This is a genomic window from Rhizobium sp. BK049 (genome assembly GCF_014193135.1).
Taxonomy (GTDB): Bacteria; Pseudomonadota; Alphaproteobacteria; order Rhizobiales; family Rhizobiaceae; genus Rhizobium.
The window spans coordinates 1-113094 of sequence record NZ_JACHYV010000017.1 but is presented as its reverse complement, the minus strand read 5'-3'; the positions used below and the strand labels follow the sequence as shown (position 1 = coordinate 113094).

Annotated in this window: 105 protein-coding genes and 4 pseudogenes (1 of these 109 only partly in view); 43 read left to right on the top strand and 66 right to left on the bottom strand. The window is 62.1% G+C overall.

Annotated features, from left to right (window positions below; genetic code table 11):
- Window positions 1-1305: the 3' portion of a glycosyltransferase family 39 protein gene (locus FHT70_RS18670; RefSeq protein ID WP_183703844.1), read on the top strand. The gene continues 183 nt to the left of window position 1, outside the view; 1305 of the gene's 1488 nt are visible here — the last part of the coding sequence; its start codon lies off the left edge, out of view; the stop codon is at window positions 1303-1305.
- Window positions 1306-1311: 6 nt separating this feature from the next.
- On the opposite strand, the gene FHT70_RS18665 is transcribed toward FHT70_RS18670, so the two are convergent.
- Entirely contained in the window at window positions 1312-2679 is a 1368-nt protein-coding gene (locus FHT70_RS18665; protein ID WP_183703841.1) for an aspartate aminotransferase family protein, read from the bottom strand.
- Window positions 2680-2762: 83 nt separating this feature from the next.
- Here FHT70_RS18665 and FHT70_RS18660 point away from each other — a divergent pair, with 83 nt between their 5' ends.
- The gene (locus FHT70_RS18660) at window positions 2763-4112 is read left to right on the top strand and encodes a glutamine synthetase family protein (protein WP_183703901.1); all 1350 of its coding nucleotides are present in this window, start codon (window positions 2763-2765) and stop codon (window positions 4110-4112) included.
- Between the two features lie 9 nt (window positions 4113-4121).
- Here FHT70_RS18660 and FHT70_RS18655 read toward each other — a convergent pair whose 3' ends face one another.
- Complete coding sequence (locus FHT70_RS18655) at window positions 4122-5066, bottom strand: diacylglycerol kinase family protein (protein ID WP_097599796.1); 945 nt, start codon at window positions 5064-5066, stop codon at window positions 4122-4124.
- Window positions 5067-5356: 290 nt separating this feature from the next.
- Between FHT70_RS18655 and FHT70_RS18650 the strand changes: the two genes are divergently transcribed.
- Window positions 5357-6586, top strand: a complete 1230-nt coding sequence (locus FHT70_RS18650) for an MFS transporter (RefSeq protein WP_183703838.1) — start codon at window positions 5357-5359, stop codon at window positions 6584-6586.
- Here FHT70_RS18650 and FHT70_RS18645 read toward each other — a convergent pair.
- The gene (locus tag FHT70_RS18645) at window positions 6542-6949 is read right to left on the bottom strand and encodes a helix-turn-helix domain-containing protein (RefSeq protein WP_097599798.1); all 408 of its coding nucleotides are present in this window, start codon (window positions 6947-6949) and stop codon (window positions 6542-6544) included. The two genes, FHT70_RS18650 and FHT70_RS18645, sit on opposite strands and share 45 nt — an antisense overlap.
- Before the next feature lie 102 nt (window positions 6950-7051).
- On the opposite strand from FHT70_RS18645, the gene FHT70_RS18640 reads away from it, so the two are divergent.
- Window positions 7052-8065, top strand: coding sequence for a zinc-binding alcohol dehydrogenase family protein (locus tag FHT70_RS18640; RefSeq protein ID WP_183703835.1), 1014 nt, complete (start codon window positions 7052-7054; stop codon window positions 8063-8065).
- A 314-nt stretch (window positions 8066-8379) separates the two neighbouring features.
- Window positions 8380-9753: a magnesium transporter gene (gene mgtE / locus FHT70_RS18635; protein ID WP_183703832.1), complete on the top strand. Its 1374-nt coding sequence runs from the start codon at window positions 8380-8382 to the stop codon at window positions 9751-9753.
- Window positions 9754-9951: 198 nt separating this feature from the next.
- Here mgtE and FHT70_RS18630 read toward each other — a convergent pair whose 3' ends face one another.
- Window positions 9952-10425 (bottom strand): Lrp/AsnC family transcriptional regulator, encoded by a 474-nt coding sequence (locus tag FHT70_RS18630; protein ID WP_041678850.1) that lies wholly within the window; start codon window positions 10423-10425, stop codon window positions 9952-9954.
- A 145-nt stretch (window positions 10426-10570) separates the two neighbouring features.
- On the opposite strand from FHT70_RS18630, the gene FHT70_RS18625 reads away from it, so the two are divergent.
- The gene (locus FHT70_RS18625) at window positions 10571-11473 is read left to right on the top strand and encodes a DMT family transporter (protein ID WP_183703829.1); all 903 of its coding nucleotides are present in this window, start codon (window positions 10571-10573) and stop codon (window positions 11471-11473) included.
- Between the two features lie 75 nt (window positions 11474-11548).
- On the opposite strand, the gene FHT70_RS18620 is transcribed toward FHT70_RS18625, so the two are convergent.
- The gene (locus FHT70_RS18620) at window positions 11549-12163 is read right to left on the bottom strand and encodes a L,D-transpeptidase (protein ID WP_183703826.1); all 615 of its coding nucleotides are present in this window, start codon (window positions 12161-12163) and stop codon (window positions 11549-11551) included.
- Window positions 12164-12298: 135 nt separating this feature from the next.
- A complete protein-coding gene (locus tag FHT70_RS18615; protein WP_183703823.1) occupies window positions 12299-13963 on the bottom strand; it encodes an electron transfer flavoprotein-ubiquinone oxidoreductase in 1665 nt (554 codons plus the stop codon).
- A gap of 243 nt (window positions 13964-14206) precedes the next feature.
- Here FHT70_RS18615 and FHT70_RS18610 point away from each other — a divergent pair, with 243 nt between their 5' ends.
- Window positions 14207-14995: an SDR family oxidoreductase gene (locus FHT70_RS18610; RefSeq protein WP_183703820.1), complete on the top strand. Its 789-nt coding sequence runs from the start codon at window positions 14207-14209 to the stop codon at window positions 14993-14995.
- A 6-nt stretch (window positions 14996-15001) separates the two neighbouring features.
- Here the strand turns inward: FHT70_RS18610 and FHT70_RS18605 are convergent, their stop codons facing one another.
- Entirely contained in the window at window positions 15002-15883 is an 882-nt protein-coding gene (locus FHT70_RS18605) for an aminoglycoside phosphotransferase family protein (RefSeq protein ID WP_183703817.1), read from the bottom strand.
- A gap of 273 nt (window positions 15884-16156) precedes the next feature.
- Between FHT70_RS18605 and FHT70_RS18600 the strand changes: the two genes are divergently transcribed.
- The 6 genes from FHT70_RS18600 (at window position 16157) to FHT70_RS18575 (ending at window position 23638) form a co-directional block, all read left to right on the top strand.
- Window positions 16157-17476, top strand: coding sequence for an efflux RND transporter periplasmic adaptor subunit (locus FHT70_RS18600; protein WP_183703813.1), 1320 nt, complete (start codon window positions 16157-16159; stop codon window positions 17474-17476).
- Window positions 17473-20592 carry an efflux RND transporter permease subunit gene (locus tag FHT70_RS18595; RefSeq protein WP_183703810.1) on the top strand — a complete coding sequence of 1040 codons (3120 nt, stop codon included), beginning with the start codon at window positions 17473-17475 and terminating at the stop codon, window positions 20590-20592. Before FHT70_RS18600 ends, FHT70_RS18595 begins: the two co-directional genes overlap by 4 nt.
- A gap of 208 nt (window positions 20593-20800) precedes the next feature.
- On the top strand, window positions 20801-22093 hold the full coding sequence (locus FHT70_RS18590; protein WP_183703807.1) for an Hsp70 family protein: 1293 nt from the start codon (window positions 20801-20803) through the stop codon (window positions 22091-22093).
- Between the two features lie 68 nt (window positions 22094-22161).
- A complete protein-coding gene (locus tag FHT70_RS18585; RefSeq protein ID WP_183703804.1) occupies window positions 22162-23055 on the top strand; it encodes a uracil-DNA glycosylase in 894 nt (297 codons plus the stop codon).
- Between the two features lie 131 nt (window positions 23056-23186).
- On the top strand, window positions 23187-23378 hold the full coding sequence (locus FHT70_RS18580; protein WP_097599809.1) for a hypothetical protein: 192 nt from the start codon (window positions 23187-23189) through the stop codon (window positions 23376-23378).
- A gap of 101 nt (window positions 23379-23479) precedes the next feature.
- On the top strand, window positions 23480-23638 hold the full coding sequence (locus FHT70_RS18575; protein ID WP_183703801.1) for a hypothetical protein: 159 nt from the start codon (window positions 23480-23482) through the stop codon (window positions 23636-23638).
- Here FHT70_RS18575 and FHT70_RS18570 read toward each other — a convergent pair whose 3' ends face one another.
- A complete protein-coding gene (locus tag FHT70_RS18570; RefSeq protein WP_183703798.1) occupies window positions 23639-24511 on the bottom strand; it encodes a hypothetical protein in 873 nt (290 codons plus the stop codon).
- Window positions 24512-24740: 229 nt separating this feature from the next.
- Complete coding sequence (locus FHT70_RS18565) at window positions 24741-25679, bottom strand: DMT family transporter (RefSeq protein ID WP_183703796.1); 939 nt, start codon at window positions 25677-25679, stop codon at window positions 24741-24743.
- Between the two features lie 363 nt (window positions 25680-26042).
- Here FHT70_RS18565 and pepN point away from each other — a divergent pair, with 363 nt between their 5' ends.
- Window positions 26043-28691 carry an aminopeptidase N gene (pepN, locus tag FHT70_RS18560; protein WP_183703793.1) on the top strand — a complete coding sequence of 883 codons (2649 nt, stop codon included), beginning with the start codon at window positions 26043-26045 and terminating at the stop codon, window positions 28689-28691.
- Between the two features lie 191 nt (window positions 28692-28882).
- Window positions 28883-31186 (top strand): ATP-binding protein, encoded by a 2304-nt coding sequence (locus FHT70_RS18555; RefSeq protein WP_097599813.1) that lies wholly within the window; start codon window positions 28883-28885, stop codon window positions 31184-31186.
- Here FHT70_RS18555 and FHT70_RS18550 read toward each other — a convergent pair.
- From FHT70_RS18550 to FHT70_RS18495, 12 genes are all read right to left on the bottom strand, one after another.
- The gene (locus FHT70_RS18550; RefSeq protein WP_183703790.1) at window positions 31183-34140 is read right to left on the bottom strand and encodes a bifunctional [glutamine synthetase] adenylyltransferase/[glutamine synthetase]-adenylyl-L-tyrosine phosphorylase; all 2958 of its coding nucleotides are present in this window, start codon (window positions 34138-34140) and stop codon (window positions 31183-31185) included. The genes FHT70_RS18555 and FHT70_RS18550 overlap by 4 nt on opposite strands.
- Before the next feature lie 134 nt (window positions 34141-34274).
- Window positions 34275-35687 carry a HAMP domain-containing sensor histidine kinase gene (locus FHT70_RS18545; RefSeq protein ID WP_183703787.1) on the bottom strand — a complete coding sequence of 471 codons (1413 nt, stop codon included), beginning with the start codon at window positions 35685-35687 and terminating at the stop codon, window positions 34275-34277.
- Window positions 35684-36430 carry a response regulator transcription factor gene (locus tag FHT70_RS18540; RefSeq protein ID WP_064706671.1) on the bottom strand — a complete coding sequence of 249 codons (747 nt, stop codon included), beginning with the start codon at window positions 36428-36430 and terminating at the stop codon, window positions 35684-35686. The genes FHT70_RS18545 and FHT70_RS18540 overlap by 4 nt, the downstream gene beginning before the upstream one ends.
- A gap of 76 nt (window positions 36431-36506) precedes the next feature.
- On the bottom strand, window positions 36507-38093 hold the full coding sequence (locus FHT70_RS18535; protein WP_085777505.1) for a Do family serine endopeptidase: 1587 nt from the start codon (window positions 38091-38093) through the stop codon (window positions 36507-36509).
- Between the two features lie 176 nt (window positions 38094-38269).
- Window positions 38270-38731, bottom strand: coding sequence for a cytochrome c-type biogenesis protein (locus FHT70_RS18530; RefSeq protein ID WP_097599817.1), 462 nt, complete (start codon window positions 38729-38731; stop codon window positions 38270-38272).
- Window positions 38728-40716: a heme lyase CcmF/NrfE family subunit gene (locus FHT70_RS18525; protein WP_183703784.1), complete on the bottom strand. Its 1989-nt coding sequence runs from the start codon at window positions 40714-40716 to the stop codon at window positions 38728-38730. The genes FHT70_RS18530 and FHT70_RS18525 overlap by 4 nt, the downstream gene beginning before the upstream one ends.
- Window positions 40713-41195, bottom strand: coding sequence for a cytochrome c maturation protein CcmE (ccmE, locus tag FHT70_RS18520; RefSeq protein WP_183703781.1), 483 nt, complete (start codon window positions 41193-41195; stop codon window positions 40713-40715). Before ccmE ends, FHT70_RS18525 begins: the two co-directional genes overlap by 4 nt.
- Window positions 41192-42319: a c-type cytochrome biogenesis protein CcmI gene (gene ccmI / locus FHT70_RS18515; RefSeq protein ID WP_183703778.1), complete on the bottom strand. Its 1128-nt coding sequence runs from the start codon at window positions 42317-42319 to the stop codon at window positions 41192-41194. The genes ccmE and ccmI overlap by 4 nt, the downstream gene beginning before the upstream one ends.
- Window positions 42320-42415: 96 nt before the next feature.
- Window positions 42416-42841, bottom strand: coding sequence for a hypothetical protein (locus FHT70_RS18510; protein WP_085777500.1), 426 nt, complete (start codon window positions 42839-42841; stop codon window positions 42416-42418).
- A 118-nt stretch (window positions 42842-42959) separates the two neighbouring features.
- Complete coding sequence (locus FHT70_RS18505) at window positions 42960-44363, bottom strand: HAMP domain-containing sensor histidine kinase (RefSeq protein ID WP_064706664.1); 1404 nt, start codon at window positions 44361-44363, stop codon at window positions 42960-42962.
- Entirely contained in the window at window positions 44353-45024 is a 672-nt protein-coding gene (locus tag FHT70_RS18500) for a response regulator transcription factor (protein ID WP_085777499.1), read from the bottom strand. The genes FHT70_RS18505 and FHT70_RS18500 overlap by 11 nt, the downstream gene beginning before the upstream one ends.
- Window positions 45025-45077: 53 nt before the next feature.
- Entirely contained in the window at window positions 45078-45326 is a 249-nt protein-coding gene (locus tag FHT70_RS18495; RefSeq protein ID WP_085777498.1) for a hypothetical protein, read from the bottom strand.
- A 465-nt stretch (window positions 45327-45791) separates the two neighbouring features.
- Between FHT70_RS18495 and FHT70_RS18490 the strand changes: the two genes are divergently transcribed.
- A complete protein-coding gene (locus FHT70_RS18490; RefSeq protein WP_183703898.1) occupies window positions 45792-47015 on the top strand; it encodes an MFS transporter in 1224 nt (407 codons plus the stop codon).
- Window positions 47016-47175: 160 nt separating this feature from the next.
- Here the strand turns inward: FHT70_RS18490 and FHT70_RS18485 are convergent, their stop codons facing one another.
- Both FHT70_RS18485 and FHT70_RS18480 read right to left on the bottom strand, forming a co-directional pair.
- The gene (locus FHT70_RS18485; protein WP_183703774.1) at window positions 47176-47481 is read right to left on the bottom strand and encodes a Dabb family protein; all 306 of its coding nucleotides are present in this window, start codon (window positions 47479-47481) and stop codon (window positions 47176-47178) included.
- A 33-nt stretch (window positions 47482-47514) separates the two neighbouring features.
- Window positions 47515-48188: pseudogene (locus FHT70_RS18480) on the bottom strand (hypothetical protein); the annotation flags it as partial.
- Window positions 48189-48344: 156 nt separating this feature from the next.
- Here FHT70_RS18480 and FHT70_RS30605 point away from each other — a divergent pair.
- Window positions 48345-48476 carry a hypothetical protein gene (locus FHT70_RS30605; protein WP_259668252.1) on the top strand — a complete coding sequence of 44 codons (132 nt, stop codon included), beginning with the start codon at window positions 48345-48347 and terminating at the stop codon, window positions 48474-48476.
- Window positions 48477-48572: 96 nt separating this feature from the next.
- On the opposite strand, the pseudogene FHT70_RS18475 reads toward FHT70_RS30605, so the two are convergent.
- The 4 genes and pseudogenes from FHT70_RS18475 to FHT70_RS18460 all read right to left on the bottom strand — a co-directional run.
- Window positions 48573-48856 (bottom strand): annotated as a pseudogene (locus FHT70_RS18475) (TetR/AcrR family transcriptional regulator); the annotation flags it as partial.
- Window positions 48857-48872: 16 nt separating this feature from the next.
- On the bottom strand, window positions 48873-49334 hold the full coding sequence (locus tag FHT70_RS18470) for a nuclear transport factor 2 family protein (protein WP_183703768.1): 462 nt from the start codon (window positions 49332-49334) through the stop codon (window positions 48873-48875).
- Window positions 49335-49395: 61 nt separating this feature from the next.
- Window positions 49396-50340: a pyridoxamine 5'-phosphate oxidase family protein gene (locus FHT70_RS18465; RefSeq protein ID WP_183703765.1), complete on the bottom strand. Its 945-nt coding sequence runs from the start codon at window positions 50338-50340 to the stop codon at window positions 49396-49398.
- Between the two features lie 58 nt (window positions 50341-50398).
- Entirely contained in the window at window positions 50399-51010 is a 612-nt protein-coding gene (locus tag FHT70_RS18460) for a glutathione S-transferase (protein ID WP_183703762.1), read from the bottom strand.
- Between the two features lie 132 nt (window positions 51011-51142).
- Between FHT70_RS18460 and FHT70_RS18455 the strand changes: the two genes are divergently transcribed.
- A complete protein-coding gene (locus tag FHT70_RS18455) occupies window positions 51143-52036 on the top strand; it encodes a LysR family transcriptional regulator (protein WP_183703761.1) in 894 nt (297 codons plus the stop codon).
- Window positions 52037-52045: 9 nt separating this feature from the next.
- Here FHT70_RS18455 and FHT70_RS18450 read toward each other — a convergent pair whose 3' ends face one another.
- The gene (locus tag FHT70_RS18450; protein ID WP_085777495.1) at window positions 52046-52414 is read right to left on the bottom strand and encodes a DUF983 domain-containing protein; all 369 of its coding nucleotides are present in this window, start codon (window positions 52412-52414) and stop codon (window positions 52046-52048) included.
- A 187-nt stretch (window positions 52415-52601) separates the two neighbouring features.
- Entirely contained in the window at window positions 52602-54005 is a 1404-nt protein-coding gene (locus FHT70_RS18445; RefSeq protein WP_183703758.1) for a PLP-dependent aminotransferase family protein, read from the bottom strand.
- 215 nt (window positions 54006-54220) lie between these two features.
- Between FHT70_RS18445 and FHT70_RS18440 the strand changes: the two genes are divergently transcribed.
- The 4 genes from FHT70_RS18440 to FHT70_RS18425 all read left to right on the top strand — a co-directional run bounded on the left by FHT70_RS18440 (window position 54221) and on the right by FHT70_RS18425 (window position 56424).
- Complete coding sequence (locus tag FHT70_RS18440) at window positions 54221-55126, top strand: S1C family serine protease (RefSeq protein ID WP_183703755.1); 906 nt, start codon at window positions 54221-54223, stop codon at window positions 55124-55126.
- A 133-nt stretch (window positions 55127-55259) separates the two neighbouring features.
- Window positions 55260-55640 (top strand): VOC family protein, encoded by a 381-nt coding sequence (locus FHT70_RS18435; protein WP_183703752.1) that lies wholly within the window; start codon window positions 55260-55262, stop codon window positions 55638-55640.
- Window positions 55641-55894: 254 nt separating this feature from the next.
- Entirely contained in the window at window positions 55895-56278 is a 384-nt protein-coding gene (locus FHT70_RS18430) for a hypothetical protein (protein ID WP_246721880.1), read from the top strand.
- A complete protein-coding gene (locus FHT70_RS18425) occupies window positions 56260-56424 on the top strand; it encodes a hypothetical protein (protein ID WP_171049179.1) in 165 nt (54 codons plus the stop codon). Before FHT70_RS18430 ends, FHT70_RS18425 begins: the two co-directional genes overlap by 19 nt.
- Here FHT70_RS18425 and FHT70_RS18420 read toward each other — a convergent pair.
- A complete protein-coding gene (locus FHT70_RS18420; protein WP_183703749.1) occupies window positions 56415-57329 on the bottom strand; it encodes an SDR family oxidoreductase in 915 nt (304 codons plus the stop codon). The two genes, FHT70_RS18425 and FHT70_RS18420, sit on opposite strands and share 10 nt — an antisense overlap.
- 105 nt (window positions 57330-57434) lie before the next feature.
- Here FHT70_RS18420 and FHT70_RS18415 point away from each other — a divergent pair, with 105 nt between their 5' ends.
- Window positions 57435-57995, top strand: a complete 561-nt coding sequence (locus tag FHT70_RS18415) for a TetR family transcriptional regulator (protein ID WP_097599934.1) — start codon at window positions 57435-57437, stop codon at window positions 57993-57995.
- A 7-nt stretch (window positions 57996-58002) separates the two neighbouring features.
- Here FHT70_RS18415 and FHT70_RS18410 read toward each other — a convergent pair whose 3' ends face one another.
- The gene (locus FHT70_RS18410; RefSeq protein ID WP_097599828.1) at window positions 58003-58479 is read right to left on the bottom strand and encodes a YcgN family cysteine cluster protein; all 477 of its coding nucleotides are present in this window, start codon (window positions 58477-58479) and stop codon (window positions 58003-58005) included.
- A 193-nt stretch (window positions 58480-58672) separates the two neighbouring features.
- Between FHT70_RS18410 and FHT70_RS18405 the strand changes: the two genes are divergently transcribed.
- The 3 genes from FHT70_RS18405 to FHT70_RS18395 all read left to right on the top strand — a co-directional run bounded on the left by FHT70_RS18405 (window position 58673) and on the right by FHT70_RS18395 (window position 62141).
- Entirely contained in the window at window positions 58673-60859 is a 2187-nt protein-coding gene (locus FHT70_RS18405) for a PBP1A family penicillin-binding protein (RefSeq protein ID WP_183703746.1), read from the top strand.
- A gap of 150 nt (window positions 60860-61009) precedes the next feature.
- The gene (locus FHT70_RS18400) at window positions 61010-61597 is read left to right on the top strand and encodes a DUF1214 domain-containing protein (protein ID WP_183703743.1); all 588 of its coding nucleotides are present in this window, start codon (window positions 61010-61012) and stop codon (window positions 61595-61597) included.
- Entirely contained in the window at window positions 61590-62141 is a 552-nt protein-coding gene (locus tag FHT70_RS18395) for a DUF1254 domain-containing protein (protein WP_097599831.1), read from the top strand. The genes FHT70_RS18400 and FHT70_RS18395 overlap by 8 nt, the downstream gene beginning before the upstream one ends.
- 52 nt (window positions 62142-62193) lie before the next feature.
- Here the strand turns inward: FHT70_RS18395 and FHT70_RS18390 are convergent, their stop codons facing one another.
- Together FHT70_RS18390 and FHT70_RS18385 are read right to left on the bottom strand one after the other, a co-directional pair.
- On the bottom strand, window positions 62194-62361 hold the full coding sequence (locus tag FHT70_RS18390; protein WP_176536309.1) for a hypothetical protein: 168 nt from the start codon (window positions 62359-62361) through the stop codon (window positions 62194-62196).
- 349 nt (window positions 62362-62710) lie between these two features.
- The gene (locus FHT70_RS18385) at window positions 62711-63091 is read right to left on the bottom strand and encodes a hypothetical protein (protein ID WP_183703741.1); all 381 of its coding nucleotides are present in this window, start codon (window positions 63089-63091) and stop codon (window positions 62711-62713) included.
- A gap of 108 nt (window positions 63092-63199) precedes the next feature.
- Here FHT70_RS18385 and FHT70_RS18380 point away from each other — a divergent pair, with 108 nt between their 5' ends.
- A complete protein-coding gene (locus tag FHT70_RS18380) occupies window positions 63200-64249 on the top strand; it encodes a DUF2336 domain-containing protein (RefSeq protein WP_183703739.1) in 1050 nt (349 codons plus the stop codon).
- A gap of 19 nt (window positions 64250-64268) precedes the next feature.
- Here the strand turns inward: FHT70_RS18380 and FHT70_RS18375 are convergent, their stop codons facing one another.
- The 4 genes from FHT70_RS18375 to FHT70_RS18360 all read right to left on the bottom strand — a co-directional run bounded on the left by FHT70_RS18375 (window position 64269) and on the right by FHT70_RS18360 (window position 69050).
- Window positions 64269-64613 carry a DUF1491 family protein gene (locus FHT70_RS18375; protein WP_183703895.1) on the bottom strand — a complete coding sequence of 115 codons (345 nt, stop codon included), beginning with the start codon at window positions 64611-64613 and terminating at the stop codon, window positions 64269-64271.
- 413 nt (window positions 64614-65026) lie between these two features.
- A complete protein-coding gene (locus tag FHT70_RS18370; RefSeq protein ID WP_183703892.1) occupies window positions 65027-66475 on the bottom strand; it encodes a methyl-accepting chemotaxis protein in 1449 nt (482 codons plus the stop codon).
- Window positions 66476-66583: 108 nt separating this feature from the next.
- Window positions 66584-67537: a peptidoglycan-binding domain-containing protein gene (locus FHT70_RS18365; RefSeq protein ID WP_183703737.1), complete on the bottom strand. Its 954-nt coding sequence runs from the start codon at window positions 67535-67537 to the stop codon at window positions 66584-66586.
- Entirely contained in the window at window positions 67509-69050 is a 1542-nt protein-coding gene (locus FHT70_RS18360; RefSeq protein WP_311043957.1) for a HAMP domain-containing sensor histidine kinase, read from the bottom strand. The genes FHT70_RS18365 and FHT70_RS18360 overlap by 29 nt, the downstream gene beginning before the upstream one ends.
- Before the next feature lie 451 nt (window positions 69051-69501).
- Between FHT70_RS18360 and FHT70_RS18355 the strand changes: the two genes are divergently transcribed.
- Entirely contained in the window at window positions 69502-69990 is a 489-nt protein-coding gene (locus tag FHT70_RS18355; RefSeq protein WP_097599836.1) for a DUF5330 domain-containing protein, read from the top strand.
- A gap of 496 nt (window positions 69991-70486) precedes the next feature.
- Window positions 70487-70909 carry a SufE family protein gene (locus tag FHT70_RS18350; protein WP_183703734.1) on the top strand — a complete coding sequence of 141 codons (423 nt, stop codon included), beginning with the start codon at window positions 70487-70489 and terminating at the stop codon, window positions 70907-70909.
- A gap of 375 nt (window positions 70910-71284) precedes the next feature.
- On the opposite strand, the gene FHT70_RS18345 is transcribed toward FHT70_RS18350, so the two are convergent.
- The gene (locus tag FHT70_RS18345) at window positions 71285-71716 is read right to left on the bottom strand and encodes a MucR family transcriptional regulator (protein ID WP_010060045.1); all 432 of its coding nucleotides are present in this window, start codon (window positions 71714-71716) and stop codon (window positions 71285-71287) included.
- A gap of 457 nt (window positions 71717-72173) precedes the next feature.
- Window positions 72174-72389: a hypothetical protein gene (locus FHT70_RS18340; RefSeq protein ID WP_085780013.1), complete on the bottom strand. Its 216-nt coding sequence runs from the start codon at window positions 72387-72389 to the stop codon at window positions 72174-72176.
- 187 nt (window positions 72390-72576) lie between these two features.
- On the opposite strand from FHT70_RS18340, the gene msrB reads away from it, so the two are divergent.
- Window positions 72577-72990, top strand: coding sequence for a peptide-methionine (R)-S-oxide reductase MsrB (gene msrB / locus FHT70_RS18335; protein ID WP_183703732.1), 414 nt, complete (start codon window positions 72577-72579; stop codon window positions 72988-72990).
- Window positions 72991-73152: 162 nt separating this feature from the next.
- On the opposite strand, the gene ftsH is transcribed toward msrB, so the two are convergent.
- The 7 genes from ftsH to FHT70_RS18300 all read right to left on the bottom strand — a co-directional run bounded on the left by ftsH (window position 73153) and on the right by FHT70_RS18300 (window position 79089).
- Entirely contained in the window at window positions 73153-74988 is a 1836-nt protein-coding gene (gene ftsH, locus FHT70_RS18330; protein ID WP_183703730.1) for an ATP-dependent zinc metalloprotease FtsH, read from the bottom strand.
- A 14-nt stretch (window positions 74989-75002) separates the two neighbouring features.
- Window positions 75003-76388: a DegQ family serine endoprotease gene (locus FHT70_RS18325; RefSeq protein ID WP_085777479.1), complete on the bottom strand. Its 1386-nt coding sequence runs from the start codon at window positions 76386-76388 to the stop codon at window positions 75003-75005.
- A 79-nt stretch (window positions 76389-76467) separates the two neighbouring features.
- On the bottom strand, window positions 76468-76833 hold the full coding sequence (locus tag FHT70_RS18320) for an SPW repeat protein (RefSeq protein WP_097599839.1): 366 nt from the start codon (window positions 76831-76833) through the stop codon (window positions 76468-76470).
- Window positions 76834-76863: 30 nt separating this feature from the next.
- On the bottom strand, window positions 76864-77193 hold the full coding sequence (locus tag FHT70_RS18315; protein ID WP_183703728.1) for a DNA-directed RNA polymerase subunit omega: 330 nt from the start codon (window positions 77191-77193) through the stop codon (window positions 76864-76866).
- A gap of 8 nt (window positions 77194-77201) precedes the next feature.
- Window positions 77202-77945 carry an NADH dehydrogenase ubiquinone Fe-S protein 4 gene (locus FHT70_RS18310; protein ID WP_183703725.1) on the bottom strand — a complete coding sequence of 248 codons (744 nt, stop codon included), beginning with the start codon at window positions 77943-77945 and terminating at the stop codon, window positions 77202-77204.
- 66 nt (window positions 77946-78011) lie between these two features.
- Window positions 78012-78521, bottom strand: a complete 510-nt coding sequence (locus FHT70_RS18305; RefSeq protein ID WP_183703722.1) for an Hsp20/alpha crystallin family protein — start codon at window positions 78519-78521, stop codon at window positions 78012-78014.
- Window positions 78522-78609: 88 nt separating this feature from the next.
- Window positions 78610-79089: an Hsp20 family protein gene (locus FHT70_RS18300; protein WP_183703719.1), complete on the bottom strand. Its 480-nt coding sequence runs from the start codon at window positions 79087-79089 to the stop codon at window positions 78610-78612.
- 214 nt (window positions 79090-79303) lie between these two features.
- Between FHT70_RS18300 and FHT70_RS18295 the strand changes: the two genes are divergently transcribed.
- Window positions 79304-79525 carry a hypothetical protein gene (locus FHT70_RS18295; protein WP_183703716.1) on the top strand — a complete coding sequence of 74 codons (222 nt, stop codon included), beginning with the start codon at window positions 79304-79306 and terminating at the stop codon, window positions 79523-79525.
- A 38-nt stretch (window positions 79526-79563) separates the two neighbouring features.
- Here the strand turns inward: FHT70_RS18295 and FHT70_RS18290 are convergent, their stop codons facing one another.
- From FHT70_RS18290 to FHT70_RS18270, 5 genes are all read right to left on the bottom strand, one after another.
- Entirely contained in the window at window positions 79564-81774 is a 2211-nt protein-coding gene (locus FHT70_RS18290; RefSeq protein WP_183703713.1) for an amylo-alpha-1,6-glucosidase, read from the bottom strand.
- 14 nt (window positions 81775-81788) lie between these two features.
- Complete coding sequence (locus FHT70_RS18285) at window positions 81789-82883, bottom strand: glycosyltransferase family 4 protein (RefSeq protein WP_183703710.1); 1095 nt, start codon at window positions 82881-82883, stop codon at window positions 81789-81791.
- Window positions 82884-82969: 86 nt separating this feature from the next.
- Window positions 82970-83392, bottom strand: coding sequence for a hypothetical protein (locus FHT70_RS18280; RefSeq protein ID WP_183703708.1), 423 nt, complete (start codon window positions 83390-83392; stop codon window positions 82970-82972).
- 90 nt (window positions 83393-83482) lie between these two features.
- A complete protein-coding gene (gene groL, locus FHT70_RS18275) occupies window positions 83483-85111 on the bottom strand; it encodes a chaperonin GroEL (RefSeq protein ID WP_183703706.1) in 1629 nt (542 codons plus the stop codon).
- 51 nt (window positions 85112-85162) lie between these two features.
- Window positions 85163-85477: a co-chaperone GroES gene (locus tag FHT70_RS18270; RefSeq protein ID WP_183703704.1), complete on the bottom strand. Its 315-nt coding sequence runs from the start codon at window positions 85475-85477 to the stop codon at window positions 85163-85165.
- A gap of 279 nt (window positions 85478-85756) precedes the next feature.
- On the opposite strand from FHT70_RS18270, the gene FHT70_RS18265 reads away from it, so the two are divergent.
- The gene (locus FHT70_RS18265; protein WP_085777468.1) at window positions 85757-86029 is read left to right on the top strand and encodes an aspartate-semialdehyde dehydrogenase; all 273 of its coding nucleotides are present in this window, start codon (window positions 85757-85759) and stop codon (window positions 86027-86029) included.
- An 86-nt stretch (window positions 86030-86115) separates the two neighbouring features.
- Here the strand turns inward: FHT70_RS18265 and FHT70_RS18260 are convergent, their stop codons facing one another.
- From FHT70_RS18260 to FHT70_RS18245, 4 genes are all read right to left on the bottom strand, one after another.
- Entirely contained in the window at window positions 86116-86820 is a 705-nt protein-coding gene (locus tag FHT70_RS18260) for a pentapeptide repeat-containing protein (protein WP_183703702.1), read from the bottom strand.
- 171 nt (window positions 86821-86991) lie between these two features.
- On the bottom strand, window positions 86992-87507 hold the full coding sequence (locus FHT70_RS18255) for a GNAT family N-acetyltransferase (RefSeq protein WP_183703700.1): 516 nt from the start codon (window positions 87505-87507) through the stop codon (window positions 86992-86994).
- 110 nt (window positions 87508-87617) lie between these two features.
- Entirely contained in the window at window positions 87618-88286 is a 669-nt protein-coding gene (locus FHT70_RS18250) for a hemolysin III family protein (RefSeq protein ID WP_183703698.1), read from the bottom strand.
- A gap of 129 nt (window positions 88287-88415) precedes the next feature.
- Window positions 88416-88835, bottom strand: a complete 420-nt coding sequence (locus FHT70_RS18245; RefSeq protein ID WP_085777466.1) for a universal stress protein — start codon at window positions 88833-88835, stop codon at window positions 88416-88418.
- Between the two features lie 187 nt (window positions 88836-89022).
- Here FHT70_RS18245 and FHT70_RS18240 point away from each other — a divergent pair, with 187 nt between their 5' ends.
- Window positions 89023-89976: a VOC family protein gene (locus FHT70_RS18240; protein WP_183703696.1), complete on the top strand. Its 954-nt coding sequence runs from the start codon at window positions 89023-89025 to the stop codon at window positions 89974-89976.
- 11 nt (window positions 89977-89987) lie between these two features.
- Here the strand turns inward: FHT70_RS18240 and FHT70_RS18235 are convergent, their stop codons facing one another.
- On the bottom strand, window positions 89988-90371 hold the full coding sequence (locus FHT70_RS18235; protein ID WP_183703693.1) for a hypothetical protein: 384 nt from the start codon (window positions 90369-90371) through the stop codon (window positions 89988-89990).
- A 215-nt stretch (window positions 90372-90586) separates the two neighbouring features.
- Here FHT70_RS18235 and FHT70_RS18230 point away from each other — a divergent pair, with 215 nt between their 5' ends.
- Window positions 90587-91753 carry an AI-2E family transporter gene (locus FHT70_RS18230; protein WP_097599853.1) on the top strand — a complete coding sequence of 389 codons (1167 nt, stop codon included), beginning with the start codon at window positions 90587-90589 and terminating at the stop codon, window positions 91751-91753.
- 18 nt (window positions 91754-91771) lie between these two features.
- On the top strand, window positions 91772-93064 hold the full coding sequence (locus FHT70_RS18225) for an FAD-dependent oxidoreductase (protein ID WP_183703690.1): 1293 nt from the start codon (window positions 91772-91774) through the stop codon (window positions 93062-93064).
- 54 nt (window positions 93065-93118) lie between these two features.
- Here FHT70_RS18225 and FHT70_RS18220 read toward each other — a convergent pair whose 3' ends face one another.
- A complete protein-coding gene (locus tag FHT70_RS18220) occupies window positions 93119-93916 on the bottom strand; it encodes a polysaccharide deacetylase family protein (protein WP_183703687.1) in 798 nt (265 codons plus the stop codon).
- A 98-nt stretch (window positions 93917-94014) separates the two neighbouring features.
- Entirely contained in the window at window positions 94015-94404 is a 390-nt protein-coding gene (locus tag FHT70_RS18215) for a DUF930 domain-containing protein (RefSeq protein WP_085777460.1), read from the bottom strand.
- Window positions 94405-94647: 243 nt separating this feature from the next.
- On the opposite strand from FHT70_RS18215, the gene FHT70_RS18210 reads away from it, so the two are divergent.
- Both FHT70_RS18210 and FHT70_RS18205 read left to right on the top strand, forming a co-directional pair.
- Window positions 94648-96756, top strand: coding sequence for a S9 family peptidase (locus FHT70_RS18210; RefSeq protein ID WP_183703685.1), 2109 nt, complete (start codon window positions 94648-94650; stop codon window positions 96754-96756).
- Window positions 96757-97004: 248 nt separating this feature from the next.
- Complete coding sequence (locus tag FHT70_RS18205; protein WP_183703682.1) at window positions 97005-97547, top strand: DUF1697 domain-containing protein; 543 nt, start codon at window positions 97005-97007, stop codon at window positions 97545-97547.
- 15 nt (window positions 97548-97562) lie between these two features.
- Here FHT70_RS18205 and FHT70_RS18200 read toward each other — a convergent pair whose 3' ends face one another.
- Window positions 97563-99020, bottom strand: coding sequence for an MFS transporter (locus tag FHT70_RS18200; RefSeq protein WP_183703680.1), 1458 nt, complete (start codon window positions 99018-99020; stop codon window positions 97563-97565).
- Between the two features lie 260 nt (window positions 99021-99280).
- Between FHT70_RS18200 and FHT70_RS18195 the strand changes: the two genes are divergently transcribed.
- Together FHT70_RS18195 and FHT70_RS18190 are read left to right on the top strand one after the other, a co-directional pair.
- Entirely contained in the window at window positions 99281-100783 is a 1503-nt protein-coding gene (locus FHT70_RS18195; RefSeq protein ID WP_183703677.1) for a protein adenylyltransferase SelO, read from the top strand.
- Between the two features lie 140 nt (window positions 100784-100923).
- A complete protein-coding gene (locus FHT70_RS18190; protein WP_183703674.1) occupies window positions 100924-103263 on the top strand; it encodes a glucose/quinate/shikimate family membrane-bound PQQ-dependent dehydrogenase in 2340 nt (779 codons plus the stop codon).
- Between the two features lie 309 nt (window positions 103264-103572).
- Here the strand turns inward: FHT70_RS18190 and FHT70_RS18185 are convergent.
- A pseudogene (locus FHT70_RS18185) lies at window positions 103573-105578 on the bottom strand (BTAD domain-containing putative transcriptional regulator).
- Between the two features lie 174 nt (window positions 105579-105752).
- Here FHT70_RS18185 and FHT70_RS18180 point away from each other — a divergent pair.
- Entirely contained in the window at window positions 105753-105992 is a 240-nt protein-coding gene (locus FHT70_RS18180) for a DUF1127 domain-containing protein (RefSeq protein WP_097599862.1), read from the top strand.
- A 28-nt stretch (window positions 105993-106020) separates the two neighbouring features.
- On the opposite strand, the gene bla is transcribed toward FHT70_RS18180, so the two are convergent.
- From bla to dmeR, 3 genes are all read right to left on the bottom strand, one after another.
- Window positions 106021-106926 (bottom strand): class A beta-lactamase, encoded by a 906-nt coding sequence (bla, locus tag FHT70_RS18175; protein WP_183703671.1) that lies wholly within the window; start codon window positions 106924-106926, stop codon window positions 106021-106023.
- A 150-nt stretch (window positions 106927-107076) separates the two neighbouring features.
- Complete coding sequence (dmeF, locus tag FHT70_RS18170) at window positions 107077-108084, bottom strand: CDF family Co(II)/Ni(II) efflux transporter DmeF (RefSeq protein WP_183703668.1); 1008 nt, start codon at window positions 108082-108084, stop codon at window positions 107077-107079.
- A gap of 19 nt (window positions 108085-108103) precedes the next feature.
- Complete coding sequence (gene dmeR / locus FHT70_RS18165; RefSeq protein WP_097599864.1) at window positions 108104-108376, bottom strand: Ni(II)/Co(II)-sensing transcriptional repressor DmeR; 273 nt, start codon at window positions 108374-108376, stop codon at window positions 108104-108106.
- 277 nt (window positions 108377-108653) lie between these two features.
- On the opposite strand from dmeR, the gene FHT70_RS18160 reads away from it, so the two are divergent.
- Together FHT70_RS18160 and FHT70_RS18155 are read left to right on the top strand one after the other, a co-directional pair.
- On the top strand, window positions 108654-109148 hold the full coding sequence (locus FHT70_RS18160) for a GNAT family N-acetyltransferase (RefSeq protein WP_097599865.1): 495 nt from the start codon (window positions 108654-108656) through the stop codon (window positions 109146-109148).
- Window positions 109149-109191: 43 nt separating this feature from the next.
- Window positions 109192-109819 (top strand): annotated as a pseudogene (locus FHT70_RS18155) (glutathione S-transferase).
- A 48-nt stretch (window positions 109820-109867) separates the two neighbouring features.
- Here FHT70_RS18155 and FHT70_RS18150 read toward each other — a convergent pair.
- The 3 genes from FHT70_RS18150 to FHT70_RS18140 all read right to left on the bottom strand — a co-directional run bounded on the left by FHT70_RS18150 (window position 109868) and on the right by FHT70_RS18140 (window position 112074).
- Window positions 109868-110782, bottom strand: coding sequence for a cytochrome c (locus FHT70_RS18150; RefSeq protein ID WP_183703665.1), 915 nt, complete (start codon window positions 110780-110782; stop codon window positions 109868-109870).
- A gap of 86 nt (window positions 110783-110868) precedes the next feature.
- Window positions 110869-111309, bottom strand: a complete 441-nt coding sequence (locus FHT70_RS18145; RefSeq protein ID WP_183703662.1) for a cytochrome c — start codon at window positions 111307-111309, stop codon at window positions 110869-110871.
- Between the two features lie 129 nt (window positions 111310-111438).
- Complete coding sequence (locus FHT70_RS18140) at window positions 111439-112074, bottom strand: LysE family translocator (protein ID WP_183703659.1); 636 nt, start codon at window positions 112072-112074, stop codon at window positions 111439-111441.
- Between the two features lie 129 nt (window positions 112075-112203).
- Between FHT70_RS18140 and FHT70_RS18135 the strand changes: the two genes are divergently transcribed.
- Entirely contained in the window at window positions 112204-112896 is a 693-nt protein-coding gene (locus tag FHT70_RS18135; RefSeq protein WP_097599868.1) for a YafY family protein, read from the top strand.
- The last annotated feature ends 198 nt before the right edge of the window (window positions 112897-113094 follow it).

Below are 113094 nucleotides of genomic sequence, written 5' to 3'. Positions count from 1 at the left end.
CTGCAGTATGCCGTCTTCCAGTTTGCCGGCGTCTCGCTTGCCGCCCTGTCCGTCGTCAAGAACCTTCTGCTCTTTATCTCCTATCTGCTGTATGGCCTGACGGCGCGGCTCGTCCTGCGTGACAAGGCGCTCGTGGCAATCGCAACACTCGGGCTGCTCACCATTCCGCAGATGGTTTTCGAGATGCAGCGTGACCTGACGCACACGGTCGCGGTCTTCTTCTCGGCCAGCATCTTCTTCTACGGTTTCATCCGCAGCCTGAAGCAGCCGAGCCTTGCCTCCTATCTGATCGGGGGCATCGGCATCGGTTTCGGTCTGCTTGCCAAGTATAATTTCGCCATCCTACCGGCCGCTGCCCTGATTGCCGCGCTGGCGGATACACGCCTGCGGCCGCGAATCTTCGACCGGCGGCTGGCGCTGACCGTGATCGTGGCCCTCGTCATCATCCTGCCGCATCTCTTCTGGCTGAAGGACAATCTCGATTTCGCAACCGCGCGCACGCTGGAGAAGATGACGGCGAGCGGCCATGCGAGCTATCCGATGCAGGTCGCCATGGGCATCGGCTCGCTCGCTCTCGCCGTCATCAGCTTCGCCGGATTGACCATCGCAGTGTTCGCGATGGTCTTCGGCAAGAAGCTTCGCTCAGCGCTGACTGTCCAATCGGAATGGACACGGCTCCTCGAGCGGATGCTGCTCGTCTTCGTCATCGGCATCCTACTGTTGATCGTCTTCGGCGGCGCCGCAGGCATCAAGGATCGCTGGCTGGTGCCGATGCTGTTCATCGCGCCGCTCTATCTCTGCCTGAAGATCGACGCGGCAGGCATCGAGACCGGCAAGGCTTTCGGGCGCTTCATGCTCATCGTCGCCGTCATCATGATCGGCGTGCCGGCGGCCCTTTACGGCAGTGTGGCGAGCGCGCGCTTCACGGGTCACTACGAGCGCCTGAACAGGCCATATGCTGATATGCTGGAAACCTTGCGCAGGCAGGCCGAACCGGCGGCGATCCTTGCCGGCGACAGCCTGCTCGCCGGCAATCTCAGACAGGACATTCCCGGTATTCCCGTGCTTTCGGTCGATTATCCCGGCTTCAAGCCGGATGTCTCGGGAAGCCGCCCGCTTCTCCTCGTGTGGCTCATGCTGCAGAGGGAGAAAAACGAAGGGCTGCCGCCGGCCATGGCGCAATGGCTCCAGGTCAATCTCGGCGTATCCGCGCCCGACGCCGCGGTGATCGATGTGCCATATCTCTACGGGCGCGGCGACGACCGCTATCGCTTCGGTTATGCCTGGATCAACCAGGCCAACTGAACGACTTCATGATTTCAGCTCCTTCCAGGCCGCATCCAATGCCAGCCTGGTGATTCTCGCCATCTCGTCCACCTCAGCGTGGCTGATGACGAGTGGTGGCGAGGCGAGCATGCGGTCGCCGGTGGCGCGCAGCACCAGGCCGTTCGCCAATGCGTGATTGCGGACGAGCGCGCCGACCTGATCGGGCTTTTCGTAACGGGTGCGCGCGCTCTTGTCGGCAGTAAGCTGCAGGCCGCCCATGAGGCCAATGCTGACCGCCTCGCCGACAAGATCGTGTTCGGCCAGTGCTGCCCAGGCCTTGCCGAAGTAGGGACCGATATCGTCGCGCACGCGCTCGACCAGTTTTTCCTCCTCGATGATGCGCAGGTTTTCGAGTGCGGCGGCGGCGCAGACCGGATGGCCGGAATAGGTGAAGCCGTGATTGAAATCGCCGACCTCGTTGATCAGCACATCGGCGATGCGGCCGCTGACGAGCACGCCGCCGATCGGCAGATAGCCGGAGGAAAGCCCCTTGGCGATCGGCGCGAGATCGGGTTCGACGCTGAAATGCTGATGGCCGAACCAGGCGCCCAGGCGGCCGAACCCGCAGATCACCTCGTCGGTTACCAGCAGGATATTGCGCGTCTTGCAGATGCGGTCGATCTCAGGCCAGTAAGTCTCGGGCGGAATGATGACGCCGGCAGCCCCCTGCACCGGTTCGGCGACGAAGGCCGCGACATTTTCCTCGCCGAGTTCGTCGATCTTGGCTTCGAGCTCGCGGGCGACTTTCAGGCCGAATTCGGCGGGTGAGAGATCGCCGCCCTCGCCGTACCAATAGGGCTGCCCGATATGGACAATGCCTGATATCGGCAGATCGCCTTGCTCATGCATGTACTTCATGCCGCCGAGGCTGGCGCCAGCGACGGTCGAGCCGTGATAGCCGTTCCTCCTCGCGATCACGATCTTCTTGGACGGCTTGCCGACGGCGCTCCAATAGACGCGAGCCATGCGGAACCAGGTGTCGTTCGCTTCCGAACCGGAGCCGGTGAAGAAAATATGGTTGAACCGTTCGCCCGCATGCGACGTCACCTTCTGCGCCAGCAGCGCCGTCGGCGTGGAGGTCGTGCCGAAGAAAGTGTTGTAATAGGGCAGCTCGTTCATCTGCCTTGCAACCGCTTCGGCGATCTCTCGGCGGCCGTAGCCGATGTTGACGCACCAAAGGCCGGCGAAGCCGTCAAGATATTTTATGCCGTGACTATCGAAGATGTAGACGCCCTCTCCGCGCTGAATGATCCGCGTTCCCTCGGCGTTCAGCTTCTTCATGTCGGCGAAGGGGTGCAGATGGTGCGCGGCGTCTACCGCAGCAAGGTTGGAGGGCGGGTAAGTATCGGGCATCACTGGTAAAAGATCCTCGCGGATTGAAAGGCTGCTGTCGATGGGATAGGAGCTTGGCCTTGTCCCGGAGGATTTTCAAGGTCATGGTGAGCGACAGGATGGACGGCAAGGCCGATGGAGACCCACGTTTCGATATCCTGATCGTCGGCATGAATGGCGAGCTGCGCGGCAAACAGCTTCCGCCCGGCAGCGAAGGCAAAGTCTGGGCCGGCGAGATCCGCCTGCCGACATCGACACAGTCGCTCGACATCTGGGGCGACGACAATGACGACATCACCGGCCTGTCGCTGACCATCGGCGATCCCGACGGGATGGTCGTTCCAGACCGACGCAGCCTCGCGCCAATGCCCTGGGCGCCGGAGGGCTCGATGCAGGTCCTCGCCACCATGTGCGAATTCGACGGCACCCCGAGCTTCATGGATCCGCGCGCGATCCTCGCCTCGGTGGTCGAACGCTACAGGCTGCGCGGGCTGACGCCCGTCATCGCCACCGAGCTGGAATTCTATGTGATGTCCGCAGACTGGCGCGAGACCGGACGGCCTTCCCCGCCCGAAAGCCTCACCTATCGCGGCGAGCCGAATGGTTTCCAGCTCTACGACATGAGCGCCGTCGACGCGCTCGACAGCTATCTGCGGACGCTGAGGGCCTATGCCAAGGCGCAGGGGCTGCCGGCGGACGCGACGACCGCGGAATTCGGACCCGGCCAGTTCGAGGTCAATCTCATGCACCGACCCAGTGCGCTGGCGGCAGCCGACGACTGCCTTTATTTGAAGCGCATCGCCGAACAGGCGGCGCGCCGCCACGGGCTGAAATCGACCTGCATGGCCAAGCCCTATTCCGACCATGCCGGTGCCGGCCTGCATGTGCATGTAAGCGTCACCGACGAACAGGGCCGCAACATTCTCGACGCCAAAGGCGGCGAGCCGAAGCTGCTGAAATCGGTCACGGCAGGTATGCTCGACAGCATGCGCGAGGCGCAGCTGATCTTCGCCCCCTTCGCCAATTCCTACCGGCGCTTTCAGCCGGGCTCCTTCGCGCCCGTCGATCTGAGCTGGGGCAACGGCCATCGCGGCACGGCAGTCCGCATACCCGAAAAGGACGGGCCGGCCGCACGCATCGAGCATCGCGTCGCCGGCGCCGATGCCAATCCTTATCTGCTGCTGGCGGCGATCCTCGGCGGCATGCTCACCGGTCTCGACCGCGAGCTCGATCCCGGCGAGGAGACGACGCCCGCGCACACGCCCGCAGATACGAGGCGACTGACGCATGATTTCCTGAGCGCGGTCGAGACCTTCCGCACCTCGCCCTTCATCGCCGATATCTTCGGCAGCCGCTATCAGGCGCTCTATGGGGACACCAAGCGCAAGGAAGCGCTGGCGCATCTTCGCACGGTCTCCGATTTCGACTATCGCACCTACCTACCGCGTCTCTGAATCCTTCCGTTACGCCGCGGGTTCGCGGCGTTCGTCCGCATCGATCTGAGCCGCCAGACCCTGCTTGACGAGAACCTTCAGTTCGCCCGGATGCAGACGGATCAAGACGTCGCGTTCGAGCGGCAGCAGTTCCCCGTCCATCACGCAATTGGCCTTGGAGCGCAGCTTCGGGAAATGCAGGCGCACCTCGGCCGGGTGCATCACCATGACGTCCGCGTTCTCGCGGACCTTACCGCGCATCATATCGAAGGCAAGGCGGACGACACCGAGCGGTTTCAGCGGATTTGCCGTATAGAAGCCGAGTTCGCCGCTTCTCAGATTATCGGCATACAGCAGTGCATTTTCGCCAAACGGGTTGTTGGAGACCGAGACTGCCGAAACCCGGCGACGCTCGCGCATGCCGGCCGCTTCGAACTCGACCTCGAATTCGGGCGGATTGAAGATAACGCCGAGGGCCGCCTTCGTGCTTGCCCTGATCTTGCCCAGCCGCGAGCGATAGCTGTAGGAATTGCGATAGCGCACCATGCGGGCATGCAAGCCGGCGGAAAACTGATGAATGAAGGGGCGGCCGTTGGCGCTGGCAATATCGACATTGTCGATCTCGCCTGATGCAAGCACGTCGAGAGCCTGCCAGATATCGAGCGGCACGCGCAGCGAACGGGCAAAGAGGTTCATGGTGCCGGCCGGTACGACGCCTAGTGCGATACCGTTCTTCCAGGCGATCGATGCCGCCGCCGAAATCGTCCCGTCGCCGCCACCGGCGACGATGCCGTCGATATCGTTGCGCTTGGCCGCACGTTCCATGGCCGGAATGATTTCATTTCCAGAGAAAACGATCGCGTCGAAATCGTGCCCCGCATCGCGGAACGCTGCTTCCGCCCTCTTTTCGTAGGCCAGCATATCGGTGGTCTTGAAGGTACCGCCGTCGCGATTGAAAAAGCCTACAAGCTTCATGAGGGCTCCCGTCCCTGGCGCGGAAATCGTCCTGCCTTGCTCCTCAAATGGTTGCGGCACTGACGATTTCAAGCGCCGCCCTGGCGCGGCAGAAATGACAGAAATGCAAATGTTGCAACGGACATATGCACATAGCAGGACGCTGCACTGCGAAAAATGCACTCGACGCCTGTCGGCATATCACGGATAGATCAGACATCGCCATCTTCCTTCCCGCCATTTGTCCCGATCGCCTCGAGGCCGCACTTGGCCAGTGGCCTGCCGAGCAGAACCGTCCAGAGAGAGCTCCCATGAGTGAGATCGCCATCAACGATTCCATCGGTACCCAGCCTGCTGACGAGTTGCCGTCGGCAACGACCGTGGCTTTGGTTCAACTGGCGCTCGCTTGCGGCGGCTTCGGCATCGGCACCGGCGAATTCGCAATCATGGGGCTGCTGCCCAATGTGGCCGATACCTTCTCGGTGACGACGCCGCAGGCGGGATACGTCATCAGCGCCTATGCGCTCGGCGTCGTCGTCGGCGCGCCCGTCATCGCCGTGCTCGCCGCGAAGATGGCGCGCCGCACATTACTTTTGTTGCTGATGCTGGTCTTTGCCCTCGGCAATATCTCGAGCGCCGTGGCGCCGACCTTTGAGACCTTCACCGTCCTGCGCTTCATCACCGGCCTGCCGCATGGCGCCTATTTCGGCGTCGCCGCACTTGTGGCCGCCTCGATGGTGCCGATTCATCGGCGGGCACGCGCTGTCGGACGCGTCATGCTCGGACTGACTATCGCGACTCTGCTCGGCACGCCGCTGACGACGCTTTTCGGCCAATCGCTGGACTGGCGGGTTGCGTTCCTGTCGGTCGGGGTCGTCGGGCTGCTGACAGTGGCCTTGATTTGGGTCTATGTTCCGAAGGACAGGGTCTCCGAAGAAGCGAGTTTCTCACGCGAACTCGGCGCCTTCCGCCGACCACAGGTCTGGCTGACGCTCGGCATCGCCGCGGTCGGCTATGGCGGCATGTTCGCCATGTTCAGCTATATCGCCTCGACGACGACCGAGGTGGCGATGCTGCCGGCAAGCGCCGTTCCGGTCATGCTGGTGCTCTTCGGCATCGGCATGAATGCCGGCAATTTCATCGGCTCATGGCTCGCCGACAAGTCGCTGCTGGGCACGATCGGCGGATCGCTCGTTTACAATATCGTCGTGCTCACGACCTTCTCGCTGACCGCCGCCAACCCCTATATGCTTGGCCTCTCGGTCTTCTTCGTCGGTTGCGGTTTTGCCGCCGGCCCGGCGCTGCAGACGCGGCTGATGGATGTCGCCGCTGATGCGCAGACGCTGGCGGCCGCTTCCAACCATTCCGCCTTCAATATCGCCAATGCGATCGGCGCCTGGCTCGGCGGCCTCGTCATCGCCTGGGGTTACGGCTTTGCGGCCACGGGCTACGTCGGCGCAGCACTCTCCTTCCTTGGCCTCTTCGTCTTCGCAACCTCAGCCCGCCTGGAGAGGCGCAGCCGGCGCGTGCAGCCCGCCTGAGGACATGCGCAACTCACGTCCTTCCGGGCTGCAGAAGACATAATCGTCGCCCCAGGCGGCAAGCGCATCGACGACCGGCTTCAGCGTCATGCCTAGCGGCGTCATCGCATACTCAACACGCGGCGGCACCACCGGGAAGACGGTACGCGACACCAGACCGGATCCTTCGAGTTCGCGCAACTGCTTCGTCAGCATCCGCTGGGTCACGGCCGGTAGCTTGCGGCGCAGTTCATTGAAGCGCAGCGTGCCCTTCATGAGGTGAAAGAGGATCACACCCTTCCATTTGCCGTCGAGGTAGCTCAGCGTCGCCTCTACAGGGCAACCGGGAAAATTCCTGACGAGTTTGGCGCGCGGCAACGACATTTACAGTATCCTTTTTGGTACTACGTACAGAATTTGTGCATTCTTGCGTTGCTCGAACATAGTGCGCATCTAGCTTCCGTGCAAAGAACACAGGAGTTTCCCATGCGCGCCGTCGCTTATAAAACCCCACAGCCCATTACCGCCGAGACCTCGCTGATCGATGTCGACTTGCCGATGCCGGAAGCTCGTGGCCACGATCTGCTCGTCGAGATCAAGGCGGTCTCCGTCAATCCCGTCGATGTGAAGGTGCGCGCCCATTCCGCGCCACCTACCGACGAACTGAAGGTGCTCGGTTGGGATGCCGCCGGTGTCGTCAAGGCCATCGGTGCTGACGTCACGCTGTTCAGGCCGGGCGACGAGGTGTTCTACTCCGGCGTCATCAGCCGTCCGGGCAGCAATGCCGAATTCCACCTCGTCGACGAGCGCATTGTCGGCAAAAAACCGAGGAGCCTCGATTTCGCGGCCGCAGCCGCCCTGCCGCTGACCTCGATCACCGCTTATGAGACGCTGTTCGACCGGCTGAAGGTGCAGGACCATATTGCGGGCCCGGCACGCTCCATCCTGATCATCGGCGGCGCAGGCGGGGTCGGCTCGATCGCCATCCAGATCGCCCGTTCTCTCACCGACCTCACCGTGATCGCAACGGCATCGCGGCCGGAAACGCAGGACTGGGTGAAGGCGCTCGGCGCACATCACGTCGTCGATCACTCCAAGCCGATCGCGCCTCAGGTGGCAGCGCTTGGTATCGGCGCGCCGGGATTCATTTTCTCGACAACCAATACCGACAGTCACATCGGCGACATCGTGGAAGCCATCGCGCCGCAGGGCCGCTTCGCACTGATCGACGATCCCAAGACACTCGACATCGTGCCCTTCAAGCGCAAGGCCATCTCCATTCATTGGGAGCTGATGTTCACCCGCCCGCTTTATGGCACGCCTGACATGATCGAGCAGCACAAGCTGCTGAACAAGATTTCCGAACTGGTCGACGCCGGACAGATCCGCACGACGCTCACCGAGACCGTCGGTCCGATCAATGCGGCAAATCTGAAGAAGGCACATGCGATGGTGGAAAGCGGCCGTATGAAGGGCAAGGCAGTGCTTGCAGGCTTCTGATTCGCACTTGCACGAAGGATTTTTAAGCCGTCAGCCGCAAGTCATTGTCACACGCCGGAATGCCGCACCGCACAGGTGCGACATTCTGGCGTTAAGCATTTATCCTGCTTGACTTTTTCGGCGTTCGGAGCCACCTAGCATGACACGTGGATGACATTCATCTTCCGCGCATTTCAACGGAGCCATCACTCAGATGCCAAGCGACAGTAACAGTCGATTGCCTTTGCCGTACGCGGCCGCCCTCGTGCGCTGACCGACTCCTGTCGGCTCGCCCGATCGGACGCTACGGCGGATCGACGGAAAGGCGAGCCTCAATGAATATCAACCGCTTCCCTCTTCGGGCAGGCCATGCCGCCCGCGCCTTCATCAACAACAGCCGCGGCGCAACGATCGCCGAACGCGTCGAAGCTATGAATGCGCTCAGCGTCCAGGATGCCGGGCGGGTGCTGTCGGGCATGCCGCTCGACTATGCTGTCAATATGCTCGACCGGCCGGAGCTTCGCAACGCCGCCCAGATCCTCGCGCTGATCAGCGCCGAGGACGCCGCACGGCTGATGCACGGCATGTCCAACGACCGCGTCGCCGACGTGCTGCTCGAACTCGACGGCGAGACCCGGGCCCGGCTGTTCTCCAGCCTCGACGAGCCGGTGCGCGTCGCCATCCAGCACCTGATGGGCTATCCGCCGCGCACGGCGGGCGGCATCATGACGACGGAATTCGTCAGTGTCCCCAACAGCTGGACCGTTGCCCAGACGCTCGACCATGTACGCCAGGTCGAACGCTCACGCGAGACGGTTTACGCTATCTACGTGCTCGATGAGTTGAGCCATGCGCTCCAGCATGTGGTGACGCTGCGCCGCCTCATCACCGGCGAGCCGGATGCATCCATCCTCTCCGTGGCTCAGAAGGGCGCGCCGGTTTCGGCCGATCCGCTGATGAAGCAGGAGGACGTCGCCCGGCTGATCCGCAAGCACGATCTGCTCGCCCTGCCTGTCATCGACGAACACGGGCAGGTGCTCGGCATCGTCACCGTTGACGATGTGATCGACACGATGATCGCAGACACGACGGAAGCCGCCCAGAAGTTCGGCGGCATGGAGGCGCTCGGCCAGCCCTATATGAAGATCGGCTTCGCCGGCATGATCCGCAAGCGCGCCGGCTGGCTCGCCGCCCTCTTCCTCGGCGAGATGCTGACAGCAAGCGCCATGCAGCATTTCGAAGGCGAGCTCGAAAAGGCCGTGGTGCTGACGCTGTTCATCCCGCTGATCATGAGCTCGGGCGGCAATTCGGGTTCCCAGGCCACTTCGCTGATCATAAGGGCGCTGGCGCTCGGCGAATTGAAGCTTTCGGACTGGTGGAAGGTGCTGTTGCGCGAACTGCCGACCGGCATCGTGCTCGGCGCGATCCTCGGCCTCGTCGGCTTCGTCCGCATCGTCTTCTGGCAATCGGCGGGGCTCTACAATTACGGTCCGCACTGGCCGATGGTCGCCGTCACGGTGTTTGCCGCGCTGATCGGAATCGTCACCTTCGGCTCGATCTGCGGTTCGATGCTGCCATTCATGCTGCAGAAACTCCGACTCGATCCGGCCAGCGCCTCTGCGCCCTTTGTCGCCACGCTGGTCGACGTCACCGGCCTCGTCATCTACTTCTCGGTGGCGCTGCTCATCCTCAGCGGGACGCTGCTGTAGCGCATGCGCAACCGGCTAGATGTGCCCCTCACCCTGGCCCTCTCCCCGCACGCGGGGAGAGGGGACCTGCCTTGCGAGAGATTGGTGAGAAAGGAGAGGTTGCGGCGATACTCTCTTCGCCCCGTTTACGAGGAGAAGGTGCCGGCAGGCGGATGAGGCGTGGGCTCCACGCCCTATCCAAGAAAAACCTTTGGGAAATCACCTTCCCTCAGGCAGCTTCAGCGGCCCATGCGTCTTTATGCTGCGGATGGCGAAGTTCGAGCGGATGTCGCTGACGTTCGGCAAGGTCAGCAGCGTCTCCGTCAGCAGCCGTTCATAGGCGGCGAGATCCTCCACCACCACTTCCGCTAGGAAGTCGGCCGTACCTGAGATCAGAAAGCAGGAGACGATCTCGGGAATGGCGAGCAGCGCCTTCTGCTGCGCCTCGGAATTTTCGCGACTGTGATGCACCACCTTAAATTCGACGAAGACCGTCAGGCCGAGACCGACCTCCTTGCGGTCGATATCGGCGGTGTAACCGCGGATGATACCGGAGCGTTCGAGATTGCGGATGCGGCGCAGGCAGGGCGACGGTGAGAGGTTCACCTTCTCGGCGATCTCGACATTGGTGGCGCGCGCATCCTCCTGCAGGCATTTCAGGATGGCAATATCGAATTTATCGAGATTTGGCATTTTCCAGAGATCCATCGGCATCATTTGGCAGAAGATTGCGTATACCACGATTTTCAAGCCACAGATAGCAAGGACATGCCCCGGCCCTCGGCGCTAATCTTCTTTTCAACCGGACAGGAGCCGGATCGAGGAAAGGATTGGGACTATGAGCACGATCGCATTTTCAAACGACAAATCACCTTCGCAGACGCTCGGTTACGCCGCCGGCAGCGTCACCGTGTTGATCTGGGCGAACTGGTTTCTGGCAACCCGCCACAGTGCCGCGACGTCGCTCGGTTCGATCGATATCGGCCTTATCCGCTTCGGCATCCCGGCGCTTGCGCTTTCGCCGGTCTGGTTCCGCACTGGCCTGTTGCCGAAGGGTCTGCCGCTCCATCTGCTGGCGATCATGGTCGCCGGCTGCGGCGCGATCTTCTTCCTGGTGACAACGCTCGCCATCCACTCCACACCGGCCGCCTCCTCCGGCATCCTGCTCGGCGGCTCCATGCCGCTTGCCACCGCATTGATCGGCATTTTGTTATTCCGGGAGCGGCCGGATGCCACACGCATTGCCGGGCTGGCGGCAATCGTCGGAGGCGTGATGATCCTGCTCGCCCGCAGCCTTGCCGATGCCTCCCTGCCCTGGACGAGCTTCGTCCTGCTGCCGGCCGGCGCCGTGCTGTGGGCAAGCTACACGCATGCCTTCCGCCGCTCGGGGCTGACGGCCATTCAGGCGAGTGCGCTGATCGCCGCCTGGTCTTTCCTGATCATGGCGATGCTCGGCCTCGTCTTCGGCGTCTCGCTGCCGCAGGCCCCGCTTGCCGAGATCGGACTGCAGGTGTTGAGCCAGGGTATTCTGTCGGGCCTCGTCGCCATGGTCGCCTATGGCACGGCGGTCCGCATCCTCGGCGGAACGCAGGCCGCCGCCTTTACGGCATTGACCCCCGTTCTTGCGACTGTCGGGGGCGGTTTCCTCCTTGGTGAAACGATCGGTCTTGCCGAAATCAGTGCAGCAGTGATCACCGGCATCGGCGTCGCACTTTCAACCGGTATCGCCGCACGACGCTGACCATCAGCCGCGACCGACAATACGAAGCCGCCGGCAGCCGTCGCTGCCGCGGCTTGTCAGTGTGTTCTCGGTCGTTCAGGCCTGGATGACGACGACCCTGGCGCCGACCTCGACGCGGCTATAGAGATCGATGACATCGTGGTTCATCATGCGGATACAGCCGCTCGACATAGCGAGGCCGATCGATTCCGGCTGATTGGTGCCGTGAATGCGGAAATGCGTGTCATTGCCGCCGCGATAGAGATACATCGCCCGTGCGCCGAGTGGGTTGTTCGGGCCGCCGGGCATACCGCCGGCCAGCCTGCGATAGCGTTCCTCGCGGCGCTGCATGTTTTGCGTCGGCGTCCAACTCGGCCACTCGGCCTTGCGGCCGATATAGGCGTTGCCGGCAAAGGCCAGCCCCTCGCGGCCGACACCGACGCCATATCGCATCGCCCTGTCGTCACCGAGGACGTAGTAGGCGCGACGCGCCGGCGTGTCGACGACGATCGTGCCCGGCGCATGTGTGGTTTCATAGGCGACTTCCTGGCGGCGAAGTTCCGGCTTGATCTTATCGATCGGCACCTGCCTCAGCGGAAACTTTTCATCCGGAAGTGCTGCATAATTCGTCTGGCTATTGAGGCCGGTCGAGGAGCAGCCGGCGACAAAAAGCGGCAGAGCGATCAGAAAACCCCGGCGGGAGATCGTCATGAATGTGTCCTTAGTGCGTCAACAACATGTCGCAAGCTAAGGAATTTATGGTTAACGAACAGCTAACGGCAGCTGCCGAAAGGCGATCACGAAGACGTCAGCGGTCGAAATCACCGCCGATGTCGGCGATGCACCTCACATATTCGGATAGACCGGCCCCTCGCCGCCCTGGGGCGGCACCCAGTTGATGTTTTGGTTCGGGTCCTTGATGTCGCAGGTCTTGCAATGCACGCAGTTCTGGGCGTTGATGACGAAGGTCTTGTCGCCATCCTTCTCCACCCATTCGTAGACGCCGGCCGGACAATAGCGTGTCGACGGCCCGGCATAGATGCCGAGCTCGGAGCTCTTCTGCAACGCCATATCCTTGACCTGCAGATGCACGGGCTGGTCTTCCTCGTGATTGGTGTTCGACAGGAACACCGAGGACAGACGGTCGAAGGTCAGAACGCCATCCGGTTTCGGATAGGCGATCGGCTTGTGGTTTGCGGCCGGCTCCAGAGACTGTGCATCCGTCTTGCCGTGCTTCAGCGTGCCGAAGAAGGAGAAGCCGAACAGCGTGTTCACCCACATGTCGAGGCCGCCGAGCGCGACCCCGAGCGCCGTGCCGAACTTCGACCACAGCGGCTTGACGTTGCGCACCCGCTTCAGGTCCTGGCCGATGTCGCCGCGACGCCATTCATTCTCGATCTCGACCACTTCGTCATGGCTGCGGCCTGATACAATCGCCGCGGCGATCTTCTCGGCCGCCAGCATGCCCGACAGCACCGCATTGTGGCTGCCCTTGATGCGCGGCACGTTGACGAGGCCGGCCGAACAGCCGATCAGCGCCCCGCCGGGGAAGGAAAGCTTCGGAACCGACTGATAGCCGCCCTCGGTGATCGCACGCGCGCCATAGGACAGCCGCTTGCCACCCTCGAAAGTTCCCCGGATCGCCGGATGGGTCTTGAAGCGCTGGAACTCCTCGAAGGGGTAGAGATAAGGGTTCTTGTAGTTCAGGTGGACAACGAAGCCGACGGCCACCAGATTGTCTTCGAGGTGATAAAGGAAGGAACCGCCGCCGGTTTTCATGCCGAGCGGCCAGCCGAAGGAGTGCTGCACCAGACCAGGCTTGTGATTCTCCGGCTTGACCTGCCAGAGCTCCTTGATGCCGATGCCGAATTTCTGCGGCTCGCGGTCCTTCTGCAGGTCGAACTTGGCGATCAGCTGCTTGGCGAGCGAGCCACGCACGCCTTCGCCGATCAGCGTATATTTGCCGCGCAGCTCCATGCCGCGGGTGTAGTTGGGACCAGGCTCGCCATTCTTCTCGATGCCCATATCACCGGTGGCAACGCCGATCACCGCGCCTTTGTCATCGTACAGCACTTCGACGGCGGCAAAGCCCGGATAGATCTCGACGCCGAGTTCTTCTGCTTTGCCAGCCAGCCAGCGACAGACATTGCCGAGTGAGACGATGTAGTTGCCGTGATTGTTCATCAAGGGTGGCATCAGGATGTTCGGCAGACGGATCGAGCCGGCGGGGCCGAGGACCAGGAAGTGGTCGGCGGTCACCTCGGTCTTGAAGGGATGGCCTTCCTGCTTGCGCCAGCCGGGCAGCAGCCGGTCGATGCCAATGGGATCGACGACGGCGCCGGAGAGGATATGGGCGCCGACCTCGGCCCCCTTCTCCAGCACCACGACGGACAGTTCCGGATTGACCTGCTTCAGCCGGATCGCCGCCGCCAGACCGGCTGGACCGGCGCCGACGATCACAACGTCGAATTCCATGCTCTCGCGTTCGGGCAGCTCAGTCGTCTCGGTCATTCATTCGTCTCCGCTTGGCCAGTGGCCATCATCCCATGGCCACTGTCTTGTCAAAACCGCGAAGCATTGTCGAGCCGGGATGCGACAGCCAATCCTCAATTCGCACAAAGACATTCCAGCCGATGCGAGACTTACGGTACCGCTTACGTTAACGTCAATTGTGAAACCCGCGAGACCACAGTCGTCCCTTTCCTTTTTTGTCGTCCGCGCCTTATACACCCCTCGAAGACATCGGAGGAAATCATGGATCTCGGTATCAAGGGCAAACGGGCGCTCGTTCTTGCCTCCTCGCGCGGGCTTGGCCTCGGCATCGCCACAGCACTCGCGCGCGAAGGCGCAAACGTGCTGCTGTGCGGACGCAGCGGCGAACAGCTGGAGGCCAATTGCGCGGCGATCAACAGCGAAGGCAATGGCCGGGCCGACTGGATCTGGGCCGATCTTGGCGATGAGCGCTTCGTAGAGACGGCAACGACGGCAGTGAAGGAGAAGTTCGGCGGCATCGACATCCTCGTCAACAATACCGGCGGGCCAACGCCCGGCACGACGGAGGAGATGACGGCCGAAAAGCTCGAAACCTATTTCCTCTCCATGGTCGCCCGGGTGATCACGCTCACCAATGCGCTGCTGCCTGACATGAAGGCGCAAGGCTGGGGCCGCATCCTGACGGTCGCCTCATCAGGCGTGATCGAACCGATCGCCAACCTGGCGCTGTCGAACACGCTGCGCCCGGCGCTTGCCGGCTGGAGCAAGACGCTTGCCTCCGAAGTGGCGAGCTTCGGCATCACCACCAACTTGCTTCTGCCGGGCAGCATCCTGACCAGGCGGCTCGACGACCTCGACGGCGCCGCGGCAAAGCGGACGGGCAAAAGCCTCGAGGAAATCCGGGCCGACAAGGAGGCGCGCATTCCTGTCGGCCGCTACGGCAGGGTCGAGGAATTTGCCGCAACGGCCGCCTTCCTGTGCAGCCAGCCGGCAAGCTACATTACCGGCTCGCTCATCCGCTGCGACGGCGGCGCCGCACGGTCCGTCTAGAGCCGCTCAGGCCGCACGGGCCGCCACGGCGGCCCAGGTCGCCGCGTTCCGGATCATCTGTTCGACATTGGCTGGATCGTCGGCAAGTTCCGCGAGTTCGGAAAGCCGATGGAAACCCGTCAGGACCGCAATGCGCCGCCGGTCGAGCCTGCGTCCGGTCAGCATTTCATAGCCAGAGACGATGCGCGCGGTCAGATCGGGCGAGATGAAGTTCGAATAGATGAACTCCTGGTGCAACGGACCGAAACCTGAATCGGCGAAATCGTAAATGCCGTTGAGCTTACCGTGCCCGTGATCGAATGCCATATTCCAGCCGTGACCATCGAAGAAACCAAAGACGCTGCCGAAGGGATCCGGCGGCAAGGCTTCGAAATCCGAAACAACTCTCTCCGCAAAGCCCTTGATATCGGGCGGCAGCAGCGGCAAAGCCTTCGTCCGAACCGCCTCCGGCGATTGCCATGGCTGGATCGCTCCGGCGCCGGCCGCCCGTAGAAGATCGGCATCGAGCGCGTGCAGCTCGGCGTAAAATCGCGCGAGGTCATCCGCGAGCCGCTGACGGTCGCCCTCCCGAAGCGCATCGTAGTCTTCGGCAATAAGGTGTTCACCCTCGAGCTTGGCGTGGCTGGAGAAGATCGGCGGCCCGTCGTGAATGCGCATGTCGGGAACCGCCATCGACAGCGACGGTCGGACGACATCGAGCAAAGCGGCTTCTTTCACAAGCGCTCTTTCGGCGCCTATATGGCGGGGAAACTTGAAGATCAGCGTGTCGTCGACGTCGATCGCGATCGAATCCCAGTCCTTTGCCGCCAGCTTGAAGACGGAGCCGGTCAGTTCGGGAAATACGCTTGTGACGACAGAGCGAAATTCGCTGGCATCCAATTCAGTCATGACGAGCTGCCTTCTCTGTTTCCCCATCTTTCGCGCGTGGGGAGTGGCACCGAGCTGTTGCGAACCGCCGGATTGCAGCCTTCGAGCCCGCGCCAATTTGCACTTCACATATATTAGTATAACCTGAATATTACGGAATATTCATTACAAAAATTTAAGCCATTATAACCACTTAGTGATCGCGACACGGGAATTATGTCTTTTTTGCGCCGCAATATAAGCGGCTCAATCAAAGCATAAAATTGCACCCGTGCTCAAACCCCGGTCTCACCCATGAAGAAATTTTGGATCACCGTCAGCTTTGTCGCGATCGCCGCGGTCGGCGTTTGGGGGAATCTCGTCCCTTATGCCGCGCACATTCCCTACCTTTCGCAGCTCATCAAGCAGCCGGTCGGCGGCAATGGCGGCGGCAGGCAGGCACAGGGCGATCAGACGCAGGCCAATCAGGCGCCGACCGACCAGGCCGGGAATGGCGGGCAACACCAGGGTGGCGGACGCAGACGTGGAGGTGGTGGTCCGACCGTCGTCAAAACAGTCGCTGCGGTGAAAACGACGCTGCCGACGGATGTCACCGCGTCCGGCTGGGCCGATGCCGACGACAATACGACCATGGCCGCACAGGAACAGGGCCTGGTCGTCAGCATCAATGCGCAGGATGGAGCCACCGTCAAAGCCGGCGACCTTATCGCCAAGCTCGACGACCGGACGGCCAAGGCGGCGGTCGACAAGGACAATGCGATGATCGTCCGGGATACGGCAACGCTTTCGGAAGCCGAGACCGCCCTGGTCCGCGCACAGGACCTGTTCGACCAGAAGGCGGGCACCCAGCAGAGCCTCGACCAGGCAAGAGCTGCCCGCGACACCGCCGCGGCCACAGTCGAGGCTGACAAGGCCACCCTGGCCTCGGATCAAATCACCCTCGAGAATACGGATATCCGGGCGCCCTTCGACGGCCGGCTCGGCGATATTGCCGTCAGCAAGGGCGCCTTCCTCAATGCCGGGTCGGCAATCGTCACCATCGCGAAATTTGATCCGATCTATGTGAAATTTCACCTGCAGGAGCGCTATCTGCGCGTCCTGAAGAAAGCGCTGGCAGCCGGCCCGGTAGAGGTCAGCACGGTTCCCGCTTCCTCCAAGGGGCAGGTGCGCAAGGGCGAGGTCAGCTTCTACGACAACACGGTCGACACGGCCTCGGGCACGATCTTGGCCAAGGCGAAATTCGAGAATGCCTCCGGTGCGCTGTGGCCCGGCCAATCGGTCAATATCGTCGTGCATTTCAACAACGACGAACAGCAGGTGGTGGTGCCGACGGTTGCCGTCAGCCCCGGCCCAGACGGGTTCTTCGCCTTCGTCGCCAAGGACGGCAAATCGCATCTGACGCCGGTCACCGTCGCCCGCGCCAATGGCGGCTTCACCGCTATCGAATCGGGTCTTCAGCCGGGCGACCATGTCGTCATCGAAGGCCAGGGCCAGCTCAGCGACCAGCAGGCAATCAACGAGCAGTTCGACGACAAGACGCTTGACGTCGCGTCTGCCGAAGAGCCTCGGCAACTGCGGCAGTCCGAGACGATCGCGGTGGGAGCTCAGCAATGATCCCGAATTTCTGTATCCAGCGCCCCGTCGCAACGACGCTGCTTGCCATCGGCGTCATTCTGGCCGGTCTTGCCGGCTACCGGCTCGTGCCGGTTGCAGCCCTGCCGCAGGTTGATTTTCCGACGATCAACGTTTCGGCGCAGCTGAGCGGTGCTTCGCCGCAGACCATGGCGACCTCGGTTGCCACGCCGCTGATCAAGCAGTTCGAGACAATTCCCGGGATCAGCGAAATCAGCGCCTCGAGCTCGCTCGGCAGCACCAGCATCGTGCTGCAGTTTGATCTCAATCGCGATATCGATGCGGCTGCTGCCGATGTGCAGGCGGCGATCTCACACGCGACGCGGCAGCTGCCCGACAACCTGACGACACCACCGAGCTATCGCAAGACCAACCCGGCCGATGCGCCTGTGATGCTGCTCTCCGTGCAGAGCAACACCATGCCGCGCAGCAAGCTCGACGAGATCGCCGAGGACATCATCTCGCCATCGCTTTCGACGCTGCCCGGCGTTGCCCAGGTCAGCGTCTATGGTGCGCAGACCTATGCTGTACGAGTCGAGGTCGATCCCAACAAGCTGCTCACACGCGGCATCGGCATCGATACCGTCAACAAAGCGCTTTCTGCCGCCAACAGCCAGCAACCCGTGGGGACGCTGCAGAACAATTCACAGAGCATGACCATCACCGCGAATACGCAGCGCACCAATGCCGACCAATTCCGCTCGCTCGTCATCGCCAATCCGAACGGCGCGCCGATCCATCTCGGCGATGTCGCTGATGTACAGGACGGCGTCGAGAACCAGTATACCGGCAGCTGGTATGACGGCCAGCGCGGCATCATCCTCGCCATCCAGCGCCAACCGGACGCCAATACGGTCGATGTCGTCGATGCGATCAACGCCAAGCTGCCACAACTACACGCCGAAATTCCGTCTTCGGTGACGACCGTGGTCATGAACGACGCCGCAAAACCCATTCGCGCCGCCATCGCCGACGTCAAGTTCACACTCTTCCTGACGATCGGCCTCGTCGTTCTGGTCATCTACCTCTTCACCGGCCATGCGACGGCAACGATCATCCCGGGGCTTGCCGTTCCGCTGTCGCTGATTGCGACCTTCGGCATGATGTATGTGCTCGGCTACAGCATCGACAATATTTCGCTGCTCGGGCTGACACTGGCGGTGGGGCTCGTGGTGGACGACGCGATCGTCATGCTCGAGAATATCCTGCGCCATGTCGAGGAAGGCATGCCGGTGCGGGAGGCGGCGATCAAGGGTGCCGGCGAAGTCAGCTACACGATCATTTCCATGTCGGTTTCACTGATCGCGGTCTTCATCCCGATCCTCCTGATGGGCGGTGTCGTCGGCCGTGTGTTCAACGAGTTCGGCATGGTGGTCGCTATCGCCATCATCTCGTCGGCCATCGTTTCTCTGACCGTGACGCCGATGCTCGGCTCGCGCCTCTCCAACAATCACAGCCGGCCGCCGCTTTTGATCCGCATTTTCGATGCCGGTTTCGAGCGGACACTCCGCGGCTACGACAGGTCGGTGGCCTGGTGTCTTCGCCATCGTGTCACGATTCTCGGCGTGTTCCTGGGCTCGGTGGCTCTGACGGTCTATTTCTTCATGACGCTGCCAACGAGCTTCTTCCCGCAGGAGGATATCGGCCGGCTGACGATCAGCACGCAGGCTCGGCAGGACATTTCCTATTCCGCCATGGAGGCGCTGCAGCAGCAGGCGGCTGCCGCCGTCAAGGCGAACCCGGCCGTCAACCATGTCATGTCGACGATCGGCGGCAATCCGAACAAACCGCAGAACAATGGCTCGATGTTCGTCGAACTTAAGGACAAGAAGGAGCGCCCGCCGCTTGATCAGACGTTGCGTGAGCTGCGCACCGCGATCAACAAGATCCCCGGATTGCAGGCCTTCGTGACGCCGAACCAGAGCCTGCGCTTCGGCGGCCGCCAGACCGCAAGCCAATATCAGCTGGTCATCCAGGCGCTGAGCGCCGACCAGACCAACCTCTGGGCCGGCAAGATCCAGGCGGCGATGCGTGGTGACCGCGGGCTGTTCACCGATGTGACGTCGGATGCCCAGAACAACGCCCTGCAAGCCAATATCGTCATCGATAGTGAGCGGGCGGCCGCCTATGGGATCGACAACGATACGCTGCGCACGACACTGCAGGAATCCTTCAGCGGATATACGGCGGCGGAGATCCAGTCGACCGGCGACAGCTACGACGTCATCGTCGAATACGACACCAGCAAACCCTGGGACGACCAGAAGCTGTCGGAGATTCGCGTCGCCTCGTCCAATGGCAGTCTGGTGCCGCTTTCGAACTTCGCGCACGTGCAGCGCACCACCGGCCCCGTGACGATCAACCAGACGGGCCAGCTTGTCTCGACCACCGTTTCCTTCAACCTGCCGGAAGGCGTTTCGCTCAGCGACGCGACGGCAGCGATCGACCAGATCAAGAAGGAGATCAGCCTGCCGGCCGATGTCTTCACCTCCTATGGCGGCACGGCCGAGATCTTCGAACAGTCGCAGGGCAATACGCCCTATCTGATCCTGGCGGCGGTGCTGACCATCTATGTCGTGCTCGGCGTGCTCTATGAAAGCTTCATCCATCCGCTCACCATTCTGTCCGGCTTGCCCGCGGCTGCCTTCGGTGCGCTGCTCGCCTTGAAGATCGTGGGCTTCGACCTGTCGATCATTGCCCTCATCGGGCTGCTGATGCTGATCGGCATCGTTAAGAAGAACGCGATCATGATGATCGATGTGGCGGTGGAGACCATGCGCACGACCGGCGAAAAGGCGACGTCGGCGATCCACGAGGCCTGTGTGCGACGCTTCCGACCGATCATGATGACGACCTTCTGCGCCCTGCTCGGCGCGCTGCCGATCGCACTCGGCACCGGCGCCAGCTCGGAGCTGCGCCAGCCGCTCGGCATAGCCGTCGTCGGCGGCCTCGTCGTGTCTCAGTTCCTGACGCTGTTCATCACCCCAGTCATCTTCGTCGAGATGGACCGATTCGGCCATTTCCTCGGCCGGCTGATGGACCAGAAGAAGGTCGAGGAGCCGGTGCTGCAGGAGACAAGGGCGCTGGCCGCCGAGTAAGGCGTTCTGACGATACCGGGCCTTGCCTGTCCGCTTCTTGCCCTCCGAGCGGCGAAGAAGCGGGCGCGGCAACGGGTCTCGATCTTCAAATCCACTTGAATGTGTCACGCCCCTGTGGCATCAACCGCCCTCCTTGATCCGGGCGTCCTTACGCCTTTGCGGAGTGCTGCTCCGTCTCCAGCAACAATCGGCATGAAGAGGTGCGGGCATGGCTCAGGCGCTGGGTTTCGACTTCGGCACGACGAATACGGTTCTCGCCATGGCGGATGGCGGGACAACGGGTTCGATGACGTTCACAAGCGCGGCCGGGACGGCCGACAGCATGCGGACGGCACTCTCCTTCATGAAGGACGCCCAGCTCGGCGCCTCGGCGCTGAAAGTGGAGGCGGGCCATGCGGCGATCCGGCAATTCATCGACAATCCCGGCGAATGCCGGTTCCTGCAGTCGATCAAAACCTTTGCGGCAAGCGCACTGTTCCAGGGCACGCTGATCTTCGCCAAGCGGCACAATTTCGAGGACCTGATGGAGATCTTCGTGCGGCGCCTGCGCAACTATGCCGGCGACAGCTGGCCCTCGGATGTCAGCCGCATCGTCACCGGCCGGCCGGTTCATTTCGCCGGCGCCAGCCCCGATCCGGCGCTCGCGACCGAACGCTATAACGAGGCGCTGTCGCGCTTCGGCTTTCCCGAAATCCACTATGTCTACGAGCCGGTCGCCGCCGCCTTCTATTTCGCTCAGAACCTGAAGCAGGATGCGACGGTGCTGGTTGCCGATTTCGGCGGCGGCACGACCGACTATTCGCTGATCCGCTTCGAAAGCGTCGCCGGCAGGCTGACGGCAACGCCGATCGGCCATTCCGGCGTCGGCGTCGCCGGCGATCATTTCGACTATCGGATGATCGACAATATCGTCGCGCCGCTGATCGGGAAGGGAAGCCATTTCAAGAGCTTCGACAAGATTCTCGAAGTGCCGTCCAACTACTATTCCAGCTTCGGCCGCTGGAATCAGCTGTCGATCTTCAAGACCACGCGGGAATTCGAGGATCTGAAGAAACTGGTGCGCACCAGCCTTGAGCCGGAAAAGCTCGAAATCTTCATCGACCTCATCGATCATGACGAAGGCTATCCGCTCTACCAGGCGGTGTCGGCGACGAAGATGGCGCTCTCGGCTGCCGACGAGGCGCCTTTCGAATTCGCGCCGCTTGGCCGCGGCGGACAGCGCAGCATCAAGCGCCGCGACTTCGAAAGCTGGATCGCCGAGGATCTCGCCCGCATCGAAGGCGCCCTCGACGAGGTGCTTGTCAAGACCGAGACGAAGCCTGCTGACATCGACAAGGTGTTCCTGACCGGCGGCACCTCCTTCGTGCCGGCCGTGCGCCGCATCTTCACCGAGCGCTTCGAGCGCGACCGGATCGAAAGCGGTGGCGAACTGCTGTCGATCGCCCATGGTCTGGCGCTGATCGGCGAACGCGACGACATCGCGCAATGGACTGTGCAATAAAGCGGGCAAGCGCGGCCAATGTGCCGCCCGCCCTTTCAATGCCACGATCTCTTCGCTAGATTTGCCGTATGATCTCCGCCAACGACCTTTCCCCCGCCGAGCTTGCAGCACTTCTGCATTTCCATGCGGATGCCGGTGTGGAATGGCTGCTGGAAGAAGAGGCGGTCGACCGCTTCGCCGAATTCGAGGCGATGAAGGCTGCGCGCCGTCCGGCCGCGCAGACGCAGCAGGAATCATCTCCCGCTGAGCAACGTCCGTCGCCTGGGCAGCGCCAGATATCGCCTCGTCCGAGTGCAGCAGCACGTCCGACCCCGGCCGCCGGGCCGCAGCCGGCAATCCCGGACGGCGAGGCCGTGCAGCAGGCGCGTTTCGTCGCCGAAGCCGCGCGGTCGCTCAGCGAGCTGAAGACCGCAATCGAATCCTTCAACGGCTGCAATCTCAAGCACAGCGCCCGCTCGACCATCTTTGCCAGCGGCGACCCCGGCAGCGGCATCATGGTGATCGGCTCGGCGCCGAGCGCCGAAGACGATCGTGAAGGTACGCCCTTCTCGGGAAAATCCGGCCAGTTGTTCGACAAAATGCTGGCGGCGATCGGACTTAGCCGTGCCAGCGTCCTGCTGACGCAGGTCATTCCCTGGCGGCCGCCCGGCAACCGCGCGGCGTCGCCGGCCGAAATGGATATCTGCCGACCCTTCATCGAGCGGCAGATTGCGCTCGCCGAGCCGCAGGCGATCCTGCTGCTCGGCAATTTCGCGGCGCGGTTCTTCTTCGGAGAAAACGATACGATTCACGGCTTGCGTGGCCGCTGGAGGGAAATTGCCGTCGCCGAGCGCGTCATTCCCGCCATCGCCAGCCTGCATCCTCAGGATCTGTTAACCGCACCTGTCAACAAACGGTTGGCCTGGAACGACCTGCTGATCTTTCAAGCGAAACTTAACTCGCTCTCTTTGCTTAGAAATTAGTCGAAGTGAACCATTGATAAAATGATCCATGCGTATTTCGCATGGCTGCATCGCGTCACGATGCATTGCAGAATCGATGTTGCACTGCAATATAAAGCCGTGTCTTGGGAGGAATTACAGGAACCAAGGCCATGAACAAACGATTTCGTCCTATCCATTGCGGGTTTGAAACCCTTCGTCTCGCCGGCGACCAGATTCGTTCCACTCACGGCTATAGCCGCTTCGGTTTTGCCGCGAACGAGCAGATGGTTGCCCGCGGCACCGGCATCAACAGCCGCACGGCACGTCCGAACGCCATTTTTTCCGACTTCCAGCAATATTAACCGGCGGGCGCTGTCGCGCCGCGCATCTTTTCGGAGGCATAAAAGGCCTCCATTTAAGGAATCGCGCAGCCGCCTGCCCGTTCATGTCAGAGTAAGCCACCATGTCGACGATCCTGCTGTCGCTTCTGCGTAATATCGAAACCTTCGAACATATCCGCGTCGCGGTCTGCGCCGCACGGGAATATGAGCGCGAGCTGTCGGTCAGGCCTGCCGATGTCGCCTCGGATCTTGGCGCGAGTGCAGCGGCGATCGTTCTCTGATCAGACTGCTATTTCTTCGATCCGGGCTTTCGCCCATTCGAAGGCTTCGTCGACATAGGCGAACTTGACGGCCTGCCAGGCGCAATATTCTTCGACAAAATCCCGCGATATCCAGAGCCGCGTCTTGCGCGGCTCGTCATGCCAGCCGACGCAGCCGCGCTGCGCCGCCTTCGCCAAGAGCCGCTGCAGGTGCGTGCGCGACATCATGAAATCGGCGGCGAGCGCGCGGGTTTCGACGCGGCCGACGACAAACCTGTCAGACGCGGTGTTCTCGATATCCATCCGGCTGATCAAGTTGTCGACGACGAGGCCGCCGGCTTCCGTCCAGAGAAATTGCGCCACCTGCTCCGGCGGCTCCCGCCAGGCGGCGTCTTCCAGGCAATGGCGGGCGATGCGCGGCTGAACAAGCTTCATCAATGCTGGATTTGCCTGGAAAAAGGCCGCCCTTTCGCCGCCGTCCAGCAGGTCGAGCGCCGCCAGATTGGCGTGAATCCAGCCAAACATTGCCTGGTGGCTGACAATGGCCGGTTCAAAATGCCGTGGGCGGCGCCGCTCGTCGCCAGGCGTGTGAGCGATGAAGCGGTAGGTATAAAGTTCTTCAATGAAAGCGAGCACGGTGTTACGGCTCGCCACCTTGTGTGCGGTGATGCGGCCGGTCAGCCGAACGGCGGTGAAACCCGACGTCGGGTCGCGCGGATCATATTCCAGGTGGAGAGCATAAGCGGTCTGTGTCAGGAGCCAGCGCTGATGGGAGGCGAGCAGTCGCGCCAAACGTGGACCGGCGTCGAACATGCTGCGCGTCTGCCCAGCCAGAAAGCGGATGCTCATCAAAAAGGAGCAGTTCCCCGCCAATTGCTCCGCCGTGAACGCCATTATGCTTTTCTCCATCTCCGCTCGCCGGCCAGCGTTCAGAGCAGTAATATCGAAAGCCGCAAACCGGCTCATTCAGACATGCATAGCATTGAATAAATGATAGTTTTTCATGTTCAACAATCATATTCCGCAGGTCGACGCCATCCCAAGAATTCGCCATTCTTTTCGCTCACCGGAAGCAAGCCTCGCATGACGGCAATCCCGGCGTTAAATAGTGCCGGTCAGCACCTCAGGCTTGCGGCGTCGTCGCCTTGCGCGCCTCTCGCTGTTCGATGCCCAGCTGATGCTCGCGATGAATGATGAAGATACCGGCAGCAACGACGATGACGGTACCGATCAGCATTGTGACGGTCGGCACGTCGCCGAAGACGAAGTAGCCGACGATACCGCCGAGCAGGATCGACGTATATTCGAACGGCGCGATGGTGGAGACATCTGCATGGCGGTAGCTTTCCGTCAGCAGAATCTGGGCGACGCCGCCGCAAAAACCGGCAGCGACCAGATAAAGCGCCGACGGCCATGGCAGGACGAGCCAACCGAAAGGAAGGGAAGCCAGCGAGAAGACCGACGCGGTCAGCGAAAAATACAGCACGATCGTCGCAGTCTTCTCCTCTTCGACGAGCCGACGCACCTGGATCATCGCCATGCCGCCGAGAACGGCCGAGAGCAGCACGCAAAGCGCGCCGACTGCCTGTTCGGCTTCCATACCGCCGTCACGAAACAGCGTCAGCTTCGGCCAGGAGACGATGGCGACGCCGACGATGCCGACGAGAACGGCGCTCCAACGATAGATGCGTACGGTCTCGCCGAGAAAAACCGCGGCGAAGATAACGGCGACGAGCGGCAAGGCGTAGCCAAGCGCGATCGCCTCCGGCAGCGGCAGATGCAGCAGGCCATAAAAACCGAAAGCCATCGACAGGATGCCGATCGTGCCGCGCTTCAGGTGGCCGAGCGGGTTGGCGGTGTGGAAGGCTGCGCGCAGCTGGCCGATATAAGCGAGATAAGCCATGATCGGGAAGAGCGCGAAGAAGGACCGGCAGAAGGTGACCTGGCCCGGCGGGATATCCGGGCCGGCCAGCTTGATGAAGGTCTGCATGGCCAGGAAGACCACGACCGACGAGACTTTCAGCGCAATGCCTCTCATCGGGTTTCTGAGAACCGAGTGCATGATCCTGGCTCTGATGCTGACTTAAAAGGAATGGGGAGACGCATCCGACTCGGGGACGCGGCGAGTGACGTCTGTCATCCTAGCTAAAGAAAATCGATATGGGCGAAAATTTATCGCTTTTCGCATCCAATCCGACTGATCAGGCGGGAGAGCGGCGCTGCGGCGCTCGATCCGATATAACGCCTTTCGGCCGACAGCCACGTTCATCCGGCTCCCATAGATATTTTGCCTGCGAACTTCGCGTTTGCGGGCAATTTGCTTTAACTTTAGTTCAGACTTTAATGTAATCATGCCCGTCAATTTAGGCAGAGTGCGCCCGCCTCTGTATCCGCGGTTGTCAAATAACGGTCTTCAGGAAACACCATGCGAACAGATACCGGCCAGGTCATTCATCTGGCAGATTACCGTCCCACCGACTTCGTGCTGGAACGCGTGGACCTGACATTCGAACTTGATCCGACCGAGACAAAGGTCGAAGCGCGTCTCATCTTTCATCGTCGTCCGGGCGCCGACATTGCGGCGCCGATCGTGCTCGACGGCGACGAGCTGACGCTGGCGGGACTGCTGTTCGACCAGGTGGAGCTTGACCCTTCGCGTTATGATGCGACGCCGGAAAGCCTGACGGTGCGCGACTTGCCGGAAAGCGCGCCCTTCGAGCTGACGATCACCACGATCATCAATCCCGAAGCCAATACCCAGCTGATGGGTCTCTATCGCACCGGCGGCATCTACTGCACGCAGTGCGAGGCGGAGGGCTTCCGCCGCATCACCTACTTCCCCGACCGACCGGACGTGCTTGCGCCCTATACGGTCAACATCATCGCCGACAAGGACGCCAACCCGCTGCTGCTGTCGAACGGCAACTTCCTGGGCGGCGCCGGCTACGGCCCCGGCAAGCATTTCGCTGCCTGGTTCGACCCGCATCCGAAGCCTAGCTACCTTTTCGCCCTCGTGGCCGGCGATCTCGGCGCCGTCGAAGACACCTTCACCACCATGTCCGGCCGTGAAGTGGTGCTGAAGATCTATGTCGAACACGGAAAGGAGCCTCGCGCAGCCTACGCGATGGATGCGCTGAAACGCTCGATGAAGTGGGACGAAGAGCGGTTCGGGCGCGAATATGATCTCGACATCTTCATGATCGTCGCCGTCTCCGACTTCAACATGGGGGCGATGGAGAACAAGGGTCTTAACGTCTTCAATGACAGATACGTCCTTGCCGATCCCGAGACGGCGACCGATGCCGACTACGCCAATATCGAAGCGGTCATCGCGCATGAATATTTTCACAATTGGACCGGCAACCGCATCACCTGCCGTGACTGGTTCCAGCTGTGCCTCAAGGAAGGCCTGACGGTCTATCGCGACCAGGAATTCTCCTCCGACCAGCGCTCGCGCCCGGTCAAACGCATCGCCGATGTGCGCCATCTGAAATCCGAACAGTTTCCGGAGGATGGCGGCCCTCTGGCCCATCCGGTGCGGCCGACGACATATCGCGAGATCAACAACTTCTACACGCGGACTGTCTACGAGAAGGGCAGCGAAGTCACGCGGATGATCGCCACACTGCTCGGCAAAGACGCTTTCAAGAAGGGCATGGACCTCTATTTCGACCGCCATGACGGTCAGGCCGTGACCATCGAGGACTTCGTCAAATGCTTCGAGGATGCGAGCGGGCGCGACCTGACGCAATTTTCGCTCTGGTACCATCAGGCCGGCACGCCGCTCGTCACCGCATCGGGCAGCTACGATCCGGCGGCCAGCACCTTCACCCTGTCGCTCGAACAGATGGTTCCGGCAACACCCGGCCAGTCGAGCAAGGAACCGATGCATATTCCGCTCAGCCTCGCGCTGTTCGGCGAAAACGGCGGCATGATCGAAGCGAGCTCGGTCAGCGGCGCCGAATATGCCGGCGAGGTGCTGCACCTGACCAACCGCGCCCAGACGGTGGTATTCCACGGCATCGGCTCGCGTCCGGTCGTCTCGATCAACCGCAGCTTCTCGGCGCCGATCAATCTGCATTTCGATCAGAGCCCGGCCGACCTTGCCCGCCTCGCCCGGTACGAGACGGATCATTTCGCCCGCTGGCAGGCGCTGACCGACCTGGCGCTGCCGAACCTTCTCAAAGCCGCCCGCGACGCGCTTGAGAGCAAGCCCGTCGCCTGCGAGTCGACCTTCGTCGAGACGCTGATTGCGGCTGCCGCCGACGAGAGCCTCGAGCCCGCCTTCCGCGCTCAGGCGCTGGCTCTGCCGAGCGAATCCGATATTGCCCGCGAACTCGGCAGCAACAACGATCCCGACGCGATCCATACCGGCAGGCAGGCGATCCTGAAACAGATCGCCGATGCCGGGAAGGATGTTTTCGCCAGCCTTTACGCGGCAATGACGACCTCAGGCACCTTCAGCCCGGATGCCAGAAGCGCCGGCCTGCGCGCCCTGCGCAATAGCGCGCTGACCTATCTCTCATACGCGGAACGGACGCCCGTCCGCGCCAAGGCAGCCTTCGACGCAGCCAACAATATGACCGATCTCAGCCATGCGCTGACGATCCTCGCCCATCATTTCCCCGAGAGTGCGCAAACGAGCGAAGCACTGGCCGCCTTCCGTGAGCGCTTCTCAGAAAACGCGCTCGTGATCGACAAATGGTTCTCGATCCAGGCCGGCGTTCCAGGCGCCAAGACCTTGGATCGGGTCCGCGCCCTGATGGAGAATTCGCTGTTCAAGCGGACCAATCCGAACAGGATGCGGGCACTGGTCGGCACCTTTGCCTTCGCCAATCCGACCGGCTTCGGTCGTGCCGACGGAGAAGGCTACCATTTCCTGGCCGGCGAGATTCTCCAAATCGACGAGCGCAACCCGCAGCTCGCCGCCCGGATTCTTACCTCGATGCGCTCCTGGCGTTCGTTGGAGCCGACGCGTGCCGCTCATGCACGCGCCGCATTGAGCAAGATCGAACAGGCGCCCAACCTTTCCCCTGACGTTCGCGACATCGTGGAGCGCACACTTAAAGGGTGATTTGCCGAACCGGCCGCCGCACATGATGTGACGGCCTGGTCGCCCGGTGCTTCGAATCGCCCAAAAATCCCAGATATATAAATAGTTAACGGATTTTTACCTTTGCCTCTGGACAAGGCGAATCACCCGTGATTCTCTAGGTCAGGTTCGAGCGAGCGGCGCGCGAATCACACGAGGGACAAGGCGAAGAGATGATGGACGTGCGGCGGGCAACCGTGGCCGGAGGACGGCTGCGTGTCGATTTTGACGGGTTGAAGGCCTGGCGAAACAGCCTTTCCGGTCACGCGACATCGGAACCGCTCCTTCGTCATCTGCCGAAGGCGGAACTCATCTTGAAGCGCACCATTCCGGCGCTGATCATTGCCTTCCTCTCCGTCGTCGCCGCCTCGCATTTCTTCGGCATGATGAATGAATATGCCCGCCTGGAGGCTTCCGCACGCCATGCTACCGCGCTCTCGGCGGCGACTGCCTCGGCGGTGTTTGCCGATGTCCCCCAGATCTTCGACAGCGGCGATATCGGCCAAGCGCAGACCCGCCTCACCAAATACCTGCCGCAAGACCGGCTGGACAGCGGCGCTTTCGTGCTGCTGGTGCAGGCTAGCGGCAAGGTTTTCGCCGCCACGACCGCCGGGCTTTCGCATGTCGGCAGCAATGTCGGCGATTTCTTCCCGGAGGTCTCGGCGATCCGGCGTTTCGGCGATCGTGCCGGCGTCATCGAAACCACGATCGGCGGCGTGCCGCACTATGCCGAGATCACTTTGATGGGCAATGCCGGCGGCTACATCGTCGCCGCCACTTCGCTCGAGGACATTAGCCAGGTCTGGCGCGAGGAACTGGCGCTCAACGTCACGCTGTTTGCCGGCATATCCTCGATCCTGCTCGTCATCCTCTACGCCTATTACACCCAGGTGAAGCGCGCCCGCGACGCCGACGATATCTTCCTGGAATCGAACCTGCGCGTCGAGACGGCGCTGTCGCGCGGCCGCTGCGGCCTCTGGGATTTCGATTTCGAGAACCGCGAATTCTTCTGGTCGCGTTCGATGTACGACATGCTCGGCCTGCCGGGTTCGGACAAGACGCTGGGCTTCGGCGAGGCCGCGCGGCTGATGCATCCGGATGATGGCGGCCTCTATGAGATCGCCCGCGCCATCGCTAACGGCCATTCCGGTCAGGTCGACCAGATCTTCCGCATGCGCCATGCCGGCGGCCACTATGTCTGGATGCGCGCCCGCGCCCAGGTGATCCGCAGCAATTCCGGCCGCATGCACCTGATCGGCATCGCCATGGACGTGACCGAACAGCATCGGCTCGCCCAGCGCTATGCCGAAGCCGATCAGCGGCTCGCCGACGCTATCGAATGCACCTCCGAAGCCTTCGTGCTCTGGGACAAGAACGATCGGCTGGTCATGTGCAACACGCATTTCCAGGAAGCCTACGGCCTGCCGGACAGCGTGCTGGTGCCCGGCACCGAGCGCTCGATCGTCAATGCCGCCGCCGCCCGCCCCGTCATCGAGCGGCGGGTCGCCGATGCCGATGGCTCGGGGCGGACGACCGAGGTGCAGCTTGCCGACGAGCGCTGGCTGCAGATCAATGAACGCCGCACGCGCGACGGTGGCAGGGTCTCAGTCGGCACCGATATCACGCTGATGAAACGTCATCAGGAGCGGCTGCGCGAATCCGAACGCCGGCTGATGGCAACGATCGGCGATCTCTCCGCCTCGCGTCAGACGCTGGAGCTCCAGAAAGCCGAGCTTTCGACGGCCAACGCCAATTACCAAGCGGAGAAGGAACGCGCCGAGGCCGCCAACAAGGCGAAGTCGGAATTCCTCGCCAACATGTCGCATGAGCTGCGCACCCCGCTCAACGCCATCCTCGGCTTCTCGGAGATCCTGCAGAACCAGATGTTCGGTCCGCTCGGCTCGCTGAAATACGACGAATATGCCCGCGATATCCATGACAGCGGCAAACATCTGCTCAACGTCATCAATGACATTCTCGACATGTCGAAGATCGAGGCCGGCCATCTGAAGCTGCACCGCGAGCGCATAGACCTCGTGCCGCTGATCGAAGAAAGCCTGCGTTTCACCGCCATTCCGGCCGCCGAAAAGAACATCGTGATCGAGCAGCGCATCTCGTCGGGCCTGACGCTGACGGCCGACCGCCGGGCGATGAAACAGGTGCTGCTCAACCTGCTCTCCAATGCGGTGAAGTTCACCGACAATGGCGGCCGCATCGCCTTGCGCACGCGCCGCGTCGACGGCGCCGTCTTCGTCACCATTGCCGACACCGGCATCGGCATACCACGCTCAGCGCTCTCCAAGATCGGCCAGCCGTTCGAGCAGGTGCAGAGCCAATACGCCAAGAGCAAAGGGGGTTCCGGCCTCGGGCTCGCCATATCCCGCTCGTTGACCTCGCTGCATGGTGGCCGCATGAAGATCCGCTCGCGCGAAGCCGTGGGCACGGTGATCTCGCTGCGCATTCCGGATGAGGCTTAGGCTCCTACTGTATTGACGAAAATCTTCCGCACCGCTTTCGAAAGCCGCTTCACCTCTCCGTCGAGCGTTCTGATGTCAGGGCAGTCGCCGGCACGGCAGACGAGCTCGATCAGGCCGGCCGGCGCGTCGTTCGGGTCGAACTCGCTCTCGATGCAGAGCCGGATCAGCTGTGAAAGACTGGTGTAGAGCGTGAAGGCTTCGAGGCACGTGTCGAGGTCGGCAGTCGCCATCAGTCGGTCACCAAGCAACTTAAGGGCCTCGCCGGTGCTCTTGCCATTCACGACAATGTCGATGCCCTTGGTTGGTGCGATCAACGCCAGATACTGGGCGATGAATTCGAGATCGATGACGCCGCCGGGAATGTGCTTCAAGTCCCAGGGGCCGGATGGCGGCTTTTCCTTGTCGATCAGTTCGCGCATCTCGGCAACGTCATGCGCCACCTTGGCGACGTCGCGGCCGGCCGTCAGCACCTCGCGAATAATACGTTCCGCCTCGGCGATCAGGCTTTCATCGCCCGAAATCAGCCGCGCGCGGCTGAGCGCCATATGCTCCCAGGTCCAGGCCTCCTCGCGCTGATACTTGCCGAAGGCATTGATGCGGGTGGCGACCGGGCCCTTGTTGCCGGAGGGACGCAGCCGCATATCGACCTCGTAAAGTACGCCCTCGGCGGTCGGCGCCGACAGGGCGGCGATCAGTCGCTGGGTGATGCGGGTGAAATAGCGCGTAGAGTCGAGCGGCTTCGGCCCGTCGGATTCTGAAGCCGCTTCGTCATAATCATAGAGCAGGATAAGATCGATGTCGGAACCTGCGGTCAGCTCAAAGCTGCCGAGCTTGCCCATGCCTGATATGGCGATGCGGCCACCCGGATAATCGCCATGCGCCGCCCGCATCTCGCTCACCACGGCATCGAGTGCGGCCGCAATGATGAGATCGGCGAGATGGGTGAAGGCGCGGGCGGCCATTGCGCCATTGATTGCGCCGGTGAGCAGGCGGATGCCGATCAGGAAGCGCTGTTCGGCGGCGAAGATGCGCAGCCGGTCGAGCACTTCCTCATAATGGCGCGCCTGGGCAAGAGAGCCCTTCAGGCGTTCGCCGAGATGCTCGCGGGTCGGCAGCTCGGCCATCAGGCCGGGATCGAGCATGCCGTCGAAGACATGCGGCTTGGCGGCAATCACTTCGGCCAGGCGGGGCGCCGAGGACATGATGTTGACGATCAGCGACAGGAGCGCCGGATTGCTGCCGAGCAGCGAGAAGAGCTGGATGCCGGCGGGAAGGCCCGAGATGAAGCTGTCGAAGCGCAGCAGCGCCTCGTCGGCACGCTTGCTTTCGCCGAAGACGCGCAGCAGCTCCGGTGCCAGCTCCGTCAGTCTTTCACGCGCCTCCACCGATTGCGTCGCGCGATAGCGGCCGTAGTGCCAGGTGCGGATGATGCGCGAAATGTCGGATGGTCTGGTGAAACCAAGCTTCTTCAGCGTCTCCAGCGTGTCCGGGTCGTCGCCCTGGCCGGTGAAGACGAGGTTTCCGGTTTCGCTGGAAAGCTTGCTCTCCTGCTCAAATAGGCGGGCGTAACGACGCTCGACCGTTTTCAGGACACTGACCAGCCTTTCGGAAAAGCTCGGCGTGTCGGGAAAGCCCATCATGAAGGCGATGCGCTTCAGGTCGGCGTCGGTCTCCGGCAGAAGGTGAGTCTGCTCGTCGCGCACCATCTGAATGCGATGCTCGACGTCACGCAGGAACCAGTAGGCCTCCGTCAGTTCGTCGCGCGTCTCCGCATCGATCCATTTCGCCTTGGTGAGTTCACGGAGTGTCTCCTCCGTCGCCCGGGCGCGCAGCGCCGGCATGCGGCCGCCGGCAATCAGCTGCTGCGTCTGGACGAAGAATTCGATTTCGCGGATGCCGCCGCGGCCGAGCTTGACATTATGACCCTTGACGGCGATCGCGCCGTGGCCCTTATGCGCGTGGATCTGCCGCTTGATCGAGTGGATATCGGCGATCGCCGCGTAATCGAGGTATTTGCGGAAGACGAAAGGGCCGAGTCCGCGCAGGAACTCGCCGCCGGCCGCAAGGTCTCCGGCGACGGCGCGCGCCTTGATGAAGGCCGCCCGCTCCCAGTTCTGGCCCCTGCCCTCATAATAGATCATCGCCGCGTCAACCGGGATCGCCAGCGGCGTCGAGCCGGGATCGGGACGCAATCTGAGATCGGTGCGGAAGACGTAGCCGTCCGCCGTGCGCTCCTGCAGGATGCGCACCAGCCGGCGCATCATCCTCGGAAAGATGTCGATCGCATCATCCGGATCAGCCACGATGCCGGCCTGTTCGTCGAAGAAGACCACGAGATCGATATCGGAGGAATAGTTGAGTTCGCATGCGCCGAGCTTGCCCATGCCGAGCACGATCAGGCCCGAGCCCTCGCTTGGTTTGGCCGGATCGTGCAGCCTTAGCTTTCCCCCCTCATGCGCCGAAAGCAGCAGATGGTCGATCGCAGCCGCGACCGAAGCCTCGGCAAGCGCGCTCAGCCAAGCCGTTGTCGTCCGGCTGTCGAAAATGCGCGAGAGATCGGCGAGCGCAACGAGAAAAGCGGCCTTGCGCTTGATGATGCGCAGCCTGCTCATCACCACGGATTCCCCCGGCGCCGCCCCTTCACCGTCCCGCCGCCAGCAGCTTCGCGCCTCGGCGATCAGCGCTTCGATCTGCGGCTCCAGCGGTTCGCTGATCGCGGCGGCAAGGACGGCGGGGTCGAGATTGACGATTTCACGCAAGTAGGGCGACAGCGACAGCACGGCGGCGATGAAGTCGCGCACCCGCCCGTCCGTCTTGAGCATTGCCGCAATTAAAGGCTCGCTTTTGCCCGCCTGCTGCAGATCGGTCAGCGCCAGCTTCAGCTCCGTCTGGCTCAGCGGACGCAGTAGCCCTTCAGCGACATCCTTCAGGCCATGCGTCGATTTCATCAGCATGCGCTCTCCCTGGCTCTGCAGAAGGCGTGGCGATTATCTGGAATTGGGTCGCCGCCTTCGGTTCGGAGGTAACTTAGTGTCCTGGCGGAAAACCGCCAATACGCGATTCAGCCTATCGCAATCGGACAAGACCCTCAGGCGACCTTGGCCGGGAAGATCATGCTGACCGTCAGCCCGCGCTGTTCAGGCTTGTCGGGATTGGTGTCGGAGAGTTCCAGTCGGCCGTTATGCAGCTCCATCACTGCTTCCACCAGCGAAAGCCCGAGCCCTGTGCCGGGCTTCGAACGGCTCTCATCGAGGCGAACGAAGCGCTTCACCACATCGTCGCGCCGATCGGCCGGAACGCCAGGCCCATGGTCGGCCACCGACAGGCAGATGCCGTCCGGATGGCGCGCGAGCTTGAGCGATACTTCGCCCGCCCCTTCGATATCGGAGGAATATTTGATCGCATTGTCGAGCAGGTTGAAGATCGCCTGGCCGATCAGCTCGCGATTGCCCTGCACCTCGATGCCCGGCTCGACACTGGCGCTGAGGCCGAGACCGGCCTCCTCAGCTGCGGGTTCATAAAGTTCGGCACTGTCGGAAACGATTGCCGAAAGCTCCACCGGCGACATCTCCGCCGCGACCGACCCGGCCTCGACGCGGGAGATCATCAGCAGGGCGTTGAAGGTGCGGATCAGCTGATCCGATTCGCTAATAATGCCTTCGAGGGCGACGCGACGCGTATCGCCATCCGTCATATCGAGCGCATCGGCGGCCTTGTTGCGCAGCCGTGTCAGCGGTGTCTTGAGATCATGGGCAATGTTGTCTGAGACCTGCCGCAAGCCTTCATTCAACTTCTCGATACGTTCCAGCATGGTGTTCAGCGACATCGACAGCCGGTCGAACTCGTCGCCGGAGCCGCCGACCGGCAGGCGTTGCGAGAGATCGCCTGCCATGATCTTCTTGCTCGCATCCGACATGCGGTCGATGCGTTTCAGTGCGTTGCGGCCAATGCCGAACCAGATGATGATCGCGCCGAGCCCCATGATCGCCAAAGCCACCATCAGCGCCTGGCGCACCAGCAGGCGGAAACGCTCGGGATCGCCGAGGTCGCGGCCGACCAGGATTCTCAAGCCGTTGTCGAGCACAAAAATGTTGGCGATCGCCTTATGGCGGCGCTCGATACCACCACCGTCTGTATAACGCTGATAGGCGAAAGGAGCCGAGGTCCAGCCGACCTCCTCGAAGACACCGGGCTGCACCGAGGCGACGTTGCCGGCGAGAATATCCCCCGAAGGACCGGCGATGATGTAGAGATTGGCGCCGGGCTGACGGGCACGCCGTTCCATCGTGCGCAGCAGAAGGTTCATGCCGCCGGTGTCATAGGCGCGCTGCACCTGCCCCACCTCCTGCCGGACGGCATCGCGAATCTGGCCTGTCAGCAGCCGTTCCGACATCGCCGTCACATAGAAGACGAGGGTCGCGGCGCAGATGGCGAATAGCAGAATGTAGAGTGCCGAGAGGCGGACTGCAGTGGACTTGAAGAGAACCCTGAAGCGGCTCATCCCTCATCCTTGATCATGTACCCCGCACCCCGAATGGTCTTGAGAAGCGGCTGGCTGAAGTCCTTCTCGATCTTCGAGCGCAGGCGCGAGACATGGACGTCGATGACGTTGGTCTGCGGGTCGAAGTGATAGTCCCAGACATTTTCGAGCAGCATCGTTCGGGTGACCACCTGGCCGGCATTCTTCATCAGATATTCGAGCAGGCGGAACTCGCGCGGCTGCAGCGGGATTTCCTTGCCGCCGCGGCGCACCTCGTGGGAGAGCCGGTCGAGTTCAAGATCGCCGACGCGATAGACGACGTCCTGTTCCGGCGTGCCCTTGCGGCGGCCGAGCACTTCGACGCGCGCCAGCAGCTCACTGAAGGCATAGGGCTTTGGCAGGTAATCGTCGCCTCCGGCACGAAGGCCGGTGACGCGGTCGTCGACCTGGCCAAGGGCGGAGAGGATGAGGACCGGCGTGTGGATGCCCTTGCGGCGCAATTCGCTGATGACCGAAAGTCCGTCGCGGCGCGGCAGCATGCGATCGATGACGATAACGTCGTAGGTGTTCTCCGACCCCATGAACAAGCCGGCCTCGCCGTCGCTGGCGTGATCGGCGACGATGCCCGCCTCACGAAAGGCTTTCGTGAGGTAGGCCGCGGCTTCGAGATCATCTTCGATGATGAGAATCTTCATGCGGCCGACATTACCCACCGGCTGCGTTTCGGCAAGGCTCAAAGCATCTTGCTGCGGGGCGGCGCTCATCGCGATCATCCTTGAAAGGTCAGAAGAAACGAGCCGCGCGGATCTTGGTCCGCACGGCTCCGATTTTCTTTGCGGATCAGCCCTGGCCGTTGATCGGAAGCGCGACGAAACGGCTTCCTTCGCTGGACTGGATCTGGAACAGCGCGCGGGTGCGGCCGTCCTTCTTGGCCTGATTCAGCACCTTGACGACATCGGCGGCAGTGGAAACCTCCTGATTGTTGACCGATGTGATCTTTTCGCCTTCCTTGATGCCCTTGTCGGCGGCGTCAGAGTCGGGATCGATGCCGGTGATCGTCAGGCCCTTGCCGTCATCGGAGGGGCCGACGGTCAGGCCAAGATCGGCAAGCGCCTTCTCGGAAGCCGGTGCCTCAGGCTGCTGCGGCTGATTGTTGTTGTCGTCGGCGTTGGCATCCTTCTGATCGGCCGGCAGCGTGCCGAGTTCGACGGTGAGCGACTGGGCTTTGCCGGCGCGCCAGACCGAAAGCTCGGCCTTGCTGCCCGGCTGCATCGCGCCGATGCGGCGGCTGAGATCACGGGCATCCTTGATCGTTTCGCCATTGAGTGCGGTGACGACATCACCGGCCTTCATGCCGGCCTTGTCACCCGGCGATCCGGGCTGCGGGGCGACAACGAGGGCGCCGCTCGGCTCGGAAAGGCCGATGGACTCGGCGATATCCTTGGTCACCGGCTGGATCTGGACGCCCAACCAGCCGCGGGAAACCTGGCCATCCTTCATCAGATCGGCGACGACATCCCTTGCGGTCGAGGCGGGAATCGCGAAGGCAATACCGACGCTGCCGCCCGAAGGCGAGAAGATCGCCGTGTTGATGCCGACGACTTCGCCGTTGAGGTTGAAGGTCGGACCGCCGGAGTTGCCGCGGTTCACGGCCGCATCCACCTGCAGGTAATCGTCATAGGGACCGGAGCCGATGTCGCGGCCGCGGGCCGAAACGATGCCGGCCGTCACCGTGCCACCGAGACCGAAGGGATTGCCAACGGCGACAACCCAGTCGCCGACGCGGACATTGTTGTCGTCGGCCCAGTTGACATAGGTGAACTTCTTACCCTTGCCGTCGACCTTGAGGACGGCGAGATCAGTGCGCGGATCCTTGCCGATCAGCTTGGCATCGAGTTCGGTGCCGTCATTCATGACCGCAACGAAGGCCTGGCCGTCGGAAACCACGTGGTTGTTGGTAACGATATAGCCGTCTTCGGAGATGAAGAAGCCGGAGCCTTGAGCGACCGGGCGCAGACGGCCCTTACCGGGACCATTCGGGCCACCCGGACCATTCTGGCCGAAGCGCCGCTGGTGGCCCTGCTGGTCGTTCGGATCCTGGCCGAACTGCTTGAAGAACCGCTTCAGCGGGTGATCGTCAGGCAGATCGTCGAAGCCGCGGCCGTTGAAATCGAAGGAGAAGCCGTCATTGTCGGCGACGGGGTTGACGCGGTTTTCGACGCGAACGGAAACGACGGCGGGTGAAACGGCATCGACGACATTGGCGAAGCTCGGCACGGCAGGCGCCTGAACCTTGACAGCTTCAGCGTAAGACCGGGTGATTTCGAGCGGAACGCCGGTTGCGAGCACAGCGGCTGCGATACCGGCGACGGTAGAAGCCTTGAGCACCGTGGCGAGGGACGGACGTCCGTTGAAATTCTTGAGCATTGGAGCACCTTCTCTTGTTCTTAGATCTTCAGACCGGCGGCGCCGGATCAGTCGATGACTTAAGATATAGGATGGCGCACCTTACTGCGAACTGTCCAGCCAATGAAAAGTTGGTAATGTTTGTGATCTCTGCTTGCCGAATTCGGGCCATCGCGACGAAGGATCGCCATCCAGCGTTACTTATCTAAAAGCTCACTCAGCTTCGCCTGCTCTTCCGGCGTCAGCTTGCTTCCGGTCGGCCTGCCTGTCCTCTTGCGCGCAAAGACGAGCAGCGACGCGCCGCCGGCAAGGACCAGCAGCACCGGGGCGCCCCAGAGCAACAGCGTCCTCACGCTGAACCTCGGCTTCAGAAGCACGAACTCGCCGTAGCGCGAGACGATATAGTTGAGCACCGCCTCATCGCTGTCGCCGTTGCTGATGCGCTCACGCACAAGCAAGCGGAGATCCTTGGCGAGCTCGGCATTGGAATCGTCGATCGACTGATTCTGGCAGACCATGCAGCGCAGTTCGGCCGATAGCGCCCGGGCGCGGGCCTCCAGCGCCGGATCCGCCAGCACCTCGTCGGGATTGACGGCGAAGGCGGAAACGGGTGCGAAGAACACGAACACGGCGACGAGGAGACGGGAGAGACGCATCATTGCGCCGGCTCCATCGCAGGAGCTGCGGCCTTCGCCTTTCGGCGCGGGGCGCCGACGCGCAGGCGCCGGTCGGAGAGCGACACGCAGCCGCCGGCGGCCATGATCAAGGCGCCGCCCCAGATGCACAGGATGAACGGCTTCCACCAGATGCGCACGACGATGCCGCCGTCCTTGGTGGCGTCGCCGAGCGAGACATAGAGCTGGCTGAGGCCGAAGGTCAGGATGCCCGCCTCCGTCGTCGGCATCTGCCGGGCGGTGTAGAGCCGCTTGGCCGACCAGGTATCGGCAATGGTGACACCGGCGCGGCGGATGGTGAAGTGGCCGCGCTCCTCGGTGTAGTTCGGTCCCCTGCCCGCTCGCATGCCGTCGAACTCAAGGCTGTAGCCACCGGCTTCGACCGTGGCGCCCGGCTTCATCTCGACGACATGTTCGCTCTGGAAGGTGGTGACGGCGACGATGCCGAGCACGCTGACGCCGAGCCCGGCATGGGCGAGCGCCGTGCCTAAGGCTGAGCGCGGCAGGCCCAACAGGCGGCGCCAGGCGATGGAGCCCGCCACCTTGCCGATGCCGGCCCGATACCAGAGATCGGCAATGGCGCCGAGGATCAGGAACAGCCCGGCCGCCAGCCCGAGCACCGATAACACCGGCCCGCCATGTTGGAGATAGAAGAAGGCCACCGCGGCAAGAAATGCCAGGCTTGCAACGGCATAGAGCCGCTGCAGGGCGCCGAGCAGATCGCCGCGCTTCCAGGCCAGCAGCGGCCCGAACGGCACGATGACGAGCAGCGGCGCCATCAGCAGGCCGAAGGTCAGGTTGAAGAAAGGCGGCCCGACGGAGATCTTGTCGCCGGTCAGCGTCTCCAACAGCAGCGGATAGAGGGTGCCGGTCAGCACCGTGCCGCAGGCGACCGTCAGGATCAGATTGTTGAGGACGAGCGCCCCTTCACGCGAGATCGGCGCAAACAGCCCGCCGGCCGAAAGCTTCGGCGCCCGCAGGGCAAACAGCGACAGCGCCCCGCCGATGAAGATCAAGAGGATCGAGAGGATGAAGACGCCGCGGGTGGGATCGCTGGCGAAGGCATGCACCGAAGTCAGCACGCCGGAGCGCACCAGGAAGGTGCCCATCAGCGACAGCGAGAAGGTCAGGATCGCAAGCAGCACCGTCCAGATCTTCAGCGCCTCGCGCTTTTCCATGACGAGGGCCGAATGCAGCAGCGCGGTTCCGGCAAGCCAAGGCATGAAGGAGGCGTTCTCCACAGGATCCCAGAACCACCAGCCGCCCCAGCCGAGCTCGTAATAGGCCCAGTAGGAGCCCATGGCGATGCCGAGCGTCAGACAGGTCCAGGCCGCCAGGGTCCACGGCCTGACCCAGCGCGCCCAAGCGGCGTCGATGCGGCCTTCGATCAGGGCTGCCACGGCAAAGGAGAAGCAGACGGAAAAGCCGACATAGCCGAGATAGAGCAGCGGCGGATGGATGGCGAGCCCGATATCCTGCAGCACCGGATTGAGATCGCGGCCCTCGGCCGGGGCCGGATCGAGCCGCAGGAAGGGATTGGAGGTCAAGAGAATGAACAGGGTGAAGGCGAGCGAGATCCAGGCTTGCACGGCAAGTACATTGGCCTTCAGCGTCTCCGGCAGATTGGCGCCGAAGATCGCGACCAGGGCGCTGAACAGCGCCAGGATCAGCAGCCAGAGCATCATCGATCCCTCGTGATTGCCCCAGACGCCCGAATATTTGTAGATCAGCGGCACCAGCGAATGCGAATTCTCCCAGACGTTCTCGACTGAGAAGTCGGAGACGACATGGGCATAGGTCAAGACGGCAAAGGCAAAGGCGACGAGCGCAAACATCACAAGTGAGCCGACGCTTGCCACATCCATCATCGCCGGATCATGGCGGCGGGCGCCGATCACCGGCACGATCGAGACGATCAGCGCCGTCGCCAGCGCCAGCACCAAAGCGTAATGGCCGATCTCGATGATCATGGCGTTGCTTTCGCCTCCTGCCCCTGGCCTGCTCCCCCTTGGCCTTCCTGCCACAGCCCCTGCTGCTTCAGCTTGTCGGCCACCTCCTTCGGCATATAGGTCTCGTCATGCTTGGCAAGCACAGTGTCGGCGACAAAGACGTTGCTGCCTGCGGCAAACATGCCCTCGGTGACAACGCCCTGGCCCTCGCGGAACAGATCGGGCAGGATGCCGGTATATCTGACCTTCACCGCATTGGCGCTGCCGTCGGTGACGGAAAACTCCACCGTCGAACCGGCGCCGCGCACGACGCTGCCGGCCCCGACCAGGCCGCCGAGCCGGATGCGGGTCTCCGGCGCCACCGGCGTCTTGGCAAGATCGGCCGGCATGTAGAAATAAGCCACCGATTGGCTGAAGGCGAACATCACCAACAACACCGCCGCCAGGATGAAACTCATCCCGCCAGCAATCACGGCAAGGCGCTTCTGCTTGCGCGTCATTGCGTCATTCCCTCCGTGGCAATGCCAAGTTCCCTGGCAAGCGCCAGCAATTGCCGGCCCTGCTCGCCGGACGGCGGAAAGGCGGCCAGCCCGCGCTTCAGGGCGTCGGCCGCGCGATTCTTATCGTTCAATACGGCGTAAGAGCGGACGAGCCGGATCCATCCCTCGAAATTGTTGGGATCCTCGCTGAGTTTGGCATCAAGGCTTTCGACCATGCCGCGGATCATCTGCTGGCGATCGCCGGCGCTCATGTTTCCAGCCGCCGCCACATCTTCCGACGTCGGTCCGCCAGGCGCAACCGGCTGAGCCGCACCGCCGTTCTTGGCGATATGTTCATTGACCAGCGGCAGCCAGGGTGCATCGGCCGGCGATTGCTGCGCCAGCGCCTCGAAAGCCCGGCGGGCCTCGTCGGCCCGTCCCGCCTGTTCCATGCTGAGCGCGATGTAGAAGCGGGCACGCGGATTATCGGGCTCCAGCGTCAGCGACTGTTCCAGCGCCTGACGCGCTTCCTCCGTCACGACGCCGTCCGAAACCGCCATCAGCGTCTCGGCAAGGCCGTCGAGCCGGATCGGGCTCGGGCCTAGAAGCCGGATCGCATTGTGGTAGGCGACCTCGGCATCGGCAATCCGCATCGTGCGGAAATAGATCGGCGCCAGTACGTCCCAGCCCTTGCCGTCGTCGGGATTCTGAGCCAGATGCCGCTCCGCCTTGGCGATCAGCACCGCCACGTCGTCGCCGGGATTTTCCAGCCGCGCTTCCAGCGGCTGCGACGGCAGATCCGGCCTGCCCGTCGTCAAATAAAGACAGAGCCCGAGCGCCGGCAGGATCAAGAGGACGAAGACTTCGGTGAGACGATGATGCCGTGCGGGTTTATCTATCGTCTCCGGCTCGCCGGCAGAGACGGCGATCAGCCGCCGGCCGATTTCGGCCCTGGCGTAATCAGCCTCCTCAGGCGTGATAAGCCCGCCAGCAAGATCGCGGTCGAGTTCGCGCAACTGGTCGCGATAAACTGCCGCCTCGCCGGCGCGGCTGTTCTGCGCCGCCTTCGCACCACGCAGAAGGGGATAGAGCAGGATGACGGCGACGGCTGCCGTCAGAACGGCAACGAGAATCCAGAACAGCATATCGGCCCAAATACGTGAAGCACACGCCTATTCCAACTGCCAAAGCCGGAATGACGAAGATTTGAGGCTATTCGCCGCAATTTAGGCTGAACGACTTCAGCCGAGCGGCGACCAGCTGCCGTCGTCGTTGCGGCAGGCCGCACCCCGTGCCACGGTTTCCTTGCCGTCGACGGTCAGCGTATGGGTATATTGCCGGCAGTTCTGCGAGCCGACCTGATAGGGTGCGGCCGCCACGACCTTGCCTGTGACCTCCTTGCCGCTCCAGACCACCGGTTGGCCGACCGCCGCCCCTTCGAGCGCCCGATACTCCGCCTCGAGGGCCCGCTGTTTGTCGCTATCGCTCAAGCTCACGCCGCTGCGGCCGACGATGCCGCCCTGGAGCGCGGTGATGAAGGCGGCCGAGGCGGAGGGTTTGCTCGAAAAAATGCCACGCGAAGCGGCACCCTTCGTCGTCGTGCAGCCGGTGAGCGCGACGGCGAGAAGAAGGATGGAAACCATCATGCCTTGCGAGCGTAGAATCATTGCGTCGAACCACGATCAGAGGTCAAATTCAGCCGATCGAAGTGCAGCGTCCCCGTGTCAGCAATGTGGCAAAGCATGCTATACATTTGCCACTATCCTTGTGACATCAAGCAGTTGGTCATGCAACATCCTTTGTGACGCCGGGCAGGATAAGCTTCGCCTTCAGCCCGCCCCATTCACCGCGGGACAGTTCGAGCCTTCCCTGGTATTCGTTGGAAATTTCGGTGACGATCGAAAGGCCCAGGCCGGTTCCAGGCTTGCTTTCGTCGAGCCTGCGGCCACGCTTCAGCGCCTCGCGGATCTGGTCGGGCTCAAGGCCGGGGCCGTCATCCTCGACGGCAAGCTCCACCCAGCGTCGACGGGCGCTCGCCTCCGCCCCTTTCACGTCCTCGCCAGCCTCGACGGCCGAAAGCCGCACCCTGCTCTTGGCGAAACGCGCCGCATTTTCCAGGAGATTGCCGACGGTTTCCTCGAGATCCTGCTGTTCCATGGCAACGGCAAGATGCGGCGGCGACACGACAAGATCGAATTCGGTATCGACGTTCAGCCGGCGCATGACGCGCACCAGCCGCTCCAGCGCCGGTTCGGCATCGGTGCGGGCGAGCACGGATTCGCGCTGGGCGGCGATGCGGGCCCGGTTGAGATAGGATTGCACCTGCCCCTGCATCGATTCCGCCTGGCTGCGCACCAGTTCGCCATGAGACTTTTCAAGGACGCGTGCCTCGTTGAGGAGAACCGCAATCGGCGTCTTCAGCGAATGGGCGAGATTGCCGACCTGCATGCGCGCCCGCTCGACGATGCGGCGGTTGCTGTCGATCAGCGCGTTGACCTCGTTGGCGAGCGGCAGGATTTCGCGCGGGAAGTCGCCCTTCAGCTGCTCGCTCTCGCCGGCGCGGATGCGCTCCAACGCGGCGCGCGCCTTGTCGAGCGGCTTCAGGCCATAGAGGATCGCCAGCGCATTGACGATCAGGCTGCCGACGCCGAAACCGGCAAGCGCCAGATAGAGGCTGTGGGAAAAGGTGCGGACATCGTCCTCGACGACGTCGACATTGCCGGTGACGCGGAAGCGCGCCGCTCGCCCGTCGGTGTCGAGCACCACTTCGGTTTCGGCCACCTGCACGCGGTTGCCGGAGGCATCAGTCACCTGGTAGTAGCGCTCATAATTCTTGTCGAAAGGCGCCTCGACGACGGAGGGTACCGGAATGAGCGCCGAGCCGAGAGAGGGCGAGACCAGCGGCGCGGTGGTATAAGTGCCGAGCGGCTCCACTACCCAATACCAGCCGGTCTTCGGCTGGGCGAAACGCAGGTCGCCGAGCTGCGGGCTGCCGCTCAACGCCCCCTGATCGCCGATCGTCACCGAATTGATGACGTTATAGAGCTGCGCCCGCAGCAGATCCTGAAAACCGCGTTCGGCGCTCTTACGGTAGAGCGTCGAGATCAGCAGGCCGATCACCACCAGGGCCACCGTCGACCAGACCGTGGTCAGCAGCAACACGCGTGCGGTGAGCGACTTAATTCGCATGTTTCGGCGCTTGGATGCGGTAGCCGAGACCGCGCACCGTTTCGATCAGATCGACGCCCATCTTCTTGCGCAGACGGCCGACAAAGACCTCGATCGTGTTGGAATCGCGGTCGAAATCCTGATCGTACATGTGCTCGACGAGCTCGGTGCGCGAGACGACCTCGCCCATGTGATGCATGAGATAGGCGAGCAGGCGATATTCGTGCGAGGTCAGCTTCAGCGTCGTGCCGTTGACTGTCGCCTTCGACGATTTGGTGTCGAGCCGCACCGGCCCGCAGACGATCTCGGAGGATGCGTGGCCGGCGGCGCGCCGGATCAAGGCCCGAATGCGCGCCAGAACTTCCTCGACATGGAAAGGCTTGGTGACATAGTCGTCGGCGCCGGCGTCAATGCCAGCGACCTTGTCGCTCCAACGGTCGCGCGCCGTCAGGATCAAGACCGGCATGCCGCGGCCGGCGCCGCGCCATTTTTCGAGCACCGTCACACCGTCCATCTCCGGCAAGCCGATATCGAGAATGATGGCGTCATAGGGTTCGGTGTCGCCGAGGAAATGGCCCTCTTCGCCGTCGAACGCCTGGTCGACGACATAGCCCGCCTCCTTCAATGTGTCGGTCAGCTGCCGGTTCAGGTTGACGTCGTCTTCGATTACCAGGATGCGCATCGGTCCGCCTTCGTCCGCTTCAAATCGATCATGTTTGAATAGACCGATTCCGCTTACATCGGAACCTTTACCGTTACCTTGCGTGGACGCTGGCCATTGCCCGACACGAGAACGGTAATGATGCAGCTATCGCCCACCGGTTGCACGGATAGGAGCTGCCCGCCCGTCTGTTCGACGACCTGGGCTGCGGCGGCGCTGCAATCGCCAGCAACGCGCAGGACGAGGGTGCCCGCGCCGTCCGGTGAGGGCGCCGATGCCACCAGTCCGGCGGCCACTACTGCGACGCTCAGAGGAAAGGCCATGTCTTACGCTTTCAAGGTAATTCCAACTTGCTGCGAATATGTACCCACGCGACCTGAATGGCAAATGAATGCGCTGTAATACAGGGCGTTTAGAACCATTCTCGCCTGTTCGACAAAAACGATTCCTGCGATCGGAAACCACGTTCGCAGCAGGCAGAGGCGGCGCTTTCTCCGCTCCCCAAATGAACCTCGCCAGACGGGATCAATGCCTTTGCCATCGCGCCGCGGGCAAGTCGACCGGTGGTCGGCGATTGGGCCACAGCGTTACCGGGAAAGCGGCGGCAAGCCGGTCGATATCGCCGATTTCCGTGCGCAGCAGGTCGTCCTGAAATTGTATCGGCCGATCTCTATTTCCGGCTGGAGAAAAAGCGCCGGGCTGCAATCCGAATCGACGGCGGCTGCTTTCACCGGGGGATCGAAACTGTTATGGCTTGGTTGCTCCCGTTTCAGGCCGTTTCAGCACCGATGCTCATTTCCTTTCGCTTCCGCTCGGCGCAGACGGTCATCGTCCTCGCCGTCACCCAGCTGATCGGCTGGGGCACGACCTTCGACATGCTCGGAGTCATGGGCCGCATCGTGGCGGCCGATCTTGGCATGGCGAACGAGGTGGCGTTCGCCGGCCTGACGATCATGATGATGGTCAGTGCGATCCTCGGTCCGGTGACCGGTCGCTGCCTTGCCCACTATGGCGCCGCCCGGGTGCTTTCGGCGGCTTCTGTGACCTTTGCGCTCGGCCTCTCTCTGCTTGCCGGCGCAAACGGCGTCATTCTCTATTCCGCCGCCTGGATGGTGATCGGCGTCGGCGGCGCGCTTGGCCTGTCGGCGCCCGCCTACACTGCAGTCGTGGAGCGCGAAGGGATGAACGGCAAGCGCGTCATCGCCGTCCTGATGCTGTTCACCGGGCTCTCGAGCGCTGTCTTCTGGCCGATCCTCAGCCTGCTCAACGACACCTTCGGGTGGCGCCTGACCTTCCTCATCTGCGCGGCGCTACAATTGTTCCTATGCCTGCCGTTGCATCTTTCCGCCCTGCCCAGCCCGATCGCCGCCCAGGTCGGCGGCGGCGCGGCCGACATCGCCCCGGTGACGCTGTCGAAGGCGGCGCGGCGCAGAGCCTTTCTGCTGATCGCCGCCTCGACGACCATCACCACCTTCATCACCTTCGGCATCTCGCCATCGCTGCTGGAGATCTTCCGCCAGTCCGGCGCCTCGCCGGCTTTCGCGCTGCAACTCGGCTCGGCCCGCGGCATTCTCGGCATCTCGGCACGGTTCCTCGACATGCTGCTCGGCCGGCGCGGTAATCCGATCCTCAGCGCCGCTACTGGCATCGGGCTGATGCTGACGGGCTTCCTAGTGATGCTGGTCGCCAGTCCTTCGACGCCGCTGCTCGTCACCTTCATCCTGTTCTACGGCTTCGGCGCCGGCGTGATGACCGTCGCCCGCGCGCTTCTGCCGCTGGCCCTGTTTTCGCCGCGCGAATTCGGCCTGCAGTCGGCCCGATTGTCGCTGCCGCAAAACCTTGCCAATGCCGTCGCTCCCGTCGTCTTCACCGCCATCCTCGATCGCGCCGGCACCAGCCCGGCGCTATTCGCCGCAGCCGTGCTTGCGGCATTGTCGCTGGCTTTCGTGATGATGCTGATGACGCTGGTGCGTGGCGCGCAGTCATTGCAGCCGAGCCCCGCCACCTCGTAGGCAGGCGGATTTGCGAATCTTCTGAATCGCTTGCCGCGGCTTTTGTAAAAGGCGCCTTCAGTGGCTCAGAAGTTTATTCAACTGTGCGATTCTACTCCAGAAGATCGCTCATCCAATCGAAGCTTAAGCACTGCCCGGCTCGAGCCAATCGATTGCAAGTTCAGAGCGGCCGCGTCACCGCCGTGCGGCTGTCGTAATCGGCAGCGATGCGCTTTTCCCGGAGGGGACGCACGCGCTCGATCGAACGCTGGTAATCGGGGTGCGCCTTGTAAGCGGCGAGAGCCGCCGCATCATCGAATTCGCCATAGACCACAAGATCGATCTCGGTGCCCAGCTGATCGGTCTTCACGTTCGTACCGATTTCCAGCAGTCGCGCGTGCGGAATGCCGGTCAGGATCGAAAGTCCCGCCCTCACCTCCTCCAGATGTTCCTCCTGCACGGTGAAGAAGACGATATGGCGGATCACGCGGAAGCTCCTGTCAGATTCCAGAGGGTTGGCCCGCGCGATAACACGCGCGCCGCAGGCCTTCAACCGCGCGGCCGGTCCTGCGCGGCATCCGGACGCAGTGCCGCATGGAAGGCCATGGCGTAACCCGCAAGCTTCTCGGCCCGGTCGGTGCCGTTGACGATGCGGCGCGCATTGACCCAATCCTCGGTCGTCGCATTCAGGTGATCGGCGAGTTTGTGACCGGTAAAGCTGCCCTGCAGCATGCCTTCGATCAGGATCGTCACCGCCGCATCCATCTCCATTGCCCGATCGGGATCGGCGACGAGATCGATGCCGGTCAGCGCACTCATAGTCTCGTAATTCCGTTTATGGGTGAGCTGCACCAGTCCGCGCCCGAGCCAGCAGCGACCATGCTCGTCCGGCCGCCAGTAGGGCGTCTTCACCCAGGAGAGCCGGCCCGCGGCAAAGGCGATTTCTAGGATCTCGACTGCGCGCAGATCGCTTTCGGCCAGCGTCTCGCGCACCGGCTGCATCGTATAGGCGGTTTCATGATAGGCTGTGGCAAGGATATAGGCGAGCCATCGGCGATCGGCCTGGGTGAACCGCTTTTCCCAGGCGTCGAGAATCGCCGTCATGCCCACCACCTGAGGCTGAGTCAGCCCGCCTTTGAAAAGCTCTTGGCGCACCGCATCAAAAAAGAATACACGGTCCATGTGGACAACCATTCCGCGCTTCCCGTAAACGTTACGGTTAAAATCGTCTTAATCGATTAAAATAAACTTAATCGTTTTAAGTGCCTAAGCCCCTGATTTACATTCCTTTTGGCTTATGCGATGCATTTTCTTGCCCTGAAGCCTTACCACCACAAGAGGAGACTTCCGATGCAGGCGCCCGCCAACACACAGCCCACTATTCCCCAGCATGTCCTCGACCAGATGGAAAATGAGTGGCGCCAGATTCGCCCTGAGCGCGAGAATACCCGTCCGAGCCAGCAGCCTCAACAGCAGCGCTGAGAAATACAGCAAAGCGGTGCGGATGTAAGGCCCGGGCTCATTGCGCTGCGGCCTCAAGCCGGTTTCCAGCGACCGGGTGAAGAGGCTCTGTTCCTAAGTGCGCGCCATTAGAACCAGAGCACCCTGAATGCCGCAGACGCCTTCCTCAGCCAGCGTCTGCGCCTCCGCCTCAGCACAGCCGGCCCGCATGAGGCCGAACGCGACGCATCGATCCAGCGGATGAAATAACCAGCGGTCGCCGAGAAAAACCGCTCACGGGTGTCGTGGAGCGCGAAGGCGCCGACGAGGCAGATGCGGCCGCCGGCGCGGAAGTAGTCATTGACATTGACCCACATTGCCGCGATCGCCTGACGGGCGTCGTCATGCGACAGCGGCCGATGTCGCCTGCGACGCGATTTAAAGACCGAGCTCGGTTAGGCCGGGGTGGTCATCCGGCCGCCGGCCGAGCGGCCAGTGGTATTTGCGCTGTGTTTCCCGAATCGGCAGATCGTTGATGCAGGCAAAACGGCGCTGCATCAAGCCCGTCGCGTCGAATTCCCAATTCTCATTGCCGTAGGAGCGGAACCAGTTGCCGCTGTCATCGTGCCATTCATAGGCAAAGCGGACGGCAATGCGATTATCGGTAAAGGCCCAGATTTCCTTGATCAGCCGGTAATCCAGCTCCTTGGCCCATTTGCGGGTGAGGAAAGCGACGATCTCGGCGCGGCCGTTGATGAATTCGGCGCGGTTGCGCCAGCGACTATCCGGCGTATAGACGAGCGAGACGCGCTCGGGATCTCGACTGTTCCAGCCGTCCTCAGCGAGACGAACCTTCCGGGTGGCGGTCTCGAGGGTGAAGGGCGGGACGAGGCTGGACATGATCTTTCTCCTGTATTGAGTTGACTGTAGCGATTGGTAAGAACATCAGCGAGCATCATGCTCACCTACCTTCTCCGCGGTCGAGATTGCGGCTCCAGCGCAACGGCAGGGCATCCGGGCGAAGCACGATGCTCTCGGGCTTAAAACGCCACAGCCTTTCGGCCCTTTCAAAGCTGGCGAGTTCAGGCGAAGACAGCAATATTTCGGCCCTTCCGGTGATCTGCAGCATATCGCCGGTTTCGAAATCGACGAAGACCAGCCCGGCCGTCGGATTAACGAGAAGATTGCCGAGCGTGTTGAAGAACCGGTTGCCGGGAAAATCGGGGATGGTCAGCACGCCGTCGGTACCGAGCCGCGCGAAGCCGGCATTGCCGCCGCGATGGGAGACATCCACCTGCCGCTCACCATTCTCACGATCGACATAGGAGGCGACGAAAAACGTATCGGCGCTCCCGATCATCCGCCGCGCCCGGTCGTCGAGGCTGACGGAGCGAAGCGGCCGCATCGAGGTGGGCTTATCGGGATCGCGGACAAAGACGGCTGAGCGCGGCTGGATATATTGCGGGCAGTTGCCGAAGCTCTGGCCGACCCGCAGGCGGAAAGCCTCGGCATCCGTCCTGCGGATCACGCCGTTCAGCCGATTGCGCCTGCGGGTCTCGAGCTGGATGCCGAGCAGCGCGATCGCGTCTCCATCTTCCATGCCTGCGTCGGCAGGATCGTCCGGGTCGCGGCGCAGATCCACGTCGAGAGCCTCCGGCACCGGCGAGGACATGAATCCCGGGCGCCCCGCCCGCACCGTCGCCCAGACATTGCCCTTGGCGTCGACCGCGCCGAGCACGACGAAAGGCAGCATCGGAAAGAAGGCGCGGTGCTGTTCGGGCATGGCCTTGCGAATGAAATTGCGCCCTGGCCCGTCCATGCGGTCGACCACGCCGATACTGCGCTGCATGGCAAGTTCGCCCTCATGCCAGGGCGATGCGGCACCCTGTCCTGTCTCATTCAGCATCATGGCCTCCTTGTGGGATTATCGGGAAGCCGGGACGGCAATCCGCCCCGGCGACTGTTCATGCGGCAAGGCCGATCTTCGTCTTCCGAAAGCCGACGAAACTTGGCAGCGCCTCGATGCGCGCAAGCCATGCGCGGACGCTCGGATAGGCCGAGATATCGACATTGCCCTCCGGCGCATTGGCGATGTAGCTGTAAAGCGCGATGTCGGCAATCGTCGGCCTGTCGCCGAGCAGGAAGCTGTCGCCGCCGAGCTCCGCCTCGACCAGTGCGAGGATGCGGTGCGCCCGGGCAATCACCTCCTCCGTACGGAAATCAGCGCCGAAGACAGTGACCAGACGGGCCGCACACGGCCCGTAGGCAATCTCGCCCGCGGCGACCGACAGCCATTTCTGTATCCGCGCCGCAGCAACCGCTTCCTCCGGCAGCCAATCGGTGCGGCCGTATTTGCGCGAGAGATAGACGAGGATGGCGGAGGAATCGGCAATGATCGTGCCGTCGTCATCGAGAACCGGCACCTGGCCAAAGGGATTGAGCTTGAGGAACTCCGGCGTTTTGTGGGCGCCTGCCGCCAGGTCGACCTCGAACAGTTCATAGGGCACATCAAGCAGCGACAGGAAAAGATGGGCACGATGCGAATGGCCGGATAGCGGGTGATGGTAGAGTTTCATGATGGCTCCTCTGGCAACGAAGGCGATTAGCGATGGCTGCTCGGAACCATCGGCAGCGAATCTACGGCCTTCCGCTGAGTTGGAGTAGAATGCTAATCTGAAAGACAGATTTCCAATTTATGGAAGGATAGGATGGACCGCCTCGAAGCCATGACCGTGCTTCTCACCGTCGTCGAACAAGGCAGCCTGTCGGCCGCCTCGCGGCATCTGCACTCGCCGCTTGCCACCGTCAGCCGCAAGGTTTCAGAACTCGAAGCACATCTGGGCGCCCGGCTCTTGCAACGGACCAACCGGAAGATCGGGTTGACGGAGGCCGGCCGCGCCTATGTCGAGGCGGCGCGGGAGATTCTCGACCGCTTGGAAGAGGCGGAGCGGACGGCGGCCGGCGAATACCGCGCACCGAAGGGTGAGCTGACGATGACGGCGCCGATCGTCTTCGGTCGGCTGCATGTCCTGCCCATCGTCGTGGATTTTCTGAAGGCCTATCCCGATATCAATCTCAGGCTGATGCTGGGCGACCGGCTGGCGAACCTCGTCGAGGATCATATCGATCTGGCGCTCAGGATCGGCAATCTGGCCGATAGCAGCCTGATCGCCACAAGGCTCGGCGCGATCCGCCGCACGGTCTATGCAAACCCGGATTATGTTGCCCGGCACGGCGCAATCCGCCACCCCAGCGATCTTTCGGTGCATGACTGCATCACGTTCGAAGGCATGGCCTCGACGCGAAGCTGGACATTCGTCGAGGGCAAACGCGACCTCGTTGTGCCGATCCGATCACGACTTGCCGTCAACACCGCCGAGGCGGCCGTGGATGCAGCCGTCGCCGGTCTTGGCATCACCCGCGTGCTCTCCTACCAGGCCGCCCGCGCCGAGAAGGCAGGCCTGCTGGCGCCACTGCTTGCCGATTTCGAACCGCAGCCGGCGCCGGTGCATCTCGTCTATCCCTCGCAGGGGCTGGTGCCACTGAAACTGCGGGCCCTCATCGATTTCGCGACGCCGCGCCTGCGCGTCGCGCTGAAGTAGCCCGCAGCTTCAGGCCAGCTTGCCCTCTTCCGCCTTATAGAAATACTGGCTGGCGACCAGCCAGCCTTTCAGTGGCCTGAGCGGCGGAATGCAGGTGGCGAGCATGAAGGGACCGGTGACGAGAAGATGCGCCCAGATCGGCGCCGAGAAAGCCACCTCCAGCCAGACGCCGAGCAACACGCTCGGGATGCAGGCGAAGCAGATGACGAAGAAGGCCGGGCCGTCAGCCGGATCGGCGAAAGAATAATCGAGGCCGCAGGCTTCGCACTGCGGCTGCAGCGTCAGGAAGCCCTTGAACATATGACCCTGCCCACATCGCGGGCAGCGCCCCCTGATGCCGGTCTGCATCGGAGGAAGCGGGGGATATTCCGTGTCCATGATGATTGATCCTATCTCACGGCTCATTCAATGCCGCGCAATGTATGCATTCAATACAAATACATTGTACGGAAGACACCGATCAATCTGCCAGATTGCCGCAGAAGCCCCCGAACGATCAAGGGGCCGGTCGCAGATGGGCGCAAACCATTCGAAGAGCGGCCTGGCAGGCCGCGACGCAGCCGGATCAAAAGAACGAAGCCGCCATCTCCGGCGGTCCTTCCAGCGCGTGGGCCATGAACTCCAATGCGCCTTGCAATTTCTGGCGTGCAATCGGGCCGCCGAGGCAGACCCGGACGGCCTCGGGCGCGGCACCCTCGACCGTGAAGGCATCGCTTGCCACCACGCCGATGCCAGCGGAATGCATATGGCTGCCGAAGGTGGAACGGGTCCAGCCGTTGGCCAGAGGCAGCCAGATATTGAAGCTGATCGGATCGGCGCGGTAGCTGCCGGCGGGCAGAACGGCGGCGACCATCTGCTGGCGGGCGCCCGCCTCTGCGCGAATGAAGCGGAGGATCGCATCAGCCGTGCCATCCTCGATCCAGCGGGTGGCGAGTGCCATATTCAACGGCGAGGCCATGACATTGTTTGCGCGCATGGAGCTGACGAAGGGCCACACCGCCCTGGTGTCGGGCGCCACAACATAGGCAAGGCGCAGGCCCGCGCCGAGGCATTTCGCCAGGCCGCCAATATGCCAGGTCAGATCGGGCGCCGTCGCCGCAATCGGCGCAGGCCCTTCTTGCGGAATGAAGCCGTAGGCATCATCCTCGACGATCGGCAGGTGATATTTGCGGGCGACGGCTGCGATTTCCTCACGGCGTCCGGCGGGAATCGTCAGCGTCGTCGGGTTCTGCAGCGTCGGATTGAGGTAGAGCGCCTTCGGCTTCAACCGCTCGCAGGCCGCGGCCAAAGCATCCGGCCGGATTCCATCCCCGTCCATCGGGAGGCCGGCAAGATTGAGCCGCAACTGGGCTGCGATCGAGCGCATCCCGGGATAGGTGATGATTTCCGAAAGTACGGTCTCGCCGGGCTTGGCCAGCAGGCCGAAGATTGCCAGGAGAGCCGGATGGGCGCCCGGCGTGACGAAGAACCGCTCCTGCGAGGGCGTCAGACCGCGGCGGCCGAGCCAGGCGGCGGCGGCCTCCTTGTCCACGACTGAGCCGCCGAAGCCTTGATAACGCAAAAGCGGGATCAGACTCGCGGCTACCGCCGACATGCCTTCACGCATGCGGGCGATCAACTCCAGATCGTCCGGTTCCGGCGGTAGGTTCATCGAGAAGTCGACAACCGACGCACGGCGGGGATCGGGCGCGTAATCGGCGCCTAAGTCCTGGTGCTGCCTGACGGCAGCGCCGGTGACGAAAGTGCCTCGACCGACATGGGAATCAACGAGGCCGCGCTTCTGCGCCTCGACATATCCTCTCGCCACCGTGGTGAAATCGACGTTCAGCCGTTTGGCAAGTTCGCGCTGCGGCGGCAGCCGGTCACCTGCTACCAAGTGACCGCCGCGCAGATCCATTTCGATCAGATCGGCGATCGCCATGTAGCGCGGGCTGCTGCTGCGGCTGAGATCGGGATGCCAGTCCTTCATGTCGTGATCCGTGCACGTCTGATTCCTGGATTGACTGTATATTGTTGCGCAGCGCCCTACCACCCCCGCATAGTCCGGTATTCCTCGATGCCAGGAGAGGCGGTGGCGGAAATTCCCGCCGCTCCAACCTTGCCGCCGCCCCTTCATCTCCTTACCTATGGAAGGAGAAGTGCCGGCTTTCGGCGTTGCGCGGCGGCGCCCATCGGGATGAAAGCATGAATATCGATCCTATCTTGCGGTCAGTCGTGGCCGTCCGTTCCACCATTCCGGAAGATGCTTTCACGGCGGAGACGCTGGGCACCGTCCGCGAGGGCAGCGGCGTGGTCATTCGCGACAATGGGCTGGTGCTGACTATCGGTTATCTCATTACCGAGGCCGAGGAAGTCTGGCTGACGACCCTGGACGGCCGGGTGGTTCCCGCCCATCCGCTTGCCTATGACCAGGAGAGCGGTTTCGGACTGGTGCAGGCGCTCGGCGCTCTGAACGCGCCGGCGGTGGATTTCGGCGATGCGGCCGCGGCCAAGCCCGGAGATCCCGTCGTGCTTGCCGACGGCATTGGCGAATATGTCCAGGCAAACATCGTGGCCCGGCAGGAATTCGCCGGTTATTGGGAATATCTGCTGGATGAGGCGATTTTTACCGCGCCGGCTCATCCCGCATGGGGCGGCGCGGCGCTGATCGGCGCGGACGGCAAGCTTCTCGGCATAGGTTCGCTTCGTCTGCAGATGAGCCAGGACGGCGAGGTGGCCGATATCAACATGATCGTTCCGATCGATCTTTTGCCGCCTATCCTGGACGATCTCTTGAACCGCGGCCAGGTCAACAAACCGCCGCGGCCCTGGCTCGGCGCATTCTCCGCCGAAAGCAGTGGCGGCGTGGTGGTGATGAGCGTCGCCGAAGGCGGCCCGGCCGCCGAGGCCGGCCTGCGTCAGGGCGATATCATTTCGGAAATCCGCGACGAAGAGGTCGATGGCCTAGCCGATTTCTACCGCAAGCTCTGGAGCAGCGGCCCAGCCGGCGCCGAGATTCCGATGCGGATTCTGCGCAACGGCCGGGAGGCCTGGCTGCGGATCAAATCCGCCGACCGCAACAGCTTCCTGAAAAAGCCGCAGCTGCAGTAGGTCGCGCCCCGGCTGGCCTCGCAAGAGGGACCGGTCATCCGGCGCGCCTGTTCGACGCATGTTCTCTCGTTGACTTGGAGCTGCCGTTGAAAGATGCTGCCGGCCAGCCTAGGATGAACGGAGTTTGAGGTCCATGTTCGATCATATCTCCATCGGCGTCAAAGATCTCGAAAGAGCCCGCCGCTTCTACGACGCGGCGCTGGCGCCGCTCGGATATGAACGCCTGTCGAATTCCGACGGCATGATCGGCTACGGTTTCGAACAGGTCGGCCTCTGGGTGATGCAGGTTGCGCGCCCCGTTGTCGCCGACATGCAGTCCGGGCTGCATTTCTGCTTCGTCGCGCCGGACGAGGCTGCGGTCGACGCGTTCTATGCGGCTGCGATCGCCTCCGGCGGCACGGACAACGGCGAACCAGGCATCCGGCCGGATTACGGCCGCTTCTATTATGCCGCCTTCGTCATCGATCCGGACGGCTACCGCCTCGAGGCCTATTTCCACAAAGGCGAAATATAACGGCCGTCGGGCCGCAGCTCTTGAGGGGCCGTGGACAGCCCTCGCCCGTCAGCCAGCCTGTCGGGCGGCGCAATGATCATCATGCCCAGCATCTCGGAGGTGCGAGCTGTGCCTGCGCCAGAGCCTCTGTCAGCCGCGAAAATCCCGTTGCGTTGCTCCGGCGAAAGGCGCATTGTTTCAGCTTCGGCAGCCATCGCACGGGCGCTGCCGACTGAGGGTTTCATAACCCCCGCCCCGACGAAAGGAGGACGTCGATGTCTTCCACTTCCGATAAGCCCTATCTGACGTCATCCGATCTCGACATGCTTCAGGGTGTGCTCGACGCCGCCGGCTATACAACAAAAATCCCGGTCGAGGACGAACAGGCCTGCAACGCCGCAGCCATGCTGCTGATCAAGCTGTTCCAGGAGGGCGTCACCTCGCCGGCCATGCTCTTACAGGCGCTCGAATACCATTTCGGCAAACCGAAGAAGCAACCGAAACCGGTCACCCCCGTCTGCAACCGCTATGCGATCCAGGGATTGCCGCGCGAACGCCGAACCAAGCCGCCGGTCAAATTCTGCAGGCGGGTAACGCGCGGCCAACAGCTTTCAATACCAGTCCAACGGGAGATCCATCCATGGCAAAAGGACAGCTGAGAAGCAATCGCGAGGCCCGCAAGCCGAAGAAGGACAAGCTGGCGACGAAGCCGGAAACCAGCTTCGCCGGACAGATGAAGACGGCGGCCCAAACCGCGCCTCAGGGCAGCGGCGCGCCCAAGGGCGGCGGTCAGCCTCACCGGTAGCTGGTTACATCAGCCGGTTTGCCCGGCTCCTGCACTTCCACCAGATAGCGCCAGCAATCCGGCCGCGAACCGTCGACGTCGTCGAAACCATACGACTTCGCCATCCCGCCGCTCGACAGCGACTGGCCGTTCCAGCGGGCGCGGTCGGGATCGGCTGACAGGGCCGCTACGGCACGGCCGATGAAGCGCGGAGTTTCGGAAATGGCGAAATGCGGCTGCACCTTGGTCGCGTCGCGCCAATTCTCCTCGCTCACGCCATAGGCCTCTAGCATCATTTCCGAGCGCAGCCAGCCGGGGGTGATCGAAACGGCGGTGGCGCCGTATTTGGCTAAGTCCTGCGCATGAGCCCAGGCCATGCGGGTGACGCCCGTCTTGACGAGGTCGTAGAAGGGCGAGAGCCGGTAATGCGTGGCATTGTATTCTGCCGTGCCGTCGGTTACCTCCACCAGCAGCCCGCCCGGCCGCTCGATCATCAGCGCCAGCGCGTAATGGGCGGTGATCAAATGCGTCTCAATGCCGAGCCGCAGCATGCGCAGGCCCTTGTCCAGCGAATGCTCCCAGACCGCCTTGTCCCATTCAAACAGCTTTTCGCAGCCCCAGATGTCATTGACGAGGATGTCGAGCCGGCCGACTTCCGTCCGGATGCGCGCGACGAGCGCCTCGACCTCATGCGGAACGAGATGATCCACCTGCACGGCAATGCCCTTGCCGCCAGCCGACGTCACCAGCTCGGCCGTCTCCTCGATCGTTTCCGGCCGCATATATTCGGATTGCCCGGCGCGTGTTGTGCGACCCGTCACATAGACGGTGGCGCCGGCAGCGCCGAGTTCCACCGCAATGCCTCGGCCGGCGCCACGCGTCGCGCCCGCCACCAAGGCCACTTTCCCCTGCAAATCCGCTGTCACGTTTCCATCCTCCACGCTAGAACCGAGAGCCGGTCGATTGCCACCGGCCTTATTGAATATAAACGAATGTTTGTTCATATTAAAAATGAACGCAAGAGGAAATTCATGCCGCGCCGCCGCACCCTTTCCGACGAACAACTTCTCGCCATGGTGCTGGCCCTGATCCATGCCGAAGGGCCGGATGCAGCAACGTTTGCTGCGGTGGCGAAGGCGAGCGGCCTTTCCGGTTCAACACTGGTTCAGCGTTTCGCGACAAAGGCGGCGATGTTGCGCGCCGCGCTACTGTACGCCTGGGACCGGCTGGATGCGGAAACAGAGCGGCTTGCCGGCAGCGTGGCGAAAACGCCGGAGGGCGCCGTCGCGCTGCTCGTCGGCCTGTCGCAGGATTACGGCGACGATGCCGCCGCCTATGGTGAGGGATTGCTGGTCCTGCGCGAGGATTTTCGCGATCCGGCGCTGCGCGCCCGAGGTGCGGCCTGGGGAACGACGCTGACGGCGGCGATCGCACAATGTTTCGGCTCGGCGAAGGCGCCGGAAACGATCGCCCGACTGATGCTGTCACAATGGCAGGGATCGCTCACCTGGTGGGGCTTTGGCGCAGGCGGTCCGGTGGACGCCTATGTGGAGACGGAATTGCGGCGCTTCCTGTCAGCAGTGGAATTATGACCGCCGCTCACGCTTCTTCTTCATCCTTTTCCGCGCCCACGGTCAGCGGCCAGTCAACGACGTAATCCTCGAGATCGTCGACATCGATCTCGTTTTCATTGATCGTGCGGCCGCGGGCGGAAATGCCGGCGGCGTGGACGGTCTCGGGATCGCCGGAGACAAGGGGATGCCACCAGTAGAGATCGCGGCCCTCATTAATCAGCCGGTAGCCGCAGGTCGGCGGCAGCCAGGCGATCTCGGGCACGTTCTCCCTGGTCAGCTGCACGCAGTCCGGCACGAAATCCCAGCGGTTCTCATAGCTGGAGCAGCGGCAGCTGTGGCCGTCCAGCAGTTTGCAGCTGACCGAGGTGAAATAGATATCGCCGCTATCCCATTCCTCGAGCTTGTTGAGACAGCAGAGGCCGCAGCCGTCGCAGAGGCTTTCCCATTCGGCGGAGGTCATTTCGGCAAGCGTCTTCTTCTTCCAGAAGGGCAGATCGTTCATCGTCCGTTTCTTGCAACAGCGGCCCGCAAAATCACGTGACCGCCACTCTATCTCTCTTGTTATCCGCGGCAAAATCAATCAATTCTTCAGCATGCTCCTGGTATCGGAGAGCTTTCGGGCGATCGGGCCTCGCGCTTTCGTCGCTTCCGGCGACCGGACATGAGGCAAGCGCGATCAGGCGGGAATACAGGACGTGCAGGATCCGGACAACCCTGAAAAAGGGCCTGAAAAGGAAGCAGACAAGCGAACCGGTGACACGGTGGGTAGGCGGCCGACCAGGAGCCGCCACATTCTGCTGCGCATCGATTCGTGGATCGATTCGACCGTCTGGAACGCCGGCTTCCGCGCCGCAGAGATCTGGGAAGACACCACCATCTTCTTCCGCCGCTTCCGCGTGCGCGGCTGGAAACGCATTGTCTTCGAGCTCGCCGGCGAAGGGCTGACCCTCGGGGCGGCCGGCGCGGTGCTGATGCTGGTGCTTGCCCAGCCGGCCTTCGAGGCGACCAAGGAGGACTGGCGCAATCGCGGCGATTTCGCCGTCACTTTCACCGACCGCTACGGCAACGTCATCGGCCATCGCGGCGTCATCCACCAGAATTCCGTACCGATCGACGAGCTGCCGGATTCCCTGATCAAATCCGTCCTTGCCACCGAAGACCGGCGCTTCTTCGACCATTTCGGCATCGACGTGGTCGGCCTCTTCCGCGCGATGGTGACCAACGCCCAGGCCGGCGAAGTCGTGCAGGGCGGCTCGACGCTGACGCAGCAGCTGGCCAAGAACCTCTTCCTTTCCAACGAGCGCTCGCTCGACCGCAAGATCACCGAAGCGTTCCTGGCCCTGTGGCTCGAGGCAAACCTTTCCAAGAAGGAAATCCTCTCCACCTATCTCGATCGCGCCTATATGGGCGGCGGCACCTTTGGCGCTGCTGCGGCGGCGCAGTTCTATTTCGGCAAGAATATCACCGATGTGAACCTTGCCGAGTCGGCGATGCTGGCCGGCCTGTTCAAGGCGCCGGCCAAATATGCGCCGCACGTAAACCTGCCGGCGGCGCGTGCGCGCGCCAACGAAGTGCTGACCAATCTCGTGCAGAGCGGTCTGATGACCGAAGGTCAGGTGATCGCCGCCAGACGCAATCCGGCGACCGTCGTCGATCGCAACGAGGTGGAATCGCCGGATTTCTTCCTCGACTGGGCTTTCGACGAAGTGCAGCGGCTTTCGCCGCGCTTCCACCAGCACTCGCTGATCGTGCGCACGACGATCGACATGGGCATCCAGAAGGCGGCCGAAGATGCGGTCGAGACGTCGCTGCGCGAATATGGCGAGGCTTATCACGCCAAGCAAGGCGCCATGGTGATGATCGAGAACGGCGGCGCCGTACGCGCCATGGTCGGCGGGCGGGATTACGGTGAGAGCCAGTTCAACCGCGCCACCAAGGCGCTGCGTCAGCCCGGCTCCTCCTTCAAGGTCTATACCTACGCGCTGGCGATGGAGAGCGGAATGACGCCGCAGACGACGATCGTCGACGCGCCGATTTCCTGGGGCAATTGGAGCCCGCATAATTACGCCAACCGCTATGTCGGCCGCATCACGCTCGAGACGGCGATCGCCCAGTCGATCAATACCGTGCCGGTGCGGCTTGCCAAGGAAAAGCTCGGCATCCAGCCGATCCGGGCGATGGCGAAAAACCTCGGCGTCGAAACGCCGATCCGCGACGACGTCACAATCCCGATCGGGACATCGGAGGTGACGGTGCTGGATCAGGCGACAGCCTATGCCACCTTCCCGGCCGGCGGTTATCAATCACGCCGCCACGGCATTACCCAGATCCTCGATTACGAAGGCGATGTGCTCTACGACTTTGATCGTGACGAGCCGGCGCCGAAACGCGTGCTGTCCGAGCAGGCCGATGCCTACATGAACCAGATGCTGTCGCGGGTCCCCTATGTCGGCACGGCACGAAAGGCGGCACTCGACAACGGCATCCTGACAGCCGGCAAAACCGGCACGACCCAAGCCTATCGCGATGCCTGGTTCGTCGGCTTCACCGGCAATTACACCTGCGCCGTCTGGTTCGGCAATGACGACTATACCTCGACCAACAACATGACGGGCGGCTCACTGCCTGCGATGACCTTCAAGCGCGCCATGGACTACGCCCATCAGGGTGTGACGTTGCGCCCCATCCCCGGCGTCGAACCCCCCCCGCCCTCGGAAAAGGATCTCGCCAAGACCGCCGCCGCCAAGCCGCAGGACGGATTGCCGCAGCTCATCCGGCCGCGCATGCTCTCGGTGCAATCGACAAACATTCTCAAGAAGCTCGGAGAGAAGTTGAAGGCCGCCGCGCCGCCGACGCCGCAGAAGGTGGCGAGTGCGGATTAGGAGCTGCGTGGAAGTGTCGCTTTTCTCTGTCTCCGCGAGCATGCAGACGAGACCAGCCGCCTCTGGACAGATCGGCGTTCATTCCCACCCGGCATTCCACCCTGCCAGAATCAGTGTTAACCCTGTCATCCCGGTTTCCAAGGTCATGACGTGTTTCGATTCCCCCTTTTCATCCTGATCACGCTGATCGTCGCCTTTGGCGGCGGGATCATGATTTCGCTTTATGCGCTGGATGCGACACAGGGTTTCGGCGCGATCAAGCTCGGCGCCTGGGAGGCTTTTCCGGCGTTGCAAACAGTCGATGCCGACCCTTACGCCAAGTCGCATCGGGCACGCGCCGGCAAGCTGCTCTACGGCAGCGCCGAGGGCCTGACCTTCACGGCGAGCGTTGACGACGAAGGCGCACGGCTGAATGCCGGCTGCCGCTACCGCCTCAGCGGACAGACGCCACCCGCCCGGCTCTGGACGCTCTTTACCGCCGACAATGGCGGCAATCCGGCGGCGGTGAAGACCGGGCTTCCGGCGGCGCTTAATTCCTGGACGGTGCTGCGCCAGCCCGACAGCAGCTTTTCGATCGAGATCTCCGCCGTCGCTCGGCCGGGCAACTGGCTGGCCTTGCCGCAGGCCGGCACCTTCCGGCTGGTGCTGACGCTGTTCGATACGCCGACCGCCGGCAGCTCCGGTGTAATCGATCTCGCCATGCCGAAACTCACCAAGACCGGGTGCGGCGATGGTTAGGATCTTCTTCGCCGTCCTGACCGGGCTTTTCGGTGCGGCGCTGCTGCATCTCGTCATCATCCTGTCCCTGCCGCATTTCACCGGCAGGGATGCGGCGACTCGTGTGGCGGCAGAGGGCGATCTCAACAATTTCTATCTGCTCGGGGAGCAGTACGACGAGGCTGGGCTTGCCAATGGCGACCCCTTCCTGCGGACCGCCGTCTGCTCCTTCGATGTCGAGGATGCGCCGGTGCATTTCACCGCCAAGGGCAATGTGCCCTTCTGGTCGATCGCCATCTACGACAGCGCCTCCAACGAGGTGTTCAGCATGAACGACCGGACATCGGTCGGCGGGGCGCTCGACGTCCTGGCGGGCGGGCCGATCCAGTTGACGGACTTGCGCAAGAACCTGCCGAGGGAACTGGACCAAGCGATCCTGGTGGAAATGGCGCGGCCGGACGGTTATGCCGTGCTACGGACGCTGGCACCGCAGGCAAGCTTCGACGAAGCAGCGCGCAACTTCCTGACGGAAGCGGGCTGCGAGCAATTCACCCCCGGCAATTAAGCGGGATGTCTGTTCTCAATTTCGGCATCACGCTCCGGGGTTGAGGAAGCGCTTACTTCTTCCGGGCGCGCGGCGCGGGCGCCGGACCATGTCTAGGCTTCTCGGCGAGCCGCTCGTAGCGGACCCCGGTGAACCAGAGGATCTTGGCTTCGAGCGGTTCCTTGTCCGGGCGACGCGGCGCCCGCGGCCGCCGATCCGCCAATGCGACTACTATTGCCATTCTCGTCTCCATGCACTGCCCGAGACGGATGAACTTGCGACGGATTTCACCCTGCCCGCCAATCTGCGGGCCGGCGCGTCCTGCGGTGCCGGCATGGAACCGAGGGCATTCGCGCCTTTCCCACGGCACCTGACTGAAATACCGTGATGCGGAGTTTCGACGATCCAAACACTCAAATCGCGTCGTTCCTGTCCGAATTGAGACACATGACAGTTAACAGTTTACTAATATTCGGTGGATGCCAAATACAGTTTCCGTAACTTCCTCTTCAACGCTTGAAGAGTCGATTTAGTTTCATGCCCCCGGTGAAAGATCGGAAGGCGGCCGGTAATATAAAATTAGAAACAATTCATATGGTTGACGGTATCTGCCAGCCGCAGGCGGTGCCGGTGTTGCAAATATGCGGCACAAAAATATTCGTTGCGGCACATCCGGATCGGCTTTGGTTTGTCCCGCATTGGCCACGCGTTTCGGGAGAGGGACCGATCGCAGTTCCCGCCACGCTCGAAATGGCTGTAGCGGCCCGATTTTCATCTTTCTCGTTGCGGCATGTTCGAATCGCGAGAACCGATCCGAAGGGAGGAACGAGCTGTTTCAGCCGCCGCACCGGCCGCGGGAACTGACGCAGCGCCCTTTCAAAACCGATCGCCTTTCCCTCGCCGGCTAACAATTCGCCGCACGTTCCGCAGGCATATTTCTGTATCATTTTAATAAAATCTTCAGCATCCATTAACCGTACCGCTGTAGGATTTGTTCATATCCGTGTGGTCCGAGAGGCGTCTCCGCCAGCGCTATCGGCCCGTGGTTTCCCTTGGTTCTGCGTTTTCAGGGTGTGCTTGTGCGTGACCGGTTTCGAGACCTGGAGGGCCCATTGGCCGTCAGGAAAAAGGACGTGGTGTTAATGGCGACGGTGAGCAGTTTCGAGAGCCTGTCTCGTCCGACACGATCCGAACTGCGCCAATTCGCCGAACTTTTCACACCGCTGTTCCAAGCTTCCTCCGAGGAGGCCAAGCGCCAGGCGGTCGCGGCCCTTTCCCAATGCGAGACCATGCCGGCAGCCGTGGCGCTGTTCATTGGCAATCAGCCGATCGAGATCGCCGCACCTTTCCTTATCGCCTCGAAGGCCATTGCCGACGACACGCTGATCACCATCGCGCGCATGCAGGGTGCGGCGCATGTCAAGGCGATCGTCAGCCGCGATTCGCTCTCACCAAAGGTCATCGACGCGCTGGTGGCGTTGCGCCAGACCCAGCCGCGCGCCGCGGCCCCCTCGGCGCCGATCGCGGAACCGGTGACCGTCCCGCTTTCGCCGGTTCAGGTGGAGAGCAACGAGGCCGAAGCGCTGGAGGAGCAGCGCGTCGCCAATGAAGAAGCCTTGCGCGGACGCATCCTCGATCTCGCCGGCCATCTCGGCCGCGATGATCAAGACAGGCTCGGCCTGCGCACCCTCACCGACGTTCAGGAGGCGCTGCTGGTGCGCTTCGCCCGGTCGCACGAGGCGACGCATTTCGCCACCGCACTTGCCGATGCGCTTTCCGCCAGCCGCTGGCTTGCCGAACGCATCATGCTCGACCTCTCCGGCCAGCAGCTCGCCACGACGCTGACGAGCCTCGGCATGGGCTTTCTCGACGCCGTCTTCGTGCTGGAACGCTTCTATCCGCATCTTGCCGAACAACAGCACAATGTGACACGCGGCTGGATGGTGCTCGATGCGCTCGATCCGGAAGAATGCCACGAAAGGGTGGAGGCCTGGCGGCGCGCCGATCGTTACACCTACAAGGCCGAGGCACCCGATTCGGACACATCTCGGAGAACAGAAACCCACCGCTTCATCCGTCAGGCGCCGGTGCAGCGCGATATGCGCGCGCTGGGGCGGCGGTCGCGTTGAGTTGAAGAAGACCTGACCCTCAGCGATCCCCCGCCAAGGGGATCATGTCCCCCAATTCCTCCGCCTCCAGCTCGACGATCCAGAGATCTGGGTCGAAGCGGCGTTCGCGATCCAGTATCGCCCGCACCGCTTCCGGCTCGCTTCGCGCGAGACGGACTTCGAACAACCGGTCTCGGATCTCGTCTTCGCCGAAGGCGGTCTGCGGCGCCGGCGCATAGAGGGTCTCCAGGCCGTCGCGGAAGTGCTGGCGAATGAAGATCGCGCCCGCCTCCTCCGCGCCCTTCTTCTCCACAGCCGCGAAATCACCACTCGCGAAGACGCGGCGCAGAAGGGAAGATATGAAGATGTCGGCGCGTAATCTCATCGGCGCGGTATAGAGCCTTTCCGAGTTAGATTGAAGCATTCTGTTGGCTCAAACGGAGTCGTATGGTCGACCGGCGGGCGCGTGTCGTAGCCCAGTTCTACGGCCAAGCCGGCCGGTCGATCAGCCGGCCCGTTTCAGCCAGCCCTCCCGCAGATTTGCCTGGCAAATCTGCAAGACTTCAGAATCGCCGGATGCACTTATCGCTTCGCCACGGCGAAGCGGTGCGGCCGGTGGGCCGGGCATCTCTAGCCAGGATCAAAGGCGATCGGCTCGGACGTACCTGGGGTATGCCCGCCGCCAATCGCCTTTGCCCTGACGAAAACCTGCTCCGGCAGAATGCTTCAATCTAGCTCGGAAAGGCTCCAAGACCGGCGCCAGCGCCGGCAATCCGCAGTCAAGCCTTGACGAATGCGTCAGACCTTGATCGCCAGCCGCAAGCCACCCCAATGGCGGCCCCTGACGGTGATCGGCGCGGAGATATCCTTCATCATCACGAAATTGCCGCCGCCCATGTCGCGGCGATAGGTCTGGACGAGGAAAGGTGCGGTGCTGCGGCCGGCGGCAAGGCCGACGCGATCGGCGAAGACGCGGCGATTGCGGCAATTGGCGGTGTTCCAGACGACGTCGCCTGGCCGCTGTGGCTGCGAAAACTTCCGGTTATGGGTCGGGAGATAACCGTTTTCGTCGACCGCCGCGCAGAAGGCGACGCGCTCGTCCAGGGCGACGACGGCCTCCTGGATCGGCGGCAGCAGACGGTCGGTGAGTTCGGTGAAGGCGGCCATCACCTGAACCGGATCGGTGCCAGGCAGCGGCCGGTAGCGCCGGTCGAAGAGGGCATCGAAACCGATCTGACCCTCGGCGACGGCGCGTTCGAATGCGCCTGATATCTGCCTTGCCACCGATTGTGCCTCTTCGATCCAGCGGCTGTCGGCGGTCTTGACGCCGGCGCTCGCCGTCAGCTGGATCAGCGTTTCCGAGAGGCCAACGACGCTGTCGACGCCTTTTGCCGCCTGCTGCAGCCTGACATTCGAATCGGCGACCTCGGCGGACATCTCGCCGAGCTTCTGGACGAAGCCGGCGCATTGCTGGTCGACCGCCTCGGTGGTGTTGGCCATGACGCTCGAACTGTCGAGAATGCGGGTGATGACATGTTCCATACTTTCGAAGGCGCCGCGCATCGCCTCCGACTTGTCGCGCACGCCGGCGGCGCTGTCGCGGGCATCACCGCCGACCGCCGACAGCCGGTCGATCTTCACCCGCAGCTCATCCAGCGTGTCCTGAATGGAGCCGGTCGCCTTCGACGTCTGCAGCGAAAGTGCGCGCACTTCGGCGGCAACCACGGCGAAACCCTTTCCTGCATCGCCGGCGCGCGCCGCCTCGATCGCGGCGTTCAGCGCCAGAAGGTTGGTCTGGCGGGCTATGGTGCCGATCTCCTCGGCAATCTTGTCGACATCCGCAAGCGATTTCGAGAAGCCGGCGATTTCGGCGCCGATGACGTTAGAAGCCTGAACCATATGGCCGATCTCGGCAACGGAGCCGGACAAGCGGTCGGCCGATTCCTTGAGCATCTGGCGGGCTTCGGCCGCCGTGCGGTCGGTCTCGCGCAGCGACAGGGCGACCGAGCGATTGGTCTCGGCAATCGAAAGTGCGGTGCTAGTGACATGATCGAAGGCGGAGGCGTGGCGCGCCGACATCGCCGCCATGTCCTGGATGGCGCCGGCAATATCGACGAGATCGATGCCAAGTGTGGAGGCTTCTTCAGCAAGGCGCTGCAGGATGTGGCGCAATGCCTCGCGATCCGGGCTTTCCGCTTTGGCCGCCGGTTCTCCGGCCAGATCGTCTATCGCCTTCAGCGCATGCATGACCGACATTCCCCCGCCGCAATGGGCAAAGCTTCGGACAACATGGTTAACAAGTTGCAAACGGTGCAAGGGTCTTAGACTTAGGTTGTAATCTATGGCGCGAACGCCTTAGATCGCACCGATTTCCTTCAACTTCTTCAGCACCGCTTCGTTCGGTTCGCCGTTTTCGGGGAGGTTATAGTGCTTTTGGAAATGGCGGATGGCGGCGCGGGTCTGCTCGCCCGCCACACCGTCGACGCCGACATTGGCATAGGCCATGTTGGAAAGACCCTTCTGGATTTTCAGCACCAGGTCGACGGTGGCGAGCTCGCTCGATGGAAGCTGCTTTGCGGCTGACGGAGCCGTCTTGACGGTCTTTTCGGCGCTGCGGATCGCGGCAGCCACCGGGTCTTCCGCCGCCGCCTTCGAGGTGACATCCTCAGGCGGTTTTTCCACAGGCACAGTCGAGGGGCCGGCAGCGTCGGTTCTCAGCGCGGCCAGCACCTCCGGCGTCGCTTCCCCAGTCTGGGCCATGCCGACGGTCTCCTGGAAAAACAGGATGGCGGCGCTGGTGCGGGGACCGATGATGCCGTCGGCGGTGCCGTTATAGAGGCCGCGACGCACCAGCTGCTGCTGGATGTCCATGACGAGCTGGCTCGGCTGCTGAGCGGCTGCGGCCGGCGCCGGCGTCCCGCTGGTGGTGGCGGCATCCTCCGGCCGTTCGATCCGGAAGGTGGTGACGTCAGCCGGCTGTTCGTCGGTTGGACGGCGCGCACCGAGCACATTGGGAGACTGCGGGTCGCGGGTGCGGAAAATCGGGTGCGGATGCAGGCCAGGCTGATACCAGAGCGCGTTGGCCGCAACGAAGGAGAAGATGACGAAGAAGGCGATCGTGCCGCCGGCGACCGACGGATTACGGCCGATGACGCCGCCGAGCGCGGACGCCCCCTGCAGCCCTAGACCACCCAGCGCGGAGGCTCCCTGCAGGCCGAGCCCCCCGAGAGCGGCCGCACCGGACACGACAAGGCCCGGCTGCTGCCGTCGCTTCTTTCCCTTAGGCGATTTTCGCTTGCGCGCGGCCATCGAAAAGCCCCTCTTCCAATTCTGCTCCGGTGCCGACCGCGTCCTTCAGCCGCGGCGGAAATTCGACGGTCGCGCCATGGCCGGCATTTTCGGCGCGCCGGGCGCCCGAGCCATCCACCGCGATCTCAACGGTGATGATCGTACCTTCGCCCGGCTGGCTGGCAATGGCAAAATTGCCGCCATGCAGCGCCACTAACCCCTTGACCAACGAGAGGCCGAGACCGCTGCCCTCGAAGCGGCGGGTGTAATCGTTCTGAATCTGGACGAAAGGTTGGCCGAGCATCGCCAGCTTATCGGCGGCAATGCCGATGCCGGTATCGCTGACCGTCAGCTTCAGAATGCCGTCACGCGCCGCCGCATCGACCGAGACGACGCCGCCGGCTTCGGTGAATTTCACGGCATTGCCGACGAGATTGATGAGGATCTGCTGGATGGCGCGCTGATCGGCGACGATCTCGCCAAGCCCGCGCTGAATCCGGCTCGTCAGCGTGACGCCCTTGGTCTTGGCTTGCAAAGCCAGCATCGATTCGCAGGATCTGACGGAGCTTGAGATATCGAAGGCATCGAGAATCAGCTCGTAGCGCCCCGCTTCGATCTTGCTCATGTCGAGCATGGTATTGACGACGGAGAGCAGATGCGCGCCGGATTCGCGGACGAGCCCGACATATTCACGCTGGCGGTCGTTTTCGAACTTCCCGAAATATTCGCCGATCAGAATATCGGAGAAGCCGAGGATGGCATTCAGCGGCGTGCGCAGTTCGTGGCTGACCGCGGCGAGGAAGCGCGACTTGGCATCATTTGCCGACTCGGCGTCGGCCGCACGGTTCTGGGCTTCGGCCCGCAGCTGCTGCTCGACGGAGACATCGCGTAGCTGGGCGATGACGGCGGCAAGCTCGCCATCGGCATCACGGCGCGCCGTCATGTCCATTCTCAAATAGGCGAACTGGCGCTGATCGCGCGAGACCGAAGGCCGGTCGAGGCGCAGATCGACGCTTGCGGCATCTTCGCCGCGCCTGAGCTCATCGAGGGCCTGCAAGAACAGGATACGGTCTGAGACATGCACCTGCTCCAGGAAGCCCCTGCCCTTCGGATCGCGCATCCAGGCAAGGAAATCGCGCCGGTCGCGGCCGCCGATGGTGGCGACGCCGCCGTGCGGATCCAGGAAGAAGACGAGGCCGGGGGTGACCGCGAGGAAGAAATCCTCGGCCGACTGTGCGGCAATGCCGGCGGACGAGCCCTGGCGGGCCAGCGCGATGCTGCCGACGGCGGAAAAGAGAAAGGCGGCGCAGACCATGGCGACGCCGGCCGGCAGCGCGACGGCCGGACTGGTGACCGCCGAAAGACCGACAGGCGCGGCGACGAGAGCGGCCGAGGAGAGCAGCACGAGGCGGCGCAGAATCGCAAGCTCGCGCTGGCGCACGGCTTCGCCGCCGCCCGTCCGGGAAAGCCAGCTTGTCGCCGCCCGGTCTACGAGGGTCGTCACCCAGCCGCCAATGTCACTCAATACTCGCACGCAATACCCGCCCAAAGAGGCTGTCTGTCGATCCGGACAATAGGCCGCCGCGACTTAAGGAAAGGATAAGGCAAAGGCGCTGTTCACAGCCAGAAAGAGCAGAAATTCCCATTTTGGAGCATCCGAGAGCTCCTTTGCTTTTTGTGGTTAATGGCCGGTAAGCGGCGGATTTCCTTCATATTTCAGCATCGCGTTAACTCCTGTGGCAAGGCGAACCGGCAAAAGCCCTGCAATTGCAAGCAGGTGCCGCCCTGATACTTAACGACAATCGCTCGCATTCGACTTAAATGCGGCTCAAATGCACTTCGCTAAAATTTGAATTAAATTTGCCGCAAATGCGCACGAGTTTCGAAAAGTGGCATTCGCAACTTGCCGATATGGTGAAAGCACACCGGACAACCGGCCTGATTCGGCGATAGAACCGGACGGGAAAACAGGATGGGCAACGACAATGTGGTTTCTGATCAAAGGATCCTTCTGGTTTGGCCTTGTGCTCGTGCTTCTTTCCGTCTTCAGCACGGAGGGATCCGACAAGCTCGCCGGCGGCCCGCAATTGCAGCTCTCCGATGCATTCACGGCTGCGAGCGGCGCCTATGACTATCTCACTGGCATGTGCTCGGAAAAGCCGGAGGTCTGCGCCAAAGGCGCCGAGACCCTGACGGCGCTCGGCTACCGGGCCCGTGAGGGCGCCCGCGTCGCTTACGAACTTCTCGACAGCCAATTCACGGACGAACCGACGACGACCGCAAGCCCCGCCGAACCGGCAAACCGGGTGGCAGCCGCCGCACCCTCGCTCGCCTCTCCTTCCGTTCAGGAGAAGGCACGCGAGGCAAAGGCTGCGCTCAACCAGCCGATGCCTTACCGTCCGCCGGTCGACGATGAAGCCGCGACCGTAGTAACCGGCGCGATCCCGCTGCCGACGCCGAAGCCGGCGATCTGACGAAATTGCGCGAGCAATCGGCCCGGCGCGCATGAGCAACATTCGGAGGCGAGACCGCTTCTCAATTGAATTCTAAAGCGCGGTGCGATCTTTGAGATTTGCCTGCCGCGCTTTAGGTCCTTGGTTTACCGCATGTCTTTCACGCAAAACCGCTGCACACTTTTGCGCGACATGCTTTAGAGCTTGCATCAGTGGTCCGCATGACGCGGAAATGCCCCATGCCTGACGTGCCTGCCCTGTTTAATTCAGCAGATTGCTGCGCCGTGAGGATGCCCATCCCTCACGGCGTTTCTTTTGAGAGCATGTCGCACAATAATGTGCGGTGGTTTTCGATAACGACGTGCGTAAAATAAAAGCCGGAGCGCGGCATCGGCAAGACGACGCGCTTTAGCGGTTCAAATCTGTCGGTCTATCACCTATATGCAGTCCTAGAGCATGTCCGGACGCAAAATTGCCGTGTCGTTTTGCCAGCATGCCAAAAGGTGAAAGGCTTTTTATGGCATCCCTCGACCAGATCATCGATGACTTCGCCTTCCTGGACGATTGGGAAGACCGCTACCGCTATGTCATCGAACTGGGCAAGGCGCTGCCCGAGCTCGCCGAGGAAAAACGCACCTCGGAGAACAAGGTGATGGGTTGCGCCAGCCAGGTGTGGCTGGTGACGCATACGTCGGGCGATCCGGAAAACCCAATCATGAGTTTCGAAGGCGATTCCGACGCGCATATCGTGCGCGGCCTCGTCGCCATCGTACTTGCCACCTATTCCGGCAAGCCGGCTTCCGAGATCGCTGCTCTCGATGCCTTCGAGATCTTCTCGAAGATCGGCTTGGTGGAGAACCTGTCGTCGCAACGCTCGAACGGGCTGCGCTCGATGGTGAAGCGAATCCGGGATGAGGCGAAAGTCCGCGCCGCGGCCTGAACGCGATCGATTCGGTCGGTCAGCGCGGCCGATTGCGCATTTGCGGAGACGGCCAATCGACTATATTAACACTTCCTTATAGTATAGGAATACATTCTACGCCACCCTCCCAAGCGTAAGAGAGGCTTCCTGATAATATCCCGTCTCCCCCGCGCATGATTTGCGACAGCGGCGGAATAGTCAGGGAGATTATTATCCTCATTCAGAACAGGATGAACTCTGGGCCGTTTGCACTAAAGTCCGAATCCTGCTTTCATTTAACAGGCCCGGACAGACCGCGCCCGGAAACGCATCCGGTTTTCAGCATCATGTTTGCGGTACAGACAGAAAAGCCGGGCACAAGACCCGGCTTTTGTCGTTGACTGCTTCGAAAGCTCAGCCGCGGCCGCGCTTGCGGCGCTGACCCAGGCCCATCTCCTTCGCCAGGCGCGAACGCGCTTCGGCATAGGCGGGCGCTACCATCGGGTAGTCGGTCGGCAGGTCCCATTTCTCACGGTATTCTTCCGGCGAGAGACTGTGATGCGTCATGAGGTGACGCTTGAGGGACTTGAAGTTGCCGCCGCATTCCAGGCACGTAATCTGCTCGTCCTGTACGGACTTGCGGACAGAGACTGCAGGCTTCTGCTTTTCGACGACAGCCGCAGCGGGCTGCGGTACGGACGTGTTGCTCAGTGCCGAATGCACGTCGGAAATCAGATTTGCCAGGTCGCTGACCGGGACAACATGGTTGCTGACATAAGCCGCGACGATGTCGGCCGTCAGTTCCACAAGCAGCTCCGGCCCATTGCCGGTCGCCATATCCGTCATATTTTTTCTCCTGTTAGCATGCTCAAACGATCTTTGACTGTCACGCCAAAGACCCGCCTCGTAGAAGCGAACAGCAAAAGCACAGGAAGCAATCTTCTGTTTCGAAAAACGTGAAATCCACCCCTAGATTCCGAAGTCCGAGACCTGTTCTTATACTGCCTGACCGAAAACCACTACCGTCTTGCTCCAGGCGATGGCCCCAGTTAGACATTGAAAAATCAAAACTGAGGGACTTGGAAGCAGTACGATTGTAATTCACAATCAGAATTCTACTTGCATTTTCAAATACCATCGTTTGGCCGAAAGGCCAATTATTATTTGTCGTTTTTCTTGAGAAAAAATGGCTGAGGAAGAATTATAGGACTTTAGGCCAAGCTTTACTCACAGCTTCCTGTGCATAAGTTCGGCGTAAAACAGGTTAAGACGCCAATAGCACGGGTTCAGAGAGTTGCCGTGATCAGGCCAGAGAGCGGGAGAGACGCGTCAGCAGCCGGACGACCGAACCGTGCAGGATAAAGAGCAGAAGCGTCAGCGGCCAGAGCAGGCAGGCGACAAGTCCGGCGAGACGATGAAACGTCAAACCGGCATGATTCGCCCAGCCCTCCAGCAGCGTGACCGTCATGGCGGTCACGGTCACGAGGCCGTAGAGCAGGACGATTGCAGCTTCAAACACCAATGGCTCCTCAATGTACGTAACATTAACCCTAACAGAAAACCCTTAATAGATGTAAAAGCAGACGTCTTCCCTGATAGCTGGATGCCGCGATTCCCGCGGCCCGGCGCCGGAGGCTTGATGAAACAAGGACGGCGCACCACATTTCTGGCGAAACGGAACCGCCCTTCGGCGAAAGGAGCACGTCATGTCCGAAACTGCAACCACCGCCAAGACCTATAAGTCAGACGCCGAATGGAAAGAGCAGCTCACGCCCGAGCAATACCGCATTACCCGCCAGCACGGCACCGAACGCGCCTTCACCGGCCCCTACTGGGATTCCTTCGAGACGGGGCTCTACCGCTGCGTCGGCTGCAACGCGCCGCTTTTCCGCTCTGACACGAAATTCGACGCCGGCTGCGGCTGGCCGAGTTATTTCGAAGCGGTTTCTCCCGATGCTGTGACCGAGCATCGCGACACGAGCTACGGTATGGTGCGGACCGAAATCCGCTGCGGCACCTGCGACGCCCACCTCGGCCACGTCTTTCCCGACGGCCCGCCGCCGACCGGCCTGCGCTACTGCATCAACGGCCACGCCATGGTATTCGAGCCAGGGGAATAACGCCGAGCCATGATCGGCTCGATCAAAGCACTCCAGGCGGCATAGGTCGCCGCGGCGAATTAAGTTCCGGAGGCCACCTGAGTCCGGCAAAGGCCGCGCCGGCCTACGACGTCTCGGCCGCAATTGTCACCTTCTCCGCGGCCGATTGATCGTGTCGCCCACTCAAGTGGGCTGATCCGCCGCTTCGACCCTGACCAGAAGGGACCGCAAGTCGGTCTCATTTAGAGTCTCTTTTTCGAGGAGAAGCCGCGCCGCCCGTTCCAGCATGCTTTTGCGTTTCCGAAGCAATTCCACCGCCCTGCCGAACGTCTCGTCGACAATCCGTCGGACCTCTTCGTCGACCGCTGCGGCGGTTTCGTCGGAATATTCATGCTCCTGTGGTCCGTAGAAGGGCTGGTCTGTCGCAAGGAATGAGCGCCGGTCCTTCTCAAGCGCGACGTGCCCCAGCTTTTCCGTCATGCCGTAGCGGGTAACCATGGCGCGGGCGATATCCGTGACCTTGACGAGGTCGTCGGCCGCACCCGTGGACAAACGGCCATAGATGATCCATTCAGCCGCGCGTCCGCCGAGCAAGACCGCCATCTTGTTCTCGAGCTCCTCGCGGGTCATCAGAAATCTATCCTCCGTTGGCCGCTGAATCGTATAGCCGAGCGCGCCAATGCCGCGCGGGATGATCGAGACCTTGTGGACAGGATCGACACCAGGCAATGCCATCGCAACCAGTGCATGGCCCATCTCGTGATGGGCGACAATCTCCCGCTCCTTGGGATTGAGCAGCCGGTTGCGCTTTTCGAGACCTGCGACAATGCGTTCTACCGCGTTGTTAAAATCCTCCATACTGACAGCATCGGCTTTCCGGCGCGTGGCGAGCAGCGTTGCCTCGTTCGCGAGATTAGCAAGGTCGGCACCCGTAAACCCTGGTGTCAGCGCGGCAATCTGCTCGATGTCGACTTCCGGCGCCAGCTTCGACTTCTTCAGATGCACGTTGAGGATCTCGATGCGTCCGGCCTTGTCAGGGCGGTCGACCAGCACCTGGCGATCGAAGCGGCCGGCCCTGAGGAGGGCGGGATCGAGGATTTCCGGCCGGTTTGTGGCGGCAAGCAATACCAGCCCCGTAGACGAGTCGAAGCCGTCGAGCTCCACGAGCAGCTGGTTGAGAGTCTGCTCCTTTTCGTCATGACCGCCCGCCATCGGACCGATGCCGCGGGCGCGGCCGAGTGCATCGAGCTCATCGATGAAGATGATGGCCGGCGCCTTGGCGCGCGCCTGTTCAAAGAGATCGCGGACGCGCGCAGCACCGACGCCGACGAACATCTCGACAAATTCGGAGCCGGAAATCGAGAAAAATGGTACACCGGCCTCCCCTGCGACTGCGCGCGCCAGCAGGGTCTTGCCGGTACCAGGTGGGCCGACGAGCAGCACCCCTTTCGGCATCCGGCCACCCAGCCGGCCGTAACCTGCCGGATCCTTGAGGAAGTCGACGATTTCCTTGAGCTCCTCCTTGGCTTCGTCGACCCCGGCCACATCCTTGAACGTCACGCCGGTGTCAGACTGGACATAAATTCGTGCCTTGCTCTTGCCGATCTGCATGAGGCCGCCGCCAATCCCGCCACCCATGCGCCTCAGCACGAACATCCAGATGCCGACGAAGAGCGCCACGGGAATAAGCCACGAAAGAAGATCACGCAGGAAGGTGCTTTCGATCTGACCGGTTACGATCACCCCATGGCTCTGAAGCTGCTGGGCGAGGCTGGGCTCCACACGCGTCGTCAGAAAAAAGGCCCGGCCGTTCTGCGGCTCCTTGTAGCGCCCCTGGATAAAGTTGTCGGAGACGGCGACTTCGGCGACCTTGCCGTCCCGGAGGTCCGTTTCGAACTGGCTGTAAGAGATCCCTGCAACTTGCGTCGTCGTCGCAAAAAGATACTGGATTGCCACGAGGACGAAGAAGGCGGCGATCCAATATCCGATGTTGAACTTTGTCTTGCTGTTCATAGCCATGAGGCCGCTCCCGGCTAGCGGATGACCAGCAGCAGCCGGCCGCCATCGCGGATCAGTTCGAGGGCGACTATAGCTGGTTTTTCGGCAATCGTCCGTCGCAAGTCGGCGATGGAAGCAACGGGAACGCGGTTTATCGCAACGATTAAGTCGCCGGCCCGAATACCGGCGCGAGCCGCGGTGCTGCCGGGAGCCACATTCTCTATCAGCACGCCGGAGACGCCCCCATCCCGCAATCCCCCTTTAGGGGCGTCCCGCATGCTGGCACCCTCCAGCGCCGTGCCGGACAGATCTGCAGGAGAGTGGTCTTCGGCAGCGATGGTGGCAGCAATCACCCTCTCGTCATCGCCACGCTTCACAGTCAAGCGGACGTTGCTGCCCGCCGGCGTAAGGCCGATCCGATTCCTGAGGTCAGTCGCGCCATGAACGGGACGCCCGTCGATCGCCGTCACCACATCGCCGGTCTTTAGTCCGGCCTGCTCGGCCGACGAGCCAGGCTCGACATTGGCAATCAGGGCGCCCCGCAAATCGCCAAGTCTTAGTGCCTCAGCCAGGTCGGGCGTTATATTCTGGATACCGATGCCGAGCCTGCCACGTCGCACTTCCCTATGGGCAATCAATTGATTCATCACCGTCACCGCCATATTGCTTGGAACGGCAAATCCGATGCCGACATTGGCGCCGGCGGGGCTGAGGATCGCTGTATTGACCCCGATCAGCTTGCCATCGAGCGTTACCAGGGCGCCCCCGGAATTTCCCGGATTGATCGAGGCATCCGTCTGAATGAAGTCCTCATAGCCTTCGATGTTCAAGCCGCTGCGTCCGAGGGCGCTGACGATGCCCGACGTAACCGTTTGACCGAGCCCGAAAGGATTCCCGATCGCAACGACATAGTCGCCCACCTTGAGGGCGTCGGAATCGCCGACCTGGATCGCCACAAGATTTTTTGCGTCGATCTGGAGCAGCGCGATATCGGTTTCCTTGTCACTGCCGATGAGTTTTGCCGGGAACTGACGCCCATCCTTCAGCGTGACGGAAATCTCCGTCCCGCCATCCACGACATGATGATTGGTGAGCACATAGCCTTTCGCAGCGTCGATGATGACCCCAGAACCGGCACTCATCCTACCCCGCCGTTGCTGCTCCGGCACATCAAAGAAGTGGCGGAAGTTCGGATCGCTGTAGAGAGGATTGTTTTCGGCTGGTGACCGCGAGACGACAGCGATATTAACGACGGCTGGGGTGATATGATCGAGCATCGGCGCTAAGCTTGGCAAGCTGGCAGCCGAAGGTACAGGCGCCGCTGTCTGTGCAATGACGGGGGTGACGGTGATCAGGACGGCTCCGGCGGCGATAGCTGCGGAAACGGCGATCGTGCGGAGCCTCGGGGCTAAATCGAACATCGGTTTGATCCTCGACTCTCCTCGTTTGAAACTTGAATTCGGAAGAACGGGCCCGGCGGCCGGACCCGTTCTGAGTCGCTTATACGGTCGACAGCGGATGGTTATGGCTGAACCAGATGCTGCCGGCGGCCACTACGGCGACCACAACACCCACAATCAGATGCACCCACATCGCCGCTGTCACGGCCGCAAAGCCCAGCACCCACGGTGCGACGACCGCCCATACGCCCAGGACAAGATTGACCCATTCCTCCACCTCATAGAAGGCGTAGAGAGCCGCTGCGGCGATCAGGGCGATGGCAGCGCCGACGATCCAGGCATTCCATGCGGCGCCGCTCTCGGCTGCGAAGCCGAGCAGCCATGGTGAGATCAGAAGAGCAAGACCGGCAACGATATTGACGATATCGAGAGCCGTCCGGTTGTTCGAATTCAGGGACTTCAGCATCGTTCATTTCTCCTCATCTGTTGTTTGACATCATCGATCGACCGCCTCATGCGATGAGGCGACGGGTGCGGCGGCAGTGCTTGATAGGCCGTCGCCGCGAAGCTCGATTTTCGTGGGTGCAGGTGGTGGCAAAAAGCATGCGCCTGCTTGCGATGCGAACAGAAATGGCGCCATCTCGTCGTCGGCGAACGCACCGCAAGCAATCTCCTGCAATGCCATCTCGCTCGCGCTTGCGCACCGCGGATCAAGCCTTGGTTTGGCACCCCGCCTTAGTGCGCGGGTGCGGGCTGCTGCCGCGAGCGACAAAGCGAACCTGTTCGGAAGAATGTTCTGGCAATCGAAAACGATATGCGGATCCATGACCCACCTCATGCAGCTTCCCGATTGGCCACAGGATGTGTTTGCGCGCTCTCGACATCCCGCTCGAGGGCAAGCAGGGCCTGCTCGACCTCATGGAGACGCGACGACCGGTCGTTCTCCGGCATGCCTTCGTTTGTTGCCTGGTCGAGAAGATATTCCGTCCAAGCCCAATCCATAAGGATCGAGCGCTTCGCTTGCAGCGAAAGGGAGGGATCAACAACGATGTCCATCGGCGACGACCACGTCGCCGGACCGGAAGAATCTCCTCGACTTGTCGCACCGTCCATGGCCTGCCCGTAGCTCTCGCTCAGCGGGGCAAGGCCAAGCCGGTCCAGTGTCGCGTCAGCGAAAGCATGCGACATTTTTTCGGTTCGGCGGCCGGTCATACGCTTTGCCGTAGCAGCAGCAGGCCGTTGCACGACATAAGTCAGACCGTGACGCTCGGCGTACCGGATGGCGGATTGCAGCGTGGGAAATTCGAGTTCCACCTGCGTCAGCATATCGCGATCACCCGTGTAACCCATCAAAGGTTCGATGAATGGGGCGCTGCTGCGCTCGAAGACGAGCCGCCAGCCCTTCGTTCGCGCTTTGCCCGACGTCGCAACGGAGCGGCACGGTTTGAAGATACGGGCAACGGCATTTTCGGGAAACAGTGATTGTCCGAACGAAAGTTTGCTCCGTTCGTTATCGTTCGACGCGCAGATAGTGTCAGATATTGGGGTTTTCCGATGTGTGTCTCTTGCGGTCTCCATGGTTCTATCCCTCCCTATCGGCGAAGGATGAGCGGCGGCCGGCCAGGTGGCCGGCCGCCGCGCTCGTCAGCTTCTGATGGCGATGCGCTTGACCTGTGACTGCGCCTTTTCAGTCTTTGGCAGAGTGACAGTCAGAACGCCGTTCTTGAAGGTGGCGTCGACCTGGTCTTCCTTGACCTCGGTGCCGAGCGGGATGCGTCGTTCGAAGCGGCCGTAGTAGCGCTCCGAAAACTGCTTCTCCTTGTCTTCCGTTTCCGAACGCTTCTCACCCTTCAGCGTGAGCACGCCGTCATTGAGAAAGACCTCGATGTCCTTTTCTTCAAGACCGGGTACTTCGGCCGTAACCTTGATTTGCTTCTCAGTGTCCGAAATCTCGACACTCGGCCAGCCTGCACCGAAGCCGCCGGCGCCGCGATGTGACGGCAGGCCGGGGCCAAAGCCGCGAAAAACGTCGTCGAACAGCCGGTTGACCTCGCGGTGAAGCGACAGGAAAGGATCGCGGTCGTCGTCGCGAAGGAGACTCGGCATCTGATTGCCGTTGTTGCGGCCCCAGGGAATCAAATCACGAACACTCATGGCTTTACTCCTTTCTGGTGGTTCTTCGGCATTCCGGTGGGCGCCAGACGACGTCTGGCGCCACGTCTGCTCCCTGCTATTGGAACGCTTAGGCCGCCACCTGTTTCTCACCTTCGATCTGCTTTGTCTCAGCCTTGGGCAGCACCCCGTCGGCCTTGATCTCGATCTGGCGCGGCTTCATCTCTTCGGGAATTTCGTGCTTGAGATCGATGGTCAGCAGACCGTTGACCAGACCGGCGTCGACAACCTTGACATGATCGGCCAGTTCGAACCGACGCTGGAACGAGCGTCCGGCAATGCCACGATGCAGATATTGAGCATCTTCGCTGTCTGCCTTCTGCCCTGATACCATCAGCATGTTCTGCTCTTGGGTGATTGCCAGCTCGTCCTGCGAGAAGCCCGCCACTGCCATGGCAATGCGGTAGTCGTTCTCGCCGGTCTTGACGATATCGTAGGGCGGCCAGTTGTCGATTGTCTCGGCGCGGCCTGCAGCCTCAAGCGCGTTCAACATTCGCTCAAAGCCGATGCTCGACCGGAACAGGGGAGAGAAATCGAGGTTTGTCCTCATAGCCATATCCTCCTTGCAAGCAACATGGACACAAGGAGACGCCAAGAGCGACCGGCGTCTCCTGGGCTTTCTGTCGATCCCTATTGGGCGATCAACAATACTAATATAATTCAGTGCCTTACGGTTTCAAGGGGATCAAATTTCTCGACGAGAAAAATTGATCTTTTCGAAGACGCCACCATATGTTCTGGAGCTTGAGCGAGGAGCAATTGTTATGACAATGACTTCACACGACGTCATCGCCGTCCTTGGGCCCGCCGACAAAACGCTTGTGGCCGAGATCATCGCAACAGGTGCAACCCAAGCCGAGCTTGCCGAGGCGTTTGCATGGGCCAACAACGACGAGGCCCTGGTGGGGGAAGGGCGGCATCTACCGACCGGCAGGGTTGCTGCGCTTGTTGACCTGCTGAGGTCGGATGAAGAGGAACCCGATTAGAAAAGGCGGTTGACCCGCCTTCCCTGCACTGTCCTTCATCAGGCCGTGGTGAGCACGCTGACATCGCCCTGTCGATTGATGACATCGACCACGACCTGGTGTCGAGACCGACGGATGGCCACGTCAGCCGAGCAATTGCCGATCAGCAGACGCCGCAAGATTACCTCGTCGAGAAACGAAGGAAGCCGCGGCACGCTGAAGCTGATCTGCAAATTATTCGGATCGAAGTCGAGGCCAAGGCAGGATTGCAGCAGCGACAAAGGGGCTGCTGCCGCCCATGCTTGCGGCGAGCAGGCAACCGGATAAGAGGTAGGACCGCGTGCGCGTTGACGTGGCAGGCCGCAGAGGAGTTCGGGAAGCCGCCGCAGGTCGATATAGGTCGCAGCGGCAAACAGCCCCTCGAAGATTCGCGCGGCTTCGGCGCGATAGCCATAGCGGGCAAGACCGCTGGCGATCATGGCATTGTCATGTGGCCAGATCGAGCCATTGTGGTAGCTCATAGGATTGTAACGTGCTTCGGTCGAGGGAATGGTCCGGATGCCCCAGCCACAGAAGGAGGAAGCATTCATAAGGGTGCGGGTCACCTGTGCGACCCGTTCAGGATAAGCAATACCGGTGAACAGAGCATGGCCGGCATTGGAGGATCGGACCCGGCAAGGCCGTTTATCCCCGTCGAGAGCCAACACATAGGTGCCGAGTTCCTCATCGAAGAAGCTCATGTCGAAGGCGTGGCGCAGTCCCTCCGCGCGCGCGAGAAAGCTCGCCGCGCGCTCCGGCTTGCCCCTCCACCGGAAGATTTCGGCAGCACTTTGCCAAGCGCCGTAGACATAGGCTTGGACTTCGGCGATCGCGATTGGGCCCCGGGCCAATGTGCCATCGGCATGGAAGACCGAGTCGTGGCTATCCTTCCACGCCTGATTGATCAGACCTTCTTCCGTCAGCCGCCCGTATTCGACGAAGCCGTCGCCATCGCGATCCCCATGTTCGTCAATCCATGTCAGCGCCGCTTCGAGATTCGGCAGGAGACGGTCGATGGTCGCAAGGTCACCGGTTCGTTTAAGATAGTCGCCGGCCAGCATCACGAAGAGCGGCGTCGAGTCGATGCTGCCATAGTAACGCCGGAAAGGAACCTCGCCGAGTTCGGCCATTTCGCCGCAACGCACTTCGTGCAGGATCTTGCCCGGCTCGGCGTCTGAAGCAGGATCGACGTTCGTCGCCTGATTGGCAGCAAGATGGCCCAGAACCCCGCGGGCGATCTCCGGATCGAGCCAAAGTGTCTCAAGCGCCGTGATCAGGGCATCGCGGCCGAAAACGGTGCTGAACCAGGGAATGCCGGCATAAGGATAGGGGCCTTCCGGCTTGTCGGTGATCAGCATGTAGAGGTCAGAGGCGCTGCGCCGCGCGACTTCGTTGAAGATCTCGTTGGAAGTTGTGACCGACGCTGCGCGCGAGGAGGAGGCGCGCAACGCACGGCGGGCATCCCGCAAGGTAAGAAAGAAGGAAAGGCGGCTCAGTCGATCGGCGGAGGTATGGTCGCAGCCGATCTGAATAAAGAGCGATTTGGTCTCGTGCGGCTCCAGATGGAGGTCGTAAGTGACGAGATCGCTACGAATCTCGGCCGGTTCAGGCATGAAGGAAAGGCGCGTCGACCGCTTGCGATCGTCGAGGCCAATATAGGAAAGCAGGATCCAATCCTGTTCCACGACGGCGGGAAGATGGTGCCCTCGCCTTGCCCTTGCGGTGCCGCGGACTTCAAAAAGATCGGCGAAATCGGCCCCGAAAGAGATCTGAATGCGAACATGTTGCCGCCGCTCGTCATAATTCCTCACGGCCAGCCGTTCATAACAACAGGCATTCCAGAGAAAGCGTGATCTGCGCAGATGAATCACGTCATGGCCTAGAACCAGCCTTCCCTTGTCATCGAACTGATCAGGATTAGTAAGATCACAGGTCAGGGTGGCATTGTCATCCCGCAGCGTCGAGGACAGAAGCATGGGCCGCTGTTCATTGATCGTCAGGTAAAGATGCGAGAGATGACGGGTGTCCCGGTGAAAAAGGCCTTCCGGACTGCCGGGACCGGAAAGAGCATCGCCATTATGATCGAAGACGGCAAAAGTATCGCCGTGCTTCAAGGTACGCGGCCGCCGCTCCTGCAGCGATGCGGCGGCCGGAATGAAGAACTGAGCGACCGGCGCCGTCAGGCCTGACGATGCCTTGGCGGGGTTGCTGTCCGCAGACACGTTCGACATGCCTCCTCCTTGCCTCAGGCAACAGCCTGCAGGTCGGGCGCTTGACTACGCGACCGGCGGATCGGCGCAGCTTTGATGCGAACGCCCGGCAGGTTGCGATAGATGTTGAGATAGTCGCACGCCATTCGTTGTGCAGTGAAGCGCTTTTCAAACGCGGCCCGTACCTTGTGCCGATCGAGGCGCAGCGCCCATTCGACGTTTTCGGCCGCCTCGGTGACGCTGTCGACCAGGATGCCCGAGATGCCATTGTCAATGACCTCAGGAACCGAACCACAGCCGAAAGCGATGACCGGCGTGCCGCAGGCCATGGCTTCGATCATCACCAGCCCGAAGGGCTCCGGCCAGTCGATCGGGAAGAGCAGAGCGCCTGCATTTCCAAGGAAGGCAGCTTTCTCACGTTCATCGATCTCGCCGATGAATTCGACATGCGGATTGCTCTTTATCATCGGCTCGATGACGGTTTCCCAATAGGCCTTGTCGGCATTATCGATCTTGGCGGCGATCTTCAGCTGCATTCCGACCTTTGCAGCGATCTGGATCGCGCGATCGGGGCGCTTTTCCGGAGAGATCCGACCAAGAAAAGCCAGGTAATTGCCTCCAGGGTTTTGCGTGAAGGGAAGCAGATCAGCCGGCAGTCCATGATAGACCGTTCCGCGCCAGTCGACCGGCGGCATCGGACGGCGCTGGTCGTTGGAGATCGACACCATCGGAATATCCGGGAACGCCGCGTAGAACGGCTTGAGATCCGGCAGGTCGAGCCGGCCGTGCAGTGTGGTGACAGTGCGGTCGGCGAAATCGCGGATCAGCGGGAAATGCAGCAGGTCGATGTGGAAATGCAGCACGTCGAACTCATGCGCCCGCTGACGGATCTCCTCCAGCATCAAGACCTGATGCGGCAAATGTTCCTTGACCGCAGGGTTCAGCCGCAAGGCGACGTCCGCACATGACACGAGTGTCGCCCGGGTGACGGAATCGCCGCTGGCAAAAAGCGTGACCTCATGCCCCTGTGCCACGAGTTCTTCGGTAAGGTAGGAAACGATCCGCTCCGTTCCCCCATAGAGCTTTGGCGGAACGCTCTCGGCGAGCGGCGCAATCTGAGCGATCTTCATCGGCAAAACCTCCTCAGTTGAGCAAATAGTCGTCGGCAAAATCATGCCCGCGTCCTTTAGAGGCACACGGCAGGCCGGACGGAGGGTCAGGTTTCAAGTAGCGGTCGGCGCCGTCCTCCTTTCCAGTAGCTGCACAAGCCAAGGCCGGGAAGCCGGCGTACCGACGGTCTTCGACGACGCGTCCTGTGGGCACTCAAGGGAGCGGACGTATCTTGTTTCCCGGATGGTCGATCGCCTTTGTCCAAAGCCTTCAGCGCTTCGAGGATCTCGTCGTAGGATACAGCTTTTTCGGTCCCGGGGTAAAGGCGAAGGGCTGGTACGGATTCGATCGCGAAGATATCGGATGCCCATGAAGCGAGAATGGCCCGCTTCTCGTCATTGCCGATGTCGGCGGCGGTAAGCACGTCACGCGGGTGACTGAAATGTTTCGCTGGATGAAGCAGATGTGCCGCACTGATGGCAGCCATGGCGCTCTGCTGCATGGAATTGCTGATGCTTTCCTTTCTCATAGCTCGCTCCATTGATGTTGACCGATGGAACTTGGTTCATTCGAGAGCGTGCGGCCCGCCCCGATGGCAGAGCGGGCCGAGTGGTCGCTGTTAGAAGTCCATGCCGGCGCCGGCGGGCATAGCCGGAGCAGCTTCCTTCTTGGGCTTCTCAGCGATCATCGCTTCTGTCGTCACCAGCAGGCCGGCAACGGAGGCGGCGTCCTGAAGTGCGGTGCGCACCACCTTGGCCGGATCGATGACGCCCTGCGCGTAGAGATCGCCATATTCGCCGCTCTGGGCGTTCCAGCCATAGGAGAATTCGCTCTTCTCGCGCAGCTTGCCGACAATGATGGAGCCTTCGGCGCCGGCGTTTTCGGCAATCTGGCGAACCGGGGCTTCGATCGCGCGGCGGACGATGTCGACGCCGACCCGCTGGTCGTCATTTGCCGTCTTGACGGCGTCGAGCGCCTTGACTGCACGCAGAAGCGCTACGCCGCCGCCCGGCAGAATGCCCTCCTCGACCGCTGCGCGGGTGGCATGCAGCGCGTCGTCGACGCGATCCTTTTTCTCCTTCACCTCGACCTCAGTCGAGCCGCCGACGCGGATGACGGCAACACCGCCGGCGAGCTTGGCGAGGCGTTCCTGCAGCTTCTCGCGGTCATAGTCGGAGGTGGTTTCCTCGATCTGCGCGCGGATCTGAGCGGTACGACCGTCGAGCTCCGCCTTCGAACCGGCACCGTCGATGATGGTGGTGTTTTCCTTTTCGATGGCCACCTTCTTTGCCCGGCCGAGCATGTTGAGCGTCACATTCTCAAGCTTGATGCCGAGATCTTCGGAGATGACGGTGCCCGCGGTCAGGATGGCGATGTCCTCCAGCATGGCCTTGCGGCGGTCGCCGAAGCCGGGCGCCTTGACGGCAGCGATCTTCAGGCCGCCGCGCAGCTTGTTGACGACGAGGGTCGCAAGGGCTTCGCCTTCGACGTCTTCGGCGATGATGAGGAGCGGCTTGCCCGACTGAACGACGGCTTCGAGAACCGGCAGCATCGACTGCAGGTTCGACAGCTTCTTCTCATGAATTAGGATATAGGGATCCTCCAGTTCGACCCTCATCTTGTCCTGATTGGTGACGAAGTAGGGGCTGAGATAACCCCGGTCGAACTGCATGCCTTCGACGACTTCGAGTTCGGTTTCGGCAGTCTTGGCTTCCTCGACGGTGATCACACCCTCGTTGCCGACCTTTTCCATCGCTTCGGCAAGGTAACGGCCAATCTCGGCATCGCCATTGGCAGAGATCGTGCCGACCTGGGCAATTTCGGAATTGTTGGAGATCTTGCGGGCGTTGGTCTTCAGTTCCGCCACGATAGCATCGACGGCGAGGTCGATGCCGCGCTTCAGGTCCATCGGGTTCATGCCGGAGGCGACCGCCTTGGCACCCTCCTTGACGATCGCTTGGGCGAGCACCGTCGCGGTCGTGGTGCCGTCGCCGGCGAGGTCGTTCGTCTTCGACGCCACTTCGCGCAGCATCTGCGCACCCATGTTCTCGAACTTGTCTTCGAGCTCGATTTCCTTGGCGACCGAGACGCCGTCCTTGGTGATGCGCGGCGCGCCAAAGGATTTGTCGATCACGACGTTGCGGCCTTTCGGGCCAAGCGTGACCTTCACGGCATTGGCCAGCACATCGACCCCACGCAGCATGCGTTCACGGGCATCGCTATGGAATTTCACTTCTTTCGCAGCCATTCTTTAACTCCTTCAATAGGCAGCTTTTTTGACTAACGCGGGGCGAACGCCTCAAGCGGCGATCTTTTGGGCCGCCTGGGCTTCGATAACACCCATGACGTCGCTTTCCTTCATGATCAGCAGGTCCTCGCCGTCGATCTTGATCTCCGTGCCGGACCATTTGCCGAACAGGATGCGATCGCCGACCTTGACGTCGAGCGCCTGGATCTGGCCGGCATCGTTGCGCGCACCAGGACCGACGGCGATGACCTCGCCTTCCTGCGGCTTTTCCTTGGCGGTGTCGGGAATGATGATGCCGCCCTTGGTCTTTTCTTCGGAAACGACGCGGCGGACGAGAATGCGGTCATGAAGCGGTCGGAACGACATGTTTTCCTCCAATGGACAAACAATAACGATGTTGTTCCCCTGGCCGGACCGGATGACCAGTCCGGGCGGGTGCAAACCTCTGTCGAGCGTTTTGCGCGCATTGATCTGGTTTTGCGATTTTTCGATTTCAAGAGGGCGCAGAGAAAAAATTAGCACTCACCCGAAGTGGCTGCTAACACCCTGAGAAGGAACAACAAAAGCGGCCGTTGCGTTGAGAATCCCGTTGATGGACGTCAAGATATGCGCCACCTTCTCGTTGTCGTGAAACGGAGATGAAGCATGCAATTTTCATCAGATCTAGAGCGCCAGCTCAGCGGTTACGGCCTTACCACTGCCCACATCCTCTACCGCCTTCCTGATTTCGAATCCGTCCTGCAGACTTATGTCTGGCAGGATTACGACCTCGCCCCGGGCTTTCCGGAAATGCACAAGTTCCTCGATTTCTGGCAGTCCAACCTTGACGGACCGCTGCATTCCGTCCGCTATAGCCATCAGCGGCTGATCGGACCGAATGAATGGCGTCGGGTCATTGGCGAGTTAAGGCTGCACTAGTTCGAACCGGACACAATCCACGTCGGCAAGGCATTGCTGCCATAGCTTTTCGTCAACCTGCACGGAATCTATGCAAAAGCCCGAGTTCACTCGTGCTCGGCAGGGCATGGCCAATTTGAAGGCGCAGAAAGGCCTGCCGGCAATTTGGTCGAGGCATCGCCGCAGGCCAGATCGATCTGCGCCTGCTCAAGGCCGGCGGCAGCCGAGAGGTCAAGGCCTTCGATGCGGGTCAGGAACATGAAGGCGCGCTCGAACGTCGCAGGGCCTTCGAAGACGGCGCTGGAGAGATCGGCGCGGGAGAGATTGGCGAAGGAGAATTTCACCCCCGTCAGTACCGCCTTATCGAAATCGGCGCGGCCGAGTTCGGCCTTTTCAAAGCTCGCGCCGGAAAGCCGGGCTCCCGCGAAATTGGCGCGCTGCAGTTCGGCCCCGGCAAAGGACGCGGCGTCCGCGACAATATTGGCGAAGCTGGCGCGATAGGCCTCGATCTTGGCGAAGTTGGCCCCTTCGGCATGTGACCCCTCAAGCGAGGCGCGCACCAAGCTCGCCTTTTCCAGATTGGCGGATTTGAAATTCGAACCGCTGAGATCGGTCAGCGAGAAATCGGTGCTGAAGAGATTGGCGCCTTGGAGATCGCTGCCCTGCAGCATCAGGTTCTTCTTCGTGCATTCCTGCCAGTCGAGCTTCGGCGAGGCCGTGCTGCCGCAATCGGCAGCACGCGAGGAAATCGGAGCAGCGGCGAGAAGAAGAAGGAAGGCAAGGAGGCCGAGCGGCGATCTATGCATTACCATTGAATTGTTGATCTCCATGACGCTTATCACGCCGCCTCTCGCGAAGCAGGCGGCCTCTCTTTTCTACACAGCTCAGAATACAATAAAAAGATGGTGACCGCTCCGGCAATGATTTGCCGGTTCACTCCGTCCAGCGAGCGCTCGTCCCTCCGTCGGCCTTGGGCAGGCAGCTCAATCGGCCTCGCCGGGCAGGCGAAGCTCCATGCAGGTGAGGTCCAGCCAGCGGCCGAACTTGGTGCCGACCTCGGAAAATCTGCCGGCAATGCGGAAGCCGAGCTTTTCGTGCAGCCGGATAGAGGCTGTGTTATCAGCCTCGATGCCGGCGATCATCACATGGATATTGGCGGCCGCCGCACGCGCGATCAATTCGCGCATCAGGGCCTCGCCGATGCCGGCGCCGCGATGATCCTTGTCGACATAGACGGAATGTTCGACGGTGTGGCTATAGCCTTCGAAGGCGCGCCAGTCGCCATAGGAGGCGTAGCCCGCGACCTTGCCCGACATCTCGGCGACAATGACCGGAAAGCCGCGGCCCTTGCGCGCGCTCAGCCATTCCCGTCGGTTTTCGAGATCGACGAACGTTTCGTTCCAGATCGCCGTCGTGTGCTCGACGGCATGATTGTAGATATCCCGGATGGCTGGAAGATCGGCTTCGGTGGCGTCGCGGAGAAGGACGGCGTCTGTCATGATCACCCGGTTCGGATTGACTGCCGGATTGGCATACGCTGCTGATCAAAAGATGTAAACGGCTGACACGCCAGAGAAAGGCTCGCGGGACGCGCTCGGCAGGCCGCAGCTCAGAAGGCTGGCATCGGCAGGCTGAAACAGGTGAAGACGGCTGAATAATGCACAGCCGCGGCGATGACGACGAAACCGTGCCAGATGGCGTTCTGAAAACGTAGTTTCTCCCAGATATGGAAGATGACGCCGAGCGAGTAGATAACGCCGCCGATGACGATCAACAGCATCGAAGCGGAGGGAATGCGCGCGGCGACAGGCCCCGCCACCAGCACGCCGCTCCAACCCATGGCTAGGTAAAGCAGGATGGCGAGGCGGTCATAGCGCCCTGGAAACACGCATTTCAGGACGATGCCGACAGCTGCGAATAGCCATATCGCCATCAGCATGAAGAAGAGCAGCGGATCGTCGGCGCCGCGTTCGAGAAAGGGCGTATAGGTGGCGGCGATCAGGATGAAGATCGCCGAATGATCGAAGCGGCGCAGGAACCATTTGGTGCGCGAGACCGGCCAGAGATTGTAGGAAAAGGAGATGGCAAGCGTCAGCACCAGTCCGACGCCATAGATCCAGGCGGCGGCGAGCGCGCCTTGGGAGCTCCAGACCGTGGCGTAGAAGATCAGAGCGGTGGCGCCGATCAGCGCCAGCACAAGACCGACGCCATGGACGATGCCGTCGGCGATCAGCTCATATCTGTCGTAAGCCCAGCGAATACCGTTGAACTCGGCCATGCACGCCAACCCGTTTCGTACCCGATTGCGATGGTCGCACCGAACGGGCGGGGGCGCAACTGCGGCGCATCGTGCGCGCGGTAAATCTTCGTGACAGACCACACAGGCGACCTCGACGGCGGCGCAGATTCAGATCTTCTGCCGCTCGACCAGCACGGAGCACTTGGCGTGCCGCACGACACGGTCGGCCGTGGCGCCGATAAAGTAGTTGGAAAAGTCCGGAATATGCGAGGCGAGGATGATGAGGTCGGCGCCGTGGCTTTCGGCGGCTGCGATGATGGCTTTGGCCGGCGGACCGTTGCGGATGTCGATCGTCGCCGTGACCCCGGTTGCGGCGACCAGCGCTTCCAGCTTGTCGCGGCCGTCCTTCATGGCGTCCTCGAGCATATTGGCCGGCAGTTCGATCGCGACATAGGTCGGCACATCCTCGACGACGTTGAGCGCGACGATCTGGCCGCCCGCGTCGAGCAGCGAGGCCGCCTTGCGGAGAATGTTCTCTCCCCTGTCGAGGCTGCCGAGCGCGATCGCCACGATGATTTTCCTGTACATGGCTCCCTCCATGACTGAGATGCATAAGCTTGCTCAGATGAAGATATGGGCGCATTGACTCCGATCAAGCCGGTGAAGGTCATCGTCAACATCTGCTCAACGCTTCATCCTCAAAAACAAGCCTTCTGTGAACAATCGGGATAGGCCATATAGAGATCAAGTACGGCAATCGAAGAGACCCAGGCGCATGAACCGGCGAGACTTTCTCGGATTTGCCACGGGCGGCATGGTTGCCGCCACCGCCGGTATACCTTCAACTGCAGATGCAGGAGACCCATTGATGACGAGAGAAACATCCTATGCTCTGACGCGGCCTGCCTATATCGACCAGTCGCATCTCGTCGTCACCGACCTCGGCCTCGTTTCCGGCTTCTATCAGTCGATGCTCGGCCTGAAGGTCATCGAGAAGACGACGAGCGGAGAAGTGCTGGGTGTCGGGAGCCATCCGCTGCTGACGCTGACCACGGCAAAGGACGCGGAAGTCGCGCCACGGAATGCCGCCGGTCTTTTCCACACAGCCTTCCTGATGCCCGACCGCACCGAACTGGCGCGCTGGCTGCGCCACGCCGCCCAAAACAACGTTGTGCTCGACGGCGCCTCGGACCATCTCGTCAGCGAGGCGATCTATCTTGCCGATCCCGAGGGCAACGGCATCGAAATTTATGCCGATCGGTCGCACGCGCAATGGAAATTCCATGAGGATGGCATGGTCGAAATGGCGACGCGGCGGCTAGACCTGCAGGCCCTCTATAACAGCGCACCGGAGGATCGCTGGGGCGGCATGGCTGAGGGAACGGCAATCGGCCATCTGCACCTGCAGGTCGGCAATATCCCGCAGGCCGACGCCTTCTACCGCGACGTGCTCGGTCTCAAGCTGATGGCCCGTTATCCCGGCGCGAGCTTTTTTGCCACCGGCGGCTATCACCACCATCTCGCCGCCAACATCTGGAACAGCCAGGGCGCCACTGCCCGCGCCGACAATATGACCGGGCTGTCGGACTACCGGATCCGTTTCAACGACAAGGCGACGCTCGACGCGGCGGTTTCCAGGCTCGACGCGCTGGAGCTCAACAGCGAGAAGCGCGACGGCGGCATCTTCCTCAAAGATCCCTGGGGCATCGGCCTGACACTTTCGGCCTGAACCTGAAAACCCTATTGAACCTTCTCGGTTCCTGATGGCGTCGTCACCTGCGTCGGTCCGCCGCCGTTTCCGCTCGGCGTTGGCGACCGGTCTGTCGCTTCGGGCGGCCGTGCAGGGCCGGAGGCCGGGTCGTTGTCGAAGGCGCCGGGACCGGAGGGCTGCGTATTGATCGCATCCGGCTTGGTCGAAGCCGTCGCCGTCGGATCATTGTTGCCGGGGTCCGGCCAGATCGCAACGCTTACGCCGGCAATGATAAGAACTGCCGCGCCCGCCACAAGAACGGTCCAAACCCACCAGCGCCGCTGATCGGCGGCTTTCAGTCTCGCCTCCTCCGCATAGGGGGGATCGGTCGAATAGGTCTCGGTGGTTTTCGTCTGATCAGGATCTGCAATCATGAGCACTCTCCTTCCGACGTCGAACGCCAGCAACCGCGAGGTTGTTCCGGCGGCAGGATCAAATCGGCGCGCGAGCCGATGAAAGGATGGATGCTTCAGCGCCCTTGCCCGCAGGCTGACCGGTGTCTTTATTGACGGCGCCATGGACCGGCGGAACCGGAACCGCATCGGCGCGTTTTTGTGGCGAAGCAATGGGGCTTCAGGGACCTCACCGCATGGGCATCGCCAACGGCATCCGCAAACACGCAAAGAAGATCGCCATCGGCGAACGCCAACCCAGTGCCTGGGCCAAGTCGTTGCAGGAGGCAGCGGAGGAACTTCCCGTCCCGCCGGTGCACCGGCTCGAGAAGGACGGGCTCGACATCAGCATGGCCTGGGCGATCATCGGCATTTTCGCCATCCTCGGCCTTGCCGCCGTCTACACGATGTCGCTGATCCTCATTCCGGTCACCCTTGCCGTCGTCGTCGGCATGATTCTCGGCCTCGCCGCTGAAAATCTCAGCAAAATGGGCGTACCAAGGCTTGCCAACGCTTTCCTTCTGTCAAGCGGCGTCGCTTTGGTCATCGTCCTGCTGGTCAGTTCGCTTGCTGATCCGCTGGCGACCCTTGCCAACGAAGCCCCGGCTTTCGTCGAACGGATGATAAGCCGCATCATGCCCTATCTGGAGCGCATCGAATGGCTGCACATCACGCCGGCGACGTTCGAAAGCGGTCCGATGTCGATCGGCGCGCTGCTCGAAAACACCGGAAATGTGCTGCATGTGGTGACAACAAGCCTGACGCCGGCGCTAGTACAGGGACTGATCTTCTTCGCCGCGCTGCTGCTCTTTCTTGCCAGCCGGGTCAATCTGCGCAAGACGATCATCATGACCTTCCGCACCCGCCCACAACGACTGGCGGCGATTCGCGTCATCAATGGCGTCGAGCAGGTGCTCGGCTTCTATTTCGCCACCGCTTCGCTGATCTACATCGGGCTTGGCGTCGTCATGACCATCATCGCCTATGCGAGCGGCTTGTCGGCGCCGGTGCTCTGGGGCTTCTTCGCCTTCCTGTCGAGCTTTATTCCGTATCTCGGCATCACGCTGATGACGCTCTCCGTCGCCATCGCCGGGATCATCACCTATGACGGCTTCATCGTCGGCCTGGTGCCGGCGGCAGCCTTCTTCACCGTGCATCTCGTCATGGAAAACCTGATCTTCCCGGCGGTGATGGGGCGGCGGCTGGAAATCAATCCCTTTATCGTCTTCCTCGCCATCCTGTTCTGGACCTGGATGTGGGGTGCCGTCGGCGCAATGCTGGCGCTGCCGCTGTCGCTGATCGTCATGACTATCATCGAGGAACTGCTGATCGAGGAAAAACCGCAGCCGCAATTGCCGAAGTGATCAAGCGAGGAGACATAAGTGGCGTCCGATCTCGATCTCGACGAATCCGATCATGACCAGATGGTCAGCGGCCGTTCGCTCTGGGGGGAGAATGCCATACGTCCGCAATGGCGGCCGCTGGCGCAGAGCTTTTCGACCGATGTTGCGGTGATCGGCGGCGGCATCACCGGCGCGCTGATCGCAGATCATCTGACGGCGCGCGGCTTTTCCGTTGTTATCATCGACCGGGAAGAGCCAGGCTTCGGCAGCACTGCCGCCAGCACCGCGATGCTGCAATGGGAAATCGACAGCACGCTCACGGAACTCGAGACCTATTACGGCTTCGAACGAGCTGCCGGAATCTATCGCCGCAGCGCCGCTGCCGTCGCCGGTCTTTCCAAGCTGATCGCAGCGAATGGAATCGCCTGCGGCTTCCGGCCGCGCAACACACTTTTTCTCGCCTGCAACCTGGAAGGCGCCCGCGACCTCAGGGAAGAGCGCCAGCTTCGCCGGCGGGCGGGGCTGCCCGGCGTCTATCTCGAACATCCTGATCTCTTTACGCAATTCGAGTTCGATCGCGATGGCGCAATCTATTCGCCGGGTTCGGCGGAGGCCGATCCGCTGCTGCTCACCTGGGCGCTGATCGCAATGGCGGTCCGGCGCGGCGCGCAGCTGGTCAGCGCTTCCGTGACCGCGCTGCACAGCGAAGGCGATTGCGTCACGGCGGAGACGGATGGCGCCCATGTCATCGAAGCGCGGCATGCCGTGCTGGCGACCGGCTATTCGATGCCGGGCCTCGACATGCCGAAGCTGCACCGCACAAGTTCGAGCTGGGCCTTCGCCACCGTGCCGCAGGATCCCGCCACATTCTGGCGCGACCGGGCTTTGCTCTGGGAGGACAGCCATCCCTATCTCTACATGCGCACGACCGCGGACAATCGCATCGTCGCCGGCGGCGAGGACGACGGTACGATCGATGCCGCGGCGCGGGATCGAAAGCTGCCGGCCAAGATCAGCGCCGTCCGGGAGAAGATGAAGCGGCTATGGCCGAGAGCGGATGCCCGCATCGCCCATGCCTGGGGCGGAACCTTCGGCGAGACGGCCGACGGCCTGCCGCTGATCGGCCCGGCGCCCGGGATGCCGCATGTCTTCGCCGCCCACGGTTATGGCGGCAACGGCATCACCTTCTCCTATCTCGCTGCCCAGATGATCGGGGCGATGATCGCGGGGATCTACCGCGATTGGTTCGAGGACTTTGCGCTCGACCGGGAAGGACCGGGGATACGGCGGTTTGGCGAGGACAGGTTGGCGGCTGGAGATGCGTTGCGGTAGAGGCTTCGCTTTGGCTATTGTGCCGCGCCACACGGCACATCTTCAACCGCAGCCCTACTCCGTCGTCTTGTCGTCGCCCATATCCTCGACATCCTCAAGACGAACGAACGCCGTGCCCTTCGCCTTGAGATCGACCAGTGCCTTCGCCACACCCTCCCCCGCCGCATGGGTGGGCTGATTGATGTGGGAGATGACGACATCGCCGTCCTTGGCGGAGGCAATGCGCTTTTCGGTGATAACAGCGCCGAGCAGCGAACCACCGTCGCCGTTCACCGAATAGCCGGCGATGCGATAGCCCATGGCGCGGATCTCGCCGATGGCGGAAAGATCGTATTTGGCCGTGGAGCCGCGGAACCAGTGCGGCGCGGGGATGCCGGCCGCGACCATGGCGGCGGCGCCACCTTCGACTTCCTGCCGCACCGCCTGCGGCGAGCCGGCCGAGGCGATGCCATCGACGAGCGTCGGCGCGTCGACGGCCGGAATATGGTTCTCGCCGTGGTTTTCGAGCTCGAAGAGATCCGGATTTTGCAGGAAGACGGCAAGGGCTTGCGGGTTGCGCTTCAGCCAGCGGGCGGTGACGAAGATCGTTGCCGGAATGCGCTCGCGCACGAGGGTCGAAAGGATGCGCTCGTCCGCCTGCCCCATGCAGGCGTCGAAAGTGAGCGCGATCCGGGCATGGCCCGCTATGTTGGAACGGGCAATATGCAGATGCGGCTCGACGAGCTTGACCGCCGGCGCCTTGGACGCACCAATTCGGGCCGGGGCCGAAGCGATGGGCGGCGGCATTTCGTCCGCCAATGCAGCGGAGACGGAGGCGAGAAGCAAGGCCGATGTGAGCAGGATGCGGTTCATGTCATGGACTTTACGATTCGAGCGCCGCGACTCTAGCCGCTCGCCTTGCCAGACGCCATGTGGCCGGATGTCACCGCAGCCGCCGGCGGGAGACCGCATCAATCGTAGAGATAGTACTTGTCCCACTTCTCACGCGGCACCTTCTCACCGATCTGGTAGTCGAGCTGGCGCACGTTGATATGCTGCGGGCCGGTGATGCAATTGTAGGAAAGATGATACCAGTCGCCCTTGCTGCGGAAGACCGCGCCCGGCGCCTGCAGCGAATTGTCGCCGGCGATCGGGTCCTTGAAGGTATAGGCGATCACCTTGTCGGGCTTGAAGCCGGTGCTGTCCTTGTTGATACGGCTCATCGCTTCCGTGTCGCAGCTCTGTTCCAGGCGGGTGGAGGGATCGAGTTTTTCCAGCTGCTTCTTGATTGCCGGGTCGACGGCAAAGGCGGGGGCAGCCAAGCCGGCCAGGGATACAAACAGGAGCAGACGTTTCGGCATTGCGGAGGATATCCCTTGCTGTTGTACAGTCTTCATCCTGCCGCCGGCGGCTTGCAGGGGGCTGGGCGCGTGCAAAATTTGCTCTGTGATGGCGGACCTCCTTAAATATTGTGGTGACATCAAGGCAGGGCGGGCGGTGCCGTCTCCTCGACTGTGGACGGTCACCTGCACCCTTGGCGCTTGATCCGGCGGCGGCGCGCCTCTATCTCTTGCCAACCCGACATTCCCACCGGAGCCAATTCCTTGTCCGTCTTCAAGAGCCTGCCGACACCGCCCGCCGCACCGAAAAAGCCCGTTTCCGATACGCGCCACGGCATTACCCGCACGGACGATTACGCCTGGCTGCGCGCCGACAACTGGCAGGCAATGTTCAAGGACCCGTCGATCCTCGACCCCGATATCCGCCGGCATCTGGAAGCCGAAAACGCCTATATGAATGCGGCGATGGAGGATACCAAACCGCTGCAGAAGGCGCTGTTTGCCGAAATGCGCGGCCGCATCAAGGAAGACGACAGTTCGGTACCGATGAAGGACGGCGCCTATGCCTATGGCACGTTCTATGTGACCGGCGGCGAACAGCCGCGTTATTTCCGTACTCCCCGTGACGGCGACGTTGCCGACGAGACGATCCGTACGGTGCTGCTCGACGGCGACAAAGAAGCCGCCGGCAAAGCCTATTTCCGCCTCGCCGGCCTCGACCATTCGAGCGACCATAGCCGCGGCATTTGGGGCTATGACGACAAGGGCTCGGAATTCTTCACCCTTAAAGTGCGCGATCTCGCGACCGGTGAAGATCTCGAGGACCGGATCGAGAATACCGGCGGCGGCGGCGTCTGGGCGCCCGACGGCAAGAGCTTCTTCTATTCGGCTCTCGACGAGAACCACCGGCCCTCGAAGGTGTTCCACCACATACTCGGGCAGCCCCAATTTGAAGACCGGCTGGTCTATGAGGAGGCCGATGCCGGCTTCTTCATGGGTGTCGGCGGCTCGCTGCTCGACGACTTCATCTATATCGATATTCACGACCACGAGACCAGCGAATACCGGCTGCTGTCGACCAAGGATCTGACAGCCGAGCCGAAGCTGGTGGCAGCGCGCGAGGAAGGCATCGAATATTCGCTGACCGAGGGCGGGGATGTCTTCTACATCTTGACCAATGACGGCGGCGCCAAGGATTTCAAGATCATGGAAGCGCCGGTGGACAATCCGGGCAAGGCAAACTGGCGCGAAGTCGTCGCTCACAAGCCCGGCACGCTCATCATCAGCCACATGGCCTATGCCCGCCATCTGCTGTGGCTGGAGCGTAAGGACGGGCTGCCGCGGATCATGATCCGCGACCGGGCAACCGGCGAGGAACATGCGATCGCCTTTGCCGAGGAGGCCTATTCGCTCGGGCTTTCGGGCGCGGCGGAATACGATACCGACGTCATCCGCTTCTCCTATTCCTCGATGACGACGCCGTCGCAGCTTTACGACTACAATATGGTGACGCGCGAGCGCACATTGCTGAAGACTCAGGAAGTACCCTCCGGCCACAATCCTGAGGACTATGTCACCCGCCGCGTTTTCGCCCCGGCATGGGACGGTGAGACGGTGCCGGTCACCCTACTCTATCGCAAGGATACGGCGCTCGACGGCAGCGCGCCCTGCCTGCTTTACGGCTACGGCGCCTACGGCATCACCATTCCGGCCGGCTTCAACACCAATTGCCTGTCGCTTGCCGACCGCGGCTTCGTCTATGCCATCGCCCATATCCGCGGCGGCAAGGACAAGGGCTTTGCCTGGTACGAAGACGGAAAGATGGACAAGAAGACGAATAGCTTCAAGGACTTCGTCGCCGCGGCGGATTATCTGAATCAACAGAAGTTCACCTCTTACGCGAAGATCATCGCCGAAGGCGGATCGGCCGGCGGCATGCTGATGGGCGCCGTCGCCAACATGGCGCCGGAGAAGTTCGCCGGCATCATCGCCGCCGTTCCGTTCGTCGACGTGCTCAACACCATGCTTGATGACACGCTCCCGCTCACCCCGCCGGAATGGCCGGAATGGGGCAACCCGATCGACAGCAAGGAGGAATACGAGCAGATCGCCGCCTATTCGCCCTATGACAATGTCGAGGCAAAGGCCTACCCGCCGATCCTGGCGCTCGGCGGCCTGACCGATCCGCGCGTCACCTATTGGGAGCCGGCCAAGTGGGTGGCGAAACTGCGCGACAAGACAACGGGCGAGGCGCCGATCCTGCTGAAGACCAATATGGACGCCGGCCATGGCGGGGCGTCGGGGCGCTTCCAGCGGCTGGAAGAGATCGCGTTCGAGTATGCGTTTGCGATCAAGGTGGCGGGGAAGATGTGAGGTTGGATGTGGTGGGGCTGAATGGGTAAGGCGTGCGCGTGGCACCCCCCTCTGCCCTGCCGGGCATCTCCCCCACAGGTGGGGAGATCACAAGTGGCCAAACCTCCGCACCCGTCTATCGTTTCGCCGGGATGCGACACTAGTTGTTTGAGGAAGCCAGCGAGCCCAGCCAATCTCCCCCCTTGTGGGGGAGATGCCCGGCAGGGCAGAGGGGGGTGCCCCACGGCACGCCGTCCACGGAGAGAGAAATGCCCGTCTACATCGCCCTCCTCCGCGCCATCAATGTCGGCGGCACCGGCTCTTTGCCGATGACCGAACTCAAAGCGATCTGCGAAGGTCTCGGCTTTACCGACGTGAAAACCTACATCCAGAGCGGCAATGTGGTTTTCCGCTCGGATGAGGCGGAAAAGACGGTGGAGGAGCGGCTCGACGAAGCGCTCGGCCGCAAGATGGGCAAACGTCCAGGCGTGATGGTGCGCAGCCGTAAAGAGCTTGACGATATCGTCGCCAACGCCCCTTTTCCCGATGCCAAGCCGAATTTCCTGCTCGTCTACTTCCTGCCCGAAAAGGCCCCGGCTGATGCGCTGGAGAAAATGTCTGCGCCCGATGGCGAGGAGGCGAAGCTCGCCGGCCGGGAGATCTATGTGCATTATCCCAATGGATCCGGCCGCTCGAAGCTGAAGCTGCCGGCGCTGAAGCCCGGGACCTCGCGCAATCTCAACACCGTCCGCAAGCTTGCGGAACTGGCCGCTGACATGGAGGGCAACGACCGAGCGCAGCGCATAATTTGATTCAAGCGACGCGCGTCAAGCCTTTGTTTCTCCAGGCACCTTCATCCCTCTGGCCTTATAGCCGCTGATCTCCTCGCCAGCGGTCGGCGAGAAACGCAGATTCCAGACGGTCGCGGTGATCGAGATGAGGGTGACGACAATGAAGGCAGTAGAGAAATCGTCCAGCGACGGCGTTTCGACATTGTTGAAGGCCATCGAGCCGTGCAGCGCCAAGGCCCCGACGCAGATGCCGAGCGACAGCATCAGCTGCTGGAAAGTGGTGTAGAAGCTGGTGGCCGAGCTCATCCGCTCCTTTTCGATCTCGTCATAGGCAATGGTGTTGTAGGCGGTGAACTGGAAGGACAGGAAGAAGGCGCTGAGCACCAGGACGACGAAGATCAGCGGCATCGGCCAGTCCGGCCGAAAGGCGGCGCAGAGGGCATAACCGGCCGTGCCAAGGATGCCGTTGAGGACGAGGCTTCGGCGGAAGCCGAGCCGGCTGAAGACAAACTTCGCCATCGGCTTCATGGCGAGCGCGCCGAGCGCGGTGGCAATGACGATCTGGCCGGCTGCGGCGGCCGACAGCCCGAAGCCGATCTGGAACAGCAGCGGCAGCAGGAAGGGCTGGGCCCCTTGCGTGACGCGGGTCAGCGAACCGGCGATGACTGATGTGCCGAAACTCGCCACCTTCATCAGCGAAAAATCCATGATCGGCGAGGGATGCCGGCGGGCATGCCTCAAATAGGCAATGCCGAAGATGAGGCCGACGGAGATCAGGAAGATCGAAAAGGCGCCCTCGCCCTCATGGCTCGACATTTCGAAGCCGAAGAGCAGCGAGCCGAGCGAAATGCCAGAGAGGATGAAGCCGATCGTATCGAAGGGGCCGGCCGCCTTGCCCTTGACCTCGTCGATATAGATCGAGACGAAGATCATGCCGATAATGCCGATCGGCACGTTGATGTAGAAGATCCAGCGCCAGTCGAGATAGGTGACGATGAAGCCGCCGAGCGGCGGACCGACGATCGGGCCGATCAACGCCGGCACCAGCAGCCAGGACATGGCGCTGACCATACCCTTGCGGGCGACGCTGCGCATCAGCACCAGACGGCCGACCGGCATCATCATGGCGCCACCCATTCCCTGCAGCAGCCGCGCCAGCACCAGGAAGGGCAGCGTCGGGGCCAGCGCGCAGAGGACGGAGCCGATGACGAAGACGGCGATCGCCGCCCTGAACACTGTGCGCGAACCGAAGCTGTCGGCCATCCGGCCGCTCGCCGGAATGAAGATTGCCAGGCTGAGGAGATAGGAGGTCAGTGAGATCGACATGGCCGGCGCGCTCACAGCGAAATCGCGCGCCATGGTGGGCAGCGCGGTCGCCAGCACGGTCGCGTCGATATTTTCCATCAGCATCGCACTTGCGACGATCATCGCGATCACCCGAAAATTGGGCGCGGCGCGCCGAACCATCGGCGCCTGGTAAATCTGATCCGACATCGTCCGGAATCACTCACGGTGGCGCGGCGGAGCAGAGGAAGCAGCAAGGCCGCGGGGATGACATGGCACAAGGCCAAGGGGAGATGATCTGCTATACGCCCGAGATCATGGCGGGGCTATGGCCTTTCTGGCAAAGCAGCTTTGACGAGAGGTAAAAGCAGATCACGATTCCTTGCATCGGCATGATCTGCGTGACGGCCGACCGACCGGGCGCGCAAGACCGGCTTGCGCGCGGGCCACCCCGGCCCTACCTATGAACAATGACCTCGACCCCTCAGAAAATCCGGTCCGGTGCGGCCTTTCCGTTCGACAACAGCTATGTCGGCTTGCCCGAGCGCTTCTTTGCGCCGCAAACGCCGACGCCGGTGGCCGAGCCCCGCCTGATCAAGCTGAACGAACCGTTGGCCGCCGAGCTCGGCCTTGACGTCGAGACGCTACGCCGCGACGGCGCGGCGATCTTTTCCGGCAATCTCGTTCCGGAAGGGGCCGAACCGCTGGCGATGGCCTATGCCGGGCATCAGTTCGGCGGCTTCTCGCCGCAGCTCGGCGACGGCCGGGCGATCCTGCTCGGTGAGGTGGTCGACCGCAGCGGCAAGCGTTTCGATATCCAGCTGAAGGGCGCCGGGCCGACACCTTTTTCGCGCCGCGGCGACGGCCGGGCGGCAATCGGGCCGGTGCTCAGAGAATATATCATCAGCGAGGCGATGTTCGCGCTCGGCATTCCCGCCACCCGGGCGCTGGCGGCCGTGACAACGGGCGAACCGGTCTATCGCGAAGAGGTGCTGCCGGGCGCGGTTTTCACCCGGGTGGCGGCGAGCCATATCCGTGTCGGCACTTTCCAGTATTTCGCCGCAAGGGGCGACACAGACGGCGTGCGGGCGCTCGCCGATTATGTAGTCGACCGCCACTATCCCGAACTGAAGGCTGCCGAAGAACCCCATCTCGCGCTGTTTTCGGCAATCGCGGAGCGCCAGGCGGCGCTGATCGCCCGCTGGCTGCATGTCGGCTTCATCCATGGCGTGATGAATACGGATAACATGACGGTATCTGGCGAGACGATCGACTTCGGCCCTTGCGCCTTCATGGATGTCTATAACCCGGCGACCGTCTTCTCGTCGATCGACCAGCATGGCCGTTATGCCTATGCCAATCAGCCGGCCATCGGCCAGTGGAACCTTGCCCGGCTCGGCGAAACGCTGCTGCCGCTGATCGGCCCCGAGCCGGACGGCGCGGTCGACAAGGCCAATGCCATCATCCGCGCCTATGGCGAGCGGTTCCAAGCCGAGTGGCTTGCCGGCATGCGAAGAAAAATCGGCCTTGCCGGTGAAGAAGATGGCGATCTCGAGCTTGTCCAGGCGCTGCTGTCGCTGATGCAGGCACAGGGCGCCGATTTCACCCTGACCTTCCGGCGGCTCGCCGATCTGGCGGGCAACGACGGCGCAGAGCCCGCCTTTGCCCGGGGCTTCCGGGAACCGGAAGCCTGCACCCCCTGGCTCACGCAGTGGCGCGAGAGATTATCGCGCGATCCGCAGACAGCGGCCCAACGCGCCAGCGCCATGCGCCGCGTCAACCCAGCCTTCATCCCCCGCAACCACCGGGTCGAACAGGCGATCGAGGCTGCGGTCGAACACGGCGATTTCTCGCTGTTCGAGGCGCTGCTCACCGTGCTGTCGAAGCCGTACGAAGACCAGCCGGAATTTGCCGCTTATATGGAACCGCCGAAGCCGGAGGAACGAGTGCTGCAGACTTTCTGCGGGACCTAAGCGGCTTCAATACAACCGTACCGTGACATCCACCTGCGGCAAATGCAGCCGTTGAAAGGCATCTCCCTCGCTCTATCTGCCTGACCGGCGGACCTTTTCCGCTGATCCCCCACCGGCTAACCCACGCGGGAGACAGCCTTATGGCGCTCGTCATCACCTCCATTCTCTTCATCATCATCGGGGTTGCGCTCGGCGGCGGCGGGCTCTGGCTCATCTCGCTCGGCGGCAGCATTTTCTATCTGTTTGCCGGCCTGATGTTCGTCATCACCGCAGCGCTGCTGCTGATGCGCAAGGCGGTGGCGCTCTGGGTCTATGCGGTGCTCGTGGTCGCCGCACTCGCCTGGGCGATCTGGGAGGTGGGATTCGACTGGTGGCAGCTCGGCCCGCGCGGCGGCGTCATCATCCTGCTCGGCCTCTGGCTGCTGACGCCCTGGATCCGTCGGCCGCTCGGCTTTCGCAGCCCGACCGGCATCGTCTACGGCGCTAATCCCTGGCCGCTCGCCGTGCCGGTCATTCTCGCTATCCTCGTCGCCGTCTATTCGATGACGACGGATCCGCATGATTTGGCCGGCGATCTGCCGAAGGATGCGGTCGCCGCCAATCCAAGCTTCGGCGGTAGCGTGCCGGACGGCGAATGGCACCAATATGGCCGCACGCCGTTCGGCCAGCGCTATTCGCCGCTCGACCAGATCAATGTCGAGAATGTCTCCACCTTGAAGGAAGCCTGGCGGTACCAGACCGGCGACGTCAAGCGGCCGGAGGATATCAGCGAGACAACCTATCAGGTGACGCCGCTGAAGGTGAAGGACACGCTCTATCTCTGCACGCCGCATAACTGGGCGATCGCACTCGACGCCAAGACCGGCAAGGAGAAATGGAAATACGACTCGAACTCGGGCATGAATCCCAACCGGCAGCACCAGACCTGCCGCGGCGTCACCTATTATGCCGATCCTGATGCCGCCGCCGGCGAGCCCTGCGCCGAGCGCGTCTACCTGCCGACCTCAGACGCCCGGCTGATCGCGCTCGATGCGGCCGACGGCAAGGTCTGCACCAGTTTTGCCGATCAGGGCGTGCTGCATCTCGAAACCGGCATGCGCTTCAATCCGGCCGGCTATTATTATTCCACCTCGCCGCCGGTCGCGGTGGCCGGCAAGATCATCATCGGCGGGGCGGTGAACGACAATTATTCGACCGAGGAGCAATCCGGCGTCATCCGCGCCTTCGACATCAAGACCGGCGCACTGATCTGGAACTGGGATTCCGGCAATCCCGACGTGACGACGCCGATCGCCGACGGCCAGACCTACACGACCAACTCGCCGAACAGCTGGTCGGTCTTCAGCGTCGACGAGGCGCTCGGCATGGTCTACATCCCGCTCGGTAACCAGGTGCCCGATCAGATCGGCATCGGCCGCAGCGACAATGTCGAGAAATTCTCTTCTTCGATCGTCGCGCTCGATATCGCCAGCGGCCAGCTGCGCTGGGTGCGCCAGACGGTGCATCATGACCTCTGGGACATGGACGTGCCGGCCCAGCCGGCGCTCATCGATCTGACCAAGCCTGACGGCAGCGTGGTTCCCGCCCTCGTCGGCCCGACCAAGCAGGGCGATCTCTATGTGCTCGACCGGCGCAGCGGCGAGCCGATCATCCCGACCAAGGAGATTCCGGCGCCCGGCGGCGCAGTTTCGGGCGATCATACGTCGCCGACGCAGCCGATCTCCGACCTCACCTTCACGCCCGAGCCGCTTCGGGAAAAGGACATGTGGGGCGTATCGCTGTTCGACCAGCTCCTCTGCCGCATCGACTTTCACCGCTACCGCTACGAGGGCCGCTACACGCCGCCGTCGCTGAAAGGCACGATCGTCTATCCCGGCAATTTCGGCACCTTCAACTGGGGTTCGGTGGCTGTGGATCCGGAGCGGCAGATCATGTTCGGCATGCCGACCTATCTCGCCTTCACCTCGCGCCTGGTGCCGGCCGCCGACATTCCGCCGCGAGGACAGGACGAGAAGGGCAGCGAACAGGGGCTCAACCGCAATGACGGCGCACCCTACGGCGTCTTCATGGGTCCCTTCCTCGGACCGCTGCAGATCCCCTGCCAGGCGCCGCCATGGGGCTATGTCGCCGGAGTCGACCTGCGCACCGGCAAGATCGCCTATATGCACAAGAACGGAACCGTCCATGACATGACGCCGCTGCCGCTGCCCTTCAAGGTGGGCGTGCCCGGCATCGGCGGGCCGATGCTGACCAAAGGAGGACTCGCCTTCCTCGGCGCGGCGGTCGACAACTACCTGCGCGCCTATGACGTGACCAACGGGCGCGAGCTCTGGCGGGCGCGGCTGCCGGCCGGCGGCCAGGCGACGCCGATGACCTATACGACCGACGACAACAAGCAATATGTCGTCATGGTCGCCGGCGGCCACGGCTCGGTCGGCACCACGCCCGGCGATTACGTGATCGCGTATACGCTACCGTGATGGGAAATCTTCTCGCGAGCTCCATGCGGCCGCCGCATGAGCCCCACGGAAAGTGGAGCGTTTCGATCACCCGCGTTTCCCTCACATTCCGTCATCGGCGGGCCTGACCCGGCGATCCATGCTGCGGGCGCCGACTGGAGAGGTGACGTCCGGCGAAACCCACCCTGAAGTCAGGTGCATGGATGCTCGGGTCAAGCAAAAAGCGGATGCCGGGAGCCTCTATCGCCGGCCTCGGCGACATAGTCGGCGGCACGACGGGTACCAGCGGAGCGGAAAGCGAATGGGGCAGAGGTCTCCTTCGCCGCATGCCTACTCCGGCAACCCCGCCATACGAAGCGCCTCTATATAGCGGTTGCGGTCATCCGGTCGCCGGAACGGTGGGAGAATATCGGCGAGGTTCGAAAGCCGAAGCGCCGGATCCAGCAAGCGCAGGCGCGCAATCGTTTCCCCTGCTTCCGCTTTCCGCCCGGCCATGGCTTGGCCCGCCGCCATCACCCGCATCGCGCTGGGGTAATTCGGCTGATGGCGCAACGATTTTGCGGCCCAGACGGCGGCGTCCTCGTAACGACCGCGCAGAAGTGAGCCAGGCCGGTGTTGAACTGCCAGGCAAACAGGCGCGGATCCACGGGGCTCAGCCTCATGGCGAGGGCAGCATGTTCGACGGCCTTGTCCGGCTCGCCGAGGCAGGCTCGCACCCAACTGCTGACGCCCAGGGCAACGGCCAGGTACGGGTTGAGGAAGAGCGCGCGATCGATGCAAGCCGCGCTGTCATCGAGGTCGCCGCCGACATAACCGAGCACATATCCGCCATAGGCGAGCGCGACTGCATCGTCCCAGCCGAGTTCGACGGCTCTTCTCGCCAGTTGGGTCGCCTCGGCAATTTCGTTGGCCGGATCGATCATCCAGCCATTGCTCTTGCGGGTCGCGTAGCATCGCGCCGCCCGGGCGTGGGCGATGGCAAAATCCGGATCGCGGTCGATTGCCTTCATGAATAGCCGCAGAGCCTCGTCGACGACTGATCTATTGGTCACCGTCCGGTCGAAGGCCGCCAGCCCGCGGAGATAATAGTCATAGGCGTCGAGGCTCTCGGTCGGCTTGCGTTTAGCCCGCTCGATCTCCGCCTCTTCCACTTTCGGCGTTATTGCGCCGACAATGCTGGATGCGACCTGATCCTGCAGATCGAACAGGTTCGCCAAAGTTCCGTCAAAACGGTCTGCCCAGAGATGCGCGCCGGTCGAGGTGTCGATGAGTTGTCCGGCGATACGAAGCCGGTCGCCCGCGCGGCGCACGCTTCCCTCGACCACATAGTCCACGTCCAGCTCGCGCCCGACCCGCTTTATGTCGACGGCCTGCCCCTTGTAGGTGAAGCTCGAATTGCGGGCGATGACATAGAGGTGACGGAACTGCGCAAGAGCGATGGTGATATCCTCCACGATGCCGTCGGCAAAATATTCCTGCTCCACATCGCCGCTCAAATTCTGAAACGGCAACACCGCAAGGGATGGCCGATCATGATGTTTCGTCGGAGCGGAGAAGACCTGCAGCTGCGGCTCGACTGCGGCCGCGGCCCGCCGATCACCGGATCGCTGCCGCGGTTGCAGCGAGGCAGCCAGGGACGATGTCTCCGCATCGGGTTCGACATCCAGATGCTTCTTCAGGAGAGCTCGGCAGGTCTCGAACTGGCGCAAGGCCATGTTCTCGTGGCCGCGGAGAGTGTGGATCCGCATCAACGCCCTGTGAGCACCCTCCGCCGTCGGGTCAGAGGCGAGAAGCCTCTCGGCAAGCGCTTCACAGGGCGGTTCTTCCGCGGAGCCTGCTTCCAAGAGGGCAAGGCTCAAACGTTCCACGAGCTGCAGCGCCTTGCGCTGATATGTGCTTCGGTACGGTGCGAACCACTCAGCCAATTCATCCGGAATGGACTCGCCTTCAAGCAGATCGCCGCGGTAGAGATCCGCTGCGGAGGCGAGATCTGCGCTCGCCCCCGTCCCCAGCTTCCGGTCGAAGAGCGAAATGTCGGCTTAATCGGGATCGACGAAAAGCGCCACCGTCTCCTGATCCCCTTCGATAGAGACGGTGGCGTCACTGCTCGCCGGGAACGACCGCCTGATGTCGACCAGCGCCTGCCGCAAACTATTGCGGGCCTGCTCATTACCTCGTCCCGGCCAGAAGGCTTCGGACAGCACCTCCCTGCGGCAGCCGCGGCGGCCTGCCAACGCCAGGGCAGCAAACAGCAGCGACGTCTTGCGCGTGGCGAAGCGGACTGGCCGGCCTTCTCCGGAGATGACCTCGAGACCGCCTAGCAACCTGATGCGCATAGAAAGCCCCCAGACTTTGAACCGCCGCTCGCAGAATAGCATTTGGGAAGACGGATTTAACACCGATTTAGCGGCGGCTTGTCGAAGTTTTCTTCCCGGTTCACGCTCAGCCGAACAGGCCGAAAACGCTCGTATGGCAGATTTCCACCCGCACATCACAAGTGGAGATCGGAAATGGCTCATACGGAAACACAGCCCATCGTCAGCGCGCCGACAAACCAGGTGGCTGGCCCCATGAACATCATCGCAAAGCTGATCGCTGGCCTGCAGGCGTGGCGACGGGCGGTCGTGAGCCGGCAACGACTGGCCGAGCTGACACCCGATCAGTTGAGAGACATCGGTCATCCGGAGGCCAATCGGCCCGTGCTCGAAATCAAAGCGGGCCTGATCACGAACTTGATGTCGATGCGGTAATCAATTGCTTCTGAAGCGATTTAACACATCACACCATCTCGGTGATCATCCTGCCGACTTCGGCAAAGATCGGGTTGAGATCCTTCATCGGCGCCGTCGCTTCGGCGATATAGACGGCAGCGACGATCGGCCCACGGTCCGGCGGCCAGATGACGGCGATGTCGCCGAGGGAGCCGTTCGGGCCGGTGCCGGTCTTGTCGCCGACCTTCCAATCGGCAGGCAAGCCGGCCCGCAGCCTTTCCTTACCCGTGGTGCTCGCCACCAGCCAGGCGATCAGCTTGTCGCAAGAGGCCCCGGTCAACACCGAGCCGAGCGTCAGATTGCCGAGCGTATCGAGCATCGCATCCGGTGCCGTGGTGTCGCGCGGATCGTCCTTGCGACCCTCGTTCAGTGTCGGTTCGGTGCGGTCGAGACGCGTGGTGCCGTCGCCGATCGAGCGCAGCCAGTCGGTCAGTGCCGGCGGGCCGCCGAAACTTTCGAGCAGCAGGTTGCCGGCGGTGTTGTCGCTGACCGTTACCGCCGCCTCGCAGAGTTCGGCGATCGTCATGCCGTCGGCACCGGCGTGTTTTTCGCTGAGCGGCGAATAGTCGACGAGCTTGTCCCTGCCGTAGGTCACCCGGCGCTCGAGGCTCTCCTGCCCCTTGTAGACGCGGGCAAGGACGAAGCCTGCCGCCAGCGCCTTGAAGGTGCTGCACATCGGAAAAGCTTCGCTGCCGCGATAGCCGAAGGAAATGCTCGTCTGGGTGTCGAGCACCGAGACGCCGAGGCGTCCGCCGGTGCGCTTTTCCAGCGCGGCCAGGCGACGCTCGATATTGTCGTCGCCCTCCCCCGCAGTTTCCTGTGCATTGGCCGCAAGCGCCAGCGTGGACAGGCCCAAAGCAGGCAGGCAGAGTGCCGAGCCGATCAGCATGCGGCGAGTAAGGCTGGGATCCATGAATTCCTCCGACGATTCGGAGAATAGAGCTAAGGACCGATTGCGGCGGCATCTCGTCCCCGCCGCAACTTGTTGTCGGCCGCTGCAACCTTGTTGTCAGCCGCTGCACCCTTGTTGGGTAGCAGCGATTTCGTTCTCCGCCCGCAGCAATCAGGCGGCGCGCGTGACCTCGACCGTCACATGCGACAATTCTTCCAGCGCCGAAAGCCTGTCCTTGTAAAAGGCCGGATCGCGCGGCTGCGAGGTGACGACCGCGACGATCGCTGCATGATGGCCGGGGCCGACCTGCCAGACATGCAGGTCGGTGATCCGATCCTCCTCTGTCTCGATCGCCTGGCGGATTTCGCCCGGCAGGCTCTCGCCTTCGGGCATGATGTCGAGAAGGACGCCGCCCGACGATTTCAGCAGGCTCCAGGACCAATTGGCGATGACCAGGCCGCCGACGATGCCCATGATGGGATCGAGCCAAAGCCAGCCATAGAGGCTGCCGAGGGTGAGCGCCGCGATGGCGAGCACTGACGTGAGCGCATCGGCCATCACATGCAGATAGGCGGCGCGGATATTGTTGTCGCCGGCCTCTGCGTGATGGTGGGCATGGTCGCCGTGACCGCCATGGCCGTGATGGTGTGCGTGGTGCCCATGCGCGTGATGGCCATGCGCGTGCGCATGATGTCCATGCGCGGCATGACCGCCGCCGGCCAGCAGCCAGGCGCTGGCGAGATTGACGGCAAGGCCGATGACCGCGACGGCGATTGCCTGGGCAAAGCCGATCGGCACCGGATTGGTGAGGCGCAGCAGGCTCTCCCAGGCCATCAGCAGGGCGATCAGGGCAAGGACAATGGCGCTGGCGAAGCCGGCGAGATCGCCGAGCTTGCCGGTGCCAAAGGTGAAGCGCGGATTGCGCGCCTGCCGGCGGGCAAAGAGATAGGCGAGCGCGGAAATAAAAAGTGCGCTGGCATGGGTCGACATATGCCAGCCATCAGCGACGAGGGCCATGGAGCCGTAGACGGTGCCGGCGGCGATTTCCGCCACCATCATCACCGCCGTCAGCGCAATCACCAGCCAGATGCGCCGCTCGTTGCGCAAATGATCGGCGCCGAGGAACACATGATCGTGTTCGAGGGCTTTCACTTCGACTTTCCCGATCCCGGCATTCATTCCCAGGGTCCTTCTCTCATCAGCGGATATAGGTTCTCAGCACTTCAGATATTTCTTCGACCGCCTCGGCCCGGGCTCTGTCGTCCTCGGCATTGAGCACGTGCTCGCGCAGGTGATCATCCAAAACCTCGCCGGTCAGCCCGGTCAGCGCGCCCCGAATGGAGGCGAGCAGTTGCAGGATTTCGCCGCAGGGGCGTTCAGCCTCGAGCGCCCGCTCGACCGCTTCCAGCTGCCCCTTCAGGCGGCTGACGCGGGCAATAAGCTTCTTCTTCTGCAGGGTGGTGTGAGACATCGCAAACCTTCAGGTAGCATAGGGGGGTATCCTATTGATGTTCTCGGCTGGATTCAAGGTCTGAGATGTTTCAACGTCACGCGCTCACGCCATTGACAAATGCCGCATTTGCGGCGATGGATGCTGCATGATCAAGAACGTGCACCAGAGCCGCTCGTATTTTTGGCTGTACCTGTAAAGGGCGGCCGGACAGATCATATTGTCAACAAGCCGCCGTCAGGCGGCTTTGTTGTATCGGCAGCGTCCTGACGGCAGATTATCAAAGGACGCGAAGACCATGACTGAAATCGAAGACAGCGAAATTTCACTGATGCGCCCATCGGTGGTGACGATCCGCACCGCCAAACCGCGCGATCTGCCTGAGCTCAACGAGATGATTGCGCTCCTTGCCGCCCATCACGGCGATGCGGCCGCGACAACGCCGGAGCAATTGGAGCGCGACCTGTTCGGCCCGCTGCCCTGGATAACCGCGCTTGTGGCAGAGACCAGCGAAGGGCTGATCGGCTATGCGATTCTCGTGCCGCTCTACAGGGCGCAGGAAGGCAAACGCGGCATGGACCTGCACCATCTCTTCGTGCGCGACGGCCATCGCGGCCACGGCACCGGTCAGCTGCTCGTCGACCGCGCCCGCGAGACGGCGCGCAATGCCGGCTGCGGCTATCTCTCCGTCAGCGCCGCGACCGGCAATGTGCTCGCCCACCGCTTCTACGAACAGATGGATTTCACGCCGAGGCCGGTGACCGGCATGCGTTACATGCAGTCGATCGCCTAACCCGAGCCGCGGGTCTAAGTCTGTGTCTTTATGAGGAGATTTCATGCCTGACTTCAAACTCCATTGTTTCGCTCTCTCGGGGAACGCCTACAAGGTCGCCCTCTTCTTTGCCCTTGCCGGCATCGAGTGGGAGAGCATTTTCGTCGATTATCTCGGCGGTGAAACGCGAACCGAACAATGGCGCGAAACCATCAACGAACAGGGCGAGGCGCCCGTGCTCGAACATGGGCAAACGAAGATCAGCCAATCGGGGGTTATCCTCGACTACTTGTCAGAGGTGACGGGGCAGTTCGGGGCGCAGTCAGCCGAAGAACGGCGCGAGATCATGCGTTGGATCCTTTTCGACAACCATAAATTCACGAGCTATTACGCGACGTTGCGGTTCATCTATGGCCTTCAGAAGAGCGGCGAGACGCCGGTCGTCGAGTTTTTGAGGCTGCGGCCAAGGCTGCCTATGCAATTGTCGACGGCCACCTTGCCCACCGAGCCTTTATGGTCGGCAACCGGCTGACAATCGCAGACCTCTCCTTGGCAGGCTACGTCTTCATGCCGGAGGAAACCGGGATCGATCACAGCGCCTATCCGGCGATCGCAGCCTGGAAAGACCGGATCAGCAGCATGCCAGGCTGGCGCCACCCCTATGATCAATGCCGGGTCCCACCTCGCTTTAAACAATTTGAACAAGCGTCCTCGTCCGTCCGAATGGACGCACCGCCGCTTTAACGTCCCGGCACGGCCTTGAGATAGGCGGCGATCGCCTCGCGGTCGGCAGCCGGCAGGCGGGCGATATTGTGCTGCACATCGACCATCGAACCGCCGACGGAATCGAAATCGGGCGTGAAGCCGGTTTCGAGATAGTTGGCGATATCCGCCTCGCTCCAGTTGCCGATGCTCTTCGAAGCTGGGGTGATATCGGGTATGCGCCCCTTCCCCTCCGGATTAGGCGCGCCGGCGAGCCACAGATCGGCCTGGAAGCCGCCGAGCGCGTCACGCGGCGTGTGACACTCACCGCAATGGCCGGGGCCTTCGACGAGATATTGCCCGCGCTTGATCTTGTCGTCGCTCTTGGCGAGCGCGACGCGCGGCTGATCGTTAAAATAGAGGAATTTCCAGCCGCCAAGCGCAAGGCGGATATTGTAGGGAAAGGGCAGTTCATGCGCGGGGGCGACGTTGGCGCTCCTCGGCAGGGTCTTCAGGAAGGCGAAGAGATCGTTGACGTCCTTGTCGCTCATGCGGGAATAGGAACCATAGGGAAAAGACGGGTAAAGATGCTCTCCGTCCGGACCGACGCCCCGCTTCATCGCATTGCCGAATTGGGCGAGCGTCCAGGCGCCGATGCCGGCCTTTTCATCCGGCGAAATGTTCGGCACGTGGAAGGTGCCGAAAGGGCTCTTCAGCGCCAGACCGCCCGCCAGCGTCAGCCTGGCATCGCCTTCGGAACCGGGTGCTGAATGACAGCTGACGCATCCGCCCGCCCAGAAGACCATCTCACCGTTTACCGGATCCGGCGCGCCGAGACCGGCCCAATGGCTCTCCGGCAGCGGATCGGGCGCGGTAACGACATAGACGGCGCCGCCGCCGAGAAAGGCGACGCCGATCAGACAGAGCAGTAACCGGATGAACCTGCGGACCATGCGCCGCCTCCCCTGTTGCCGACGTGACCCGCCGTCGATCGCAAATCAGACGATCCGCGCCGGCGGAAATTGCTCAGGCCGGGCTATCATTCCTTAATACGATAGGCCTTGTGACAGCCACCGCAATTGGCGCCGAGCGTATTGAGCGCGGCACCGACACCGGCGGCATCGGCCGGGAGCTGAGCGAGGGCGGTTTCCGCGTCGGTCGAGAGCTTTGCGGCGCGCGCCTTGAAGTCGTCCATGTTTTCCCAGACCTTCGGGCTGACCTCGGGATCGTTCTTATCGCTGCCCGGCTTGAACTGATCGGGGAAGACCTTGGCGGTGGCGGCGATCGTCGTCAGCGCCGACTTTACCGTCTCGGCATCATAGGGCTTCTCGCCCTTGGCGATGGCGGCCATGGCGCCCGCCGAGCCGCCGATCTTCTTCATCAGCGCAATACGCGAATCATGGGTACCATCGGCGGCGGTCACCGAACCGAAGGCGATGGCGGCGATCGCTGCGGCGGCAGCTACTGCTTTCCAATTCATATTTCCTCTCCGTTTTCTTGAGGCCAGGGCGGCCGCTGGCCAATCTGCACCGGCAGCATGACAAAATCCATGCGTCCAGGCAGTCACGTTTTGCCGGAGGGTCATAAAAACAATGTGATAACCGGCGGCTCAGGCGGTTTTCCAGCCTTGCCACAGGCTGAAGGCGGAGACCGCAACCAACAGCAGTCCGGCGCAGCGGCCGACAAAGGCCGTGGCGTCGGGATTTGCCACCAGCAGATCGCGGCTGCGGCCTGCCGTCATCGCCAGCGTTCCGTAAACGGCAAACTGCGTGACGACGGTCATGGCGCCCATGATCAGCCCCTGCAGCCAGATCGGGCCATATTCAGGCTTGAGAAACTGCGGGTAGACGGCGAACATGAAAATATAGGCCTTGGGATTGACGAGACATGTTACGGCGCCCTGGCGGAAGGCGCGCCAGCCGGAGCGCGCCGTCGCCGGTCCGACCGCCCCGACGGTGATCGAACTGCGCATCAGCGAAACGCCAATCCAGATCATATAGGCGACGCCGGCAAAGAGCAGCAGGTTGAAGAACTGCGGCAGCATGGTGACGAGCACGCCGACGCCGGCCGCACCATAGGCCGAATGCACGGCACCGCCCGCCATGATGCCGCCCGTTGCCGCGAGCCCCCGCCTGATACCGCCGGTCAGCGCGTTGGCAAGCACGAAGAGCATGTCCATGCCCGGCACGATGATGATGCCGAAGAGAAGGGTAAAGAAGAGCCAGAGGTTTTCATGGTAATTCATGTCAGTTGCCACCTTCAGTTCCACGGGCCATTTTCAAAAGACACCGATTGATTTCAATCCGATAGGCGGCTCTATACGCAAACCCAACTGACAGTGTATTGTCAGGAGCGTGAGAAATGGAGTGGCAAAATGCGCAAGGCCTCGCGGCTTTTCGAGATCATTCAGATCCTGAGGCTCGCCAGAAAACCGATGACGGCCGCTGTCATGGCCGAGACGCTCGAAGTGACCGTGCGCTCGATCTATCGCGACATTGCCGCCCTCCAGGCAATGCGGGTGCCGATCGAAGGCGGTCGCGGCATCGGCTACATCATGCGGCCGGGCTTCGACCTGCCGCCCCTGATGTTCTCGATCGAGGAGATGGAGGCGATCGTTCTGTCGCTGGCGCTGCTCGAACGCACGGCCGACGAGGAGCTGAAGCAGGCCGCCCGCAGGGTCAACCAGAAGATATCAGGCGCCGTGCCGGGGCCGCTTCGTGAGGCGATGAACAGCAAGGCGCTTTATGCCTGGGGCTCGACCGCGCAGCCGGCTGCCATCGACCTTGCGGTCGTGCGCCGGGCGATCCGCGACGAACGCAAGCTGATGCTCGCCTACCGCGACGAACTCGGCCGCGCCAGCGAACGGACGATCCAGCCGATCGCGCTGATCTATTATTCGCAGACCGCCAATATCGTCGCATGGTGCGAGTTGCGACAGGCGATCCGCAATTTCCGCAGCGACCGGGTGGAGGGTTGCGAGGAGGCCGACGATTTCTTCAAGGGCGACGGCGACCGGCTGCGGGATTTGTGGACGAGCGGGTGGACGGAGAAGGCTGTGTCTGCGTGAATCAGCCGCATGGCCGATCATCGACGCTCACATGCGCGTCGACGTGCCCCTCATCCGCCTGCCGGCACCTTCTTGGATAAGAAAAATGTAGGATATTGATGCTTGCCGGGCGGGTGGCCGCCCGCCCGGCAGCTGGTTGTCGGATCGTCACCTTCTTAGCCGTTTGGGGCTGTGGGGAGCAGGATCGCAACCGGCTCT

Bases quoted from the DNA above. Each gene is read 5' to 3' on its own strand.
- FHT70_RS18315 (WP_183703728.1), bottom strand. From the start codon at position 77,193: ATGGATCCGCATATCGTTTTCGATTGCCAGAACATTCTTCCGAACAGG.
- FHT70_RS18415 (WP_097599934.1), top strand. From the start codon at position 57,435: ATGCCGCGCCGCCGCACCCTTTCCGACGAACAACTTCTCGCCATGGTG.
- FHT70_RS18620 (WP_183703826.1), bottom strand. From the start codon at position 12,163: ATGACGATCTCCCGCCGGGGTTTTCTGATCGCTCTGCCGCTTTTTGTC.
- FHT70_RS18285 (WP_183703710.1), bottom strand. From the start codon at position 82,883: ATGAAGATCGCTCAGATTGCGCCGCTCGCCGAGAGCGTTCCGCCAAAG.
- dmeR (WP_097599864.1), bottom strand. From the start codon at position 108,376: ATGTCTCACACCACCCTGCAGAAGAAGAAGCTTATTGCCCGCGTCAGC.
- FHT70_RS18650 (WP_183703838.1), top strand. From the start codon at position 5,357: ATGAGTGAGATCGCCATCAACGATTCCATCGGTACCCAGCCTGCTGAC.
- FHT70_RS18205 (WP_183703682.1), top strand. From the start codon at position 97,005: ATGCCCGTCTACATCGCCCTCCTCCGCGCCATCAATGTCGGCGGCACC.
- FHT70_RS18430 (WP_246721880.1), top strand. From the start codon at position 55,895: ATGTCTTCCACTTCCGATAAGCCCTATCTGACGTCATCCGATCTCGAC.
- FHT70_RS18570 (WP_183703798.1), bottom strand. From the start codon at position 24,511: ATGGCGTTCACGGCGGAGCAATTGGCGGGGAACTGCTCCTTTTTGATG.
- FHT70_RS18575 (WP_183703801.1), top strand. From the start codon at position 23,480: ATGTCGACGATCCTGCTGTCGCTTCTGCGTAATATCGAAACCTTCGAA.
- ccmI (WP_183703778.1), bottom strand. From the start codon at position 42,319: ATGCTGTTCTGGATTCTCGTTGCCGTTCTGACGGCAGCCGTCGCCGTC.
- mgtE (WP_183703832.1), top strand. From the start codon at position 8,380: ATGAATATCAACCGCTTCCCTCTTCGGGCAGGCCATGCCGCCCGCGCC.
- FHT70_RS18295 (WP_183703716.1), top strand. From the start codon at position 79,304: ATGACAATGACTTCACACGACGTCATCGCCGTCCTTGGGCCCGCCGAC.
- FHT70_RS18230 (WP_097599853.1), top strand. From the start codon at position 90,587: ATGGGCATCGCCAACGGCATCCGCAAACACGCAAAGAAGATCGCCATC.
- FHT70_RS18615 (WP_183703823.1), bottom strand. From the start codon at position 13,963: ATGACCGAGACGACTGAGCTGCCCGAACGCGAGAGCATGGAATTCGAC.
- bla (WP_183703671.1), bottom strand. From the start codon at position 106,926: ATGGATCCCAGCCTTACTCGCCGCATGCTGATCGGCTCGGCACTCTGC.
- FHT70_RS18255 (WP_183703700.1), bottom strand. From the start codon at position 87,507: ATGACAGACGCCGTCCTTCTCCGCGACGCCACCGAAGCCGATCTTCCA.
- FHT70_RS18370 (WP_183703892.1), bottom strand. From the start codon at position 66,475: ATGCATGCGCTGAAGGCGATAGACGATCTGGCCGGAGAACCGGCGGCC.
- FHT70_RS18580 (WP_097599809.1), top strand. From the start codon at position 23,187: ATGAACAAACGATTTCGTCCTATCCATTGCGGGTTTGAAACCCTTCGT.
- FHT70_RS18220 (WP_183703687.1), bottom strand. From the start codon at position 93,916: ATGAACCGCATCCTGCTCACATCGGCCTTGCTTCTCGCCTCCGTCTCC.
- FHT70_RS18440 (WP_183703755.1), top strand. From the start codon at position 54,221: ATGAATATCGATCCTATCTTGCGGTCAGTCGTGGCCGTCCGTTCCACC.
- FHT70_RS18550 (WP_183703790.1), bottom strand. From the start codon at position 34,140: ATGCTGATGAAATCGACGCATGGCCTGAAGGATGTCGCTGAAGGGCTA.
- FHT70_RS18645 (WP_097599798.1), bottom strand. From the start codon at position 6,949: ATGTCGTTGCCGCGCGCCAAACTCGTCAGGAATTTTCCCGGTTGCCCT.
- FHT70_RS18470 (WP_183703768.1), bottom strand. From the start codon at position 49,334: ATGTCCAGCCTCGTCCCGCCCTTCACCCTCGAGACCGCCACCCGGAAG.
- FHT70_RS18640 (WP_183703835.1), top strand. From the start codon at position 7,052: ATGCGCGCCGTCGCTTATAAAACCCCACAGCCCATTACCGCCGAGACC.
- FHT70_RS18490 (WP_183703898.1), top strand. From the start codon at position 45,792: ATGCTCATTTCCTTTCGCTTCCGCTCGGCGCAGACGGTCATCGTCCTC.
- FHT70_RS18180 (WP_097599862.1), top strand. From the start codon at position 105,753: ATGGCTCATACGGAAACACAGCCCATCGTCAGCGCGCCGACAAACCAG.
- FHT70_RS18540 (WP_064706671.1), bottom strand. From the start codon at position 36,430: ATGAGCGCCGCCCCGCAGCAAGATGCTTTGAGCCTTGCCGAAACGCAG.
- FHT70_RS18625 (WP_183703829.1), top strand. From the start codon at position 10,571: ATGAGCACGATCGCATTTTCAAACGACAAATCACCTTCGCAGACGCTC.
- FHT70_RS18425 (WP_171049179.1), top strand. From the start codon at position 56,260: ATGGCAAAAGGACAGCTGAGAAGCAATCGCGAGGCCCGCAAGCCGAAG.
- FHT70_RS18350 (WP_183703734.1), top strand. From the start codon at position 70,487: ATGGCATCCCTCGACCAGATCATCGATGACTTCGCCTTCCTGGACGAT.
- FHT70_RS18595 (WP_183703810.1), top strand. From the start codon at position 17,473: ATGATCCCGAATTTCTGTATCCAGCGCCCCGTCGCAACGACGCTGCTT.
- FHT70_RS18450 (WP_085777495.1), bottom strand. From the start codon at position 52,414: ATGGACACGGAATATCCCCCGCTTCCTCCGATGCAGACCGGCATCAGG.
- FHT70_RS18505 (WP_064706664.1), bottom strand. From the start codon at position 44,363: ATGCGAATTAAGTCGCTCACCGCACGCGTGTTGCTGCTGACCACGGTC.
- FHT70_RS18140 (WP_183703659.1), bottom strand. From the start codon at position 112,074: ATGAATTACCATGAAAACCTCTGGCTCTTCTTTACCCTTCTCTTCGGC.
- FHT70_RS18410 (WP_097599828.1), bottom strand. From the start codon at position 58,479: ATGAACGATCTGCCCTTCTGGAAGAAGAAGACGCTTGCCGAAATGACC.
- FHT70_RS18455 (WP_183703761.1), top strand. From the start codon at position 51,143: ATGGACCGCCTCGAAGCCATGACCGTGCTTCTCACCGTCGTCGAACAA.
- ftsH (WP_183703730.1), bottom strand. From the start codon at position 74,988: ATGGCTATGAACAGCAAGACAAAGTTCAACATCGGATATTGGATCGCC.
- FHT70_RS18565 (WP_183703796.1), bottom strand. From the start codon at position 25,679: ATGCACTCGGTTCTCAGAAACCCGATGAGAGGCATTGCGCTGAAAGTC.
- FHT70_RS18395 (WP_097599831.1), top strand. From the start codon at position 61,590: ATGGTTAGGATCTTCTTCGCCGTCCTGACCGGGCTTTTCGGTGCGGCG.
- FHT70_RS18355 (WP_097599836.1), top strand. From the start codon at position 69,502: ATGTGGTTTCTGATCAAAGGATCCTTCTGGTTTGGCCTTGTGCTCGTG.
- FHT70_RS18215 (WP_085777460.1), bottom strand. From the start codon at position 94,404: ATGCCGAAACGTCTGCTCCTGTTTGTATCCCTGGCCGGCTTGGCTGCC.
- FHT70_RS18235 (WP_183703693.1), bottom strand. From the start codon at position 90,371: ATGATTGCAGATCCTGATCAGACGAAAACCACCGAGACCTATTCGACC.
- FHT70_RS18585 (WP_183703804.1), top strand. From the start codon at position 22,162: ATGATCTCCGCCAACGACCTTTCCCCCGCCGAGCTTGCAGCACTTCTG.
- FHT70_RS18375 (WP_183703895.1), bottom strand. From the start codon at position 64,613: ATGAGATTACGCGCCGACATCTTCATATCTTCCCTTCTGCGCCGCGTC.
- FHT70_RS18495 (WP_085777498.1), bottom strand. From the start codon at position 45,326: ATGGCCTTTCCTCTGAGCGTCGCAGTAGTGGCCGCCGGACTGGTGGCA.
- dmeF (WP_183703668.1), bottom strand. From the start codon at position 108,084: ATGAATGCCGGGATCGGGAAAGTCGAAGTGAAAGCCCTCGAACACGAT.
- FHT70_RS18390 (WP_176536309.1), bottom strand. From the start codon at position 62,361: ATGGCAATAGTAGTCGCATTGGCGGATCGGCGGCCGCGGGCGCCGCGT.
- FHT70_RS18655 (WP_097599796.1), bottom strand. From the start codon at position 5,066: ATGAAGCTTGTAGGCTTTTTCAATCGCGACGGCGGTACCTTCAAGACC.
- FHT70_RS18435 (WP_183703752.1), top strand. From the start codon at position 55,260: ATGTTCGATCATATCTCCATCGGCGTCAAAGATCTCGAAAGAGCCCGC.
- FHT70_RS18265 (WP_085777468.1), top strand. From the start codon at position 85,757: ATGCAATTTTCATCAGATCTAGAGCGCCAGCTCAGCGGTTACGGCCTT.
- FHT70_RS18300 (WP_183703719.1), bottom strand. From the start codon at position 79,089: ATGAGGACAAACCTCGATTTCTCTCCCCTGTTCCGGTCGAGCATCGGC.
- FHT70_RS18195 (WP_183703677.1), top strand. From the start codon at position 99,281: ATGACCTCGACCCCTCAGAAAATCCGGTCCGGTGCGGCCTTTCCGTTC.
- FHT70_RS18555 (WP_097599813.1), top strand. From the start codon at position 28,883: ATGATGGACGTGCGGCGGGCAACCGTGGCCGGAGGACGGCTGCGTGTC.
- FHT70_RS18630 (WP_041678850.1), bottom strand. From the start codon at position 10,425: ATGCCAAATCTCGATAAATTCGATATTGCCATCCTGAAATGCCTGCAG.
- FHT70_RS18660 (WP_183703901.1), top strand. From the start codon at position 2,763: ATGGTGAGCGACAGGATGGACGGCAAGGCCGATGGAGACCCACGTTTC.
- FHT70_RS18325 (WP_085777479.1), bottom strand. From the start codon at position 76,388: ATGTTCGATTTAGCCCCGAGGCTCCGCACGATCGCCGTTTCCGCAGCT.
- FHT70_RS18260 (WP_183703702.1), bottom strand. From the start codon at position 86,820: ATGGTAATGCATAGATCGCCGCTCGGCCTCCTTGCCTTCCTTCTTCTT.
- FHT70_RS18250 (WP_183703698.1), bottom strand. From the start codon at position 88,286: ATGGCCGAGTTCAACGGTATTCGCTGGGCTTACGACAGATATGAGCTG.
- FHT70_RS18320 (WP_097599839.1), bottom strand. From the start codon at position 76,833: ATGCTGAAGTCCCTGAATTCGAACAACCGGACGGCTCTCGATATCGTC.
- FHT70_RS18590 (WP_183703807.1), top strand. From the start codon at position 20,801: ATGGCTCAGGCGCTGGGTTTCGACTTCGGCACGACGAATACGGTTCTC.
- FHT70_RS18305 (WP_183703722.1), bottom strand. From the start codon at position 78,521: ATGAGTGTTCGTGATTTGATTCCCTGGGGCCGCAACAACGGCAATCAG.
- FHT70_RS18665 (WP_183703841.1), bottom strand. From the start codon at position 2,679: ATGCCCGATACTTACCCGCCCTCCAACCTTGCTGCGGTAGACGCCGCG.
- FHT70_RS18500 (WP_085777499.1), bottom strand. From the start codon at position 45,024: ATGCGCATCCTGGTAATCGAAGACGACGTCAACCTGAACCGGCAGCTG.
- FHT70_RS18310 (WP_183703725.1), bottom strand. From the start codon at position 77,945: ATGGAGACCGCAAGAGACACACATCGGAAAACCCCAATATCTGACACT.
- FHT70_RS18605 (WP_183703817.1), bottom strand. From the start codon at position 15,883: ATGACTGAATTGGATGCCAGCGAATTTCGCTCTGTCGTCACAAGCGTA.
- FHT70_RS18280 (WP_183703708.1), bottom strand. From the start codon at position 83,392: ATGAGAAAGGAAAGCATCAGCAATTCCATGCAGCAGAGCGCCATGGCT.
- FHT70_RS18365 (WP_183703737.1), bottom strand. From the start codon at position 67,537: ATGGCCGCGCGCAAGCGAAAATCGCCTAAGGGAAAGAAGCGACGGCAG.
- FHT70_RS18525 (WP_183703784.1), bottom strand. From the start codon at position 40,716: ATGATCATCGAGATCGGCCATTACGCTTTGGTGCTGGCGCTGGCGACG.
- FHT70_RS18530 (WP_097599817.1), bottom strand. From the start codon at position 38,731: ATGATGCGTCTCTCCCGTCTCCTCGTCGCCGTGTTCGTGTTCTTCGCA.
- FHT70_RS18510 (WP_085777500.1), bottom strand. From the start codon at position 42,841: ATGATTCTACGCTCGCAAGGCATGATGGTTTCCATCCTTCTTCTCGCC.
- FHT70_RS18240 (WP_183703696.1), top strand. From the start codon at position 89,023: ATGAACCGGCGAGACTTTCTCGGATTTGCCACGGGCGGCATGGTTGCC.
- FHT70_RS18345 (WP_010060045.1), bottom strand. From the start codon at position 71,716: ATGACGGATATGGCGACCGGCAATGGGCCGGAGCTGCTTGTGGAACTG.
- FHT70_RS18190 (WP_183703674.1), top strand. From the start codon at position 100,924: ATGGCGCTCGTCATCACCTCCATTCTCTTCATCATCATCGGGGTTGCG.
- FHT70_RS18145 (WP_183703662.1), bottom strand. From the start codon at position 111,309: ATGAATTGGAAAGCAGTAGCTGCCGCCGCAGCGATCGCCGCCATCGCC.
- groL (WP_183703706.1), bottom strand. From the start codon at position 85,111: ATGGCTGCGAAAGAAGTGAAATTCCATAGCGATGCCCGTGAACGCATG.
- FHT70_RS18200 (WP_183703680.1), bottom strand. From the start codon at position 99,020: ATGTCGGATCAGATTTACCAGGCGCCGATGGTTCGGCGCGCCGCGCCC.
- FHT70_RS18465 (WP_183703765.1), bottom strand. From the start codon at position 50,340: ATGCTGAATGAGACAGGACAGGGTGCCGCATCGCCCTGGCATGAGGGC.
- FHT70_RS18610 (WP_183703820.1), top strand. From the start codon at position 14,207: ATGGATCTCGGTATCAAGGGCAAACGGGCGCTCGTTCTTGCCTCCTCG.
- FHT70_RS18535 (WP_085777505.1), bottom strand. From the start codon at position 38,093: ATGCTCAAGAATTTCAACGGACGTCCGTCCCTCGCCACGGTGCTCAAG.
- msrB (WP_183703732.1), top strand. From the start codon at position 72,577: ATGTCCGAAACTGCAACCACCGCCAAGACCTATAAGTCAGACGCCGAA.
- pepN (WP_183703793.1), top strand. From the start codon at position 26,043: ATGCGAACAGATACCGGCCAGGTCATTCATCTGGCAGATTACCGTCCC.
- FHT70_RS18160 (WP_097599865.1), top strand. From the start codon at position 108,654: ATGACTGAAATCGAAGACAGCGAAATTTCACTGATGCGCCCATCGGTG.
- FHT70_RS30605 (WP_259668252.1), top strand. From the start codon at position 48,345: ATGCAGGCGCCCGCCAACACACAGCCCACTATTCCCCAGCATGTCCTC.
- FHT70_RS18385 (WP_183703741.1), bottom strand. From the start codon at position 63,091: ATGGATGCTGAAGATTTTATTAAAATGATACAGAAATATGCCTGCGGA.
- FHT70_RS18150 (WP_183703665.1), bottom strand. From the start codon at position 110,782: ATGGTCCGCAGGTTCATCCGGTTACTGCTCTGTCTGATCGGCGTCGCC.
- FHT70_RS18290 (WP_183703713.1), bottom strand. From the start codon at position 81,774: ATGTCGAACGTGTCTGCGGACAGCAACCCCGCCAAGGCATCGTCAGGC.
- FHT70_RS18600 (WP_183703813.1), top strand. From the start codon at position 16,157: ATGAAGAAATTTTGGATCACCGTCAGCTTTGTCGCGATCGCCGCGGTC.
- FHT70_RS18445 (WP_183703758.1), bottom strand. From the start codon at position 54,005: ATGAAGGACTGGCATCCCGATCTCAGCCGCAGCAGCAGCCCGCGCTAC.
- FHT70_RS18135 (WP_097599868.1), top strand. From the start codon at position 112,204: ATGCGCAAGGCCTCGCGGCTTTTCGAGATCATTCAGATCCTGAGGCTC.
- FHT70_RS18460 (WP_183703762.1), bottom strand. From the start codon at position 51,010: ATGAAACTCTACCATCACCCGCTATCCGGCCATTCGCATCGTGCCCAT.
- FHT70_RS18545 (WP_183703787.1), bottom strand. From the start codon at position 35,687: ATGAGCCGCTTCAGGGTTCTCTTCAAGTCCACTGCAGTCCGCCTCTCG.
- FHT70_RS18270 (WP_183703704.1), bottom strand. From the start codon at position 85,477: ATGTCGTTCCGACCGCTTCATGACCGCATTCTCGTCCGCCGCGTCGTT.
- ccmE (WP_183703781.1), bottom strand. From the start codon at position 41,195: ATGACGCGCAAGCAGAAGCGCCTTGCCGTGATTGCTGGCGGGATGAGT.
- FHT70_RS18245 (WP_085777466.1), bottom strand. From the start codon at position 88,835: ATGTACAGGAAAATCATCGTGGCGATCGCGCTCGGCAGCCTCGACAGG.